Annotated in this window: 117 protein-coding genes (2 of these 117 cut by a window edge); 24 read left to right on the top strand and 93 right to left on the bottom strand. The window is 67.2% G+C overall.

Going from position 1 to position 111161, the window contains the following annotated elements:
• Positions 1 to 345: the 3' portion of a large conductance mechanosensitive channel protein MscL gene (gene mscL / locus FQ137_RS07920; RefSeq protein WP_149291906.1), read on the top strand. Its footprint begins 84 nt before the window's first position; 345 of the gene's 429 nt are visible here — the last part of the coding sequence; the start codon falls outside the window, past its left edge; it ends in the stop codon at positions 343 to 345.
• Between the two features lie 86 nt (positions 346 to 431).
• Here mscL and FQ137_RS15370 read toward each other — a convergent pair whose 3' ends face one another.
• The 7 genes from FQ137_RS15370 to FQ137_RS07890 form a co-directional block, all read right to left on the bottom strand.
• Positions 432 to 599, bottom strand: coding sequence for a hypothetical protein (locus FQ137_RS15370; protein WP_188064834.1), 168 nt, complete (start codon positions 597 to 599; stop codon positions 432 to 434).
• Complete coding sequence (locus FQ137_RS07915; RefSeq protein ID WP_149291905.1) at positions 596 to 1171, bottom strand: molybdenum cofactor biosynthesis protein B; 576 nt, start codon at positions 1169 to 1171, stop codon at positions 596 to 598. The genes FQ137_RS15370 and FQ137_RS07915 overlap by 4 nt, the downstream gene beginning before the upstream one ends.
• Positions 1168 to 2556, bottom strand: a complete 1389-nt coding sequence (locus FQ137_RS07910) for a trypsin-like peptidase domain-containing protein (protein ID WP_188064831.1) — start codon at positions 2554 to 2556, stop codon at positions 1168 to 1170. The genes FQ137_RS07915 and FQ137_RS07910 overlap by 4 nt, the downstream gene beginning before the upstream one ends.
• 81 nt (positions 2557 to 2637) lie before the next feature.
• A complete protein-coding gene (locus FQ137_RS07905; protein ID WP_255583798.1) occupies positions 2638 to 4014 on the bottom strand; it encodes a HAMP domain-containing sensor histidine kinase in 1377 nt (458 codons plus the stop codon).
• Positions 4015 to 4028: 14 nt separating this feature from the next.
• Positions 4029 to 4712, bottom strand: coding sequence for a response regulator transcription factor (locus FQ137_RS07900; protein ID WP_149291903.1), 684 nt, complete (start codon positions 4710 to 4712; stop codon positions 4029 to 4031).
• A gap of 192 nt (positions 4713 to 4904) precedes the next feature.
• Positions 4905 to 5075 (bottom strand): 50S ribosomal protein L32, encoded by a 171-nt coding sequence (rpmF, locus tag FQ137_RS07895; protein WP_149291902.1) that lies wholly within the window; start codon positions 5073 to 5075, stop codon positions 4905 to 4907.
• 53 nt (positions 5076 to 5128) lie between these two features.
• Positions 5129 to 5386, bottom strand: coding sequence for a type B 50S ribosomal protein L31 (locus tag FQ137_RS07890; RefSeq protein WP_149291901.1), 258 nt, complete (start codon positions 5384 to 5386; stop codon positions 5129 to 5131).
• Between the two features lie 369 nt (positions 5387 to 5755).
• On the opposite strand from FQ137_RS07890, the gene rpmB reads away from it, so the two are divergent.
• The 5 genes from rpmB to FQ137_RS07865 all read left to right on the top strand — a co-directional run bounded on the left by rpmB (position 5756) and on the right by FQ137_RS07865 (position 7859).
• Positions 5756 to 5992: a 50S ribosomal protein L28 gene (rpmB, locus tag FQ137_RS07885; RefSeq protein WP_010542299.1), complete on the top strand. Its 237-nt coding sequence runs from the start codon at positions 5756 to 5758 to the stop codon at positions 5990 to 5992.
• A 1-nt stretch (position 5993) separates the two neighbouring features.
• A complete protein-coding gene (gene rpmG / locus FQ137_RS07880; RefSeq protein ID WP_010542298.1) occupies positions 5994 to 6158 on the top strand; it encodes a 50S ribosomal protein L33 in 165 nt (54 codons plus the stop codon).
• 3 nt (positions 6159 to 6161) lie between these two features.
• On the top strand, positions 6162 to 6467 hold the full coding sequence (gene rpsN, locus FQ137_RS07875) for a 30S ribosomal protein S14 (protein WP_149291900.1): 306 nt from the start codon (positions 6162 to 6164) through the stop codon (positions 6465 to 6467).
• Positions 6468 to 6477: 10 nt separating this feature from the next.
• Entirely contained in the window at positions 6478 to 6735 is a 258-nt protein-coding gene (gene rpsR, locus FQ137_RS07870) for a 30S ribosomal protein S18 (RefSeq protein ID WP_007632792.1), read from the top strand.
• 185 nt (positions 6736 to 6920) lie between these two features.
• Positions 6921 to 7859: an AEC family transporter gene (locus tag FQ137_RS07865; RefSeq protein ID WP_149291899.1), complete on the top strand. Its 939-nt coding sequence runs from the start codon at positions 6921 to 6923 to the stop codon at positions 7857 to 7859.
• A 1-nt stretch (position 7860) separates the two neighbouring features.
• On the opposite strand, the gene FQ137_RS07860 is transcribed toward FQ137_RS07865, so the two are convergent.
• From FQ137_RS07860 to FQ137_RS07820, 9 genes are read right to left on the bottom strand one after another with little or no spacing between them, the layout of a single operon-like run.
• Positions 7861 to 8595 (bottom strand): CPBP family intramembrane glutamic endopeptidase, encoded by a 735-nt coding sequence (locus FQ137_RS07860; RefSeq protein ID WP_255583797.1) that lies wholly within the window; start codon positions 8593 to 8595, stop codon positions 7861 to 7863.
• 31 nt (positions 8596 to 8626) lie between these two features.
• Positions 8627 to 9280, bottom strand: coding sequence for a 3-oxoacid CoA-transferase subunit B (locus FQ137_RS07855; RefSeq protein WP_149291898.1), 654 nt, complete (start codon positions 9278 to 9280; stop codon positions 8627 to 8629).
• A complete protein-coding gene (locus FQ137_RS07850) occupies positions 9280 to 10056 on the bottom strand; it encodes a CoA transferase subunit A (protein ID WP_149291897.1) in 777 nt (258 codons plus the stop codon). Before FQ137_RS07850 ends, FQ137_RS07855 begins: the two co-directional genes overlap by 1 nt.
• A gap of 39 nt (positions 10057 to 10095) precedes the next feature.
• Positions 10096 to 11745 carry an AMP-binding protein gene (locus tag FQ137_RS07845; protein ID WP_149291896.1) on the bottom strand — a complete coding sequence of 550 codons (1650 nt, stop codon included), beginning with the start codon at positions 11743 to 11745 and terminating at the stop codon, positions 10096 to 10098.
• A gap of 41 nt (positions 11746 to 11786) precedes the next feature.
• A complete protein-coding gene (locus FQ137_RS07840; RefSeq protein ID WP_149291895.1) occupies positions 11787 to 12653 on the bottom strand; it encodes a CoA ester lyase in 867 nt (288 codons plus the stop codon).
• Entirely contained in the window at positions 12650 to 13174 is a 525-nt protein-coding gene (locus FQ137_RS07835; protein ID WP_149291894.1) for a MaoC family dehydratase, read from the bottom strand. Before FQ137_RS07835 ends, FQ137_RS07840 begins: the two co-directional genes overlap by 4 nt.
• Entirely contained in the window at positions 13174 to 14319 is a 1146-nt protein-coding gene (locus tag FQ137_RS07830) for an acyl-CoA dehydrogenase family protein (RefSeq protein ID WP_149291893.1), read from the bottom strand. The genes FQ137_RS07835 and FQ137_RS07830 overlap by 1 nt, the downstream gene beginning before the upstream one ends.
• On the bottom strand, positions 14312 to 16399 hold the full coding sequence (locus tag FQ137_RS07825; RefSeq protein WP_149291892.1) for an acetyl/propionyl/methylcrotonyl-CoA carboxylase subunit alpha: 2088 nt from the start codon (positions 16397 to 16399) through the stop codon (positions 14312 to 14314). Before FQ137_RS07825 ends, FQ137_RS07830 begins: the two co-directional genes overlap by 8 nt.
• Positions 16400 to 16407: 8 nt before the next feature.
• The gene (locus tag FQ137_RS07820; protein ID WP_149291891.1) at positions 16408 to 17982 is read right to left on the bottom strand and encodes a carboxyl transferase domain-containing protein; all 1575 of its coding nucleotides are present in this window, start codon (positions 17980 to 17982) and stop codon (positions 16408 to 16410) included.
• A 396-nt stretch (positions 17983 to 18378) separates the two neighbouring features.
• On the opposite strand from FQ137_RS07820, the gene FQ137_RS07815 reads away from it, so the two are divergent.
• The gene (locus FQ137_RS07815; RefSeq protein ID WP_149291890.1) at positions 18379 to 19833 is read left to right on the top strand and encodes an amidase; all 1455 of its coding nucleotides are present in this window, start codon (positions 18379 to 18381) and stop codon (positions 19831 to 19833) included.
• Between the two features lie 3 nt (positions 19834 to 19836).
• Here FQ137_RS07815 and FQ137_RS07810 read toward each other — a convergent pair whose 3' ends face one another.
• Entirely contained in the window at positions 19837 to 20304 is a 468-nt protein-coding gene (locus FQ137_RS07810; RefSeq protein WP_149291889.1) for an Lrp/AsnC family transcriptional regulator, read from the bottom strand.
• A 167-nt stretch (positions 20305 to 20471) separates the two neighbouring features.
• On the opposite strand from FQ137_RS07810, the gene FQ137_RS07805 reads away from it, so the two are divergent.
• Complete coding sequence (locus FQ137_RS07805) at positions 20472 to 24092, top strand: indolepyruvate ferredoxin oxidoreductase family protein (RefSeq protein WP_149291888.1); 3621 nt, start codon at positions 20472 to 20474, stop codon at positions 24090 to 24092.
• Between the two features lie 28 nt (positions 24093 to 24120).
• Here FQ137_RS07805 and FQ137_RS07800 read toward each other — a convergent pair whose 3' ends face one another.
• The 7 genes from FQ137_RS07800 to sucC all read right to left on the bottom strand — a co-directional run bounded on the left by FQ137_RS07800 (position 24121) and on the right by sucC (position 32229).
• Entirely contained in the window at positions 24121 to 25332 is a 1212-nt protein-coding gene (locus FQ137_RS07800) for an MFS transporter (protein WP_149291887.1), read from the bottom strand.
• 67 nt (positions 25333 to 25399) lie between these two features.
• A complete protein-coding gene (locus FQ137_RS07795) occupies positions 25400 to 26029 on the bottom strand; it encodes a TetR/AcrR family transcriptional regulator (RefSeq protein WP_149291886.1) in 630 nt (209 codons plus the stop codon).
• A gap of 1 nt (position 26030) precedes the next feature.
• Complete coding sequence (purH, locus tag FQ137_RS07790) at positions 26031 to 27599, bottom strand: bifunctional phosphoribosylaminoimidazolecarboxamide formyltransferase/IMP cyclohydrolase (protein ID WP_149291885.1); 1569 nt, start codon at positions 27597 to 27599, stop codon at positions 26031 to 26033.
• Positions 27596 to 28177: a phosphoribosylglycinamide formyltransferase gene (gene purN / locus FQ137_RS07785; RefSeq protein ID WP_149292712.1), complete on the bottom strand. Its 582-nt coding sequence runs from the start codon at positions 28175 to 28177 to the stop codon at positions 27596 to 27598. The genes purH and purN overlap by 4 nt, the downstream gene beginning before the upstream one ends.
• A gap of 133 nt (positions 28178 to 28310) precedes the next feature.
• Positions 28311 to 30011: a DUF6350 family protein gene (locus tag FQ137_RS07780; protein WP_223146494.1), complete on the bottom strand. Its 1701-nt coding sequence runs from the start codon at positions 30009 to 30011 to the stop codon at positions 28311 to 28313.
• Between the two features lie 127 nt (positions 30012 to 30138).
• Positions 30139 to 31041 (bottom strand): succinate--CoA ligase subunit alpha, encoded by a 903-nt coding sequence (gene sucD / locus FQ137_RS07775; protein WP_149291884.1) that lies wholly within the window; start codon positions 31039 to 31041, stop codon positions 30139 to 30141.
• A 21-nt stretch (positions 31042 to 31062) separates the two neighbouring features.
• Positions 31063 to 32229, bottom strand: a complete 1167-nt coding sequence (sucC, locus tag FQ137_RS07770) for an ADP-forming succinate--CoA ligase subunit beta (RefSeq protein ID WP_149291883.1) — start codon at positions 32227 to 32229, stop codon at positions 31063 to 31065.
• A gap of 410 nt (positions 32230 to 32639) precedes the next feature.
• On the opposite strand from sucC, the gene FQ137_RS07765 reads away from it, so the two are divergent.
• A complete protein-coding gene (locus FQ137_RS07765; RefSeq protein WP_149292711.1) occupies positions 32640 to 33416 on the top strand; it encodes a M23 family metallopeptidase in 777 nt (258 codons plus the stop codon).
• A 272-nt stretch (positions 33417 to 33688) separates the two neighbouring features.
• Here the strand turns inward: FQ137_RS07765 and FQ137_RS07760 are convergent, their stop codons facing one another.
• Positions 33689 to 36133, bottom strand: a complete 2445-nt coding sequence (locus FQ137_RS07760; RefSeq protein ID WP_149291882.1) for a UvrD-helicase domain-containing protein — start codon at positions 36131 to 36133, stop codon at positions 33689 to 33691.
• 39 nt (positions 36134 to 36172) lie between these two features.
• Positions 36173 to 37597 (bottom strand): sodium:alanine symporter family protein, encoded by a 1425-nt coding sequence (locus FQ137_RS07755; protein ID WP_188064829.1) that lies wholly within the window; start codon positions 37595 to 37597, stop codon positions 36173 to 36175.
• A 58-nt stretch (positions 37598 to 37655) separates the two neighbouring features.
• Between FQ137_RS07755 and FQ137_RS07750 the strand changes: the two genes are divergently transcribed.
• Positions 37656 to 37967: a chorismate mutase gene (locus tag FQ137_RS07750; protein ID WP_149291881.1), complete on the top strand. Its 312-nt coding sequence runs from the start codon at positions 37656 to 37658 to the stop codon at positions 37965 to 37967.
• A 38-nt stretch (positions 37968 to 38005) separates the two neighbouring features.
• Here the strand turns inward: FQ137_RS07750 and FQ137_RS07745 are convergent, their stop codons facing one another.
• The gene (locus tag FQ137_RS07745) at positions 38006 to 38665 is read right to left on the bottom strand and encodes a DUF5701 family protein (protein ID WP_149291880.1); all 660 of its coding nucleotides are present in this window, start codon (positions 38663 to 38665) and stop codon (positions 38006 to 38008) included.
• Positions 38666 to 38716: 51 nt separating this feature from the next.
• On the opposite strand from FQ137_RS07745, the gene pgi reads away from it, so the two are divergent.
• Entirely contained in the window at positions 38717 to 40375 is a 1659-nt protein-coding gene (gene pgi / locus FQ137_RS07740; protein ID WP_149291879.1) for a glucose-6-phosphate isomerase, read from the top strand.
• Between the two features lie 150 nt (positions 40376 to 40525).
• Here the strand turns inward: pgi and FQ137_RS07735 are convergent, their stop codons facing one another.
• The 4 genes from FQ137_RS07735 to FQ137_RS07720 form a co-directional block, all read right to left on the bottom strand.
• Positions 40526 to 41281 (bottom strand): SDR family oxidoreductase, encoded by a 756-nt coding sequence (locus FQ137_RS07735; protein ID WP_149291878.1) that lies wholly within the window; start codon positions 41279 to 41281, stop codon positions 40526 to 40528.
• On the bottom strand, positions 41278 to 42153 hold the full coding sequence (locus FQ137_RS07730) for a DNA-formamidopyrimidine glycosylase family protein (protein WP_149291877.1): 876 nt from the start codon (positions 42151 to 42153) through the stop codon (positions 41278 to 41280). Before FQ137_RS07730 ends, FQ137_RS07735 begins: the two co-directional genes overlap by 4 nt.
• Positions 42154 to 42156: 3 nt before the next feature.
• On the bottom strand, positions 42157 to 43068 hold the full coding sequence (locus FQ137_RS07725) for a cation diffusion facilitator family transporter (protein ID WP_149291876.1): 912 nt from the start codon (positions 43066 to 43068) through the stop codon (positions 42157 to 42159).
• Between the two features lie 88 nt (positions 43069 to 43156).
• Positions 43157 to 47869, bottom strand: coding sequence for an ATP-dependent helicase (locus FQ137_RS07720; protein WP_149291875.1), 4713 nt, complete (start codon positions 47867 to 47869; stop codon positions 43157 to 43159).
• Between the two features lie 66 nt (positions 47870 to 47935).
• On the opposite strand from FQ137_RS07720, the gene FQ137_RS07715 reads away from it, so the two are divergent.
• Genes FQ137_RS07715 through FQ137_RS07705 form a run of 3 tightly spaced genes read left to right on the top strand, consistent with a single transcriptional unit; the run spans position 47936 to position 50014 of the window.
• Positions 47936 to 48703, top strand: a complete 768-nt coding sequence (locus FQ137_RS07715) for a 3'(2'),5'-bisphosphate nucleotidase CysQ (RefSeq protein ID WP_149291874.1) — start codon at positions 47936 to 47938, stop codon at positions 48701 to 48703.
• Entirely contained in the window at positions 48700 to 49500 is an 801-nt protein-coding gene (locus FQ137_RS07710) for a thymidylate synthase (protein WP_149291873.1), read from the top strand. The genes FQ137_RS07715 and FQ137_RS07710 overlap by 4 nt, the downstream gene beginning before the upstream one ends.
• Positions 49501 to 49513: 13 nt before the next feature.
• Positions 49514 to 50014 (top strand): dihydrofolate reductase, encoded by a 501-nt coding sequence (locus tag FQ137_RS07705; protein ID WP_149291872.1) that lies wholly within the window; start codon positions 49514 to 49516, stop codon positions 50012 to 50014.
• 64 nt (positions 50015 to 50078) lie between these two features.
• Here the strand turns inward: FQ137_RS07705 and FQ137_RS07700 are convergent, their stop codons facing one another.
• The 14 genes from FQ137_RS07700 to mftA form a co-directional block, all read right to left on the bottom strand.
• Positions 50079 to 50702: a DUF1707 domain-containing protein gene (locus tag FQ137_RS07700; RefSeq protein ID WP_149291871.1), complete on the bottom strand. Its 624-nt coding sequence runs from the start codon at positions 50700 to 50702 to the stop codon at positions 50079 to 50081.
• Positions 50703 to 50715: 13 nt separating this feature from the next.
• Positions 50716 to 51102: a DUF302 domain-containing protein gene (locus FQ137_RS07695; protein WP_149291870.1), complete on the bottom strand. Its 387-nt coding sequence runs from the start codon at positions 51100 to 51102 to the stop codon at positions 50716 to 50718.
• Between the two features lie 89 nt (positions 51103 to 51191).
• On the bottom strand, positions 51192 to 51458 hold the full coding sequence (locus FQ137_RS07690; protein ID WP_149291869.1) for a metal-sensitive transcriptional regulator: 267 nt from the start codon (positions 51456 to 51458) through the stop codon (positions 51192 to 51194).
• A 145-nt stretch (positions 51459 to 51603) separates the two neighbouring features.
• Entirely contained in the window at positions 51604 to 52725 is a 1122-nt protein-coding gene (locus FQ137_RS07685; protein WP_149291868.1) for an NDMA-dependent alcohol dehydrogenase, read from the bottom strand.
• 158 nt (positions 52726 to 52883) lie between these two features.
• The gene (gene trxA, locus FQ137_RS07680) at positions 52884 to 53267 is read right to left on the bottom strand and encodes a thioredoxin (protein WP_149291867.1); all 384 of its coding nucleotides are present in this window, start codon (positions 53265 to 53267) and stop codon (positions 52884 to 52886) included.
• Between the two features lie 180 nt (positions 53268 to 53447).
• Positions 53448 to 54365 (bottom strand): alpha/beta fold hydrolase, encoded by a 918-nt coding sequence (locus FQ137_RS07675; RefSeq protein ID WP_149291866.1) that lies wholly within the window; start codon positions 54363 to 54365, stop codon positions 53448 to 53450.
• A gap of 57 nt (positions 54366 to 54422) precedes the next feature.
• Positions 54423 to 55736, bottom strand: coding sequence for a mycofactocin system GMC family oxidoreductase MftG (mftG, locus tag FQ137_RS07670; protein WP_255583792.1), 1314 nt, complete (start codon positions 55734 to 55736; stop codon positions 54423 to 54425).
• Entirely contained in the window at positions 55733 to 57232 is a 1500-nt protein-coding gene (gene mftF, locus FQ137_RS07665; RefSeq protein WP_149291865.1) for a mycofactocin biosynthesis glycosyltransferase MftF, read from the bottom strand. The genes mftG and mftF overlap by 4 nt, the downstream gene beginning before the upstream one ends.
• Entirely contained in the window at positions 57229 to 57924 is a 696-nt protein-coding gene (gene mftE / locus FQ137_RS07660; protein WP_149292708.1) for a mycofactocin biosynthesis peptidyl-dipeptidase MftE, read from the bottom strand. Before mftE ends, mftF begins: the two co-directional genes overlap by 4 nt.
• 7 nt (positions 57925 to 57931) lie before the next feature.
• Positions 57932 to 58747: a mycofactocin-coupled SDR family oxidoreductase gene (locus FQ137_RS07655; protein WP_149291864.1), complete on the bottom strand. Its 816-nt coding sequence runs from the start codon at positions 58745 to 58747 to the stop codon at positions 57932 to 57934.
• Positions 58748 to 58844: 97 nt separating this feature from the next.
• Positions 58845 to 60068, bottom strand: a complete 1224-nt coding sequence (mftD, locus tag FQ137_RS07650) for a pre-mycofactocin synthase MftD (RefSeq protein ID WP_149291863.1) — start codon at positions 60066 to 60068, stop codon at positions 58845 to 58847.
• Positions 60069 to 60147: 79 nt separating this feature from the next.
• Positions 60148 to 61386 carry a mycofactocin radical SAM maturase gene (gene mftC / locus FQ137_RS07645; RefSeq protein ID WP_149291862.1) on the bottom strand — a complete coding sequence of 413 codons (1239 nt, stop codon included), beginning with the start codon at positions 61384 to 61386 and terminating at the stop codon, positions 60148 to 60150.
• A complete protein-coding gene (gene mftB / locus FQ137_RS07640) occupies positions 61383 to 61709 on the bottom strand; it encodes a mycofactocin biosynthesis chaperone MftB (RefSeq protein WP_149291861.1) in 327 nt (108 codons plus the stop codon). Before mftB ends, mftC begins: the two co-directional genes overlap by 4 nt.
• A 1-nt stretch (position 61710) precedes the next feature.
• Positions 61711 to 61797 (bottom strand): mycofactocin precursor MftA, encoded by an 87-nt coding sequence (gene mftA / locus FQ137_RS07635; RefSeq protein ID WP_067716580.1) that lies wholly within the window; start codon positions 61795 to 61797, stop codon positions 61711 to 61713.
• A 111-nt stretch (positions 61798 to 61908) separates the two neighbouring features.
• Between mftA and FQ137_RS07630 the strand changes: the two genes are divergently transcribed.
• The 4 genes from FQ137_RS07630 (at position 61909) to FQ137_RS07615 (ending at position 64088) form a co-directional block, all read left to right on the top strand.
• Positions 61909 to 62514 carry a TetR family transcriptional regulator gene (locus FQ137_RS07630; RefSeq protein ID WP_255583790.1) on the top strand — a complete coding sequence of 202 codons (606 nt, stop codon included), beginning with the start codon at positions 61909 to 61911 and terminating at the stop codon, positions 62512 to 62514.
• 63 nt (positions 62515 to 62577) lie between these two features.
• Complete coding sequence (locus FQ137_RS07625; protein WP_149291860.1) at positions 62578 to 63084, top strand: hotdog fold domain-containing protein; 507 nt, start codon at positions 62578 to 62580, stop codon at positions 63082 to 63084.
• Between the two features lie 75 nt (positions 63085 to 63159).
• On the top strand, positions 63160 to 63681 hold the full coding sequence (locus FQ137_RS07620; RefSeq protein WP_149291859.1) for a hypothetical protein: 522 nt from the start codon (positions 63160 to 63162) through the stop codon (positions 63679 to 63681).
• Positions 63681 to 64088 carry a transcriptional regulator gene (locus FQ137_RS07615; RefSeq protein WP_149291858.1) on the top strand — a complete coding sequence of 136 codons (408 nt, stop codon included), beginning with the start codon at positions 63681 to 63683 and terminating at the stop codon, positions 64086 to 64088. The genes FQ137_RS07620 and FQ137_RS07615 overlap by 1 nt, the downstream gene beginning before the upstream one ends.
• Here FQ137_RS07615 and FQ137_RS07610 read toward each other — a convergent pair.
• Positions 64008 to 64871, bottom strand: a complete 864-nt coding sequence (locus tag FQ137_RS07610; protein WP_149291857.1) for an ABC transporter permease — start codon at positions 64869 to 64871, stop codon at positions 64008 to 64010. The genes FQ137_RS07615 and FQ137_RS07610 overlap by 81 nt on opposite strands.
• Positions 64868 to 65860, bottom strand: coding sequence for an ATP-binding cassette domain-containing protein (locus FQ137_RS07605; protein WP_149291856.1), 993 nt, complete (start codon positions 65858 to 65860; stop codon positions 64868 to 64870). Before FQ137_RS07605 ends, FQ137_RS07610 begins: the two co-directional genes overlap by 4 nt.
• A gap of 131 nt (positions 65861 to 65991) precedes the next feature.
• On the opposite strand from FQ137_RS07605, the gene FQ137_RS07600 reads away from it, so the two are divergent.
• Both FQ137_RS07600 and FQ137_RS07595 read left to right on the top strand, forming a co-directional pair.
• Positions 65992 to 66387, top strand: a complete 396-nt coding sequence (locus FQ137_RS07600; RefSeq protein WP_149291855.1) for a VOC family protein — start codon at positions 65992 to 65994, stop codon at positions 66385 to 66387.
• A 98-nt stretch (positions 66388 to 66485) separates the two neighbouring features.
• A complete protein-coding gene (locus tag FQ137_RS07595; RefSeq protein WP_149291854.1) occupies positions 66486 to 67316 on the top strand; it encodes a CoA ester lyase in 831 nt (276 codons plus the stop codon).
• Positions 67317 to 69435: 2119 nt separating this feature from the next.
• On the opposite strand, the gene FQ137_RS07590 is transcribed toward FQ137_RS07595, so the two are convergent.
• The 4 genes from FQ137_RS07590 to FQ137_RS07565 all read right to left on the bottom strand — a co-directional run bounded on the left by FQ137_RS07590 (position 69436) and on the right by FQ137_RS07565 (position 75097).
• Complete coding sequence (locus FQ137_RS07590; RefSeq protein ID WP_149291853.1) at positions 69436 to 72516, bottom strand: N-6 DNA methylase; 3081 nt, start codon at positions 72514 to 72516, stop codon at positions 69436 to 69438.
• Positions 72517 to 73003: 487 nt separating this feature from the next.
• Positions 73004 to 73198 (bottom strand): hypothetical protein, encoded by a 195-nt coding sequence (locus FQ137_RS07580; protein WP_149291852.1) that lies wholly within the window; start codon positions 73196 to 73198, stop codon positions 73004 to 73006.
• Positions 73199 to 73234: 36 nt separating this feature from the next.
• Positions 73235 to 73636: a helix-turn-helix transcriptional regulator gene (locus FQ137_RS07575; protein WP_149291851.1), complete on the bottom strand. Its 402-nt coding sequence runs from the start codon at positions 73634 to 73636 to the stop codon at positions 73235 to 73237.
• Positions 73637 to 74011: 375 nt separating this feature from the next.
• Positions 74012 to 75097: a DUF695 domain-containing protein gene (locus tag FQ137_RS07565; protein ID WP_149291850.1), complete on the bottom strand. Its 1086-nt coding sequence runs from the start codon at positions 75095 to 75097 to the stop codon at positions 74012 to 74014.
• Between the two features lie 508 nt (positions 75098 to 75605).
• Here FQ137_RS07565 and FQ137_RS07560 point away from each other — a divergent pair.
• Both FQ137_RS07560 and FQ137_RS07555 read left to right on the top strand, forming a co-directional pair.
• Positions 75606 to 76769: an NAD(P)H-binding protein gene (locus FQ137_RS07560; RefSeq protein ID WP_149291849.1), complete on the top strand. Its 1164-nt coding sequence runs from the start codon at positions 75606 to 75608 to the stop codon at positions 76767 to 76769.
• A gap of 65 nt (positions 76770 to 76834) precedes the next feature.
• Positions 76835 to 77485, top strand: a complete 651-nt coding sequence (locus FQ137_RS07555; RefSeq protein WP_149291848.1) for a CPBP family intramembrane glutamic endopeptidase — start codon at positions 76835 to 76837, stop codon at positions 77483 to 77485.
• A gap of 16 nt (positions 77486 to 77501) precedes the next feature.
• Here FQ137_RS07555 and truA read toward each other — a convergent pair whose 3' ends face one another.
• Positions 77502 to 78398 carry a tRNA pseudouridine(38-40) synthase TruA gene (truA, locus tag FQ137_RS07550; RefSeq protein WP_149291847.1) on the bottom strand — a complete coding sequence of 299 codons (897 nt, stop codon included), beginning with the start codon at positions 78396 to 78398 and terminating at the stop codon, positions 77502 to 77504.
• A gap of 76 nt (positions 78399 to 78474) precedes the next feature.
• Here truA and FQ137_RS07545 point away from each other — a divergent pair, with 76 nt between their 5' ends.
• On the top strand, positions 78475 to 79383 hold the full coding sequence (locus FQ137_RS07545) for an SGNH/GDSL hydrolase family protein (protein WP_149291846.1): 909 nt from the start codon (positions 78475 to 78477) through the stop codon (positions 79381 to 79383).
• An 89-nt stretch (positions 79384 to 79472) separates the two neighbouring features.
• On the opposite strand, the gene rplQ is transcribed toward FQ137_RS07545, so the two are convergent.
• The 31 genes from rplQ to rpsJ all read right to left on the bottom strand — a co-directional run bounded on the left by rplQ (position 79473) and on the right by rpsJ (position 98862).
• A complete protein-coding gene (gene rplQ / locus FQ137_RS07540; protein WP_149291845.1) occupies positions 79473 to 80069 on the bottom strand; it encodes a 50S ribosomal protein L17 in 597 nt (198 codons plus the stop codon).
• 34 nt (positions 80070 to 80103) lie between these two features.
• A complete protein-coding gene (locus FQ137_RS07535) occupies positions 80104 to 81138 on the bottom strand; it encodes a DNA-directed RNA polymerase subunit alpha (RefSeq protein ID WP_149291844.1) in 1035 nt (344 codons plus the stop codon).
• A 106-nt stretch (positions 81139 to 81244) separates the two neighbouring features.
• Complete coding sequence (gene rpsD, locus FQ137_RS07530; RefSeq protein ID WP_149291843.1) at positions 81245 to 81850, bottom strand: 30S ribosomal protein S4; 606 nt, start codon at positions 81848 to 81850, stop codon at positions 81245 to 81247.
• Positions 81851 to 81872: 22 nt separating this feature from the next.
• Positions 81873 to 82280 carry a 30S ribosomal protein S11 gene (gene rpsK / locus FQ137_RS07525; RefSeq protein ID WP_149291842.1) on the bottom strand — a complete coding sequence of 136 codons (408 nt, stop codon included), beginning with the start codon at positions 82278 to 82280 and terminating at the stop codon, positions 81873 to 81875.
• Positions 82280 to 82648, bottom strand: coding sequence for a 30S ribosomal protein S13 (rpsM, locus tag FQ137_RS07520; protein ID WP_149291841.1), 369 nt, complete (start codon positions 82646 to 82648; stop codon positions 82280 to 82282). The genes rpsK and rpsM overlap by 1 nt, the downstream gene beginning before the upstream one ends.
• Positions 82649 to 82815: 167 nt before the next feature.
• The gene (gene infA / locus FQ137_RS07515; protein ID WP_005140011.1) at positions 82816 to 83037 is read right to left on the bottom strand and encodes a translation initiation factor IF-1; all 222 of its coding nucleotides are present in this window, start codon (positions 83035 to 83037) and stop codon (positions 82816 to 82818) included.
• Positions 83038 to 83185: 148 nt separating this feature from the next.
• Positions 83186 to 84466 carry a lipase family protein gene (locus FQ137_RS07510; protein WP_149291840.1) on the bottom strand — a complete coding sequence of 427 codons (1281 nt, stop codon included), beginning with the start codon at positions 84464 to 84466 and terminating at the stop codon, positions 83186 to 83188.
• 119 nt (positions 84467 to 84585) lie between these two features.
• Positions 84586 to 85389, bottom strand: coding sequence for a type I methionyl aminopeptidase (gene map, locus FQ137_RS07505; protein WP_149291839.1), 804 nt, complete (start codon positions 85387 to 85389; stop codon positions 84586 to 84588).
• A gap of 8 nt (positions 85390 to 85397) precedes the next feature.
• Entirely contained in the window at positions 85398 to 85943 is a 546-nt protein-coding gene (locus FQ137_RS07500; RefSeq protein ID WP_149291838.1) for an adenylate kinase, read from the bottom strand.
• Positions 85944 to 85991: 48 nt separating this feature from the next.
• Positions 85992 to 87314, bottom strand: a complete 1323-nt coding sequence (secY, locus tag FQ137_RS07495; RefSeq protein ID WP_149291837.1) for a preprotein translocase subunit SecY — start codon at positions 87312 to 87314, stop codon at positions 85992 to 85994.
• Positions 87315 to 87520: 206 nt separating this feature from the next.
• The gene (gene rplO / locus FQ137_RS07490; RefSeq protein ID WP_149291836.1) at positions 87521 to 87970 is read right to left on the bottom strand and encodes a 50S ribosomal protein L15; all 450 of its coding nucleotides are present in this window, start codon (positions 87968 to 87970) and stop codon (positions 87521 to 87523) included.
• 2 nt (positions 87971 to 87972) lie between these two features.
• Positions 87973 to 88155 carry a 50S ribosomal protein L30 gene (gene rpmD, locus FQ137_RS07485; protein ID WP_149291835.1) on the bottom strand — a complete coding sequence of 61 codons (183 nt, stop codon included), beginning with the start codon at positions 88153 to 88155 and terminating at the stop codon, positions 87973 to 87975.
• Between the two features lie 2 nt (positions 88156 to 88157).
• The gene (rpsE, locus tag FQ137_RS07480; protein ID WP_149291834.1) at positions 88158 to 88814 is read right to left on the bottom strand and encodes a 30S ribosomal protein S5; all 657 of its coding nucleotides are present in this window, start codon (positions 88812 to 88814) and stop codon (positions 88158 to 88160) included.
• A 43-nt stretch (positions 88815 to 88857) separates the two neighbouring features.
• Positions 88858 to 89253, bottom strand: coding sequence for a 50S ribosomal protein L18 (gene rplR / locus FQ137_RS07475; protein WP_149291833.1), 396 nt, complete (start codon positions 89251 to 89253; stop codon positions 88858 to 88860).
• A 2-nt stretch (positions 89254 to 89255) separates the two neighbouring features.
• Positions 89256 to 89792, bottom strand: coding sequence for a 50S ribosomal protein L6 (gene rplF / locus FQ137_RS07470; RefSeq protein ID WP_149291832.1), 537 nt, complete (start codon positions 89790 to 89792; stop codon positions 89256 to 89258).
• 11 nt (positions 89793 to 89803) lie between these two features.
• Positions 89804 to 90202 carry a 30S ribosomal protein S8 gene (rpsH, locus tag FQ137_RS07465; RefSeq protein ID WP_149291831.1) on the bottom strand — a complete coding sequence of 133 codons (399 nt, stop codon included), beginning with the start codon at positions 90200 to 90202 and terminating at the stop codon, positions 89804 to 89806.
• 273 nt (positions 90203 to 90475) lie between these two features.
• A complete protein-coding gene (rplE, locus tag FQ137_RS07460) occupies positions 90476 to 91048 on the bottom strand; it encodes a 50S ribosomal protein L5 (protein ID WP_149291830.1) in 573 nt (190 codons plus the stop codon).
• 2 nt (positions 91049 to 91050) lie between these two features.
• Positions 91051 to 91365, bottom strand: coding sequence for a 50S ribosomal protein L24 (gene rplX, locus FQ137_RS07455; RefSeq protein WP_149291829.1), 315 nt, complete (start codon positions 91363 to 91365; stop codon positions 91051 to 91053).
• A 1-nt stretch (position 91366) separates the two neighbouring features.
• Positions 91367 to 91735 carry a 50S ribosomal protein L14 gene (gene rplN, locus FQ137_RS07450; protein ID WP_149291828.1) on the bottom strand — a complete coding sequence of 123 codons (369 nt, stop codon included), beginning with the start codon at positions 91733 to 91735 and terminating at the stop codon, positions 91367 to 91369.
• 143 nt (positions 91736 to 91878) lie between these two features.
• Positions 91879 to 92871 (bottom strand): alpha/beta hydrolase family protein, encoded by a 993-nt coding sequence (locus tag FQ137_RS07445; RefSeq protein ID WP_255583787.1) that lies wholly within the window; start codon positions 92869 to 92871, stop codon positions 91879 to 91881.
• Positions 92872 to 93479: 608 nt separating this feature from the next.
• Positions 93480 to 93755: a 30S ribosomal protein S17 gene (rpsQ, locus tag FQ137_RS07440; RefSeq protein WP_149291826.1), complete on the bottom strand. Its 276-nt coding sequence runs from the start codon at positions 93753 to 93755 to the stop codon at positions 93480 to 93482.
• A gap of 17 nt (positions 93756 to 93772) precedes the next feature.
• Positions 93773 to 94003, bottom strand: a complete 231-nt coding sequence (rpmC, locus tag FQ137_RS07435) for a 50S ribosomal protein L29 (RefSeq protein WP_017838199.1) — start codon at positions 94001 to 94003, stop codon at positions 93773 to 93775.
• Positions 94003 to 94419, bottom strand: coding sequence for a 50S ribosomal protein L16 (rplP, locus tag FQ137_RS07430; RefSeq protein WP_149292706.1), 417 nt, complete (start codon positions 94417 to 94419; stop codon positions 94003 to 94005). Before rplP ends, rpmC begins: the two co-directional genes overlap by 1 nt.
• Before the next feature lie 2 nt (positions 94420 to 94421).
• A complete protein-coding gene (rpsC, locus tag FQ137_RS07425) occupies positions 94422 to 95255 on the bottom strand; it encodes a 30S ribosomal protein S3 (RefSeq protein ID WP_149291825.1) in 834 nt (277 codons plus the stop codon).
• Complete coding sequence (gene rplV, locus FQ137_RS07420) at positions 95256 to 95693, bottom strand: 50S ribosomal protein L22 (RefSeq protein ID WP_149291824.1); 438 nt, start codon at positions 95691 to 95693, stop codon at positions 95256 to 95258.
• Positions 95690 to 95971 carry a 30S ribosomal protein S19 gene (gene rpsS, locus FQ137_RS07415; RefSeq protein ID WP_007628126.1) on the bottom strand — a complete coding sequence of 94 codons (282 nt, stop codon included), beginning with the start codon at positions 95969 to 95971 and terminating at the stop codon, positions 95690 to 95692. Before rpsS ends, rplV begins: the two co-directional genes overlap by 4 nt.
• Positions 95972 to 95985: 14 nt before the next feature.
• Positions 95986 to 96822 carry a 50S ribosomal protein L2 gene (rplB, locus tag FQ137_RS07410; RefSeq protein WP_149291823.1) on the bottom strand — a complete coding sequence of 279 codons (837 nt, stop codon included), beginning with the start codon at positions 96820 to 96822 and terminating at the stop codon, positions 95986 to 95988.
• A gap of 31 nt (positions 96823 to 96853) precedes the next feature.
• Positions 96854 to 97156 (bottom strand): 50S ribosomal protein L23, encoded by a 303-nt coding sequence (rplW, locus tag FQ137_RS07405; RefSeq protein ID WP_149291822.1) that lies wholly within the window; start codon positions 97154 to 97156, stop codon positions 96854 to 96856.
• Complete coding sequence (gene rplD, locus FQ137_RS07400; RefSeq protein ID WP_149291821.1) at positions 97153 to 97842, bottom strand: 50S ribosomal protein L4; 690 nt, start codon at positions 97840 to 97842, stop codon at positions 97153 to 97155. The genes rplW and rplD overlap by 4 nt, the downstream gene beginning before the upstream one ends.
• Complete coding sequence (gene rplC / locus FQ137_RS07395) at positions 97839 to 98504, bottom strand: 50S ribosomal protein L3 (protein ID WP_149291820.1); 666 nt, start codon at positions 98502 to 98504, stop codon at positions 97839 to 97841. The genes rplD and rplC overlap by 4 nt, the downstream gene beginning before the upstream one ends.
• Positions 98505 to 98556: 52 nt before the next feature.
• Entirely contained in the window at positions 98557 to 98862 is a 306-nt protein-coding gene (gene rpsJ / locus FQ137_RS07390) for a 30S ribosomal protein S10 (RefSeq protein WP_003938093.1), read from the bottom strand.
• Positions 98863 to 99416: 554 nt separating this feature from the next.
• Between rpsJ and FQ137_RS07385 the strand changes: the two genes are divergently transcribed.
• Entirely contained in the window at positions 99417 to 99689 is a 273-nt protein-coding gene (locus FQ137_RS07385) for a hypothetical protein (RefSeq protein WP_149291819.1), read from the top strand.
• A gap of 136 nt (positions 99690 to 99825) precedes the next feature.
• Here FQ137_RS07385 and tuf read toward each other — a convergent pair whose 3' ends face one another.
• From tuf to FQ137_RS07335, 10 genes are all read right to left on the bottom strand, one after another.
• Positions 99826 to 101016 (bottom strand): elongation factor Tu, encoded by a 1191-nt coding sequence (gene tuf, locus FQ137_RS07380; protein ID WP_149291818.1) that lies wholly within the window; start codon positions 101014 to 101016, stop codon positions 99826 to 99828.
• Between the two features lie 172 nt (positions 101017 to 101188).
• Positions 101189 to 103300, bottom strand: a complete 2112-nt coding sequence (gene fusA / locus FQ137_RS07375) for an elongation factor G (protein WP_149291817.1) — start codon at positions 103298 to 103300, stop codon at positions 101189 to 101191.
• A gap of 195 nt (positions 103301 to 103495) precedes the next feature.
• Positions 103496 to 103966: a 30S ribosomal protein S7 gene (gene rpsG / locus FQ137_RS07370; RefSeq protein ID WP_149291816.1), complete on the bottom strand. Its 471-nt coding sequence runs from the start codon at positions 103964 to 103966 to the stop codon at positions 103496 to 103498.
• Entirely contained in the window at positions 103966 to 104337 is a 372-nt protein-coding gene (rpsL, locus tag FQ137_RS07365) for a 30S ribosomal protein S12 (protein ID WP_010541164.1), read from the bottom strand. Before rpsL ends, rpsG begins: the two co-directional genes overlap by 1 nt.
• 200 nt (positions 104338 to 104537) lie before the next feature.
• Positions 104538 to 105188, bottom strand: a complete 651-nt coding sequence (locus FQ137_RS07360; protein ID WP_149291815.1) for a TetR/AcrR family transcriptional regulator — start codon at positions 105186 to 105188, stop codon at positions 104538 to 104540.
• Between the two features lie 11 nt (positions 105189 to 105199).
• Positions 105200 to 106333 (bottom strand): NDMA-dependent alcohol dehydrogenase, encoded by a 1134-nt coding sequence (locus tag FQ137_RS07355; protein ID WP_149291814.1) that lies wholly within the window; start codon positions 106331 to 106333, stop codon positions 105200 to 105202.
• A 70-nt stretch (positions 106334 to 106403) separates the two neighbouring features.
• Positions 106404 to 107210 carry an enoyl-CoA hydratase family protein gene (locus FQ137_RS07350; RefSeq protein WP_149291813.1) on the bottom strand — a complete coding sequence of 269 codons (807 nt, stop codon included), beginning with the start codon at positions 107208 to 107210 and terminating at the stop codon, positions 106404 to 106406.
• A 1-nt stretch (position 107211) separates the two neighbouring features.
• The gene (locus FQ137_RS07345; RefSeq protein ID WP_149291812.1) at positions 107212 to 108393 is read right to left on the bottom strand and encodes an acyl-CoA dehydrogenase family protein; all 1182 of its coding nucleotides are present in this window, start codon (positions 108391 to 108393) and stop codon (positions 107212 to 107214) included.
• A gap of 5 nt (positions 108394 to 108398) precedes the next feature.
• Positions 108399 to 110420, bottom strand: coding sequence for a biotin carboxylase N-terminal domain-containing protein (locus FQ137_RS07340; RefSeq protein WP_149291811.1), 2022 nt, complete (start codon positions 110418 to 110420; stop codon positions 108399 to 108401).
• A gap of 11 nt (positions 110421 to 110431) precedes the next feature.
• Positions 110432 to 111161 carry the final stretch of an acyl-CoA carboxylase subunit beta gene (locus FQ137_RS07335; protein WP_149291810.1) on the bottom strand. The gene runs 869 nt beyond the window's last position, so only the last 730 of its 1599 coding nucleotides appear in the window; the start codon falls outside the window, past its right edge — the gene reads right to left on this strand; it ends in the stop codon at positions 110432 to 110434.

The following is a 111161-nucleotide window of genomic DNA, read 5'->3' as shown; positions in this document are numbered from 1 at the left end:
TCCATCGTCGACGCGTTCACCAGCGCGATCATCAATCCGCTGATCGCACTGCTCGGCGGAGACAAGGAGGTCGGGTTCGCCGTCCAACTCCTCGACAACAACCCCGAGACCGTCATGAACTTCGGGATGCTCATCACCGCGATCATCAACTTCCTGCTGGTCGCGGCCATCATCTACTTCGCCCTGGTCGCACCGATGAACAAGATGAAGGAGGCCGCCGCCAAGCGCAAGGGCATCGAGGCCCCCGCTTCGGACAACGACCTCCTCGTGGAGATCCGCGACCTGCTCGCCGGCCGCCCGCTCACGCACCCCTCCGCCCCGGAGAGCCCGTCCAGCAACTCCTGACCGGCTCTCGCAACCCTGTCGCCCCTCTCCGCAGCGTGTACTGCCGGCGGGGAGCGACAGGGTACTACGACCTGCTGCGGGGTCCGTCAGCCGTGATGGGGCGGGCGCTGCTCGCGCCACCATTCGTCGTCGATACGGCCTTCCGGCGTGCGGACCTCATCCGAGGTGGTCTCAGGCAGGGTGTCGCCGAACACTTCGTCGATTCGGGTGCGGTCCACGTTCCGCGGCGCACCCTCGGCCTGCGGCTCGGTCACAGCTCGTCGAAGGCGGACAGCTGGGCGACCACGTACGACACGAGCGGGCACAGGGTAGCCATCCCGTCGCGAATCGCCGCGCGGCTCGGCGCGAGGTTGGCGACGACCGTGCTTCCCGACACCCCCACGTATCCCCGCGAGACGATCGAGTCGACCGCGCCAGCCGTGAGTCCCGATGACCGGACGGCCTCGGCGATCCCGGGCAGCCGCTGGTCGAGGATCTCCTCGGTGACCTCGGGGGTGATGTCGCGGGGGCCGACCCCGGTGCCGCCCACCGTCACCACGAAGTCGAATCCGCCGACCACGGCCGTCTCGAGGGCCTTGCGTACCTCCGCCTCGTCGGCGGGCACGCCCACGACACCGCCGACGAGGAAACCCTCCTCCTCGAGCAGTTCGGTGACCAGGGGGCCAATCGAATCTTCCTCGTCGTCCAGACGGTCCGTCACCACCACTACCATGGCCCGACCAGCGATCTGAGGCTCGACGGGCTCAAGGGCAGCCGGATCGAAGTCAAGACCGGCGGAAAGCTTTCGGCCTCCGGGCAGAGCCCGCGGATCAAATCTGGTGCTCATCTGGCCTCTCCCAGTACAACGTCGACGGACTTGGGTGCTTCTCCCTCACGAGAAGCATAGGTGACGCTCACCGTCTCCCCCGGAGGCCGGGACCGGATCGCCGCGACGAGCGCGTCGCCACCCTCGATGAGTCGTTCCCCCACCCCGGTGATGACCGCTCCCTCGTTGATTCCGGCGCGCTCGGCAGGTCCCCCCGGCTCGACGGCGCGCACGAGCGCCCCGTCACCGCTCGGTGAGTCACTGACCGACACCCCGAGCACCGCGCGGGTCGCGTACCCCTGCTTGATCAACTGGTCTGCGATCCGCCGGGCCTGGTCCACGGGGATCGCGAATCCCAGACCGATCGACCCGGAGTTGCCCGACCCCAGCGACGCGATCGCCGAGTTGATGCCGACCAACTCGCCGTTCATATTGACCAGTGCGCCGCCCGAATTGCCCGGATTCACGGCGGCATCGGTCTGGATGGCGTCGATGACAGTGCTCTGGTCGGACTCCGCCCCGCCGGCCCTGACCGGGCGGTCGAGCGCGGAGACGATGCCCGTGGTGACAGTGCCCGACAACCCGAGCGGCGACCCGACCGCGGCCACCGCCTGACCCTCTGTCAGCGTCGCCGAGGACCCCAACGAGATCGGAGTGAGCGAGCGGGAGGTCTCGACTTTGACGACCGCGATGTCTGTGGCGGGATCCGTGCCCACGACGCTCGCGGGCGCCTTGGATCCGTCGTTGAAACGCACCTGGATCTCACCACCGGCACGGGCCATCGCGATCACGTGGTTATTGGTGACGATGAGCCCGTCCGGGGTCAACACCACTCCGGAACCCTCCCCACGCCCTGTCTGTGAGCGCACATCGATCGAGACCACGCTCGGCAGCACCTTGCCCGCGACCGCCTCGACGGTGCCGTCGGGCGCCTGCCCAACGGGCTGGGATGAATTGACGGGCGCGGACAGGCCCGTCGAGGACCCGTCGGCGACCGTCGCACCGATCCACCCACCGAGCCCGCCCGAGACGAGCATGGCGGCCACGATGCCGGCCGCGAGCAGGCCGCGGCCCGACTTTTGTGGACCTGACGCCGCGGGAGCCGTGCCTGGCCCAGCCCCGGCAAAAGGCGGCTGGTCCGAGGGGTACGCGGCGTCTGCGGGCCGCCACGGTCCGGGCTGCGTGTACCCCTGCGCCGGAGACGACGGGGGGAACGCGGCGGTGGTCCCGCCATCTCCGCCCCTACCCTGCTCCACGTGGTGCTGACCGGTGTACGGGTTCTGACCCGGATACGGGTTCTGCTCGCCGGGTCGGTGACCGGACCCTCCGAGTCCTGCTCCCGATCCCCCGGCCCATTCGTCTGGGGACCCGGGTTCGCCCCGGCCCCGACCGTTGTCGTTCTCCATGCCCCCATGGTTCCGCATTGCGCTGTGTGCCCGCTGAGACCACGCCCACGCCGGGGACGGCCCCGGTGGTCAGCAGAGGACCTATCCGGGCAGGTGCTCGCTGCCCGGGATGGTCAGTCGGACGAGTGCGCCACCGCCCTCGGCGTCGCCGATCTCGACTGTTCCACCGTGCCGAGTCGTCACCTGCCGGACGATGGCGAGCCCTAGACCCGAACCCGGCATCCCCCGGGCCTCGTGGGAGCGGTGGAAACGCTCAAAGACCAACTCTCTGTCCTCCTCCGGGACGCCGGACCCCTGGTCCGCGACGGTCAACTCCATGACCGCGTCGGAGACGGGCCGCATCCGCACGGTCACCGTGCCGCCCGCGGGGCTCCATTTGGCGGCGTTGTCGCACACGTTCAGCACGGCGCGCTCGATACCGGCCGAGTCCCCGAAGCAATACCAGGGCATCAGCTCTACATCGAACTCCACGTCGTGTCGGCGGCGCCGAACCCGCTCGAGTGCCCGGTCGACCGCATCAGCGAGCGCGACCGGCTCCAACTCGACCTCACCGGAATCCTCGCGAGCAAGCTCGACCAGATCGCCCACCAGCTGACTCAGTTCGGAGATCTGCGCCACGACGTCTTCTTCCAGAGCGCCTCGATCGGCCTCGGGGATTGTCCGGGCACCGGGCCTACTGGCCGCGATCAGCAGCTCGACGTTTGTCCGCATACTGGTGAGCGGTGTCTTCAGCTCGTGCCCGGCATCCGCGACGAGCCGCGCCTGCCTTTCCCGGCTCTCCCCCAGCGCGACGAGCATCTGATTGAAACTGCGTGTGAGCCGCGCGATCTCGTCGTCACCCGCCACAGGGATGGGTCGCAGGTCATCGGTGCGTGCGATCCGTTCCACCGCCCTGGTCAGTCTCGCCACCGGCGCGAGCCCGGTCCGGCCGACCGCGGTCCCGGCCACCGCGGCCAGCGCGATGCCCGCCGCCCCGACGAGCGTGAGCACGATCGCCAGGCGGTTCAGCGCAGCCCGGGTCGGGCTGAGATCCTGGGCGAGGATGAGCGTCGACCCGTCGCGAACCCCCACGGCGTAAATCTGCTTTCCGCCGGACGTGCGCAGGCTCGACTCGGCGTCCCCGCGGACCACTGAGATCTCCGGCCCGCCGATCTGGAAAGGTTCGCCGGTCGCGGTGCGCACACCGGAGGGCGCAACGATCTGCGCGTCCAGATTCGGATTGAATGCCCGCAACGCGATCAGCGTGCTTCGGGACTGAAGGGCGAACTCGGACGCGAGTTGACTGTTCACCAGTTGATCGGCCTGCTGCTCCAGGCGATTATTGACGTCGCTGTACAGCGACCCCGACACGACGAAATACGCCGCGACGGCCATGAGGGCCACCGCGACGCCCACCGAACTCGCCGCCAGCAACGTCACCCGCTGGCGCAGTGAGATCGGTGCGGAATTCACCCGCATCGTGCGAGTCCGCACTATGGCGTCTCACGCAGTACGTAACCCACGCCACGCACGGTGTGGATCAACCGGCTCTCGCCCTCCCCTTCCGTCTTACGTCGCAGGTATCCGATGTAGACCTCGAGCGCGTTACCCGAGGTCGGGAAGTCGTAACCCCACACCTCTTCGAGGATGTGGCTGCGGGTTAGGACCCGGCGCGGGTGATGCATGAGCAGTTCGAGGAGCGAGAATTCGGTGCGGGTGAGCTGGATCCGGCGCTCGCCGCGGGTGACCTCGCGAGTGGCGAGGTCCATCTTCAGGTCCTCGAACTCCAGCACCTCGTCGACCTCATCGACGTCGGGGCTGCGGCGACGCAGCAGCGCACGCAGGCGCGCGAGGAGCTCCTCAAGCGCGAACGGCTTGGGCAGGTAGTCGTCGGCCCCGGCATCCAGACCGGCGACCCGCTCGGACACCGCATCCCTGGCAGTGAGCATAAGCACCGCCAGGTCGTCACCCCTGCTGCGCAGGATCCGGCACACCTCGAGACCGTCCCGACGGGGCATCATCACGTCGAGGATGACCGCATCCGGCCGGTTGGCGTCGACCCGCTCGATCGCTTCGACGCCGTCGCCGGCGAGCTCGACGTCGTACCCGTTGAACGTCAGGGAACGCCGGAGCGATTCGCGCACGGCCTGGTCGTCGTCGACAACGAGAATCTTCATGTCCAGAAGTCTTACGTATCCGACTGAACCGCGGCTGAGGATTCGCCGCGGAGGGACGATTACGGACCTCCACAGACGCCGACGAGCCCGATGGGTCCATGCGGACTCACCGGGCTCGTGACCGGGCGTGTGCGTGCGGCGCTCCGTGGCGCCGCCGTGCTCGGCTACGCCCCGAGGCGCAGCCGACGCGACTCAGCGGTCGAGATCGACCAGGCCGAGCTGGGCGGCCTTGACCAGACGACGGGGCAGCACAACGGGGCGACCGTCGACCTTGGTCTCCTGAAGGGCGACGTTGTCAGCCTTCCACTGGGACCGGCGGGAGTGGGTGTTGGCACGCGAGAGGCGGCGCTTGGGAACTGCCATGGTTATCGTCCTCGGGGTCTAGGAGGTGGATCGGGGCGCGGGCGCCCCGTTGCTCACTTGCGGCGGGCGCGGGTGCCGTAGCGGCGCTGGAACTTCTCGACGCGGCCGGCGGTGTCCATGACACGCTGCGCGCCGGTCCAGAACGGGTGCGACTCGCTGGTCACGTCCACGACGATGAGCGGGTAGGTCTGACCGTCCTCCCACTCGACCGTGCGGCTGCTGGTCGCAGTGGAACGGGTGAGGAACTTGGTGCCCGTGCCCGAGTCCTGGAAGACCACCGGGTGGTAGTCGGGGTGGATGTCGTTCTTCATACTGGATCCCTCTAGCTCGGTAGAAGTCTGTAGGTCTGGCGCTCGCCCGTGCAAGAGCGCATCTGCCAGTGGCCGAACCGGGGATCCCGGTGTCAGCACACGCGTCGGTAGATATTACCCGTAGGATGGCCTGGCACCCAATCCGGGCGCGACGGACATACGCTCGTCGGCGCCGATAGGCCCGTTGACGTGCCGATTACCGTTTCGCGCGGCCGGGCCGTAAACTAGACCATCGCTGTTGTCTGCACGTTTGCTATCGCCTCTCACGGTGCTCGCGACGTGGCGGTAAGCCCCCGTTCGGCCCCGGCCGTCCGGAGATGCCCCTCCGCCGCGCGCCATCGCAGGACGGGGCGGAAGGAGAACCACGCCATGTCGGCGCATTGCCAGGTAACGGGACGGAAGCCGGGTTTCGGCAAGTCCGTCTCGCACTCACACCGCAGGACCAACCGTCGCTGGAACCCGAACATCCAGCGCCGTAGCTATTTCGTGCCCTCCGAGGGCCGTCGCGTCACGCTGACGGTCTCGACCAAGGGCATCAAGACCATCGACCGCGATGGCATCGAGGCCGTCGTGGCCCGCATCCGTGCCCGTGGGGAGAAGATCTGAGATGGCCCGTAACGACATCCGCCCCATCATTAAGCTGAAGTCCACGGCCGGTACCGGGTTCACCTACGTGACCCGCAAGAACCGTCGTAACAATCCGGACCGCATCGTCCTCAAGAAGTTCGACCCGGTCGTCCGTAAGCACGTCGAATTCCGAGAGGAGCGCTGACTCGTGGCCAAGAAGTCCAAGATCGCGCGCAACGAGCAGCGCAAGGCCAAGGTCGCCCGGTTCGCCGAGCGTCGCGCCGAGCTCAAGACCATCATCAAGAACCCCAAGAGCACGGACGAGGAGCGCATGGACGCCCAGACCGCGCTCAACAAGATGCCGCGTGACGCCTCGCCGGTGCGAGTCCGTAACCGCGATGTCGCCGACGGTCGTCCCCGCGGCTACCTCCGCAAGTTCGGCCTCTCCCGCGTCCGGATGCGCGAGATGGCCCACCGTGGCGAGCTGCCCGGTGTCACGAAGTCGAGTTGGTGAGTAGGTAACCATGGCTAAAGCACGCAGCACCCCGTCCAAGAAGATCCGCGCCCAGGAGGGCCGTCGGCCGAAGAAGAACCCGTTGAAGGTCGCGGGTATCGAGACGGTCGACTACAAGGACGTCAACACCCTCCGTACCTTCATCTCCGATCGCGGCAAGATCCGTTCGCGTCGCGTCACCGGCCTCACGCCGCAGCAGCAGCGTCAGGTCGCCGTGGCCGTCAAGAACGCCCGTGAGATGGCTCTCCTGCCGTTCACCAGCCGCTGAGTCACCCTCGGAGCGGTAGCCCGCTGCCGTTCTGACAGTCCTGCGCGTGCCCACCGGGCCGCCGACCGGACAACAGCCACCCGATCGGGGTCGTGCCTCCTGTAGCCAGGAGCGCACGGCCCCGATTGGTTTTCCGGCTTCCCTTACCTCACCCACTCCCTCATCCGACCTGAGGAGGCCCCCAGGTGGCCGGCGTTCTGAACGGCTTCGCCGTGATCGTCGCTCTCGTGGCCCTGGGTTGGCTGCTCGCGCGATCCCAGGTGCTGGGTACGGACTCGCACCTGGTGATCAACCGCCTGGTGTTCTACGTCGCCACCCCTGCGCTCCTTCTCGACGCTCTCGCACGCACGACCCTCGACCAAGTCTTCACCGGCGTGTTCGTGGTGTCCGCCGTGTCAGCGATCGTCATCGCGGTCCTCTACGTTGCCATCGCGCGACTGTGGCTCAACCGTCCAGCCGCCGATCTGGTGGTGGGGGCACTGTCGGCCGGATACGTCAACTCGGCCAATCTCGGCATTCCCATCGCGCTGTACGTGCTCGGGGACCTCGGCTTCGTCATGCCGCTGCTGCTGTTCCAGGTCGTGGTCCTCCAACCCATCGCGATCGCCGTGCTGGAGCGGGCCGCCCGTTCTGAGGGCTCGGACGGAGGCGGCGGCGCTCCCGCGGCGCTCCTGCAGTCGGTCCGTCAACCGATCGTGCTCGCCGCACTCGCTGGCGTGCTGTTGGCCGCGCTGCCCTGGGACCCGCCTGATAGCGTGCTCGAACCCGTGCACCTGGTGGGTCAGATCTCCGTCCCCGGAGCCCTGTTGGTCTTCGGCATGTCGCTCTACGGCGTCAAGGTGCTCGAGGCGGGCGCGTCGCCCCGCCGAGAGATCTTCCTCGCGAGCGCGCTCAAGCTGATCGCCCATCCGCTCCTCGCCTATGCAATCGGCGCGTACCTGCTGGGGATGCGCGACCACGAACTGCTCACAGTCGTGGTGGCAGCCGCGCTGCCCACCGCCCAGAACGTTTTGGTGGTCGCGACCCGCTACGGACACGGAACACTGTTGGCCCGGGATTCGGCGGTACTCACGACCCTTGGCGCGTTACCGGTGCTCTTGCTGGTTTCGGCGCTGCTGGCCTGACTCAGCCCACCCCTGCGGCGATCACCCCGCCGAACACCACCGCGTTGTTGACCCCGTGGAGCACGATGCCGGGAATGATCGACCGGTACCACTCCGCCATCGCGCAGAGTGAAATTCCCACCACGAGCAGGTACGGCAGCGCAGGCGGGAGCAGGTGCACTACGGCGAACGCCGCGCCGGCGAGCGTGGTCCCCGCTACTACCCGGAATCGGGCCCGCAGCGCTGCCAGCACGATGCCTCGGAACACGACCTCCTCCGCCACAGGGACGAGAACCGCCACGGTGAGCATCCCCGACACCATGAAGACGGGCCCGCCGGCGACGAGATCCGTGAGCGCTGCGTCATCCGCGGCCTCGGTCGCCCCCAGGGGGATCAGCACCAGCATCGAGGCGACGGACCCCGTGATCATCACGGCGGGGATCTGCCACATCAGGTGGAGCGGCGAGCGGTCCGGTTGCCGGAGTCCTAGGTCAGCCCAGCGGAGTCCGCGCCGCCGGAGCAGGTGTATCCACACCGCGACCAGCGTGGCCACCGCGGTGCCACCCAGGACGATGAGGGCGACCAGTGCGATGTCAGGGCGTCCGGTACCCGCCGCGCGTGCCGCGAACAGGAACCCGATCACGACGACGACGACGCCTGCCCCATAGAGAAGTACCCACGCCAACGCCGACAGCGCCGCCCGGCCCCGGACCGGCGTGGTCCAGAGTCCGGGGGCGCTGTCGCCCGGTGGAGTCACCTGGGCAGGACCCCGGGTCGCCACTGCGTCGTCATACCAGTCCGTCGACCACCCGGTAGGGCGCGTCGGTGGCTGCCTGCACCTGCTCGAGCGTGACCCCCTCCACGAGCTCAATGAGGGTGAGACCTTCATCGTCACGGTCGAAGACTCCGAGTTCGGTGATGATCCGGTCGACGCACCCCAGCCCGGTCAACGGCAGGGTGATCTCGGAGACGATCTTCGAGGAGCCGTTCTTGGCGACCTGATCCATGACCACGACGATCCGTCGGGCCCCCACCACGAGGTCCATGGCGCCGCCCATGCCCTTGACCATCGCACCGGGAACCATCCAGTTGGCGATGTCGCCTGCCGGGTTGACCTCCATCGCTCCGAGGATGGCCACGTCGATCTTGCCCGAGCGGATCATGCCGAAACTCATCGCGGAGTCGAAGATCGCCGAGCCGGGCAGGGTCGTGACAGTCTCCTTGCCGGCGTTGATCAGGTCCGGGTCCACGTTGTCGGGGTGCGGGTACGGCCCGATACCCAGTAGCCCGTTCTCGGACTGCAGGGTGACGTTGACGCCATCGGGGACATAGTTGGGAACCAGGGTCGGCAGTCCGATCCCGAGGTTGACGTACTGGCCGTCCTCCAGCTCCAGCGCCGCACGGGCGGCCATGGCCTTGCGGTCGCGTCCGATCCTGCTCATCAGCGCTGTCCTTCCGACGGCGGGTTAGTGGTGGTCTTCTCGATCCACTTGGTCTGCGCGACCTGCTCCGGCGTCAGTTCCACGAGACGGTGAACAAAGATGCCGGGGAGGTGGATATCGTCGGGCGCGAGCTCGCCGACCTCGACGATCTTCTCGGCCTCGACGATGCACACCCGGCCGGCCATCGCGGCCAGTGGCGAGAAGTTGCGGGCAGTGAGGTTGAAGCGGAGGTTGCCACTGCGGTCGGCGACCGCCGCACGCACCAGGGAGTAGTCGGCCTCGATGGCCTGCTCCAGGACGTAGGCGTGGCCGCGGATCTCCCGGGTCTCCTTGGGCGGGGAGGCCACCGCGACTCCGCCCTCCGAGTCGTACTTCCACGGCATACCGCCGTCGGCGACGTAGGTGCCGACGCCGGTCCGGGTGTAGAACGCACCGATGCCGGAGCCACCCGCTCGCATCCGCTCGGCGAGCGTGCCCTGCGGTGTGAGCTCGACCTCGAGCTCACCGGCCAGGTATTGGCGGGCGAACTCCTTGTTCTCCCCGACATACGACGAGACGATGCGACGCAGCTTGCCATTCTCCAACAGCATTCCGAGGCCCTTGCCGTCGACACCGGCATTGTTGGAGAACACCTCGAAGTTCCCGACGTCGCGGGCCGCGAGTGCCTCGATGAGGATCTGCGGGATCCCACACAGGCCGAACCCTCCGGCGGCGATGGACGCCCCGTCCGGGATGTCCGCGACGGCCTGCGCCGCGGTCATGATCTTGCTGGACATACACGCGCTCCTTGCTTGGGGTGACGGAGGTCGGGGTACTCAGGCGATCCCGAGGATCTCGATGGCGGTCTTACGCATGTCGACCTTGCGGACCTTGCCCGTGACCGTCATGGGGAATTCGTCGACCACGTGGACGTACTTCGGGATCTTGTGACGGGCGAGCTTGCCGGTGGCGAACTCGCGGACCTGATCGGCGGTGAGGTCGTCGCGCCCCGGCTTGAGCCGGACCCACGCCATGAGCTCCTCGCCGTACCTGGGGTCGGGCACCCCGATCACCTGGGCGTCGAGGATGTCCGGATGGGTATAGAGGAACTCCTCCACCTCACGCGGGTAGATGTTCTCGCCGCCGCGGATGACCATGTCCTTGATGCGGCCGGTGATGCGGACGTATCCGTCGACGTCCATCTCACCGATATCGCCGGTGTGCATCCAGCCTTCGGAGTCGATCGCCTCGGCGGTCTTGTCCGGTTGGTCCCAGTAGCCGAGCATCACGCTGTATCCCTTGGTGCAGAACTCACCGGCTTCGTCTCGCGGCAGGGTGTCGCCGGTCGACGGGTCGACGATCTTGATCTCCAGGTGCGGCCCCGCCCGGCCGACCGTGGACACCCGACGGTCGAGTGAGTCGTCCGAGCGGGTCTGGGTGGACACCGGCGAGGTCTCGGTCATGCCGTAACAGATAGAGACCTCTTCCATGTTCATCCGGTCGATCACCTGGCGCATCGTGGCCTCGGGGCACGGCGAACCGGCCATGATCCCGGTGCGCAGCGACGACAGGTCGTAGGAGTCGAAGTCCTCCAAGGCGAGCTCTGCGATGAACATGGTCGGCACGCCGTACAGGCTCGTGCACTTCTCCTGCACCACCGCCCGCAGCGTGGCCGCGGGGTCGAACGCCGGCGCGGGAATCACCATCGCCGACCCGTGGCTGGTGCACGCGAGGTTGCCCATCACCATTCCGAAGCAGTGGTAGAACGGCACCGGGATGCACACCCGGTCGACCTCCGAGTAGTGGATGGTCTCGCCCACGAAGTACCCGTTGTTGAGAATGTTCGTGTGCGAGAGCGTGGCCCCCTTGGGGAACCCCGTCGTGCCGGAGGTGTACTGGATATTGATCGGGTCGGTGGGCTGCAGCCCAGCGCGGATCGACTCCAGTTCCGCAGTCTGCGTGGGGCCCGAGACCATCGACTCCCACTCCTCGTCGCCGAAGAGTACGACCATCTCGAGGTCCGGGCAGTTCGGCTGGACCTGCGCGAGCATCCCCGTGTAGTCGGAGTCCTTGAACTGGGGTGCCGCCATCACGGCCTTGATCCCGGCCTGCGTGAGGACGTACTCCAACTCGTGGACCCGGTACGACGGGTTGATGTTGACCAGGATGGCGCCGATCTCGGCGGTGGCGTACTGCACCATCACCCATTCCCAGCGGTTGGGCGACCAGATGCCGACCCGGTCGCCGGAACGGATTCCCAGCCGGTGCAGCCCGGAGGCCAGGCGGCGCACATCGGCAAGGAACTCGGTATAGGTCCACCGTCGGTCGGCCTGGACGTCGACGAGTGCGTCGCGGTCGCCGAACTTCTCCACGGTGGCCGCGAGGTTCTCTGGGATCGTCTGGGTGAGCAGGGGGACGTCGGTCTCCCCGCGCGTGTGGGACAGCGCGGGGTCGAGGGGGGTGGAATCGAGATCAGTAATGGTCATCTCGGTACTCCTTGGGGGCGGGGCCGTCGGGCCCGGTGTTATCAGGTGGAGGCGGCCGCGGCGCGACGCATCGTCGCCTCGGCCTGGCGGAAGACGGGACCGTCGACCATGCGACCGTCCAGCTGGAAGACGCCCTGGTTGTGCTCCGCGGCGGCGAGGACCTTGCGGGCCCAGGCCACCTCGTCGTCGTCGGGGGCGTAGGCAGCTCGCACCATCGCCACCTGGGACGGATGGATACACGCCGTGGCCACGAAACCCAGCGCGACGGCGTCGAGGGCCTCGGCGCGCTGTCCGGCGGAGTCGGCGATGTCCAGGTGCACTGAGTCGACCGCCCATCGACCGAACGCGGCCGCGGCGATCGCGACCCGCGCGCGGGCGTGACGGGGAACGTCGCGGTACTCCCCCTCCACTCGGGGGCCACCGGCCTCGATGGACGAGAACCGACTGGTCGACCCGCCCATCGCGGCAAGGAGGTCCTCGGCGCCCCACATCATCCCGGCGCACCCCGGGGCGGCGGCGATCTCCTCCGCGCGGACCACGCCGAGCGGTGTCTCCACCAACGCCAACACCGCGGCGCCGGTCGTCGAATGTAGATCGGTGACCTGCGCGGCGGATTCGGTCTTGGCCAACATCACGCAGCGGTAGTCCGTGTCCGCCAGCGCCTCGAGATCGGCCGCGTAATCGGAGGTGTCGGCCGGGTTGACCCGCACGATCGTGCGCTCCGGGTCGAGCCGCGAGGCCCGCAGAGCGTCGCGGGCGGCAGGGCGCTCCGCCGGAGCGACGGCGTCCTCCAGGTCGATGATCACCACGTCCGCACGGTCGGCGGCCTTACCGAAACGCTCGGGCCGGTCGGCGGGGCAGAACAACAGTGCCGGGCCGGGCGGGACCCAGGCGGGTGCGGGGGTCACTGCGACCCCTCCCCCGACTGGTCGACCGGGCGCTTGCGGACAAGCGTCTTTCGGACGGCTTTGGCCACGATGTCGCCGTGCTGGTTGCGGCCGATGTGCTCGAGGGTCACGATGCCCTCGCCCGGCCGCGACTTCGACTCGCGCTTGTCGGTGCACACGGTCTCCGCGTATAGCGTGTCACCGTGCAGGACCGGCTTGGGGAAGCTGACCTCCGAGAAGCCGAGGTTCGCGACGATCGTGCCCTGCGTGAGCTGAGCGACCGAGAGGCCGACGAGCGTCGACAGCGTGTGCATCGAGTTCATGAGCCGCTCGCCGCCGAAGCCCGGCTGCTCGGCCGACCACGCGGCGTCCAGGTGCAGAGCCTGGGTGTTCATCGTCAGCGTGGTGAACAGGACGTTGTCCGTCTCGGTCATCGTCCGCCCGGGACGGTGGAGGTAGGCGGTACCCACCTCGTACTCCTCGAACCACAACCCGCGCTGGACGACCTCCCGGCGCGCTCCTATACCGTGCTGCTCACTCATCACAGCCCCAGTCCCCGGGCGATCAGCATGAGCTGCACCTCGGTCGTACCCTCGCCGATCTCGAGGATCTTGGAGTCGCGGTAATGCCGCGCCACCGGGTACTCGTTCATGAAGCCGTAGCCGCCGTGGATCTGGGTAGCGTCGCGGGCATTGTCCATGGCAGCCTCGGACGCGACCATCTTGGCGATGGCGGCCTCCTTCTTGAACGGCTTGCCGGCCAGCATGAGACGCGCCGCCTCGTAGTAGGCGCAGCGCGCGGTGTGGGCGCGGGCCTCCATGCGGGCGATCTTGAACGAGATCGCCTGGAACTCGGCGATCTTGCGCCCCATGGATTCACGTTCACGGGCGTACTTCACCGACTCGTCCACGCAGCCCTGCGCGGCGCCGGTGGCCACTGCGGCGATCGCGACACGGCCCTCGTCGAGGATCGACAGGAAGTTCGCGTAGCCGCGACCTTCCTCGCCCAGCAGGTTCTCCACCGGGACGCGCGCATCGGCGAAGGTCAGCGGATGGGTGTCAGAGGAGTTCCAGCCCACCTTGTCGTAGGCCGGCTCCGCGGTGAACCCGGGAGTGCCGGCCGGGACGATGATCGTCGAGATGGCCTTTTTGCCGTTGTCCCGGGTGCCGGTCACGGCCGTGACGGTGACCAGCGACGTGATGTCCGTGCCGGAGTTGGTGATGAACTGCTTGTTGCCGTTCACCACCCACTCGTCGCCATCACGCTTGGCCGTGGTCTTGGTGGCTCCGGCATCCGATCCTGCACCGGGTTCCGTGAGTCCGAAGCCGGCGAGCGCGCGTCCGGCCACCAGGTCGGGAAGCCACTTCTGCTTCTGCTCGTCGTTTCCGAAGTGGTAGAGCGGCATCGCTCCCAGCCCGACGCCCGCCTCGAGCGTCATGGCGGTCGACTGATCGACGCGGCCGAGCTCCTCCAGCGCCAGCGCCAGCGCGAAGTAGTCCCCGCCCATCCCGCCGAACTCCTCGGGGAAGGGCAGACCGAACAGGCCCATGTCGCCCATCTGGGCGACGACCTCGTACGGAAAGGTGTGGTTACGGTCGTGTTCGGCCGAGGCCGGGGCTACCACCTTGTCGGCGAACTCGGCAACCGTCGACTTCAGCTCCGCGTAGTGCTCTTCCAACTCAGGCATTGTGTTCTCCTTGGGCTTCCTCGGCGTCGGCGGTGGGCTCGACGGTGGCGAGCAGATGATCGGCGGGCACCTGCTCGCCGGTAGTGACGTGAACCCGGACCACACCGTCGATCGGTGCGGTGAGGGAGTGCTCCATCTTCATGGCCTCGACGGCCAGAACGTTCTGTCCTGCGGTCACCGCGTCACCGTCGGCGACGAAACACGCGATGACCGCACCGGGCATCGGGCTGAGGATCTGGCCGTCCGACATCCCCGCGTCATGGATCCGCGAGTCGATGAGCGGCAGCAGCCGCAGGTCCCAGGTCCCACCGTCGCCGGCCACCCAGAAGGTGTCCGCAGACCTGGGGTCGGCGGATCGCGCGATGGTCCAGCGCTGCTGGGTGCCGTCGACGGTCAGTCGCAGCGAGGCACCGTCCCGGGCGACGCGCGCACGATGCCGGGCGGAGACCTCGGGCTCCTCGGTGGAGCCGATTGTCGCGTCGGTGATGGTCACCTCGGCGTCGTCGGGCGTCCCTTTCAGGCCGACGGTGACCGCGACGGAGCCAGCGCCGTGGTCCAGTCGGGTCCACACCTCGGCGCGTCCACCGATCCGCCAACCGTTGGGTACGTCCCACGGTCCGCGGCGCTGCGCGGGCACGCGAGCCCAGCGCTCCTCGGTGCGGTGCATCGCCACGGCGATGAGCGCGCCTTCCGGCGCGGGGGTCGCGGAGTAGTCGTCGACGGACCGGTCGAGCAAGCCTGTGTCCAGATCACCGGCGATCACCTCCGGCCGGGAGAGCAGGAAGCGGCAGAAGTCGATGTTCGTCCGCAGCCCCAGGATCTGGGTGCCCGCCAGCGCGGCATCGAGCCGTGCCAGCGCCTCCGCACGGTCGGCGCCGTGGGCGATGACCTTGCCGAGCATCGGGTCGTAGTCGCTGCCGACTACTGTGCCGACGCGCAGTCCGGAGTCCACACGGATCCCGTCGCCCGCGGGCTCCTCCAGCCCGAGCACAGTGCCACCGGTGGGCAGGAAACCCTTGGCAGGGTCCTCTGCGTAGACGCGTGCCTCCATCGCGTGACCCGTCAGAGTGATGTCCTCCTGACGGAGCGTGAGTTCCTCGCCAGCGGCGATGCGGACCTGCCAGTCGACCAGGTCCACCCCGGTGACCATCTCGGTGACCGGGTGCTCGACCTGCAGGCGGGTGTTCATCTCCATGAAGAAGAACTCGTCCGGGGTGTGGGCCGAGACGATGAACTCCACAGTGCCGGCGCCCACGTACCCCACCGAGCGGGCCGCGTCGCAGGCCGCCTTGCCGATGCGCTGTCGGGTGACCTCGTCGAGCAGTGGGCTGGGCGCCTCCTCGATGACCTTCTGGTGACGGCGCTGCAGCGAGCACTCCCGCTCACCCAGGTGGATGACGTTGCCGTGCGTGTCGGCCAGGACCTGCACCTCGATGTGGCGCGGGGTGTCGACGAACCGCTCGAGGAACAGGGTGTCGTCGCCGAAGGCACCTGCCGACTCCCGGCGGGCGGACTCGAGCGCAGCCGGTAGATCGGCGGGATCGGTGACTCGGCGCATCCCCTTGCCGCCACCACCGGCGGAGGGCTTGACGAGGACCGGGTACCCGACCTCGGCGGCACCGGCGATCAGGTCGTCGTCGGTCAGTCCCGGCCGGGAGATCCCGGGAACGGTGGGGACGTCACGCGCGGACACCGCCGCCTTGGCGGTGATCTTGTCGCCCATGGTCTCGATGGCCGACGCAGGCGGTCCGATGAAGATCAGGCCGGCGTCCTCGAGCGCCCGCGCGAACCGCGAGTTCTCGGACAAGAAGCCGTAGCCCGGGTGCACGGCCTGAGCGCCGGTCCGGCGGCACGCGTCGATGACCTTCTCGATATCGAGGTAGGACTGCGAGGCCTGGGCCGGGCCGAGGCGAACCGCGGCGTCGGCCATGCGCACGTGCAGCGCGTCCGCGTCCGCATCGGAGTAGACGGCGACCGAGCGGATACCCGCTGCTCGCAGCGAGCGGATCACGCGACACGCGATCTCTCCGCGGTTGGCCACCAGGACGGTGTGGAGTTTCTGTGACAGGTTCTCTGACATGGCGCTGCTCACATCCTGAAGACGCCGTTGTTGACCGGCTCGAGGGGGGCGTTGGCCGCGGCCGCGAGGGCCAGACCTAGGACAGTTCGGGTGTCGGCTGGGTCGATGATCCCGTCGTCCCACAGACGGGCCGTGGAGTAGTACGCCGTGGACTGCTCCTCGAACTGCTCCCTGATCGGGGCGGTGAACTCGGCCTGCTGCTCGTCGGTCCACTCCCCGCCCGCCTTGGTGACCTGCGTGGCGCGCACCGAGGCCAGCGTGTCCGCTGCCTGCGGGCCGCCCATCACCGCGATCTTGGCATTGGGCCACATCCACAGGAAGCGCGGGGAGTACGCGCGTCCACACATGGAGTAGTTTCCGGCCCCGAAGGATCCACCGACGACGATCGTGAATTTGGGGACCCGGGCGCAGGCCACGGCTGTGACCATCTTGGCGCCGTTCTTGGCGATGCCGCCCGCCTCGTACTGGCGGCCCACCATGAAGCCGGTGATGTTCTGCAGGAAGACGAGGGGGATCTTGCGGCGGTCGCACAGTTCGATGAAGTGCGCACCCTTGAGGGCGGACTCGGAGAAGATGACGCCGTTGTTGCCGATGATCCCCACCGGATGCCCGTGGATGTGGGCGAACGCGGTGACCATCGACGTGCCGTAGTTCTCCTTGAATTCGGAGTACTCACCGCCGTCGACGATCGTGCCGATGATGTCGCGCACGTCGTAGGGCTGGCGGGAGTCGACCGGGACAAGGTCATAAAGGTCGGACTGCGGGCGGACGGGATCGCGGGGCTCGAGCACCTCCCAGTCCGGCTCGGGGGCGGGCGGGCAGGTCGCCACGATCCGACGGACCTTCATGAGCGCGTCGTAGTCGTCGTCGGCCAGGTGGTCCACGACCCCGGAGGTTTTGGCGTGGAGGTCGCCCCCACCGAGCTCCTCGGCGGTGACCTCCTCCCCGGTCGCCGCCTTCACCAGCGGCGGACCGGCGAGAAAGATGGTGCCCTGGTTTCGGACGATCACGGCCTCGTCACTCATCGCGGGCACGTACGCGCCGCCGGCGGTGCACGACCCCATGACCGCGGCGATCTGCGGGATTCCGTTGGCGGACATGTTCGCCTGGTTGTAGAAAATCCGGCCGAAGTGATCGCGGTCCGGGAAAACTTCGTCCTGCTGCAGCAGCATCGCCCCGCCGGAGTCCACGAGGTAGATGCACGGCAGGTTGTTGGCCATCGCGACTTCCTGGCCGCGAAGGTGCTTCTTCACCGTCATCGGGTAGTAGGTGCCGCCCGAGACCGTCGCATCGTTAGCAATGATCAGACATTCGCGGCCCGACACACGGCCGATCCCGGCGACGACGCCAGCAGCGGGGGCCTTACCCCCGTACATGTCCTCCGCGGCGAGCGGCGAGAGCTCGAGGAATGGGCTGCCCGGGTCGACCAGGACGTCCACTCGTTGGCGGGCGAGCAGTTTGCCGCGCTCGAGGTGTCGCGTACGAGCCTTCTCACCGCCGCCCTGCGCGGCCCGTTCGAGGCGCTCGCGGAGGTCAGCGAGAAGTACCTCGTGGGCCTGGCGATTGGTGGTCGCGGAAGTCATCAGCGCCGCTCCCTTTCAGTTAAGTTCGACTAACTGAAACCGACGATAGTGCTGCGGCTCACAAAAGTCCAGACCCGAAGCGCAACCACGGCCGCATACTTCTGGGCCGACAATCGGGAAGCACGAGCCCGGCCGGACGCGCTGCGTCTTCGACATGTGCTGCCCGAATGCGCGCCTGAACAGGGGTTACGCTGCGAATGTGGACCAAAGGCGCCGCGTAAGCCACAGGGGCAGCGCACGCCAGCCCGGATACGTTGCCGGATTGATCAACGCCACAACCTGCCATCCGGATCACGCCGAGTGCGGTCAGCAGACGCTCCCCTCGAGTGGACACGGCACGTCAGACGCACGGCGACTAACTGACCACTTTCGTGACCCCCGCCCTACAGTGGGAGAGTGACCGACACCACAGCAGGCGCGCCACCAGAGTCCGGGACCGGGCGGCTCCACGCCTACCGCGACGACGCACTCGGATACGACGACGCCACCGCCCTCGCCGCACAGGTCCGCAATCGGGAGGTGTCGCCGACCGAACTCGTCGAGGCCGCCATCGAGCGGTGCGAGCAACTGGATCCGACACTTGGCGCGCTGGTCTACACCGATTTCGACCGGGCCCGCGACGACGCGCGCAAGTACGCGGGCTCGCATATGTCCACCCCGCTGGGAGGCGTGCCCTCGGCTTTCAAGGACGCTGTTCGGGTGGAGGGCGCCCCGATGCGGCTCGGCTCCCCCGCCGTCCCCGACAGCAGGGCACTGCTCGACGGCGAGTATGCGCGTGCGTTCCGCGCCACCGGCCTCATCCCGGTGGGCATCACCGCGATGCCCCCTTTCGGCTGGACCGCCGCGACGGAACGACAGGGAGGGCTGGTCACCCGCAATCCATGGAACACCGCCCGCACAAGTGGGGGGTCCTCCGGCGGCTCAGCAGCCTTGGTCGCTGCGGGCGCGTTGCCGATCGCGCACGCCAACGACGGCGGCGGGTCGGTTCGTATCCCCGCGGCCGTGACCGGACTCGTCGGGTTCAAGCCGAGCCGCGGTAGGCACGCCGACGAAACGTTCACGCACCGGATGCCGATCCCCATCGTGTCCCAGTCCGTGGTGTCCCGTTCCGTACGCGACACCGCCACCTTCCTCACCGCGGTCGAGGCGAGCCACCGCCCGGTCGGGGTGCCGCCGGTGGGGCCGGTTGCCGCCGCCCCGTCGCGGCGCCTGCGCATCGGAATGGTCGAGCAGAGCCCGGCGGGCGGAGCGACCGATGCGGCCACGCTGGCGGTGCTCCGCAAGACCGCCGGGCGCCTAGCGGACCTGGGCCACGAGGTCGTACCAACTGACGCTCCCGTCCCGTCTGGGTTCCGCGACGACTTCATCGCCTACTGGGGGCTGCTCGCCCTGAGTACGTCGGCGTCCGGGCGCAGCCTGTTCGGACCGGCCTTCGATGCCGATCAGCTCGATCCCTTCACCGTCGGGTTGGCCCGGATGGCCCGCCGAAACCTCCCTTCACTCCCCCTGCACATGCTGCGACTGGCGTGGGCCCGGCGACAATACGACGCAAAGTTCGGTGACTTCGACGTCTACATCAACCCGGTGGTCGCGCACGAGACTCCGGAGGTCGGTTACCTGGATGCCGAGCTGCCGTTCGAGACCCACCTCGAGCGGGTGTCGAGTTGGGTGACCTTCACTCCTCTGCAGAACATCGCCGGATCCCCGGCAGTGTCGCTACCCGCCGGTCAAGCACCGGACGGGATGCCCATCGGGGTGCACTTCTCGGCCCGCAGAGGGCAGGACCGCCTCCTGCTCGAACTGGCCTCGGAGTACGAGGCCGCGTACCCGTTCGCCCGGATCTGGGACTGATCTTCAGTCCCCCAGCAGCTGGGTGACGCGAGGGCCGACGCGCTGACGCAGGATGACCTCGGTTCGGGTGCGCAGGACGCCGGGCGTGGCGATGATCGCGCTGAACACCTCCTCGAGGTGGGCGTGGTCGCACGCCACGACGCGACACACGACGTCGAACTCACCGGCGATGCTCACCACCTCGAGCACCTCACGCACCTGCGCCAGACCTGCGCAGGTCTCGTCCAGCTTGGTCTGCGCGACCTGGATGTGCACGAGAGCGCCCAGCGGGTACCCGAGGGCTGCGGGGTCGAGGCTCGGCGCCCAGGAGGCGAGCACGCCGCGGGCCTCGAGCTTGTCGAGCCGAGCCTGGGCGGTGCCCCGGGCCACGCCGAGCCGGCGGGAGAACTCGCGGACCCCGACACGCGGGGCGGCCATGACGATGTCGAGGAGCCGTCGGTCGGTGTCGTCAAGCCTGGGCGATGAGTCCATGTGTCCACGGTATACGACGGCAAGGTGCGCAGTTGGTCCAGTTGTGACCGTCACCAACGGTTCCTATTGTGCAGGGTGTTCGGCCTGGAGATGACCGCGTGACGTACTTCACAGTTCGACCTAGCCTGGGGAGACATCTTTCGTATCGCGAAGGCTAGGTGTTGACGATGACCTCCCTCCTCCACTCCACGGACGGCTCCCACGATGATCTACCGCGGACCGGACAGGCGGACGCCGGATCGTTCTCGCTCTCCGATCGCTACACACGTGAGAGCGGGACGGTCTTTCTCACCGGGATCCAGGCGCTGGTCCGGACCGTCCGCGACCGCGCGCGACTCGACCGCAGGCAGAATTTGCTCACCGCGAGCCTCGTCAGCGGCTACGAGGGGTCACCACTCGCGGGGTACGACCTCGAGTTGGCCAGGCGCTCTGAGTTCCTCGACCCGTTCGACATCGTGCACCGCCCCGCTCTCAACGAGGAGGCCGGGGCCACTGCGGTGATGGGCTCTCAGCTCGCCAGGCGCACGGGCACCCTGCGTGCCACGGCCAACACCCGAGGCGCGGCACTACAGGGTGTCGTGGGGTACTGGTATGGCAAGGCCCCCGGCCTGGACCGCGCCACGGACGCGCTGCGGCACGCCAATCTCATCGGTACCGATCCGCACGGTGGCGCGGTGGCGCTGGTCGGCGACGATCCCGGCGCCAAATCCTCCACCGTGCCGTGCGCCTCGGAGTTGGCGCTTGCCGACCTCTACATGCCCACGCTCTACCCCGCGGATTCACAGGACGTGCTGGACTTCGGCGTCCATGCGGCGATCCTGTCACGGGTCTCGGGCCTGTGGTCGGCCATGAAGGTCTCCGCGCACGTCGCGGATGCCTCATCGACCGCGGTGGTCGATCCGGACCGGATCCTGCCCGTGTACGGGGACCTCGGCACCAGCCCACACGTGCCGTCCGGGCGGCTCCTGGGATCCAGTCTCATGGAGCTCGAGCAGAATCAGCTCACGATCCGGATCCCCCGCGCGCTGGAATACGCCCGCCTCAACCGTCTCAATCGGATCGTGCAGTCGACCTCGAATGACCGGATCGGCATTGTCGCTGCTGGCAAGACTTACCTCGACGTGCGCGAATCGTTGCGCCGTCTGGGGATCGGCGACGACGAGTTAGGCCGTCGCGGGATCCGCATCCTCAAGTTGGGCATGATCTACCCCCTGGAGCGCACGATCCTTGACGAGTTCATGTCCGGGCTTGACGAGGTGATCGTCGTTGAGGAGAAGCGCGACTTCATCGAGACCATGATCCGGGATATCCAGTTCCGCAAGCCCGGTGTCGCGAACGTGGTGGGTAAGGCGCACGAGGACGGATCGACGTTGTTCAGTCGCTTCGGTGAGCTCGACGTAGATTCCGTCACCCGCGGTCTGGCGCAACGTCTCGCCTCGGTCCACGGCATTGAGTCCGCTCGCGCCTGGCTCGACGGTCCGGGGCGAGGGCGCTCCCGTATCGTGCTCCCGCTCGCGACCAGCCGGACCCCCTACTTCTGCTCGGGGTGCCCCCACAACAGTTCGACAAAGGTCGCCGACGGCACCCTCGTCGGCGGGGGCATCGGGTGCCACGCGATGGTGCTCCTGATGGACGAGGAGCAGGTCGGCAACGTCACCGGAGTCACCCAGATGGGCGGCGAGGGGATCCAGTGGACCGGGATGGCGCCGTTCCTCACCGAACGACACATGGTCCAGAACGTCGGCGACGGCACCTTCATGCACTCGGGGTCACTGGCGCTTCGGGCCACCGTGGCCTCCGGCGACAACATCACCTACAAACTGCTTTACAACGGGACAGTGGCCATGACGGGCGGCCAGGACCCGGTCGGCGAGATGAGCCTGCCGGAAATCCTTCGACTGCTGCAGGCGGAGAAGGTCGCCAAGATCGTCGTCACCACAGACAACGTCAAGGCGACCCGCGCACAGGGGCTGCCCCGGGGCGTGGAGGTCCGCGACCGGGTGGACACTCTCGAGGTCCAGCGGGAGCTCGCCGCCATCCCGGGGGTCACGGTTCTCGTCCACGACCAGTTCTGCGCGGCAGAGAAGCGCCGTCACCGCAAGCGCGGCACCTACCCGACCCCGAACGAGCGGGTGGTGATCAACGAGCGCATCTGCGAGGGATGCGGTGACTGCGGAAAGAAATCCAACTGCCTGTCGGTCCACCCCGTCCAGACCGAGTTCGGTCGCAAGACGCAGATCGACCAGTCCACCTGCAACTTCGACTTCTCGTGTCTGCAGGGTGACTGCCCCGCCTTCGTCACCGTGGTCCCCGGCGAGAAGTCCGTGCGGCTGGCGTCGGCACCGGCCCTGGCGGCCGAAGCTGTCGAGGAGCCGGTTCGCGTGGAGGTCGATCCGGATCGCGGCTTCTCCCTGCGATTGACCGGGATCGGCGGCACCGGCATCGTCACGGTCTCGGCGGTCCTGGCCACCGCGGCGGTCCTCGACGGCCGGTCGGCCCGCACCCTGGACATGACCGGGCTCGCCCAGAAGGGCGGCGCGGTGGTCTCCGACGTGCGCGTCGCCCGCACCCCCACGGAGCAGCCTCCGAAGATCGGGGCCGGAGATTGCGACCTGTACCTGTGCTGCGACGGCCTCGTCGGCGCGGACAGCACCCACCTGAAGGTGGCCAGTCCGGATCGCACCACCGCAGTGGTGTCCACCACGCAGATCCCCACCGGCAAGATGGTGATCGACACGGCCGAGCAGTACCCGGCAACCTCGGACATCCAGGCCGTCATCGACCGCGCCACCTCGCGCGGGTTCTACCTCGACCCGGGGGCGCTCACCCAGCAACTCTTCGGGTCCACCCAGACCGCCAACATGCTCATGGTGGGTGCGGCGTACCAGAGCGGCGCCCTGCCCGTATCCGCCAGATCGATCGAGCGGGCGATCGAACTCAACGGGGTGGCCGTCGACGCGAACCTCCAGGCATTCCGCCGCGGCCGGCAGGCGATCGCCGACCCGCAGACCCTGGCGGCACTGGTGACCGAACTGCACCGCCCGGTGGGCACCGCCACTACTGAGCGGCACGTGCCCTCCCCCGTGGCCGAACGGCTACTGACCCGCCTGGCTCCGGATGCCTCTGAGGAGTTGCGCGCGGTGGTCGCCCTGCGAGTCGACGAGCTGATCGCCTATCAAGATGAGGCGTACGCGGCCGACTACCTCCGCCGTGTCGAGGAGGTCCGCGCCGCCGAGGCGCTCCGGGACAGCGACGAGGCCGGGCCGGCCCGCGAGCAACTCAGCTTCGCGGTGGCGCGAAACCTGTTCACCCTCATGGCGTACAAGGACGAGTACGAGGTCGCCCGCCTGGCTGTGGACCCGGAGTTCGCGGCGCGGCTCGACGAGGACTGGGGCGAGGGGGCGGTTGCCAAGCTGCAGCTCCACCCGCCGGTCCTGCGCGCGTTGGGGATGAAGAAGAAGATCTCGATCGGTCCCGGGGCCATGCCGGCGATGAAGGCGCTCGCACGGATGAGGCGGCTCCGCGGTACTCGGATGGACCTGTTCGGCTACGCGGAGGTCCGCCGGGTGGAGCGTGCGCTGCTGGCCGAGTACCGCGATCTCATCGACGACCTCACCGTCGAGCTACGACGGGTGGGCCCGGTGGGCAAGGACGCCACGTGGCGGGGCACCGCCGTGGCGTTGGCTGAATTGCCGGACATGATCCGCGGTTACGAGGAGGTGAAGCTCGGCAACGTCAAGCGCTACCGGGCGGAGCTCAGGTCGCTCCGATCCCGCCTGGACGCCTGACCACGAAACTCTCCAGCCTCGATGCCGATCAGTTCCTCGGCAGCACCGCCACCACGAGAGTCGTGGCTACCGCGGTGAGTACGAGCACCATGCCGACGGTCCCGGCCCACCCTGCCAGCGCGAGGAAGGTGCCGCCGAGGAACCCGAACACCGAGGATCCTGCGTAGTAGCCGAGGTTGTACAGCGAGGTCGACTGGGACCGACCGGCCACCGCCGACGCGCCGGCCCACCCCGCAGCCACGGCGTGCGCGGCGAAGAATCCGGCGGTGAGTACCACCATGCCGAGGATGATCACCCAGATGTTCGGGACGAGCGCGAGGGAGACACCGCCCATCATCAGCAGGTTGCCGCCGATCAACACGGGTTTTCGGCCTAGGCGGGAGGCAAGGACGCCAGCGCGCGGAGAAGACAGTGTGCCGGCGAGATAGGCGAGGAAAATCAGACTGGTCAGCCACAAGGGGAGCTGGAACGGTGGTTCCACTAGGCGAAAGCCCAGGAAGTTGTACATGGCCACGAAGCCGCCCATGGTGAGGAACGCTTGGAGGTAGATCACCACGAGCGTCGGCGAGCGCAGGTTCCCCAGCAGCTGCCCCACGGCCTCGTCGAGCCTGCTGCGCCGGGGTGTGAAGTTGCGTGCCGGAGGAGCGGTGACCGCGAACGTGAGGACACAAACGACCGCGATCGCCGTGACGACCAGCATTCCCGTGCGCCAACCGAGTTGTTCTCCGACAGGCGCGGCGACGATCCTGCCGGTCAGCCCACCGATGGTCGTCCCGGAAACATAGATCCCCGCCGCCACTGCCGCACGGTCAGGGCGCACCTCCTCGCTGAGATAGGCGACGGCCAGAGCCGGCACCCCGCCGAGCATGACGCCCTCCCCAAAGCGCATAGCGAGCATCAGGGGGAAGGTCGGCACGGCCACAGAAAGCAGAGCGAAGACGCACGCCACACCGACCGCCACGAGCATCGCCGGTCTGCGGCCGACCGCGTCGCCGATGTACGACCATGGGATCACCCCGCACGCCAGGCCGAGAGTGGCGGTCGAGATCATCAACGCCGCCCGGTCCGCGGTGACTCCCTGGTCGGCGGCGATCAGCGGAAGGAGCCCCTGGGGGGAGTAGAGCTGGGCGAACGTGGCGATCCCGATGAGGAACAAAGCGATGTGCAGTGGTCGCGTCGTCTCGACTCGTCCTGGTGGCGGCGAGCCGGGCACGCTGCCGGGGTCGACGCAGTTGTCCACGGGAGCCCACTGTACTTCCGGGAGACCGTTCCGCTGGCAGAGACGTGCGGGTGCCGGCCTCGCGCCGTCAGGACCGGAGGGCAGCCGCCGCCATGGCCGTCAACACCTGGCGCAACTCCGCCTCGGCCATGGCCGGCAGCCGCGGGCTCGAGTTGAGCAGACCGAACACCGCGTGGACGTGGGCCCGCGCCTCGATCGATGACAGCTCCGGACGTAGCCGCACCAGGGCGTCTACCCAGAGTTGCGCGTAGTCGCGCTGCAGCCTGCGCACCTCGTGCCTCGGGGTCGCCGGAAGTGAGCCCAGGTCGCGGAACTGCACACTGATCAGATCGGGTTCGGTGGCGACGAAGTCCACGTGCACTTCGAGCAGGGCGTCGAGCACGTCCGCGGGCTCGCCGCCCCGCTCGACCGCGGCGCGCCCACCGTCACGCAGGCGCCGCGATATGTCGAGCAGCATCTCCGCCAGTACGTCCTCCTTGGAGGAGAAGTAGCGGTACATGCCGGGCCCGGAGATGCCGACCTCAGCCCCGATGTCGTCCAACCGGACGGCGTGGAACCCGCGCCGGGCCATGAGGCGGGCGGCGGCAGCGAGGATCTCGTCGCGTCGACGGGCTTTGGCGATGGCGCGCGCGGTCAGCGGGAGCACATGGTCCCGCTGTTCGCCTTCCCCATTGCCCGCGGCCTCCGCTCCCGTCATGTCAGTGGAAGAAGTGCCGGGCGCCGGTGAAGTACATGGTCATCCCGGCCTTCTCCGCGGCCTCGATCACCTCAGCGTCGCGCACGGACCCACCGGGCTGAACCACCGCGCGAACACCGGCCTCGGCGAGGACCTCGAGTCCGTCTGCGAAGGGGAAGAACGCGTCGGAGGCGGCGACGGCTCCGACGACCCGCTCCCCCGCTCGTTGCACCGCGAGGCGCGCCGAGTCGACGCGGTTGACCTGGCCCATGCCCACGCCGACGGTGGCACCGGCGTGTGCGAGCAGGATGGCGTTGGACTTGACCGCGCGGCAGGCGCGCCAGGCGAACAGCAGGTCGCGCAGGGTCTGCTCGTCGGCGTCGGCGCCGCACGCCTTGGTCCACCCGGCCACCACGTCACCGTCGGCGTCCAGGGCGTCGCGCTGCTGGATGAGCACTCCGCCGGAGATCTGCTTGCGCTCGACCTCGCGCACGGCGGGCGGCTGGGCGGAGAGGATGCGGATGTTCTTCTTGCGCTGGAGGATCTCGACGGCGCCGTCGGCGTAGGACGGCGCGATGATGACCTCGGTGAAGATTTCGGAGACCTGCTCCGCCATCTCGACGCTGACCTCGCGGTTGGCGGCGATCACGCCGCCGAACGCGCTGACCGGGTCGCACTCGTGCGCGGCGCGGTGCGCGGCCGCGATGTCGGCGTCGATCGCGATGCCGCACGGGTTGGCGTGCTTGATGATCGCGACACACGGCTCCGCATGGTCGAAGGCGGAACGCCACGCGGCGTCGCCGTCGACGTAGTTGTTGTAGCTCATCTCCTTGCCGTGCAGCTGCGTGGCCTGCGCGAGGCCGGGCGCGGCGGCCGCGTCGATGTAGAGGGCCGCGCTCTGGTGCGGGTTCTCGCCGTACCGAAGCGTGGCGGCCAGGTCGAGACTCTGCCCCTGCCACACCGGGAACCCTGCGACGCCGTCGTCGTCGGCATCCGCGGTCTGTGCGGTCATCCAGGTGGCCACAGCGACGTCGTAGGCGCCGGTGTGGCGGAACGCGGCGGCCGCCAGGCGCCGGCGCTGGGTGAGAGTGAATCCGCCCGCCGCGACGGCCTCGAGCGCGTCGCGGTACTCGGCCGGATCGACGAGCACGGCCACCGACGGGTGATTCTTGGCTGCTGCGCGCACCATTGAGGGTCCGCCGATGTCGATCTGCTCCACGCAGGCGTCGTAGTCGGCGCCGGAGGCGACGGTGTCGGTGAAGGGATAGAGGTTGACGACGACGAGCTCGAACGGCTCCACACCGAGGTCGGCGATCTGCTCGAGATGCTCCGGCTTGCGGGTGTCGGCCAGAATTCCGGCGTGGACCCGCGGGTGCAACGTCTTCACCCGACCCTCGAGACATTCCGGGAACCCGGTCAGCGCGTCGACGGGCGTCACGGGGACCCCGGCGTCGGCGATACGCTGCGCCGTCGACCCGGTGGAGACGATCTCGACCCCGGCGTCGGCGAGCCCCCGGGCGAGCTCGGAGAGCCCCGTCTTGTCGTAGACACTGATGAGTGCGCGGCGGACGGGCCTGCGGGAATCGGTCACGTTAGGTGCACCTTTCGACCTTCGATGTGGAGTCGGCCACGGGCGGCGGCCGCGAGGACGTCGACGAGCAGCTCGCGCTCGACGACCTTGATGCGTTCGTGGAGGGTGGCCTCCGTGTCGTCCGGGTGGACGTGGACGGCACGCTGCGTGATCACGGGCCCGGTGTCCACCCCGGCGTCGACCAGGTGGACCGTGCAGCCGGTGACGGCCACCCCGTAGGCGAGCGCGTCACGCACCGCGTGTGCGCCGGGGAAGGCCGGCAGCAACGCCGGATGGGTGTTGACGACGCGCCCGGCGAACGCTCCGAGGAACGCCGCACCGAGGATGCGCATGAAGCCCGCCGAGACCACCCAGTCGGGCGCGAACCCGCTCACCACGTCGGTCAGCGCGCGGTCCCAGGCGGCGCGGTCGAGGTGGTCGCCGGGCCGGACGACGGCCGTGGGGAGGCCGACTCGGTCAGCCCGGGCGACGGCTTCGCAGTCGCGGTCGGAAACCAGGGCGACGATGCGGTACGGGCAATCGGGCGTGTTGGAGGCCTCGAGCACGCTCTGCGCGACGGTTCCGGAGCCGGACGCCATCAGCACGACCCGGCAGGTCTCGCCTGACGCTGAACTGACGAGATCGGCGTTGAGGGTCTCGCTACCGACCACGTCCGGCTCTCCTACCCATCGATGCACTTACCCGCCGGGTGCGCGGGCCACGGGTGGGAGTCTAGTCGGCCGCCCCCCGGCCCTCGTCAGGCAGACCGGTCGAATCATCCGCGTCAGCCCGTGCATCCTCGGGTCCAGCGTCCTCCGGTCTGGGCTCTGCGGCCTGCGGGTCCTCGGCCGCCGCAGGAGAGGGCGGGTCGTCGTCGCCCGCCGCATCCTCGTCCGGAGCAGCGTCGGAGGTTGTCTCCACGTCCACCGGGGCGCCTGTACCGGGCCGCCCGAGGTGCGCCTCGTCGTCGTCGTCGACCAGGTGTCCGTGCTCGTCGTCATGCGCGCCGTCGTGCTCGTCGCTGGCCGCATCGTTTCGGGTCTCATCGTCGCGGCCCTCATCGTCGCGGCCCTCATCGTCGCGGCCCTCATCGTCGCGGCCCTCATCGTCGACACCTTCCTCGACGGGGTGCTCGTCGCCCGCAACCACAGAGCCCCCGCCGACAGAGTCCTCAGCCACATCATCTTCGGCCAGGGGCCCCTCGGCCGGGGCGTCGTCCATCACGGTGCCCACTCGCCGCCGGCGTCGATCCAGTTCGCTCTCAGCGCGTTCTCGGCGCCGCGTCAGGCCCGCCAGGGACAGTGCGATGGTCGCCGATCCGATGATGCCGAACAGCAGCAGGGCCATCGACGCCGCGATGAGCGACCCTGTACCGACCGTGCCGAGCATCCCCAGCTGCCCGCCCGCCACAACGGGGCTCACCGCGATCACCAGCGCCACGATCGCTGCGGCCAGCCACGTCGCCTTGACCGCGTCGACAGTCGTGCGGAACCAGTGCGCTACCGACCGTGCGAGCCCGGCTGCCACCAACGCCGTCGCCAGCAGCAGCCCCTGCACCACCCAGTGCGGGTTGGTGGTGGGCAGCATTGCCGCCAACGGCACCTCGGGCATTGGCCCGCGCGACACCGCAAACACGCTGAAAGAGGCCTCGCCTAAGTGAGCCTCCCCGCCGACCATCAGTGCGGCCCCCGCCATCACCACGTTGGGCAGGTACGCCACCGAGATCCCGGCGAGTGAAGCAGTGCCCGCGAAACCCTTGCCTATTTCGAGGACCGAGCCCACCGGCTCCCACGCCAAAACCAGCCCGACCAACACCAACAGCGTCACCATCGCCCACGTCGCGGCGACAAACGCTGTTCCGAGGTGGATACCGCCGCGGATCCACAGTGGGAGGATTTCCCGCAGCTCGCTACGGAAGTACAGCCACACACCGAGCCCCGAACCGACGATCCCCACGCTTGCGGTCCAGAGCAGCGCGGTGGCCAGAGACGATTCGCGCACCGCGAAATCCGATGCTGCGGATCCCACCACCAGTGTCGCGAACACGGTCAGCAGCAGTCCCGCGACCGTCACACCGGCCACGGCCGCGCCGGCCTCACGAGGTCCCGGCTGCTCGACGTCCGCCAATACCGCCCGGGTCTGCCTGGCCACGATCGCCACGTAGAGCAGCGGGGGCAACAACGGTAGGAACCCGAGTTCCACCTGGTCCACGGTCAGCGGTACCCGGTTGACGACCAACCATTCCACCGCGACGACCGCGAACAGCGAGTCGAAGCCGTCCGCGGCGAACAGCAGCACTGCCAGCGTGAGCGCCGCCAGCACCAGTACGGAGACAATGACGGGCAGCGCCGCGGCTGCCGCCGTCCACAACAACGAGCGGGCGCCCGCAGGCGACCGACTCGCCGCGGGCCGGATGACGCGTGGAGGACTCACTCTGACCACCGTAGATTCCCGCCCGCGCGGGGCACTCCCGGCGCGCCGCGACCCCCGCCATCCGGAGATGACGGGGGTCGCTGAGGCGCGCTATTTCGCGGTGGTCGGCCCGACCACCGCGAGTGGATCACATGGCGTCGAGGAGCTCCTTGGCGAGCTGGGCGGCCTCGGACGGCGTCTTGCCGACCTTGACACCCGCGGCCTCGAGGGCCTCCTTCTTAGCCTGCGCAGTGCCCGAGGAGCCGGAGACGATGGCGCCGGCGTGGCCCATCGTCTTGCCCTCGGGTGCAGTGAAGCCGGCGACATAACCGACGACCGGCTTGGTGACGTTGGCCTTGATGTAGTCGGCCGCACGCTCCTCGGCGTCGCCACCGATCTCGCCGATCATGACGATGACCTTGGTCTCCGGGTCGTTCTCGAAGGCCTCGATGCAGTCGATGTGCGTGGTGCCGATGATCGGGTCACCACCGATGCCGATGGCGGTCGAGAAGCCGTAGTCGGCCAGCTCGTACATCATCTGGTAGGTCAGGGTGCCCGACTTGGACACGAGCCCGACCGGGCCCTTGCCCGCAATGTTGGCCGGGGTGATGCCGACCAGCGACTCGCCGGGCGTGATGATGCCCGGGCAGTTCGGTCCGATGATCCGGGTCTTGTTGCCCTTCGCGAGGTTGTAGTTCCACGCGGTGGCGGTGTCCAGGACCGGGGCGCCCTCGGTGATAACCACGGCGAGCGGGATCTCCGCGTCCACGGCCTCGATGATGGCGTCCTTGGTGAACGGCGGCGGGACGAACAGGATCGTCGTGTCGGCACCGGTGGCCTCCATGGCCTCCTTGACGGAGCCGAAGACAGGCAGCTCGATGTCGTTACCGTCTGCGTCCTTGTGGGACACGGTGGTGCCGGCCTTGCGGGCGTTGACGCCGCCGACGACCTGGGTGCCGGCCGCGAGCATGCGGGCGGTGTGCTTGGTGCCCTCGCCGCCGGTGATGCCCTGGACGATGACCTTGTTGTCCTTGTTGAGGAAAATCGACATGTGTGTAAGGTCCTCTGTTTCTTACTTGGCGGCCAGCTCGGCGGCCTTGTCGGCGCCGGAGTCCATGTTGTCGGCCAGGGTCACGAGCGGGTGGTTCGCCTCGGCGAGGATGCGACGACCCTCCTCGACGTTGTTGCCGTCGAGACGGACCACGAGGGGCTTGTTGGCCTCGTCGCCCAGGATTTCCAGGGCCTTGACGATGCCGTTCGCGACCGCGTCACAGGCGGTGATGCCACCGAAGACGTTGACGAACACGCTCTTGACCTGCTCGTCGCCGAGAATGACGTCGAGCCCGTTGGCCATGACCTCGGCCGAGGCGCCGCCACCGATGTCCAGGAAGTTGGCGGGCTTGACGCCGCCGTGGTTCTCGCCGGCGTAGGCGACGACGTCGAGCGTGGACATGACCAGCCCGGCGCCGTTGCCGATGATGCCGACCTGTCCGTCGAGCTTGACGTAGTTGAGGTCGTTCTCCGCGGCCTTCTGCTCGAGCGGATCGGTGGTGCCCGCATCGGCGAAGTCGGCGAAGGTCTCCTTGTGGCGGAACTCGGCGTTCTCGTCCAGGGTGACCTTGCCGTCGAGGGCAAGGATCTCATCGTTCGGCGTGCGCACGAGCGGGTTGACCTCGACCAGCGAGGCGTCCTCGTTGATGAACACGTCGTACAGCTTGGCGATGGTCACCGCAGCGGCGTCCAGCACCTCTTCCGGCAGGTGGCCGGCCTTCGCGATCTCGCGGGCCTTGGCCACGTCCACACCGACCGTGGGGTCAATGTTGATCTTGGCGAGGCGGTCCGGAGACTCCTCGGCGACCTGCTCGATCTCGACGCCGCCCTCGACCGAGCACATTGCCAGGTAATTGCGGTTGGCGCGGTCGACGAGGAAGGAGATGTAGTACTCCTCAGCGATATCGCTGGCCTCGGCGACGAGCAGCTTCTTAACGATGTGGCCCTTGATGTCCAGGCCCAGAATGTCCTCGGCCCGGGCGCGGGCCTCCTTGGCATCCTCTGCCAGCTTCACGCCGCCGGCCTTACCGCGGCCACCGACCTTCACCTGAGCCTTGACGACGACAGGCTTGCCGATCTCGGCTGCGACCTTCTCGGCCTCTTCCGCGGTGTCCGCGACGCGCCCCGGGGTGGTGGGCACGTCATGCTTCGCGAAAAGAGCCTTTGCCTGGTATTCAAAGAGATCCATCAGCTCACCATCTTGACGTGGGTAGATTCGCCCGGCCCTGTTGTAAAGCCGAGTCGAGCCTCATCCTAGGCGTGTGGTGTGTTCCCCGTCGCACCCTGGGGGTAGCTGTGTGCACTGGATCACAAAGCGCACCAGCCCCCAGTCGGACCAATTCACCACTCCACCCACCCGGGCACCGCCCCGCCTCCGGGGCGCGTGAATCACATCGATGTGACGCACCCCTCACCCAGCCACCCTCGAGAGTCTTGCGGCCCTGTTGCCGATCCGTTACTTTGGACGACGTTCATCACGAAAAGATCACGACGCGACGACAGAGGGGAAACGACACGGTGGAAAAGTCGCAACACGAGTTACGAGCGACCCCCGTCGTCGTCCAGCCGGCCGGTGCGCATCGGGTCGGTCGCCACCGGATGCCCGCGCCGCCGCAGGCACTGCGCGGGCGTGCAGCCGTTCTAGCCATCGCCGCGGGCGCCGCTGTCTCCGCCGCGTCGGCGGGTTCTGCCTTGAGTGACACGGGCACCCATTCGGCCGACGCCGGAGACATCGCACTTCTGGCTAACGGAGAGCCCGCACCCGCGACTTCTACCCCAGGCGCGCCGACGACTTCGGCCCCGGCGACGCCCTCGGCCCCCGAGCCCGTCGTCGTCGTCCCAGTCTCCGCCGCAGGGCCTTCGAGCGACGACATCAGTTCCACGATGCTTTACGCGGGCACGGAGATCAATGCCCAGCGCGAGATCGCCGAGGAGCAGGCCCGGCGCCCGAAGGTCGCCATGCCCGCAATCGGCGCGTTCACCTCGCCTTATGCGATGCGCTGGGGCAGCTTCCACGCCGGCATTGACATCGCGAACGTGCCCGGTTCGGACATCTACGCCGCCACGGATGGCACTGTGATCGACTCCGGTCCGGCCCAGGGTTTCGGTAACTGGATTCGCATCATGGCCGACGACGGCACCATGACCGTCTACGGCCACATGCAGTCTCTCGACGTCGCCGTCGGTGAGCGCGTGCATGCCGGGCAGAAGATCGCGGGCATGGGTTCGCTCGGATTCTCCACCGGCTCCCACCTGCACTTCGAGGTCCTCGTCAACGGAGGCAAGGACCACGTCGATCCGTTGACCTGGCTACTCGAGCGCGGTCTCGATCCCATGGCCGGCAGCGTCGAGGGATCCAGCTCCTCCGGTAGCTGACCGTTCGGGGCGTCGCCGCTTCAAGCGTAGGATCCCGCAGTCAATCAATCTGCGTTTCTCCAGTTCAGAGGTCAGGGCCCGGAGCTCGGACGGCTCGGCAGCGATCCTTCTGCGCTGCTTCAGGACGAACGAGGGTCCAAGAGCAGCAACCAGAATCACAGCGATGCTCACAAAGACCACCTGGATACTCATCTGGTCTGCGATGAATCCCAGCAAGCCGATGCCCAAGACCTCGTGAAAGCTAATCCTGAACGAAATCCAGAAGCGCGAGCCTAGAGCTTCTGCATCGGCACGCCCCCGATGAGCATGAGCCGAACCTTGCCGGACGCACCGAAGTCGATGGTCGCCGTGGCCCGCGGCCCGCTGCCATCGCAGGACAGTACTTTGCCGAGCCCGTACTTGTCGTGCGTGACCCGGTCCCCGGGCGCCAACTCGAGAGCAGGCCCGGACGCCTTCGCGCGGGGTATCCCCGCCGACCGTCCACCAGACGAGCCGAACCCGCCCGAACTGTAGCCACCACCGGAACCGCCTCCGAAACGGCGGCGCGGTGCGTACGAGTCGTCGTCCCCGTAGCCCGCCCCACCGGCCGGCTCTTCGCGCTGCCACTCGATCGCCTCGGAGGGGATCTCCTCCAGGAAACGTGATCCGGGATTGGTCATGGGTTGCCCCCACGATGACCGCATCATTGCGCGGGTCAGGTAGAGCCGCTTGCGGGCGCGCGTGATGCCCACATACGCGAGCCTGCGCTCCTCCGACAGTTCGGCCGGGTCGCCCAGTGCCCGCATGTGCGGGAAGAGCCCGTCCTCCATGCCGATGAGGAACACCACCGGGAATTCCAGCCCCTTGGCGGTGTGCAGGGTCATGAGGGTGACCTGGCCCTGGTCGGAGTCGGGGATCTGGTCGGCGTCGGCCACCAGCGAGACCCGTTCGAGGAACGCGGCGAGTGACCCGGGCTCGGCCAGCCCCTGGTCCAGCTCGTCGTCAGCGTCCGCCTCGACACCGAAACCCTGCTCTTTCGCCGAGCGCTGCAGCGCGGCCTCCGAGGAGAATTCGCGGCCCACGCCCACCAGTTCGTTGAGGTTGTCCACGCGGGCGGCGTCCTGCGGGTCGTTGGACGCCTCCAGTTCAGCGCGGTAGCCGGTGCTCTCCAGCACGGCTTCCACGAGTGCCCCGACGTCGGGCGCCGAGTCCTCCCCGGCGGCGTGATCACCGCCGTCAAGGCGTCCGCGCAGCTCGTCAAGCATCCGCACGAACCCGGCGATCGCCTTGACCGACCGCGTCGGCAGCAGCGACACCTTCCCCTCGGCCGCGTCTCGCAGTGCCTGGCCGAACCCGATACCCCGCTGCTCGGCGTGAACGACCACACATGCCTCGGCGCGGTCCCCGATTCCCCGCCGCGGGGTGTTGAGGATGCGGCGCAACGCCACCGTGTCGTCCGGGTTGCTGAGAACCTTGAGGTAGGCGACGACGTCGCGAACTTCCTTGCGCTCGTAGAATCTGGTGCCCCCCACGACCTTGTACGGCAGGCCGAGGCGCACGAACACATCCTCGACGACGCGGGAGGAGTTGTTGGTTCGGTAGAACACCGCCACGTCGGAGTACGACGCCGCACCTGAGTCCACCAGTCGGTCGATCTCCCCGGCGATGAACCTCGCCTCGTCGTGCTCGTTGTCCGCCACGTAGCCCACCAACAGCTCGCCCGCGCCCTCAGAGGTCCACAGATTTTTCTCCCTGCGACCCGGGTTGCGCGAGATGACGGCATTCGCGGCCGTCAGAATGGTCTGCGTGGACCGGTAGTTCTGCTCCAACAGGATGGAACGGGCATCGGGGTAGTCGTGCTCGAAGTCTTCGATGTTCCTGATCGTGGCACCGCGGAAGGCGTAGATCGACTGATCGGCGTCACCGACCACACAGAGCTCGGCCGGGGGGACGCCCACCCCGTCGTCCTCCCCCGTCACCCCACCCACGAGGGTGCGCACCAGCACATACTGGGCGTGGTTGGTGTCCTGGTACTCGTCCACCATGACGTGGCGGAACCGGCGTCGGTAATACGCCGCGACCTCGGGGTGCGCACGGAGCAGCGCCACGGTCTCACCGATCAGATCGTCGAAGTCGAACGCATTGGCCGCCTGCAGTCGCGACTGGTATTCCGTGTATACGGCCGCGACGGTCTGCCCCGTTCGGTCGGAGTCTTCGAGCGCACGGTCCATCGCCTCGGACGGTTCGCGCAGCTCGTTCTTGTGATTGGAGATCGCCGTTGCCAGCATCCGCGGGGTGAACTTCTTAACCTCGAGCTGCTGCTCCTTGGCGATCATCCCCAACAGCCGCCGGGAGTCATCCGAATCGTAGATCGTGAAGTTCGAGTTCCGCGTCCCCAGCAGCGCGGACTGAGCGCGCAGGATCCGCACGCAGATCGAGTGGAACGTGGCCACCCACATCCGCTCCGCGTGCGGACCGACCAGGGCCGCCACCCGCTCCCGCATCTCGGCGGCGGCCTTGTTAGTGAAGGTGATCGCGAGGATCTGCCCGGGATGCGCACCCCCCTCTGCCAGCAGGTATGCGATGCGTCGGGTGAGCACACTGGTCTTTCCCGACCCCGCTCCCGCCACGATCAACAACGGGCCGCCGCGGTGCGTGACCGCGGCGGCCTGCTGTGGGTTAAGCCCGTCGAGCAGGGGTGAGATGGGGCGGGCGGGAGCGTGTGCGGTGTCGGTCATCGTGGGTCCAATCTACCCATTCGATCCGACAAGCCGGGCTCAGCGCTGACCGACCCCCGTGAACTCCTTCACCTGGGACGCCGACGCGGTCAGGCCGGGATCGTTGTCCAGATAGTGCCGTGTCTCGCGGACGATCAGGCCCGACAGGAAGAGCAGACCAATGAGGTTGGGGATGGCCATGAGGCCGTTCATCACGTCGGAGAAGTTCCACACCACCTCGAGCTCGGTGACCGCTCCCACGAACACCACGCAGGTGAAGACCATGCGGTACGGGATCACACCACGCGCGCCCACCAGCCGCTCCATACACCGCTCGCCGTAGTACGACCATCCGAGGATCGTGGAGAAGGCGAAGAAGGCGATCGAGACGGCGACGAGCTTGTCACCCTGAGGTAGGGCGGAAGCGAAGGCGTCGGCCGTCATCGTCCCGGCACTCTCCCGTCCCTCCTGCCACACCCCTGAGGTGACCAGGACGAGCCCGGTGAAGGTGACCACGATGATGGTGTCGACGAACGTCTGCGTCATCGACACCAGACCCTGCCGGGTGGGATGGGTGGTCTTGGCCGCCGCCGCCGCGATTGCCGCGGACCCCATCCCGGACTCGTTCGAGAAGATGCCGCGCGCAACGCCCATCTGGATGGCGTAAAGGATCGCCGAGCCGGCGAATCCACCGACCGCGGACGTCCCGGTGAAGGCGCCCGAGAAGATCTGGCCGAACGCTGCGGGGATCTGCTCGGAGTTGGCGACGAGCACAGCGAGGCCGCCGAGGATGTAGAGCAGGATCATGAGCGGCACGAACCCGGCCGTGACCCTGCCGATCGCCTTGATGCCACCGAGCAGCACGGCACCGGTGCAGACGAACAACACGATGCCGGTAGCCGCATGGGAAACGCCAAACGAGTTATCCAACTGGGTCGCCACCGCGTTGGCCTGTGTCATGTTGCCGATGCCGAAGCTCGCCAGAACGGCGAACACCGCGAACAGGATCGACAGGACCAGGCCAATCCGGCCGCCGGTGCGACCGAAGACTTCCGCGAGGCCGCGGTGCAGGTAGTACTGGGGACCGCCGGACTTCTCGCCGCGGGCATCGGTGACGCGGTAGCGCACGCCGAGGAACGCCTCGGAGTATTTGGACGCCATGCCGACGAGCGCAGTGATCCACATCCAGAAGAGCGCCCCCGGCCCGCCCAGCGCGATGGCCGTCGCGACGCCGACGATGTTGCCCACGCCGACGGTCGCCGCCAGGGCGGTGGTCAGCGCCTGGTATTGCGAGATGTCGCCCTCGCCGCCGTCGTCCTTCCTTTTGACCAGGCCCAGCCGCAGGGCGGGCACCAGCTTGCGGAACTGCAGCATCCGCAGCCGGATCGTCAGGAACAGACCTGTGCCGAGCAGCAGCGGGATGAGGACGAACGGCCCCCAGATCACCGATCCGATGTTGGCGAGAAACGTGTTGAAGTTTTCCACGGGCGGAAACACTAGACGGTCATTCTGCGGCGCAGTGGAGCAGTGGGATAATCCGGTCATGAGCACCGACCCCGCCGGCCCCCACTCCCCTGGCACCGACCCCTCCGGCACCGACGATCCGCTGTCCGAGGCCGAGATCCAGGAGTTGAGGCTGGAGATCGACCGCCTGGACGCCGAGATTCTCGACGCCATCGTCCGCCGCAGCGAGATCTCCAGGCGCATTGGCCGCACTCGCATGAGGTCGGGCGGTACGAAGCTCGTGCACACCCGGGAACTCAAGGTTTACGAGCGTTTCTCCTCACTCGGGGAGGAAGGGCAGACCCTTGCGGGCATGCTCCTGCGTCTCGGTCGGGGCCGGCTGGGGTACTAGCTGGGGTACGAGGAGCGCCCGGCTACCAGATGCGCCTGTTACCGACTCGGCCCGATCCTGACGGCGGTCGAAGCGAAGCCCAGCCAGGTGTGGTGGTTGTTGGCCCAGCACCAGCCCACCTTGGGCGCGCCCTTGTTCTCCCTGCCGTCTCGGCCTGTCCCGCCGCTGATCCACAGTGCGGGCGTCCGCGAATCCAGGCCGCCGCCCTCCTTGGGTTTGCGCGAGCCGATGCACATGAAGCACTTTCCGGGTTCGAGCAGCCCCGGTTCCTGTAGCAGCCAGCTGATCCCCTCCGAGACGGTCAGTGGGGTGCGGCCCCGATTGGCCAACTCGGCGTGGGCGTCGGTCGGGGTCCAGCCCAGCATGTCGTCGCCGCGTGTCACGTCCTCTAGCAAATACAGTGGCGCGTCCGGGACGTCGATGTCGTCGGTGGGGGTGAACTCTGCCAGGTCTGTCATGTCGACGACGACGAAGCCCGCCTTGCCGTCGCGGCGCATGAGGGTGGCCAGTCGGTCTGTCGACACGAGGGACGGGTGGACGGCCACAAGCGCGCGGTCGTCGCCCGGACCGTCTGGGAGGGCGCGGGCGTGGGCCCGCAGGTTCTCGGCGGTGATACCGGCGAGCTCGGGGACGCCGACATCGACGAGGCGCTCGACCTGCTCGGCAAGGGGGGATCCGGGATGAACTCTGGGGGTCACATCGCTGGAACGGGCGGCGGCCCCCTGTTATTCCCGGATAGCCTCGATGCCATGACCGACATCAGTACAACTGAGCAGTGGGCAGCGGTGGAGGACCTGGTCCCCTCGATCGGTGAGCAGACCCTGCGGGAATTGTTCGCCGCGGACCCCGAGCGCGGCCGCCGGATGTCGGTCACCGCTGGCGACCTCCACGTGGACCTGTCGAAACACCTGGTCACCGATGAGATCCTCTCCGCGCTCATCGATCTCGCCGACGCCGCTCAACTGCCGGCGCAACGGGCTGCCATGTTCCGGGGCGACCACATCAACACGACCGAGGACAGGGCGGTTCTCCATTCGGCGCTCCGCCTCCCGGCCGAGGCCGAGCTCGTCGTCGACGGTCAGGACGTGGTCGCCGACGTGCACGGGGTACTGGCACGCATGGCCGACTTTTCCGACCGCGTCCGCTCCGGCGGGTGGACCGGACACACCGGCGAGCGTATCGACACGGTGGTCAACATTGGCATCGGTGGCTCGGACCTGGGGCCGGTGATGGTCGACAGCGCATTGCGTCAGTTCCAGACGGCAGGCATCCACGCCCGGTACGTGTCCAACGTCGACCCCGCCGACCTCTCGGCCACCCTCGCCGACATCAACCCGGCCACGACCCTGGTGGTGGTGGCCTCCAAGACGTTCACCACCCAGGAGACCATGGCCAACGCGCATGCGGCGCGTCGGCATTTCGTCGAGGCACTGGGATCAGAGGAAGCGATCGCCTCACACTTCGTCGCCGTTTCCACCGCCGCCGAGAAGGTCGCCGACTTCGGCATCGCGGCGGACAACATGTTCGAGTTCTGGGACTGGGTCGGCGGGCGCTACTCGGTGTCCTCTGCGATCGGGCTGTCAGTGATGATCACGGTGGGGCCGGCTGCGTTCATCGAGTTGCTCGAGGGCTTCCACACAATGGATCAGCACTTCGCCACCGAGGCGCCGCAAGACAATGCTCCGGTCCTCATGGCGCTGCTGGGGATCTGGTACACGTCCTTCCTCGGCTCGCAGTCCAAGGCCGTCATCCCCTACTCGCAGGATCTCCATCGTTTCCCCGCCTACCTGCAGCAGCTGACCATGGAGTCGCTCGGCAAATCGGTCCGGCACGACGGCTCTGACGTCACCTACCCCACCGGAGAGGTCTACTGGGGCGAGCCCGGCACCAACGGGCAGCATGCGTTCTTCCAGTTGCTCCACCAGGGCACTCAGCTGGTGCCCGTCGATTTCATCGGTATCGCTCGCCCGGGCATGGACCTGGACGCCGCCCTGTCCAGCGGGTCGGACGCGGTCTCCATGCATGACCTGCTCATGGCCAACCTGTTCGCGCAGTCGCGAGTTCTGGCGTTCGGTAAGACCGAGGAGGAGGTCATCGCCGACGGCGTCGACCCCGCCCTCGCACCGCACAAAGTCATGCCCGGGAACCGGCCCTCCACCACGATCCTCGCGCCGTCCCTCTCCCCCGGCACCCTCGGCCAGCTCATCGCACTCTACGAGCATGTGGTGTTCACCCAGGCCGCGATCCTGGGCATCAACGCTTTCGACCAGTGGGGCGTCGAGCTGGGTAAGGCCCAGGCTGGTGAATTGCTTCGCGCCCTCACCGCCGACACCCACCCGGCCCCGTCCTTCGACTCCTCCACCGACTCCCTCGTCGAGATATACCGAGAGGCCCGTGGCCGGCGCTGACGCCCGGCCAGCTTGCGGGATCGGGAGGGCGCGGACCTGACACTTGCCGCGGCGCGAGCTGACGACCTCCTGCCCGCCCCACACCACCGTTCTGCCCCACTACTGCGCGCCAAGCGATGCCCCGCACGGCCGAAGAGGGCCACAGGTGGCTCAGACGAAGCGGCGGGTGACCTTCTCGGGCAGGAGCGACAGCAGCGGGCCGATCGCTTTCCACGGCTTCGCCGGCACCAGTGCGCGGGTGGGCTCGGCGTCGATCGCTTTGACCAGCGCGTCGACGCCCTCGTCGAACTCGGTCATCAACGCGGTCTTCACCGAGCGGTTGATGTCGGTGCGGATGTACCCAGGCAGAATGTCCGTCACCTTGATCCGGCTGCCCGCATTGTCGAGCTCGGCATAGAGGCCCTGCGCCAGGGCGGAGACGAACGCCTTGGTAGCCCCGTAGGTGTTCTGGGCCTTCGGCATGCCTCGCAGCGAACTCACCGACGAGATGAACACCAGGTGCCCCTCACCCCGAGTGAAGAGCAGTTCCATCGCCGCTTCGGCCTGGTTGAGCGTCCCGACCACGTTCACCATTGCGGTCTCCCGGTTGGCGTGCGCCTTCCCCGTACCGATTGAGGCACCCTTGCCCAGTCCGGCGTTGAGTACGAAACGGTCGATACCGCCGAGCTCGGCATCGAGCTCGCCGAAAACCCGCTCCACCGCGTCACCGTCTGCCACATCGAGCTCGCGCACCGCCACCGTGATCGAGGGATTCGCTTCCAGCAGTTCGGCGCGAAGCTCCTCCAGGCGGTCCAGCCGCCGCGCACACAGCGCGAGATTCTTTCCCTGCACGGCCCAGCGGCGGGCCATTCCCTCGCCGAGGCCAGAGCTGGCGCCGGTAATCAGAATCGTCTTGCGGTCGGTCACGAGTTCTCCTCCGTTGGCGATGCGCCCAGTGTGGCACGACGCGGCTGGCAGGACGGGCAACGGTAGGCGATGCGGTCGAGAGAGTCACTCGGCTCGTCCGGGTCCGCGAGTCCGCCGAGGCGGAAGGTCTCCACCTCGGTCCCGCACCGGCGACACGGCTTGCCGTCACGGCCGTACACCCACAATTCGCGCCCGCGTCGTGTGTCGCCGGTGGTCACTCGGACGGTGCGGTCGGCGTTGGCCACCAGCATCCGACGTGCCAGCGTGACCGTGGCACGAAGATCGGGCACCACCTCTACGGGATCCCGCGGATCCACCCCCCGCAGGAAGCACAGCTCCGCCCGGTAGACGGTCCCTATCCCGGCCAGATTGCGCTGATCGAGCAACGCCTCGCCGATCGTGCGGGTGGGTCGTTCCACGATGCGCCGCACGACTTCGTCGGTACTCGTCACCGGGTCCCAGTCTGTGCCTAGGAGGTCGGGCCCGAGATGGTCTACTGCACGATCTGCCTCGGCCGGGGTCAGGGCGCGCAGTAGTCCGAGTTCGGTGCCTACGACCTCTACGTCGCCGGCGCGCAGGAGCAGCCGCACGGTGTGAGCGGGGAACCGCCACCGGTCCCCCGCACGCAGGATGTGGATGCGACCCTCCATCTTGAGGTGGATGTGGAGGGTGACGGGATCACGTCCCTGACCGTCGGGGCCGACGACGACGAAGAGATGCTTCCCCCGGGACCGGGCCGCCACCACCGTCCTGCCGGTTAGGTCAACAGCGGCGAACCTCGGTACCCGGAGCTCTGTCCTGTCCAGGGTCCGCCCGGCGAGTGCCTCGTGGACCCGCGTCGCAGCTCTGTGCACTGAGTCGCCTTCAGGCACGGTTCACCACCCCAGTTCGCGGCAACCGACGACCCCGGCAGTCTCGATCTGCACTGTCACGTGCTCGACCCCGTGCCGTTCCAGCAGGACGCGACGAGCGTCACCGAGAACCTCTGCATGATCGGCACCCGGGTCGACCACCAGGTGCACGGTACCCACGTCCATTCCCGAGGTCAGCGTCCACAGGTGCAGGTCGTGAACCTCCTCGACATCACGCAAGGCCCTGAGCTGGGCCTCCACCTCCACTGGGTCGACGCCGGCGGGAGCGTGCTGGGCCAGGACGGCGAGCACCTGCCGTCCGAGCATCACCGCCCGGACAACGATGAACACGGCGATTGTGACCGCGACCACCAGGTCCCACGCCGTCGACCCGGTCGCCCGCATGAGCAGGGCCGCCACGATTACCCCGACGGACCCTGCCGCGTCGGCGAGGACCTCGAGGTACGCGCCGCGCACTGCCAGGCTCTCGCTGGAACCGCTGCGCAACAACAGCAGGGAGATCAAGTTGATGACGAGCCCCAGCGCGCCGACGACCAGCATCGTCCCGGTGGCAACGGGGGCGTCGGAGCCAAGCCTGCCGACTGCCTCGATCAGGACGTACACACCCATGCCGAGCATGATGAGCACCGCAAGCCCGGAGGCGAAGATCTCCGCGCGGTAGCGGCCGAAGGTCCGGCGGCCGGTCCCGTCGGGGCGGGTGGCGACCATCGTCGCCAGCAGGGCGGCGCCGAGTGCGACCACATCCGCGCCCATATGGCCGGCGTCGGAGAGCAGGGCGAGGGACCCGGAAATCAGCCCCGCGACCAGTTCCACGACGAAGAACGCCACTGTCAGCGCGAACGCGATCGCGAGCCGCGCCCGGTGCCGCCCGCCAGCGTGCGCGGACGGTCGAATGTGACTGTGACCAGCACCCATACGACCCCTCTCGACACATGCACTAATGCGCATATTCTAACTAATCGCCGCCTCAGACTCAAGGCGGGGCGCTAGCCCTGTTGTCTGACTAGCGCCGTATACGCAGTCCCTTGGGAGTGATACCGAAACCCGCATTCTCGAACGACGCTGCATGGGGGGACGCGTGCACGGGTTCGCCACCGAGGGTGGTGACGGTGAGTGGGCCGACCGCGCCCGACTTCACACTGTCGGCGAGTGCGGCCGCGGCGAGCGGGACAGCTCCGGCGCGGCCGTCGAGGATCAGGATGGTCCGCCCCCCGCGTTCGACGAACAGCACGCACACGCCGTCGACCAGTACCACCAGGGCTCCTGCCTTTCGGCCGGGGCGGTGTCCGGATCCGTTCCCGGTCCCTTCACCGGTCGTGCGTCCGGCAGGCCAGGGCAGGGCCGCCCCGTAAGGGTTGGCGGGGTCGGTCGCGGCGAGGACACGAACGGTGGGTTCGTCCGTTCCGGACGGCCAGTGGTCGTCATCTGCGGTGTCGTCGAAGGTCCGCAGCCGATCGATGGTGTTGCCGGCGGCGAACTGTGCAGCGCCGAGGCCGTCGACGAAATACCCCCGCCGGCAGCGCCCCGAGTCCTCCATCTGCGCCAGCACCTTGTACACAGCTGCGAACCCGCCAGGGATCTCCTCGGCCTCCACCGCGCCCCGGGTGACCACGCCGTGCCGAAGAAGCAGCGTCTCGGCCCAGGCATAGGCGCGCAGGGTCGCGTCGGTGACCGGCTCAGGCACCAGCGACCAGCGACCAGCGAGTATGGGCGGCGTCCTCGTCCCCGCGGCGACCGCGCCGTTCAATTGGGCCATGGTGGTCCTGCCCATCCGGGCCCGACGCGGTCGGGCGGAGGACCTGGGCGAGCGGTGCGCAGTCCCCGACCCTGAGGAGCCGCCGCCGGCGAGTACCGCTCGCAGCGGGGCGAGGGTGTCGTTGGTGACCACGCCGTCCCACACCAGGTCCCACAGCGCATCGCGAACCGCCGCCTCAGTGATGATGGGCGCAGCGTCGGGGGGTGCGGCGTCGGGGGGTGCGGTGGCCGCAGCGTCGGTGGGGGCGGTCGCAACCTTCACCCTGGCGACGATGTCGCGGAAGAACAGGGCACCGCCGCGCAGGGAGTCGACGACGGCGAGTTGGACAGGTCCCTCCGGCTGCGGTCGTTCCAGCGGCAGGGTCGCACCAGCCGAATCCGCAGGGTGCAGGGAGATCCAGCCGTCACGCGAACCGGCTCGTCCGCGCCCGCTCCAGATGACCTCTCCCCCGGCGAGAAGTTCGTCGAGCATCGCTGGGGAGTAGTCCGCCACACGCGGCGCCAGGATCAGCGGCTCGACCGCGGAGGCGGGCAGGGCGACGCCGTCGAGCTGCTCGATCACAGCGAGCACCCCGTCTACACCGGACTCGGCGCCGGAGCCGAGGCTCTGCCAGCCGGGCAGGAAGCGGCCCAGCGCGGAGTGCGAGACCGGTTCGATCTGGGAACGCAGGGCGGCCAGCGAGCGGCGGCGAATGTGACGCAGTACCTCGGCGTCGCACCACTCCGGTCCGGTCGCGTTCGGGCGGAATTCGCCGGCGAGCAGCACGCTGGAGGAGGTGAGCCGATCGAGGACGCCGCGAGCGACTGCCACCCCGAGCCCGAATCGTTCGGCGACGGCGTCGACGGTGAACGGCCCGTGTGTGCGCGCGTAACGCCGGACGAGTTCTCCGAGCGGGTCGTCGACGTCGCCGAGGAACGCCGACGGCACTCCGGGCGGTGGGGGCACTCCCAGACCATCACGCAGCCTGGCCACGTCCTCGACGCCGGCCCACCACGTCCGGCCAGCATGCTCGACGGTGACGACACGCCAGGCCGCTGCCAACGAGGCGAGCCACTCGGGGACCGCATCGGGGTCGGCGGAACGCGCGGCTACTTCTTCCACTGTGAGCGGACCGAGGAGCCGCAGGAGGTCCACCACCGCCTCGGCGTCGCGGGCGGCGCGATCGGCTTCGAGGTGCTGCAGCCGCCGTTCGATCGAGTCCAGCACGTCGGTGTCGAGCAGTTCGCGCAACTCGACACGTCCGAGGAGCTGCCCGAGCAGCGACGGGTCGATCGCGAGGGCCGCGGCCCGCTTCTCGGCCAGCGGTGAGTCACCCTCGTAGAGGAACGCGCCGACGTAGTCGAACAACAGCGACTGCGCGAAAGGCGACGCGCTGGGCGTGTCCACCTCGATGATCCGCACGGTCCGAGACTCGATCTCGGTCAACAGCCGCTCGAGAGCGGGGACGTCGTAGACGTCCTGCAGGCACTCGCGCACCGCCTCGAGGATCATGGGGAAATCTGGGTACTGGCGCGCGACGTCGAGCAACTGCGCGGACTTCTGGCGCTGCTGCCACAACGGCGCCCTCCGACCCGGGTCGATCCGGGGGAACAGCAGAGCTCGCGCCGAACACTCACGGAAGCGGGAGGCGAAGAGCGCGGACCCGCCCACATGCCGGGTGACCAGATCCACCGCCTCCTCGGCACCGATCGCGAACGTCTCCGCTCCCGGTCGCGAGCCGGACTCGCCGTCGTCGCCCATGTCCGGGACCCGGAGGATGATGCCGTCGTCTGATACCACCGGCACCGCATCGAACCCGTGCGCGGCGGCCAGACGAGCACGCACCGCCTCCGCCCACGGCCAGTGCACCCGCGCGCCGAACGGCGAGTGGAGCACCACCCGCCAGTCCCCGACCTCGTCGCGGAAACGCTCCACAACAAGGGTGGTGTCACTGGGCACGTGACCGGTCGCCTCGCGCTGCTCCGCCAGGAAGCGTCGGAGGTTCGCCGCGGCGTTCTCGTCCAGACCGGCGCTGTCGAGCCGCGCAGTGACTTCGGAGTCCGTGCCACCCGCCACTTCGCGCAAGAAGCCACCCAACGCGCGACCGAGCTCGGCGGGCCTCCCCTGGTCGTCGCCGAGCCAGAACGGCAGCCGCCCCGTACCCCCGGGTGCGGGACTGACCATGACGCGGTCGTGAGTGATCTCCTCGACACGCCAACTCGAGGCGCCGAGTGCGAACACGTCCCCCACACGCGACTCGTAGACCATCTCCTCGTCCAACTCGCCGACACGGGTGGCTTTCTCCCCCACCATGAACACCCCGAACAGTCCGCGGTCCGGAATGGTGCCGCCCGACGTGACGGCCAGACGTTGGGCCCCCGGGCGGCCGGTGAGAGTGCCCGCATCGCGGTCCCAGACCAGTCGCGGCCGCAACTCTGCGAAATCCGCCGACGGATACTTGCCCGCGAGCATGTCGAGCGTGGCCTCGAAGGCCGATCGTGGCAGGCCCGCGTAGGGAGCGGTACGCCGGACAGCCGAGAACCATTCCTCTACGTCGATGGCCTCGAGTGCGCACGCCGCGACCGTCTGCTGCGCCAGGACGTCGAGGGGGTTGGCGACAACCGAGAGTTCCTCGATCGCACCGGCGAGCATCCGCTCGACGGTCACTGCACTGTGCACCAGATCAGCGCGGTGCTTGGGGAACACCACCGCACGAGAGATCTCACCGACCTGGTGACCGGCGCGACCGACGCGCTGCAGCCCCGAGGCCACCGACGGCGGAGATTCCACCTGCACCACCAGGTCCACCGCCCCCATGTCGATGCCCAGCTCGAGCGACGAGGTAGCCACTACCGCTCGGAGCCTGCCCGACTTCAACGCGTCCTCGATGAGCGCGCGGCGCTCCTTGGATACCGACCCGTGGTGGGCCATCGCCAATTCCGGTGGCGCGCCCCGTGAGACCTCCGACGGCACCATCAACTGCGCCGGTGGCCGGGCCGGCGGGACGGGCAGCGAGCCGGGATTGGTGTCCTCGGCATAAATCTCGTTGAGACGGGCGGTGAGCCGCTCGGCCAGTCTGCGTGAGTTGACGAACACGATCGTCGAGCGGTGCGCGGTGACCAGGTCAACCACCTGCCGTTCGACGTGCGGCCAGATCGACCCCTGCCCCGGCGTGCCCGGGGGTGCTGACACCTCTGTCGTCGCCGAAGACAGGTCCGCCATGTCCTCCACCGGGACGCGGACGGACAACTCGAAGCTTTTGTCCGAGCGCGGCGCCACTACGGTGACCGGGCGCTCTCCCGCCAAGAAACGTGCCACCTCCGAGTGCGGCCTAACCGTCGCCGAGAGGCCCACCCGCTGTGCAGGTCTGTCGAGCAACTCGTCCAGACGCTCCAAGCTCAGCGCGAGGTGTGCGCCACGTTTGCTGCCGGCCACCGCGTGGATCTCGTCGATGATGACCGTGTCCACGCCCGTCAAGGTTTCGCGGGCGGCCGAGGTGAGCAGCAGGAACAGCGATTCCGGAGTGGTTACCAGGACGTGCGGCGGCTTCGCGCGCTGGCGGCGCCGCTCGTCGGGCGGGGTGTCGCCGGTCCGGATCCCGACGGTCACGTCCGCAGTCTCTGTGTTTAGTGCCGCGGCCTCCCGGGCGATCCCCGCGAGCGGCGCCCGGAGGTTTCGCTCGACGTCCACCGCCAGTGCCTTGAGTGGAGAGATGTACAGGACCCGCGTGCCCGGCCCGGACGCGCGGAGTCTCCCGGTGCCGACCCCCGGATCGGATTCGACCGGGCCCAGGAGCAGTTCGTCCAGCGCGGCGAGAAACGCCGACAGCGTCTTGCCCGAGCCTGTGGGCGCCACGACCAGGGTGTGCGCGCCGCCGGCGAGCGCTGCCCACGCGCCCTCCTGCGCGGCGGTGGGCGCGCCGAACGCGCCCCTGAACCAGGAGACTGTGGCCGGGTGGAACCGGTCCAGGGCGTCGGACATGAACTCATGATGTCGCACCGGTACGACAGGTGCCGTGATGCGCGTCCCACTCCGTAGAGTGTGGGCATGCGCGACTTCAACGACCACGATCTGGCCTACCATCTCGCGACCGGGATCGGGGACATCGTCCGGGGCACCCGCGCAGGCGGGCTGCTGCACGGACGGTCGCTGGCGCACGTGGCCAACGAGGTCGCCCAGACTTGGACCGATGACGTGCTGGCCGTGCACCGCCCGGACGACGGGACGCTCTCGGAGGGCGTTTCGGACGACCTGAGTCGGCTGGAGAAGTCGCGGGTGTGGATCATCGATGTCATCGACGGGACCAAGGAGTTCTCCACCGGCCGCTCCGACTGGTCGGTGCACGTCGCACTCGTCGTTGACGGCCGGCCCACCATCGCTTCCGTCGGGCTGCCGGACGCGGGCCGGGTATTCCGGTCCGACCAGGTCGACTACGTTGACGGGCCGAGCTCCGGAGCAATGGTGATCAGCCGTAACAACCCGCCCGCCGGGGTACACGAGGTCGCCGACACGCTCGGGCTCCGCGTGCAGCCGATGGGGTCGGCCGGCGCCAAGATGCTGTCCGTGCTGCTCGGTGACGCCGACGTCTATCTCCACGCCGGCGGGCAGAACGAGTGGGACCAGGCCGCCCCGGTGGGGGTCGCCCTCGCCTCGGGCCTGCACGCATCCCGGATCGATGGTTCGCCGATCCAGTTCAACAAACCCAACACCTACTCCCCCGACATCCTCGTGTGCCGACCGGAGCTCGCCGAGAGGGTGATCGACGCGGCTGCGGCGAAGCTCGGGCGCGCGGATTCAGTAGACTCCGCCCCATGACCGTCCCCACCCCGTACGAGGATCTGCTCCGGCTCGTCCTGGAACAGGGCACCCCGAAGTCGGACCGCACGGGCACGGGCACGCGGAGCCTGTTCGGCCACCAGTTGCGCTACGACCTCGCGCAGGGATTCCCGCTGGTCACCACCAAGCGCGTGCACTTCAAGTCCGTGGCGTACGAACTGTTGTGGTTCCTCCGTGGTGACTCCAACGTCGGGTGGCTGCGCGAGAACGGTGTGACCATCTGGGATGAGTGGGCGGATGCCAACGGCGAGCTCGGGCCGGTTTACGGCGTGCAGTGGCGCTCGTGGCCCACCCCCGACGGCGCACACATCGACCAGATCGCATCGGCAGTCGAACTATTGAGAACTGACCCGGACTCGCGCCGCAACATCGTCTCGGCGTGGAACGTCAGCGAGTTGTCGGACATGGCTTTGCCGCCCTGCCACCTGCTGTTCCAGTTCTACGTCGCCGACGGCAAGCTCAGCTGCCAGCTCTACCAGCGCAGTGCCGACCTCTTTCTGGGCGTCCCGTTCAACATCGCGTCCTACTCACTTCTCACTCACATGGTGGCGCAGCAGGTAGGGCTCGAGGTGGGTGAGTTCATCTGGACCGGCGGCGACTGTCATATCTACGACAACCACGTCGACCAAGTCCGCACGCAGCTGTCCCGCGAGCCGTACCCCTACCCCGAGCTGAGGTTGCGTCGGGCAGACTCGGTCTTCGATTACACCTTCGAGGACTTCGAGATCGTCGGCTACGACCACCACCCGGGCATCAAAGCCCCCGTCGCGGTCTGAGTTGCAGGTGCGAATGGTGTGGGCGCAGGCCCACGGCGGGGTGATCGGTGACGGCCGGGACATGCCGTGGCACATCCCTGAAGATCTCGCGTTTTTCAAGCAGGCCACCACCGGCCTCCCTGTGGTGATGGGACGAGCGACGTGGGACTCGCTGCCGGAGCGGTTCCGACCGCTGCCCGGTCGCCGCAACATCGTGTGTACTCGCGACCCTGAATGGTCGGAAGACGGCGCCGAGCGGGCCGGGTCGGTGGAGCTCGCGCTCGAGATGGCCGGCCCAGATGCGGTCGTCATGGGCGGCGGTCAGGTCTACAACGCCGCGCTGAGTGCGGCGGACGAGTGCCTAGTCACCGAGATCGACGTCGACGCTCCCGGGACCGTACTGGCGCCCGTACTCGATGAGGCGTGGGAGCTGGTCGAGGTCGGCGCGTGGATCACCGATCCACGAAGCCGGGTCACCGGGCACGACGGCGAGGTGCGGCACCGGCACACCGTGTGGCGTCGACGGCAGGGTTGAACTGGCAGGGCTGAACCGGCAGGGCCACCGCGCCGGAATTGGCGCCGTGCCTGATCTGCGCCCGTTAGAACCATTTCCACGTCTTGGGGATCTTCTCCCCCGCTGCGAGGATCTTGATCTTCGCGCTGGCCATGAACCCGTTGATCTCGATGTCCAGGTGCGGACCGCCGCTGATGTTGTAACGTCCTTCGTCGATCTTCAGGTCGCTCATGGTCCGGTTGCCCGTGATCGCCACGGACACTCCGGGCGGGAGGAGGATCTTGGCGTTGGCGCCCCACAGGTCCAACCGAAGATGCGTCCGAGGGCGGTCGACCACGGCCTCGCGGGCGTCGAGGTAGATCTCGCCGATCCAGGACGTCAAGCGGTAGTCGTCCGGAAGGATCCAGCGGCCTTCACGCTTGATCGTGTCGAGGACGGAGGTCTTCCTCTGACCGTCGTCCACCGTGATCGCGCTGTCGGGACGGGTGGCCGGCGGGCGCGCCTGCCCCGGGCGATTCTGCCCGGCGAGGCCAGGATCGGCGGCGGGTAGCCCGCTCAGCGCCACCTCGAGTTCGGCGGGGCAGGTCGCGGCCCAGATCTTGGCTGCGCGGTCCGAGAACTCGGAGAGCGACAACTCGCCTCGACCCACCATCGCCTCGAGTCGCCGCTGCGCCAGGGTTCTGGGGTCGCTGAACTGCTGCGGATTCATACCCCCAGATTACTCAGCGAGTGAGGTCCTTCATCATCCCGCGCATCTCGGCGGACAACTCGTCGGCGAGATCCTGGAGGCCCCCCGAGATGACCTGCGAGAGGAGGTCCGGGTTCTGCGCCTCGATCACACACCCACCTCCCGACTCGCGGACGACCACGTTGCACGGAATCATCAGCGCGACGTCCTTGCTCACGTCGAAGGCCTTCCCCGCAAATCCCGGGTTGCAGGCGCCGAGGATGAGGACCCGCTCGATGTCCTTGTCGATCTTGGTCTTCAGGGTGGCTGTCAGATCGATCTCATGGAGGATCCCGAATCCGCGGTCCGCCAGCGCTGCCCTGGTCGCCTCCACCGCCTCGTCGAACTCCATCTCGGTGAACGTGCCGATTCCGACGTCCATGTCGACCACCTCCGTGTCTCGTCGGTCATACCTGATTGGTCGGGTCTAGTCGCTACTGTCCCCAGCCTGCCACGCGGCAGGCCGGTCGGTCAGGCCAGCGAGAGGAACAGCTTCTCGAGCTCGGCCAAGTCGACCCCGTCCTCGCCGGGTTCGCCGTCGCGGACGATGCACTCCTGAATGTTCTCACTGATGATCTTGAATCCCGCGCGATCAAGCGCCTTGGACACCGCCGCGAGCTGGGTCACGATCTCCTTGCACGAGCGTTCCTGCTCGACCATGTCGATCACGGCATTGAGCTGACCCCGCGCTCGACGCAACCTGTTGAGTACCTGCTGCCTGGGCTCTGACTCTGCCATCTGCGCACCTTTCATGGATCACTGTTGGTATCGGTGGCAGTCGGGCTGACGCGAAACCCCCGTGGGTCCACCGGATGAGTCCAGTGTACCCACGGGGGTATCTTTCTGCGACTGTCGGCTGGCCGCGCTGCCAGCCCCACCAAGGTCAGTCGTCGTGGACGATGATCCCTCGGACCATGCCCTCGCCGCCCTTCTCCATGATCTCGTAGCCCTCGTTGACCTGGTCGAGGGTGAAACGGTGCGTGATCAGCTCGTCCAGCTTGAGCTGCTTCTCGTCCCACAGTCGCAGGATGTTGGGGATGTCATAGAACGCGTTGGCCGAGCCGAAGAGAGAGCCCTTGATGCTCTTCTCGTACTGGGACACGAACAGGCCCGTCAGCGAGATGGAGGTGTTGTCGAGCCCACCCATCGAGGTGAGCACGACGACGCCGCGCTTGCCGACCATATCGACCGCGTCCGAAGTCACCTTTGCGTCAGCGACGCCGATGGTGATGATGGCCTTCTCCGCCATGAGCCCCCACGTCAGGCCCGGAAGCTCCGCCTTAGCCTGCTCGACATCCGTATAGACGTGAGTGGCGCCGAACTCCTTGGCCTTGGCCAGCTTGGACTCGTCGGTGTCGATCGCGAGAATGAAGCGGGCACCAGCGTGCTTGGCCCCCTGGACGGCGTTGATACCGATCCCGCCGACACCGAAGACCACGACGGTGTCGCCGGCCTTGACGTCGGCGGAGTAGACGGCCGAACCCCAGCCCGTGGTGACGCCACAGCCCACCAGCGCCGCGACCTCGAACGGGATCCAGTCCTGGATCTTGACGACCGAGTTCATGTTGGCGACCGTGTACTGCGAAAACGTGCCCAGGGTGCACATCGCACCGGCGGTCTCACCGTTGCTCAGCGTGAACGGGTAGCGACCGTCGGCCATCTCGCCGATGGTGCCGTTGAGCCCGTCGTCACACAGGTTCGACATTCCGCGCGCACACGCGGGACACCTGCCACAGGCGGGGATGAAGGAGCCCACGACGTGGTCCCCCGGCTGGACGTGCGTGACGCCCTCACCGACGGCCTCGACGACGCCCGCACCCTCATGCCCACCGACGAGCGGAAGCCGCCCCGGGAGGTCACCACTGGTGATGTGCAGGTCGGAATGGCACAGTCCGGCAACCTTCCACTTGACGAGCACCTCGCCGAAGTTGGGTCCGTCCAGCTCGGCTTCGACGATCTCGAACGGCTTGCCGAGCTCTCGGGCAATGGCGGCCTTGGTCTTCATTGAACTCCCTCCGGGCGCGACGGGATAGACCCGTCACTGGAACGTGTTCTAGCTACTTTAGCCCCATGAAGTGACCCTGTGGGGTGGTTACCAGAACCTGTTCCAGTGGGCCCCGCCGCGGGTGGCGCTCCCCGGAGGAGTACGCGCCGCCCCGCAGGTCAGGACTGTGCGTCGCCCTGCTGTGCCTGAGCGTCCTCTACAGCCTTTCGGACCTCATCCATGTCGAGTCCCTTGATCTGCTCGACGAGGTCGTCAAGCGCCTGCTCCGGGATCGCACCCGAGTGGCGGAACACCGCGATCCCCTCGCGGAACGCCATGAGCGTCGGGATGGACTGGATTTGCAGCATCGCTCCCAGCTGCTGCTCGGCGTCAGTGTCCACCTTGGCGAAGGTCACCTCGGGGTTCTTACCCGAGACCTTCTCGAAGACCGGACCGAACGCCTTGCACGGACCACACCACTCGGCCCAGAAGTCCACCAGGACGATGTCGTTCTCGGTGACGGTCTTCTCGAACTCAGCGGTCGTGATGTCGACGGTGCTCATGCGAATGCCCTCCTAGCGCGGACGGGGCGGCTCTCGTCCCGTCTCGTTTCGCCGCCAGCCTACGGACAGCCCGCGCCGGCGACGACATTCCGCAGCAATCGATACCCTTCGGGGTATGACAGCCCGCGTAATCAGGGACAACGTCGGAGTGAGCGGGTTATTCCCCGGACATCCCCGTCGTCACACCTCCTCGCGCGGCGGCGACCCGAGCACCTCGGCGAGGAAGGTCTCGAGCTGGTCAAGGAACACTGCGTTGTCGTCTCCCGCGACCATGTGCCCGGCGTCGGGCACCTCCATCGTGTACGCGTGCGGTAGCAACTCGAGCAGGTGCCGCACGGACTCGTCGCTCACGATGTCCGACGCCGAGCCCCGGATGAGCAGTGTCGGTTGGGTGATGTGCGGGACGAGGTTCTCGAAGAATGCGGTGCCCACATCAGCACTCTGGGCCGAGGCGCCGCTGGCGAACCTGGGGTCCCAGTGCCAGTGCCATCGTCCGTCTTCCCGCAGCCTCAGGTTTTTTCGCAGGCCCTCGGGGTTCTGCGGTCGCTTACGCTGCGGCTGGTAGGCCGCGATCGCGTCGGAAGCCTCCTCCAGACTGGCGAAGCCGTCGAAGCCCGACCGCATAAACTCCCCGACCCGCTCGACGCCCTCGGCCTCGAGTTTCGGGGTGACGTCCACCAAGACGAGTGCGCGCGCGACGTCCTTGCCGCTACCCAGGGAGAGCATCGCGGTCATCCCGCCGAGGGAGGCCCCGACGATCACCGGGCGTCGCGTGACGAACCGCTCGGCGACGATCGCCTCGAGGTCCGCGGCCAGACGGTGAATGTCGTAGTCGCCGTCAGGATCCCAGTCGCTGTCACCGTGACCGCGGGCGTCCATCGCGGTGACCCTGTACCCCACCCCCGACAGGCGCCGAGCGGCGCGGCTCCACGCGTGCCGGGTCTGGGCGCCCCCGTGCAGCATGAGGATCTCCTCGACCGGGTCGAGCGCCTCCCCGGCCGGGCTCACCGGGTCCCACACCTCGCCGACCAGGGTGACGCCGCCATCGCGTTCGACCGTGAACTGCTGCGGTTCGCAGATCGTCTCGGTAGTCGACATGTACGGGCCTCCCGGGCTGCCGCCCACCCCATCGGTGGAACGTGTTCTCGTTTCGTTCTACCACGCGTGCTCGGCAACCATCCGCGCAGAGAGGTCTTCGGCCACGGCGAGCACCGTGTAGTACGGCCCGCACCGGGGCAGCGTTGGCAGTGCCGACGCGTCAGCCACGCGCAGGCCCTCCACCCCCAGGACGCGTCCCGAATCGTCGAGCACCTCCCCGATCCGTGCCGTACCTGACAGGTGGTGCGAGGTGGAGGCGGTGGCGGTTCGGTCGAGCCCCAACCGGTCCGCCACCATCGAGGCAGCCTCGGCCAGCGCGGCCGCATCGTGCGGGTCATCCGCCAGCCGCACGGTCCCATCCCTGAGGACGTGGCCTCGCCCTACCGGGTTCATCAATGCGATCCCGATCCGATGGGGGCCCGGCTCGAGGCCCGGGATGACGCGATGGAGCGGCACTGCATAGGGGCGGATCTCAACCTCGGGCGCCTCGGTACCACGGGGCCGGAGCGCTGCGACGCCCGCCGGAAGCGTCAGGCGCACGACATGGGAGAGCAGGGCCGGCAGCCCGGTGTGCGGGCGCAGCAGTCCGCCGGAACGGCCCCCCGGTTGGGGGTCCGGCGCGGGGGCCGGGTCTGCGGGTAGGTCCAACAACAACTCGGGGTGCTCCTGCACAGACCGGCCGACCGGGTGCCCGGTGGCCTGTCCGATCCCGGATCCCGTGAGCAGAGCGGCCGTCCCGATCGACCCAGCGCACAGCACCACCTGCCGGGCGCTGATCTCCTCGTCGTCGTCGAGCACCACGCCGTCGCACCGCCCGCCGACCCTCCCGCCCTCCCACCGGAGCCGGTACACCCTCGCCCCGGTGCGCACTCGGGCTCCGGCGCCGGGCGGGTCCCAGGCGTCGAACGCGGTCACGCGCCGCTGGCCCAGGCGCGCCTGGCCGATGGCGGACACGCGGCCTGGGAACGCTGCGGCCACGCGCGCGGCGACCGGGCCCATGGGTGCCAGGCCGGGCCGCAGTCGCTCGGCGGCGCGTGCCAGGCCCACCGCGTACCGCCGCGGCCAATCCGTCCCCCACGCCGCGATGTCCACCGGCCGAGCCGGAGTGCAATAACCGCCGTTCACCGCGCCGGACCCGCCGAGGGTGCGGCCGCGGGGCAGGTCGAGAGAAGAATCCCCGAGCGTCGCGTGATGCCGCGAGACGACCCGGGACCGGTGCCCGATGTCGAGCAGACCCGCGCGCGATGACGCACGTTCCGAGCCCGCCTCCAGCAGCAGGACGTCGGCGCCGGCCTCCGCCAGCCGACGGGCCATCACGCACCCGGCCGGGCCAGCGCCCACCACCACCACGTCTCTTCGATCGCTGGTCACCGCGTGAGCTCCGGCCGCAGGGCATCGACCGAGCGCGCCACCCACGCCGAGCGCCACACGCCGACACCGTAGGCGAGGTCGTCGAGGCGGTGGAGCACAACGTGCCCGACTGGTTCGTTGACCGGGAGACTCCCCGGATCCCGGGCGGTCCACCAGTGCCACAGTCCCTCGGCCGACGCCGCGACCACGACGCGACGCCGCAGGCCCCGGGCGGCGCGGGAACGTGAGGGGGCGGTCGCGGCGAGCGCGACAGCGGTGAGTGGCCAATACGGGCGTAGTAACGCCGCCGGCAGCTGCCAGATCGATGCGCTGGCGCCCCGCGCCACCAGCTCGGCGGCCGCGCTGGAGTTCCCGGTGAGCTGACGGGTCCGCCACCACGCACGCGCGATCGCACCGGCAGCAATCACCGACCCCAGCGGAGAGGCGCTCCACACCCCCACCGCCACGGCGAGGGACCAGGGCGCGGCGACCGCCGGCGCCACGGCCGCTCCGTGGCGATCGGCCAGCGGGGCAGCTCCGCGCCCGTAGAACGCCCGCCGCCCCAGCAGCTCTCTCACGGACGTGCGGTGTCTGTGGGCCACGCGCGCGGCGGGCTCGTAACGGATGTGGCCGCCCGCCGCGTCGATGCGCCAGCACAGATCCACGTCCTCGGCAACATGCATGCGCTCGTCGAACGGGCCCTCTCCCCCGCCGCCGGGAGGTACCGGCAACCGGTCGGGCCGCACCGCGAGCGCGGCGCTCGGGACGTACGCCACCCGCGTACGGGGTCGCACCCGCGCGGGCTCGGGCCCCATGTCGAGCGCCGAGCGGGCCGTCTCGTAACCGCGCACCCAGAACCGTCCGGGGTCGGCGGCCACGATCCGGGGCGCGACAGCGGCGACGCGGGGGTCGTCGAGGCGGGCGAGTAGCACGTCGAGCCACCCGGGTAGCGGGATGACGTCGGCGTCGAGATAGACCACCACCTCCATCCCGGCCGCGACCGCCGCGGCGGTGCCGGCGTTGCGCGCCGCGGCGGGGCCCCGGGAGTGGTGATGGCGCAGAACAGTGACCGTTCCCGGAGTGTCGGTGCCGAGCGGGGCCGGGGTCGGCCGGAGGTGCGCGGTGTCGAGCATCGGGGACTCGAGGGGCGGTGTGGAACCGTCGTCGACGACGACGAGGTGCAGCCCTCTGGCGAGTTCCGGTGCGAGGGCCTTCACGAGCGCAGCGATCCCGGCGGCGTCGTCGCGGACGGGGACGACCACCGCGACGGCTCCCAGCGCTCGCGCGCCCGCCGCGCCGCCGGCGGGATGGGCCATCCCTCGGTCGGTGAGGGCTCGGGCGAGCGCCGCACCCGCGGGCGTGTCGATGGAGAGCGCCTCGCCGCCGTCCAGTAGGTCCGACACGGCAGGCGACGGCGTGATCAAGGTCACCGGGTCGCCGCCGAGGACCCGCACCACGCCCCCGCTCCGCAGAACGCGGGTGCGCCGGTCGAGTACGACGTGGGGATCCTCACTCATCGGAGCATCCCGTCGTCACCCGGCCGCCACCGGTCGAGCCGGTCGCGGGCGTCCTGGACCAGAGCCTCCCACAGTCGCTTCCCCTCAGCGGGTGATGCGGTGGTGGGGTCGCCCAGCACGCCATTCGGGCTCACCGCGGCGATCCCACCCTCGCGCAGCGCGGGCAGGATGTGGCGCAGGGGTGCGACGCAGCCCGGCGCGGCGAGGTCCACCCGAACGAGATCCGGGTGTAGATGCAGCAGGAGCGAGGTCTCGGCGTGACCGGCGTGCGTGTCGGTGGGATCCTCGGAGGTGCGGCAGGACAGCCACGCAGCGTCGCGCCCCTCGTAGCGAAGGCGTTGCACGGCGCTGCGCAGCGCATCGACGTTGCCGCCGTGCCCGTTTACCACCAGCAGTCGATCCGCCCATGTCGACACCGAGCGACCGAGTTCCAGCAGCGTCCCGGCGAGCGCATCCGTGCCCACCGACACCGTCCCGGGAAACGACTGGTGCTCCCCGCTCGCGCCGTACGCGAGAGCGGGGAGCACTGTGATCTCGTCAGCAGAACCTGTCCTGGTGCCGAGGGCCCGGGCGGCCGCAGTGGCGAGGAGCGTGTCGGACTCGACCGGCAGATGCGGCCCGTGCTGCTCGGTGGACCCGAGGGGCAGCACGGCGGCCACCGTGCAACCGTCCGCGCCCGACACACCCACCATCTTGGGATCAGACCTTGATCGCACCCATGTCGACGGTAAACGTCGACGCCGTGATCGTGCGCGACGCGTCCGAGGCGAGGAACATGACCGAATCGGAGATGTCATCGGTCTTGGCCATCCCCATTCCGAGGATCGGCGTGAAGTGCGGCAGGAACTGCGGCATGTTCTCGAACACCTCGTGTGCGCCGGGGTCCTCGCCACCCATCGGCGTGAGGACGCCGTAGGGGTGGATGGTATTGACACGGATGCCGTGCTCGCCGAGCTCCTTGGCGGTGGTCTGGGCAAGGCCCACCACGCCGTACTTGGACGCCGAGTACGGAGACTGGACAGGCATCGCCTTGAGGCCGGCCACCGAGCTCACGAGGATGATCGAACCGCCGTTTCCGGCCTCAAGCATGTGCGGGATCGTCGCCTTGAGCGTCTTCCAGTAGCCCGTGAGATTGATGTCGATGGTGTCCTGCCACTGGGCCTCGTCGATCTCCCAGACCTTGCCCCAGTTGCAGATGCCCGCGTTCGCGATCACCACGTCGAGGCGGCCCCCGAACTTCTGGACACCACGCGTAACCAGATCCTGCTGGAACGCCAGGTCACGGACGTCGCCGACCTCGGCGAGGATCTCGCCGCCCTCGGCCTCGACCATCTCGATGGTGGTGTCGAGGTCCTCGCGTGTCGTCGTGGGGTACCTGACGTACTCCGACGGCGAGGCACATAGATCCATACCGATGATTTTGGCGCCCTCGCGGGCGAAGCGGATTGCGTGCTTACGGCCTTGGCCGCGGGCCACGCCTGTGATGTAGACGACCTTGCCGTCGAAATCTCCCATGGAGGTGGTGTCCTTTTTTCGGTTGTTTCGGATAGGTAGCGGGCTCGCGTCGGCCCTGACGCGCTCGACCGTGCGCCGGGTAGGTACCTAGACGGGATCAGACGCCGAGGCGACGGATGAAGTCGTCGGGGATCACGTAGTCGTCGCGGTTCAGCTCGGAGATCGACGACTTGCTCAGGCCGATGAGGCTGGAATCGAGGCCGGACCGCATGATGTCGAGGACGTTCTCCACACCTGCCTGTCCGTTGGCCCCCAGGCCCCACAGGTAGGCGCGCCCGATCATCACGGCCCGGGCGCCGAGCGCGAGTGCCTTGGCCACATCTGAACCGCGCCGGATACCGCCGTCGAGCAGGATCTCCACCTGGTCGCCGACGGCGTCGGCGATGGGCGGTAGGCACCGGATGGTGGCCGGGGTCGCGTCGAGATTGTTGCCGCCGTGGTTGGACACGGAGATCGCCGTGACACCAGCGTCGACGGCCCGCTTGGCGTCGTCGACGCGGGTGATGCCCTTGAGCATCACCGGGCCGTCGTAGTTCTCCACCACCCAAGCAATGTCCTCCCAGGTGGCGGGCGGCGTGTGCATCCACTCGCCGTACGCGCCGAAGAACGAGGGGCCCATCTCACCCTGGTTGACGAGGTTCGGAGTGGTCAGGTCCGGGAACCGCTTGTTCGTCACCACGTCACGCGCCCACTCCATGGCCCACCGCGGACGGACCGCGATCTCGGGCGCCAGGGTGAGCATGGCCTTGGCGTCCAACTTCTCGGGGATCGCGGGACTGCCCCAGTCGCGGCCCATGGAGAAGGACCAGTCGGTGGTGAGGATGACACCCGCCGCACCCGCAGCCTTGGCACGCTCGAGCCGCTCGAGGACTCTCTCCTTGCCGCCCAGCCAGTACACCTGGAAGAAGGTCTGCGGGTTGGCCGCGATGACTTCCTCGATGGGCTTGGATGCGAACGAGCTCAGGCCCATCGCAGTGCCGCGCGCGGCCGCAGCGCGGGCAACGTCCACCTCTCCGTCGGGAGTGACAGCCTGGACGCCGGTCGGCGAAATCATCACCGGCAGGCTGATAGGCTGGCCCATCACCGTGGTGGCCATGTCGCGGTCCTGCTTGGCGCCGATGACGTGCGGCTTGGGCTGCAGCTCAGAGAACGCGCCCATATTGTCGTCGATCGTCACCCCGGCCTCACTGCCGCCGACGAGCGCCATGTACACGCTCTTGGGGAGCTTCTTCTTCGCGCGACGCTGGGCCTCGGCGACCGACTCGAACCACGGGTTCTGGCGCCAAGGATTGGCCTCGGCGATCTTGGACAGACGGGACACAGGTGTGCTTCTTTCTCTGGGAACTAAGTTTCGGCCCGCGGAATCCCCGCCGGGCCTGATGGGATGTCGCCGCCGACGGTCAGACCGGGGACTCGTCGCACAGGCTGGTGGGCCTGCGCGGCGGAGTGGTGACCAGAGTCAGCGGCACCGGACCGGTGGGCTGCTTGCGGGCTGCAAGGCCCATCGGCCGCGTGTGGTCCTGCGACGGCTCCGGGATGCTCCGTTCGGCCGCGAGCAGTCCCTCACCGTATCCCTGGACGCACTCCGGGTCCGGACCATCCATGGGCAACCCGGTGAAGAACTTCGCGGCCATGCAGCCCCCACGGCAGCTGTCATAGAAGTCACAGGCCGAGCACGCTCCGGCGGACTGGGGCTCACGCAGCTCCCGGAAAAGCTCCGAGGTCTGCCACACCGTCTCGAAGCCACCGTCTGCCACGACGTTGCCGGCGAGGAACTGCTCGTGGATCGCAAACGGGCAAGCGTACACATCGCCGATCGGGTCGATGAGACAGACCACGCGGCCGGCTCCACACAGGTTGAGACCGGGTAGCGACCCCTGCCCCTGCCCCTCACCGAAGGGGGTCAGGTGGAAGAAGCTGTCGCCGGTGAGCACGTTCTCCCCGTGCGCGACCAGCCAGTCGTACAGTTCACGCTGCTGCTCGGGAAGGGGATGCAGGTCGTCCCACACGTCGGCGCCCCGGCCGGAGGGCCGCAGGCGAGTGATGCGTAGCGTCGCGTCGTATTTGTCGGCCAGAGCCTTGAACTCATCGAGCTGGGAGACGTTCTCGCGGGTGACCACGACCGAAATCTTGGAGTCGCGGAAGCCGGCGTCCTTGAGGTTCTGGAGTGCGCGGCAGGCCATGTCGAACGAGCCGGGGCCGCGAACGGCATCGTTGACCTCGGCGGTCGCGCCGTCGATCGAGATCTGCACGTCGACGTAGTCGCTGGCGGCCAGGCGCTGCGCGACTTCCTCGTCGATCCGAACACCGTTCGTGGAGAACTTCACTCCCACCTGGTGGCTGGTCGCGTAGTCGACGAGCTCCCAGAAGTCGGGACGGACGGTCGGCTCGCCACCACCGATGTTCACGTAGAAGACCTGCATCTTCTGCAGCTCGTCAATGATGGTCTTGCACTGCTCGGTGGACAGCTCGCGCGGGTCGCGACGCCCGGACGAGCTCAGACAGTGCACGCAGGCGAGGTTGCAGGCGTAAGTGAGTTCCCAGGTCAGGCAGATCGGGGCGTCGAGCCCTCTCTCGAACTGGTCGACCAGGCGGCCGACGGGCGCGGGGCTTGCTGGGCGGTCGAGCATGCTGGTCATGAGGTCTCCTCGATCATCCGCGAGGCGGCGAGCTGGCCGAGCGCGTGCAGGTACAGCCGCGCGGTACCCGGGTCGTCGATCTGCACCCCGGCGGCAGCGCAGGCGGCACGCGCCGAAGGGTGGTCGGCGAGAGTGCGGACCACCTCGACGATGGTCGGCGACTTGAGAAAGCTGAGCTTGCGGGTATGGAAGTGGTAGAGCAGGGCCCCGAACGGTTCCGGCCGAAGCGCCACACCGGGATGCAGGCGCCAGCCGACGTCGAGGTCGAACGCCGCCGAGGCGGCTCCCTGCCCGGCGTCGGCCGGCGCTGCTGCGGAGGTCATCTCAGTAGACCCCACACATGCCGTCGATAGAGACCTCCTCGATGAGGGCCTCCTCCAGCACGACCTCGGTGTTCTGCGTGTTCTCCATGCCGTGTCCTCTCGTCTTCGCCTGGGCATTCCTCACCACATTGCGGTGAGACCTGCATCATATTGGCACTTAGTGCCAGTTGCAAGGGTCACTCATCTAAGCTCTCGTGACATGGGAAAGGCGGAAGTGCCGGAGATGCCCGGAACACGAACTCCGGGACGCCGTCCATCGACGACGCGCGCCTCGATCGTGGCCGTGGCCCTCGAGCTTTTCGCCCGTCAGGGCTACGAGGCGACCAGCGTCGAGCAGATCGCCGATGCCGCCCACATCTCTCGCCGCACCCTGTTCCGCTACTTCCCCGGTAAGGCCGCGATCGCATGGGGAGAGTTCGACGATCAGATCGACCTCATGCTGGAGTACCTGGCGGGGGTTCCCGAGCAGACCCCGCTGCGCGACGCTCTCGCCGACGCACTCATCGAGTTCAACACCTTCCCCGCGTCGCAGACCGAGGTCCACCGACTGAGAATGCGGCTCCTGCTCAGCGTGGACGAGCTCCAGGCGCACTCGACCCTCGTCTACGCCGACTGGCGCCGGGCCGTGGCCGGCTTCATCGCCGACAGGCGCGGCGAGACGGTAGACGATCTGGTCCCCTCCGCGACCGCGCACGCCGCGCTCGGGATCGCACTCTCGGCCTACCGCCTGTGGGTAGCCGAGCCCGGTGCCGACCAGGCCCGCCTGCACGCGCTGCTGCGGCAGGGCACGCAGATCCTCGCCTGAGGGCATCGCGCTCGCGCACGGTTGGAAACGCCCTGGAACTTACCCGTCCGTAACATCGTCGTCGTGACCACCACCTCGCCCACACCCGCCGCGACCACCCCCACCTACCGACTCTGGAAGAAGACCACCCGCCTCCCCTTCGGCTCCCGCCTGTTCAGTGCGGCGGTGAGCCTCAAGGCCCCCTTCTTCGGCAGCTCGTTGCCGCACGTCGTCGAGTTGAGGCCCGGCCGCTGCGTCGTGCGCGGCCCCGGCTGGTGGGGCAACCGCAACCACATCGGAACTTTCCACGCGATCGCCGCGTGCAACCTCGCCGAGATGGCGATGGGCGTGCTCGCCGAGGCCACGGTCCCCACCACCCACCGCTGGATCCCCGTGGGAATGAACGTGCGCTACCCCGCGATGTCGACTGGCGGCATGACGGTGACCGCCGAGTGGGAACAGCTACCCGACTTCGACGTGATCACCACCGGCGAGAACATCGAGGTGCCACTGAAGTTCGTCGATGATGCCGGGGTCGAGCCCGTCGTCGGCGCCATCACGATCCGGGTCTCGCCCAAAAAGAAGCGCTGAGACACCGGGAACTCCGCCAAGAATAGTCGCCCCTTTCCGTTGCGGAAACGGAAAGGGACGACTAGTGTTTCCGTCATGGAAAACAACGGCTCTCCCCCACGCCCCACTTCCCCCGACCCCGCCCCGTACGACCCCACCGCGGCGCTGGCTGACGTCGACTCTGCGCGCCGGGCCGTCGCGGACCGGCTCATCTCACCGTGGTGGTACCACCCAACCCTCGCGGTGATCCTCGCGGCGATCATGCTGACCGCCGCCCTCAACCTGCCCAATATCGTCCGGGTTCCGGTCGCAGTGGCCGGCGCGGTGGGAATCGTCCTTCTGATCGCCGGGTACCAGCGCACCACCGGCCTGTGGGTCGACATGCGCAATCTCGGCCCCATCTCGCGCCGATGGTGGTTCGCCTACGCCGCGGTGGTCTTGGTTGTCCTCGTCATCTCGCTTTGGCCCACGGCAACCGACCAGGCACTGCCCCTGTGGCTAGCCATTCTGCTGGCCGTCGTCGCCATCATCGCCCAGATCGTGCTGGGACGCCGTGTCGACGACGCCATGCGCGCCGAGATCCGCGCAGGCACAGCCGTCGCCCCCCGTCGCCGATGATGTCCAGACGTCCCGCGGCGCAGTTCGACGAGATCATTCACGCCCCACACCGCCTACGGATCTGCGCCCTGCTCGCCCCAGTGGAGTCCATGGAGTTCGGATCCGTCCGCGATGAACTCGGCGTGGCTGACTCGGTCCTGTCGAAGCAGTTCAAGGTCCTCGCCGACGCCGGCTACGCGACCACCTCCAAGGCCGCCGGGTCCACTGGTCGCGCACGGACCTGGCTGGCCCTCACCCGAACCGGCCGGCAAGCGTTCACCGGCCACCTCGACGCCCTGCGCGACTTGGCCGCAGCCGCGGAAAGGACTCCGACACCGGATCGCGAGTCAGTCGCGAGTGCGGACGTCGAAGGCCCTGATGGCGATCGGCGCGATCACCGCCGTCAGGCCGACAATCCACAGCACTGACGCGAGCACCGGGTACTGCAGCGGCAACGCGGCGTCAGGACCCACCGCTGGGGCATTGCCCCACAATTGCCGCATGGCCTGAACCACGGCGGACAAAGGATTCCATTCGGCGATCGCCCGCAGCCACGTCGGCATCGACTCAGGCGGGGCAAAAGTGTTGGCGACGAAGGTGATGGGGAACGTCGTGGTGAACATGACCCCGTTGACCGCCTCGATCGTCTTGAGCCGCGAGCCCACGACGATCCCGACCCAGATCATCACAAAGCCGAAGCCGAGCAGGATCAGGTAACCCAGTACGGCATCGAGGACCCCGGAATGGATCCGCCAGCCCACGATGAGGCCCGTCAGCGACATGACCACCACGCCGATCGACGAGTGGATGAGACTCGAGGCGCTCCGCGCGATAAGGATGGACGCGCGTTTGATGGGGAGCGAGCGGAAGCGGTCGATGATCCCCTTGTTGAGGTCGTTACACAGACCAGAGGCCACAACGAACGACGAGAACGCCATGGTCTGCGCCATGATCCCCGGCAGCAGCCACTCGCGGTAGTTCCCACCCGCCACCGCGATCGCCCCGCCGAAGACGAAGGCGAACAGCAGCACGAACATGACCGGCTGGATCGTGACGTCCGCCAGGTTCTCCGGCTGGCGGCGGATGTGAAACAGGTTGCGGCGGGTCAGGGCCGAGATCTGCCTGCCGAAGGACGGCCCGTCGGGCCGGGCAGGCACCGCGAAATGCTCAGCAGTGGACGGACCCGCGGTGGGGTCGGCGATGGCACTCATACCCGTGACTCCTCATCAATGGTCTCGAGTTCGGGATCGTCCGCCTTGCGTCCGGTGAGGGAGAGGAAGACGTCGTCGAGGCTGGGGCGCTGCAGGCCGATGTCATCCAGTTCGATGCCTGCCTCGGTGAACGCGGCAGCAATCCCCGCGAGCGCGGAGACGCCTTCTGACGGCGCGGTGAGCCGGCGGGCGTCCCGGTCGACGTGGAAGTCCGCGATGCGGGTACCCAACACCCGGGCTGCTTCATCCACGTCGTCCGGGCGGGACACCGTCACCACCAGGCTCGCCGCCCCTGATCGGTCCTTGAGCTGCAGCGGGGTGCCCTCAGCGATGACACGCCCGTGGTCGATGACGATCACCCGGTCAGCCAACTGGTCGGCCTCGTCGAGATACTGGGTGGTGAGCAACAGCGTCGTACCGTCCCGGACCAGGTCGCGCAGGACGTCCCACAGCTCATTGCGAGACCTTGGATCCAGCCCCGTGGTGGGCTCGTCCAGGAACAACACCGGCGGGGCGGCGACGAGGCTGGCCGCCAGGTCTAGTCGGCGTCGCATACCGCCCGAGTAGCTCTTGGCGATGCGGGTCGCCGCATCGGTCAGGGCAAACCTCTCGAGGAGCTCGTCCGCCCGCGCCTTGACCGCCCGCTTCGGCAGTCCGTAGAGATCGCCGATGAGGCGAAGGTTCTCCCGCCCGGTGAGTAGCTCGTCCACCGTCGCGGACTGGGCGGTCAGTCCCATCGCCTTGCGGACCTTCGCGGGCTCCCGCGTCACGTCATGACCGGCTACGCGGGCTGTTCCGGAGGTCGGCGGGCTCAGCGTCGTCATCATCCGGATCGTGGTGGTCTTACCGGAACCGTTGGGCCCGAGCAGCCCGAGAACTGTCCCGGTGGGCACGGAGAACGAGATGTCGTCGACGGCGGTGAAGTCGCCGAATCGCTTTACGAGGTGTTCTGCCTCGATCGCCGGCGCGGAAGTGGGTCGGGTACTCACCTCAAAAGGGTGTCCTTCGTCAACGCCCGAGTCAACACTCAAGGTCCGCTATGCGGACAAGGGATGTCCGCAGCGGGTGATATCCGGCCGCTGCACAGGACGGAGGCCCCTGCGCGCCTACGCTCGATCGCATGCCGCGCATCACAGTGACCTCCGTTCATGTCGACGACCAGGCCCAGGCACTGGCCTTCTACACCGACGTGCTGGGGTTCATCCTCAAGCACGACATCCCTGCCGGTGACTTCCACTGGCTGACGGTGGTGGATCCGGGCGACCCGGGCGGCACGCAGCTGCTACTGGAGCCGAACCAGCATCCCGCAGCGCGCGCCTACACCTCCGCCCTGCACCAGGACGGCATCCCGGCCACGCAGTTCGAGGTGGACAATATCCACCAGGCGTATGCCGACCTGCAGAAGAGGGGCGCCCGCATCGTGCAGCCGCCCACCGAGATGGGTCCGGTGTGGACGCTTGTCGTCGACGACACGTGCGGCAATCTGATCCAGTTGGCCACCGCACCCGAGATGTAGGGGTGGTTCCCGCATGGCCCGTCGGGAGCGCCCGACGTATCGTGGAGGGGTTGTTGCGCGACCTTCGCCGCCTCACGATCAAAGGATGACCGGTACTCATGAGCTCCACGTCGACCATCCCGCCGACCATTGCCCGTTCGTGGTTGCTCCTGCCCGCGGACAAGTCCGAGCGCTTCGACGACGCCGCCAGGTCGGAGATGGACGTGGTGGTCCTCGACGTGGAGGACGGGATTCGGCAGTCGGAGAAGGAACGAGCGCGCCGCGAGGTTCGTCAGTGGCTCGAAGCCGGAAACCACGCGTGGATCCGGATCAACGACGTCCGCTCCCCTGAGTGGGAGAAAGACCTCATGGCGCTCGGCCACTGCCCAGGCCTCGACGGAGTGATGCTCGCCAAGACCGAGAACCCCGAGCACGTGTCTCTCACGGCCGCCCGCCTGGCCGAGAACACCCCGATTGTCGCCCTCGTCGAGTCGGCCGACGGCCTCGCACAGGCCGCGGAGATCGCCAAGACCGACCAGGTGGTGCGGCTGGCCTTCGGTGTCGGCGACTTCCGTCGCGACACCGGGATCGGCTCGTCGCAGATCGCACTGGCGTACACGCGCTCGCAGTTCGTGGTGGCCAGCCGGATGGCCCGCGTGGCTCCGCCCATCGACGGGCCGACCATCTCCAACGACACGCAGGTCCTTATGGACGCCGCCGAGCACGCGGTTGAGATGGGTATGACCGGCAAGCTGTGCCTGCGAGTCGACCAGGCCCCGTACATCAACGAGGTGCTCTCACCCTCGGCCGCTGACGTTTCGTGGGCCGAGTCCGTGATCGACGAGCTGGGCCCCGGCGGCGAGCGCTGCCAGGACGGCTCTGACCTTCCGCGGTTGGCCCGGGCCCAGACGATCTCACGCCTCGCGCAGGCGTTCGCGAGCATCCACTGACGCGACCTGCGGACGCGGCCGGGCCCCGGCTACGTGTGCAAAGAGCGCGCAATCGAACGGCACTGTCCCTTTGGATAAAACGCGTCCCTCTAAAGCGAGATCGTGAAAGGTGCGGCTGTCGACTATAAGATCGAACGGATTTCCATCACAAGAGTGCACGTAATCAGAATGGAAAAATATTCGCACCCGGCACTGCAAGGGCAACCCAAGACCAATAGATTAAGCGCACAAACCCTCGAAAAGTCAGCCCCCCAAGAGACGTTCTTTCAATTGGTCAAACTCTACTTCGTTCAGAATCCCCGCCGACTTTAGTTCTGACAGCTTCACTAGCTCATCCGCGATCGAACTAGATGCCCCACCCGCGCTGACCGCAGCGGAGGACGACCCCGCAGAATCGTGATGTGCCAGCGATATTAGGCGGCTGAGTTCTGCGGCCCCCCGCTTGGCCTCATCAAACGGACGCGATAACGGAATGGCATTAGGTGCCCTATAAGGGTCTGAATCGTTCATTTTCCAAATGCTCGTTTGGGTACCGGACTGTCCAGGAGCTTGGAGAACTAACGCGCCAGACATCATTCCTGTGTGAATCTGAACTCCTACAAGGGTCCTATATTCCCAGGAGGTAAACTCTGAGCCGAAAGTGGCTCCAGCCATAAAACCCTTTTTGTAAACAAAGACTCTATGGCCGGTCCCAATCATGGCTTGGTTACTCGAGCCAGTTATTACTACCTTAACCTGTTCGTTTCCGACTAGGCTTTGCCCCAGTGCTGTTCGGGCCTTTTTGTGCAACCGGGCGACGGCGGGTTCAAGCCCGGTCGCTATGTTTAAACTATTTTTTGCCATGAACTGACTATGCCACAAAACTGTACGAGCCAGGGAACATCGCAGGCAGCTCTCCCAGCATCGCTTCGGGCGTATGCCAGCTTGTCAACTGTATGCACGAGTTGTGTCGCGATCGCTCGAAGGATTGCGAAACTCAGCTCCGTGGTCATCGGTCAGATCCCGCGGAGAGCATGGACGCCTACACCGCGGGATATGGCCACCACCGGAGGCGAGACGATCTTCGTCTTCACATCTAGACGCTCAGCGGTGCGTCTAGTGCAACTTCTCCAGCGCATTGAGTAGTTACTTAGTGTAAGCGTTGTCCGGCGCCCAGCGTTTGGTCGATCCATCGAAGGCAAAGAGCGCAATCGATGCGGTCGCCGCGTATTCCTTGGCGGGCGCGGCATAGCCCTTGAAGTCGAAGCGGCACAGAATGCGTTCTGCGACATTGGGATGGCAGGCCCCGAAGAACGACTAGATCGCCGGCCGTACCCCAAGGGCGTTCTGCCATTTTGCCTGCGCGGCCACACTCGATCCGAGTACGTCGCTTCCCATCGAATGTCGCCGTGTCGCGTACGCATGGCGGAACCCAATGTCCCGCAGATACTTGGCAGCCATGAGCTCGGCATCACGCGCAGCGCTCTTGAAGGGTCCGGCCCTAGTGGGTTTGGAAGCGACCCCTCGACCGCTGGGCTGAACAGCAAATTCACGCTTTTCTCTCGTGAGATGCGCATACGCGCCGTCGGGATCGTAGGCATACATTACGGTGACACAGCCGAGGCCGTTGTCCTGAGTTTGTACCGTCACTACGGGCACCGAATTGCCTGCGGCTTGCCGCACACTCCTGACGGCGTTGCGATGCGCCTCCGAAAAGTTGGCGCCGGAGGCTGAACCAAGGATCGGCTGCCGCCGCCGTTAACCGAACGTGTGCCTATGTTAAGGCCTAACCACGACAGCATCACGTGATTTAGCTGCTTCGGAAGGCGCGGCACTTAGCCCCGGTGATGAGCGGATTGGCAGGACTGCTGCTGCAGGCCCACCGTGACCACGGACACAGGTGCCAGCTCGACGACGCAGGTGGGACTGACCACCTGGTGCAACTACCCGTCTGACCACCAACGAAAAACGAGGAACCAGTTGGACCGCTGTTAGGGGCTTGACCGCCTCCACCTCACGGGGATCCGTGTCGAAAAGAGAGAGAAATCCTGCGAAACAGCCAACACTTAGTCCAACGCGGGGTCCCGTACAGGTGCACCTCAATGAGGCGATGCCGATCGTCAGCCGTTTTCGGTCTTAGTCAGCCTTCCGAAGGCAACACGGCTTCCAGTGGCACTAATTCTGCGACAGCTTCCTCAATCTCTTGAGAGATCCCAGCCTCCAACAGAGCAGCGGCAACCTTCTTGCGCGCGGCCTGGAAGGTTCGGGTGCCTGAAATATCCACTGAACATGCCGCCTTCTCAGATCGAGCGCCAAGGTCGGAGAGTCTCGCATGAAGACTGTCCGTCGAATCGAACCTCGGGAAGGGCACTGCGAACACATTCTTGTCAAAGTCGCGTGTGCCAAATAGCCCCAGAGCTTGGAGAGGTTTAACACGCTCAAGGAGCGTTGAGGAATTAAGGATCGCGCACAGGTAGTGGCCTTCCGCTTCTGCTGCCACGGGCGCCCAGTAGAGCTTGTGGTCAATGACCGCGGACTCGTCGCGCACCAACGCGGCTGCCAGCGTATTGCCGGATTTCGTATAGACAACTCGGAGAGAAGCAATTGGCAGCTGAGCAGATAGCTGGCCATGGTAGTCGATGCGGTCTAGAAGTCGCGACTTATCGGCTGACGACTTGTTGTCTTCCCATACCTCTTCCGCTTGGCCCCACCAATCTGCGAGGCCTGGCTTCTCGGCGATTTCATGTGTCTCCAAGATCGCAGCATCCACGATTGGCAGAACTGCCTGGCGAGGTGTCACAAACCGGTGCGGCAGCACCGTCTCGCCGAGATACACCGTGCGAACGAATCGTTGTTCAACTCGCCCTTTCAGGGACGGCTGCAACTTCCATGGCTTCTTCTCTTGGGTGGTGCGGAAGGATTCCACGGCTATGCGGCCAGCTCCCGCTCCGAGCGGGCCTGCATCGGCTTCGGTTACGAACAACGTCATCCGAGGAGCCAAGACCGCCCCTTGCCGGAATCGAGACTTGTATGGCGAGGGGCCTGGTCCGGTTTCATCTCCGAGCGCTGCCACCGTCCCCAGTGACGTAACGGTCCGTTGTTCAGCTTCGCTCCACGGAAGATCCGCCCTGGGGAGCCGGTTGACCCACTTGATGGTCTGGGACGGCAGTTGAGTTGCGACTTCGGCACGGTGTCCACGAACGACGCAGGAGGGCATGGGGAATCCGGTTGTGGTTTCGGCCATGTCCCAGCTTCTTTCGAAAGCGACGGTGAGATGGTCACCTGTTCCCGCTGCCCATTTTCCGCTTCGGAATCCCGAGTGTGGGAGGCGGCTGAGGGTGCCATGCGGCATGACAAAAGCGAACTGGCCTCCGTCTCGGAGATACAGCTCCACTGCTCGCACGGCGAATAACGTGGCTAGGTCTCGACCGGAGGCGCCGAGTCCTTTATTGAGCAGGTTTCGTGGCTTGGCGAGCTTTTTGTATCGCGTTTGCATTGCCTCCGTCATTTTCGAGTAGCGAAGCCACGGCGGATTTCCGACGAGGAGGTCCACCCTGTTGTCCGGTTCGGATAACCACAGCGGACGGATCAGGTTACGGACGTAGTAGCCCCAGATATGGTTCCGCCCTGAACGATGGAGGGCTCGCATAGTCGAGAACGTGGTTGTCAGTATTGCCGCTTCCTCTTCTGTGACCGCAAACCTACGCAGGACAGGATCTATTAATGTGCTGTCTTTCTTTCCACTGAGATCAAGCGCTTTGTCAGCCATGCTGGAAACGAGTTGGTCGAATCTTTGAGCGTCGCCGAGGATGCTCCGGGGAAAGACAAGCTCGTCGCCGAATAGGACGCCGCCTCCTTCAACGAGTTCGTTACCAGCGGTGGTAATGGTGACCCTGTCCGTTCCACCGAACAGGTCACGGTTTTGTTCCCACTGCATCGAGTCACCTAGGTAGATCGGAATGGTTAGCGGTCCGCGGTCCGCGGAGCTGATGCGCTCGATCCCGATTGCGAGCAGGTAGGTCACGCGAGCAAGGGTGACCGCTACGGGGTGCACGTCCATTCCGACGACCTGGCGAGTGACGCCGAGAACGGCTTCTCCAGTGGACGTTCCGTTCGCTTCCGCCGCCTCAAGGTAGCGGCGGACGGCGTGAAAGACGAAAGTCCCGCTGCCGCAGCTCGGGTCAGCCAAGCGAGTAGTGAGAGGATCGGTGACACGATCATCGACGATGCGGTCCGCTAACCAGTCTGGGGTGTAGTACTCACCAAGCCCTTCCCGTTCCGCCTGGGGGATGACTGACTCGTAGAGAATTTTGAGAACGTCGTGCTCGACTGTCGCCCATTCAAATCGGGCAATGCGTCGGCCGAGTTCAGTGACGAATTGCTCTCCGCCAGCAACCTCCACCACCCAGTCAAAAAAGTCAGCCTCGACAACGCCGTGGATCTGGGAGTTAGCGAACTCCGATCCTGAGGTCATCTGTGCCGGAGTTAGGGGCCCATGCGGTGAGACGTCCCAGCCGATCGCCGCGTGTGCGACTAATTCGGCCGTCACCACGAGAAGGGTGTGGTTGATGAATAGGGCTTCGTCGTCGACGAACCCAGTTCCGAAGGCCGTGCGAAGCAATTTGGCCCAGAGCTCCCGCTTGAGCTTGACCTCGGGATGGTTACGGTTGTCGCGATAGAGCACCGCTAGGGCCGCGTAGTCCAGTTGGTGCGCGGGCGAAGTAGCCCCTAGTCGTTGTTCGATCTCAGCAGGAACAGGGCGGATTTTTGCACGCGTCGCCATGATCGACTCGAGCCAAACCAGAAGCGCGTCCTTGTCCGGGTCACGCGGACTCAGTTCTAGCTCGGAGACGCAGAAAAGCTGCTCGCCAGCCAAGTGGTAGAGCCGCCAGGCGGTGCCATCGGTGAGGATGCCAACGTACCGGCCACCGAGTTCTTTGGTTCGCTGGGCTACGTAGCCGGCAAGCTGCTCTTCCGCGTCAGCCAAGTCACCAGCACGCAGGTCCTTCTTAACCTCAATGACCACGTGGCCAGCTTCGATATCAATACGTCGGCGCGTACCGTCGCCGAGCTGGGACTCCATTGTCACAACGTCATCGGTATCCAACCCAAGCGCCGCAGTCGTGAGCAACATATAGATGTCGGCTTGCGTCGTGGCCTCCGGTCGCATCGGCTTGCGGGAGGCGAGGCGCCTAATGATCGCCTCGATGCTGGATGTCATAACCGCAATGTATCCGGAAACTTTAAAGCAGATGAAAGCGCTCTCAATTCTGCACCCAGACTCTCGACACCCTCCGGTTCGACAGCAAAGGCGGATCCGCACACCAGGCAGTGAATTGGGTGCTGGTGACCAGGTAGCACCTTGATTGGCCCGTACTGGTGGCATGGTGACTGCACGATGGCCATATCTTCGGACTCGGTCATCGGTTCAGGGACTGCGGACGTCGACGCGATGCGAAGTCCCGTCTCATTTGATAGCAGTTCGAGGACCTAGGGCAAGGCTCGGGATTGGGCGTACTGTAGCTGTTCTTTGGTCCACCAGTGGTCGGTTCCGGCGGCGACACCGCACAGAGGGCAGTAATAGACCTTCGGCGTCGGCTCAGCGGCGGCGATGTCGTTGATGGGGCCGCGGTGCCACTTGAATTCCCGTTCGCAGGTCGGGCATTCCCGACGAATGAAGTTGTCGCCGTCGGTAGGGATGGACACTTTCATGTCATGGTCACGAACTCTTCGTGATCGAACTGCTCACCGTCTGCGGTTCGCCCCTTGATTAGCGGTGTGCAGTACCGCTTGTTGTCGCCCGGAAGGTTGCAGACGACACGGTGCCAACGCAGTAGCTCGAGGAAGCACCCCTCCCCTACCTGGTCAGCTGCGTGGCGGATTCGGTATACCAGCTCGTCCACGCGGGCACGGTATCGAGCCGCTCCGACAATGGGCAGCTATTGCAAATCGCGGGCGGCAATGAGACCAGTGATGAAGTCGGCGACGCGGTCGGCTTCGGCGTCTGTGAGATCAAACTGCCGGCCGCCAACAACGGTGCGGGCCGGGCCGAGCGGCTCCAACCCGTACAGGACCCGTGTGGTCGCGGACAGGGCGGCTCGATCCGCGATGGACTCAACGGTGCAGTTCAGCGCGTCGGCGATCGCGGTGAGCTGCTCGCGAGACAAACTTGACGCGGGTGCGACCCTCCCTCGCCCGGCTGGTACTTGCCCTCGCTCCCAGACGCTGACCTGACCGCCGTTCGAGCCAATGGCGACGGCGAGTTTAAGTTGCGATAGTCCACGCTCCAGTCGGGCTGCGCGAATAGCGCGGCCGAGCGAGCGGGCCTCGTCTGGGGTCACTTCCCCTCCCCTATTGTCCGGTCTCGCACTTCGGCGACCGCAGACCAGTGGCCATCCTGATGCGCGGTAATGCCGACGGTAGCTGTGGCAGACTGATAAAGGCGACTAAGGCGTCGGTCGAGGTCGATATGAACGTTCAACTCACTGGGCCCGGTGCCGACGATGTACATAGGGGTGATCGTCCCTGATCCGATTGCCGAGTGGACGCGGCACCTGCAGTCCTCGCTCTCGTCCTGAACGGTCGGATCAACGGGTGGATCTCCGTCGAGTCACGGGCTGGTGAATCCCACCGCGTCTCGGTGGTGGCCGGGCCGGGTGAGGACGCGTTCGTCGGGCCGCTCGCGCTACCGGAGGGGCCCACCGCGTCAGAGCGGTCTACACCCTCAGGTGCTGTACCTTCCGCCAGCCCGGATCATCGGTGACGGTGACGCGCACCTCGCCCTGATCCCACCCGGAAGCGGCCACACGCAACTGTTCGTGCGCTGGGGTGGTGGAGTCCACGTAGAAGTGCATCAGCCGCCGACCGTCGCAGCTTTCCGCCCCCACGCATTCGCCGTTGCCTTCGAGCCGCTCCACCAAGTGGTCCTCGAGGTCACGAAGCCCCGGCAGCGAGAGCGAACCCGGCAACCCGCCGTCCTCAACATCCGTATAGGGCACGTGCACAGCGACGTGACGGTCGAACTCCGGCGAAGACAGGGCGACGAGCGGCACCCGGACCACGGCCACGAGCGGCCCGCAGTCTGTCTCACCGTGGAGGATCTGCCACGCCGGGTCGCCCACCTCATCGGTGTTGTCCGCGGCGAGCTCGGTCAGGATCTGCGGTAGGTCGGCGAGCTGAACCGCCTCGATGCCGGGCGCGGTCGCGTTGGCTCGGATCAACCCGACCCACGTCTCCACCTGCTCCTCCCCACACAGCGCATCGAGCAGCAGATACGCGGCGATCCCCCGGTCAGCTCCGGAAAGCCCGGTGAACGCCGGGTGGTGCACGGTGACGTCCGCCCGGGACAGGCCGAGGTCCACCACGACCTCGGCCTGGTCGAAGTCCAATCGACGGCCGCGGAAGTACATCGCGCAACCCCGCACGGGTTCGCGCAAGTCGGCAAAAGACCACGTCTCGTCGGCGTCCGGAGCCGCCGCCAGCCATCGGCGGGCCGCGCCGCGCAACTCGGGCACGCCGGCCGCGGTGACGGTGAGCCGGTGCGGTCCGCCCTCGTGACCGGGGACGAACTCCCAGGACAACCCGGGATCGATGGCCTCGATCAGCGAGGTGAGCTCCGGGACCACCCGGCGCGCGTCGCCCGAATCGAGAGCTGCCGTCGCCCGCCGCCTGCCACTCTCGGCCCACCACCGCCAGAAGGTGGTCACCGCCCGGTCCGACCGGAGCCGGGCCGTCTCGATGCGGACGCCGGAGAAGTCCAACGACCGCGAGAGCTGCCGGGGTCGCGCTGCACGAATCGCCATCTGGTCTCCTCCCATCACTGCGGTCATCGAGCTCGTCTCCACCCAGTATCCGGATATCCCTCCGATCGTGCCCCCGCCGACACACCCGGACGGGCCGAGGGGGGCGTTCACACTGCGACTCTGCTGCGCCCCGAGCGGGGTCGGGAAATGCTTCCACGAGGGTCCGGTCCGGGCCCCGGGCTGGCAGGGCAGCACTCTGGAGCGGGTCTCTGGACGGCGGTGCGGGCCCGTGTTCCAGTCTGCGGGGCCTGAGCCAGCTCAACCCCCAACCAGGAACACCGCCCCGTGGCCTACGCCGCCGAAATGTCCGGCAAAACACGGGTTGTGCTGGCGAAATGGACCACCGGGGCCGCGCACGTCACACGGGCAGCGTGAGCCGGCCGACATGCGCTGGCTGGTCGCGCCGGAGGCCCGTCCGCGCCGGCCCGGAAGAGGTGGCCGGGCCGGGTCAGGCGATCGACGTCTCCAGCGGGTGCAAAGGTGCGCCCACGCTGGCAGTGTCGTAGGTATGACCACGCCCCATGACCTGGCCCGGCTCTCCTCAGGTTCCTCGAATGACCCGGAGGCGACCAGGCCACCACGCCCACAGCCCCACCCCTTCCGCAGTGATCAGCCCGGCCCGCGGGTACTCGTGATCGGTGCGACCGGGTACATCGGGTCGCGGCTCGTGCCGCGGCTACTGGCCGACGGTCTCGAGGTCTCCGTGCTGGCCCGCACACCGAAACGCCTTGACGACGTGCCGTGGCGGGACGAGGTGACCATCCACGAGGGAGGGCTCGGCGACTACGACGCACTGCTCACAGCATTGCGGGGCGCGGACGTCGCCTGCCACCTCGTGCACTCCATGGGAGACGCCAAGGATTACGCGCGCGAGGAGCGCGAGACCACCAAGGCGTTCGTCCAGGCCGCCGAGGAAGCGGGTATCGAGCGCATCGTTCACCTGTCCGGTCTCCACCCGGAGGACGAGTCCGCCTTGTCCCCGCACCTGCGTTCACGCGCCGAGGTCGCCCAGATCATGCTGGCATCCTCGGTGCCCGCACTGGTGATCCAGGCCGGTGTGGTCATCGGGTCGGGTTCGGCCTCCTTTGAGATGATCCGGCATCTCACCACGCGCCTGCCCGGGATGGTGACACCACGGTGGGTGAAGAATCGCATCCAGCCCATCGCCGTTCGCGACGTCATCCACTACCTGGCCGCGGCAGTGAGCTGCCCCGCCGAGTCCTGCCTCGCGGACGGTGGCCGCACCATCGATGTGGGCGGACCGGACGTGCTGACGTACGGCGAGATGATGCAGGTTTACGCCGAGGAGGCCGGGCTGCGTAAGCGGCTCATGGTCCCGGTCCCCGTGCTCACGCCCAAACTTTCCTCCCTGTGGATGGGACTGGTCACCCCCCTCGATCCGGGTCTGGCCGCGCCACTGGTGGAATCGCTGCGCTGCGAGGCCATAGTGCTTGTCGACGACGCCGACGAGGTCCTCGGTCCCCCACCGGGCGGACGGACCAGCTACCGGGAGGCCCTTCGCGAAGCACTACGGGTCCCCCACGGACCCGCTCGACCGCCGCTGTGGGACGGAGCCGATCCGCTGGACGATCCCGCTCGCCTGCTGCCCTCGGATGCCGACTGGGCGGGGGTCCGCCCGCCCACTATCGGGCGAGTGCGCTCCGGGCGATGAGTGACCAGCGGGAGGTGCCCGCGTCTCCCACCCACCGGTATTCGCGGGCACTGCAAACGGGTGACATGGATACCGCGCCATCGCGGCCATCCCGGAGGCGTGTCCTCGTCGTCGTCATCACTCTCGTCGTGGGCGCGACGGTGAACGGATGGGCGCTGCGGATCCCCGCCGGCGACCCCATGTTCTACCCCGCAACCGCACTGCTGGCCACCGTCTGGCTCGTCGGCGCGTTCGCGTCCGGTCCGATTCGGGTCGGACGCGAGCCGTACCGCCGACACCGACCAGTAGTGTCGTCGGTCCTTACCGCGGCAGCGCTCGCCGTGCTGTTCTGCCTCGGGGCGCTCGTGGTGGCGAGGATCGAACCGCTACGGGAATCCGTCGATGCTCTCCTCGACCACGCGACTGTGGGCAACCTCCCGCTGGTGGCCGCATTGACCGCCGTCAACGGCATCGCTGAGGAGTGCTTCCACAGGGGCGCGGTCTTCTCGGCGACAGCGCATCTGAGGCCGATACTGGTGACCACGCTGGTCTACGCGGCGGTCACGGCCACCGCGGGCATCCCGCTGCTCGTACTCGCGGCCGTCATACTGGGTGTGGTCACGGCGGTCCAGCGTCGGGCCACCGGAGGAGTGCTGGGCCCGGCGATCACCCACGTCACGTGGTCGATGGTGATGCTCTTCGCGCTAGGCCCCATCCTCGACGCGGCGCGCGGCTGACCTGCCCGGCGCGGTACTAGTCCCCGCAGCAGCCAGGCGACGCCATCCCCGGCGCGCCAGGCCCCGGCCGCACGTCACGGGTGACGCGATTGCGCGCCGCCAGCTCATCGTCGGCCGGATACTCCACCCCCACCAGGGACAGTCCACACGCGGGCGCGACCGGAACGGCGGACGACCGCTCGGTCTCCGAGAGCAGCCCGGTGATCCAGTCGAGGCTGCGTCTGCCCTCCCCCACCGCCATCACCGCGCCCACGAGGCTGCGCACCATCGACCAGCAGAACGCGTCCGCGCTCACCGACGCCGTCCACACGGGGGCCGCACCGGGGGCATCGGCGCCGCGCGGATCCGGCTCCGTGCGCCAGTCGAAGCGCTGCAGTTCGCGGATCGTGGTGGCGCCCTCGCGTCGTCGGCAGAATGCGGCGAAGTCGTGCAGCCCCAACAGTCGGCCGGACGCCTCCCGAACCGCCTCCACGTCGGCGCCACGCTGCCATGCCGCAGTGTCCCGGGCGCGCGTCGGCTCGGGCCCCCACGGCGCCGTGGTGAGCCGGTACTCGTAGTGCCGGCGCAGCGCCGAGAACCGGGCATCGAAATCGTCCGGGGCCCACCGGGCGTCCATCACCGCGATATCCGCGGGCAACAGCCGAGCGAGCCGGCGCACGAGGGCCTCCGGGCGGCCGTCGAGGGACCGCTGGTCCAGCCACGCCGGGTCCACGTCGAGATGGCATACCTGCGCGCGAGCGTGCACTCCGGCGTCGGTGCGTCCGGCGACCGTGAGAAGCACGGGGTGGCGGAGGATCTTGGCCAACTCCGCCTCGAGCACCCCGCACACGGTCCTCAGCCCGGGCTGCCGGGCCCATCCGGAGAAGTCGGTGCCATCGTAGGCGACGTCGAGGCGGATTCGGCGGGTGCTCACGGCCTACAGACGCTAGACCACGGTCGCGGCCGCCCGCCACACCGCCCACCGCGGCCCATTCCGGCACGATGGGCCCATGCCGTTGCCACCGTCCCCCCGCCTCGTCGCGTTGTTCGCCGGCGGCATGGCCGCCGCCCTCGTACTGGGTGCCTGTGCACCCGGTGACGACGACGAGGCCCCGCCCGCGGCAGCAGGGCCCGCCGCCACCGACACCTCCGAGCCGGAACGGGCGCCGGTCACGAAATACGTGGCGTTGGGCGACTCGTTCGCCGCCCTGGGCCCGACCGGCGCCCCCACGAGCGGGCCGGACGGGTGCCTGCGCTCGACACGCAACTACCCGTCGCTGTTCGCCGAGCGAGCGGGAGTCGCTGAATTCGTGGATGCCACCTGCGGTGGCGCCCGGACCGTCGACATGACGGAGCCGCAGATCGCCACGACCCCACCGCAGTTCGACGCCCTGACGGCCGACACCGATCTGGTGACACTGTCGATCGGAGGCAACGACATCGGCTTTGGGGCGATCGCCGGATGCGTCGCGCAGACGCCGCGGGTTCCCGACGGGGCCCCCTGTCGTGATCGCTTGGATGCGGAGGTCTCGTCGGCGCTCGCCGGGCTCGGCACCCGCCTCGACCAGGTGCATGAGGGGATTCGTGAGCGGTCCCCCGTAGCGCGGGTCGTGGTGACCGCGTATATGCCGCTCGTCCCCCCGGCGGAGGGCGGATGCGACTTCCTCTCGCGGGTCAGTCCTGGCGATGTCTCCTGGACCCGCGACGTCACCGACCGCGTCAACCGCGCGATCTCCGAGGCTGCCGAGAACGCCGGTGCGGAGGTCGCGATGCCTGGTGACGCCGACGAACGTCACGCCTGCACCCAGCCAGAAGTCCGGTATACCGATTTCACCGGTGTAGACACCGGCTCGCATCCGATGCACCCGACCGAGCAGGGCCAGCGTGCCATGGCGGCAGCGGTGGCAGGCGTCCTGTGACGGCTCGCCGTCCGCTCTGGAAACGACGAGGGCCCCGCCACCGCGTGATGCGGTGACGGGGCCCTGAAGGCGTGATCCGGTAGTGGGACTCAGGCCTTGCCGGTGTCCTCGCCCTCGGCGTGCGTGGTGTCCTCGGACACTGCCTCGGCGGTCGCCTCCGCAGCGTCGACCTGGGCATCATCAGCGCCCTCGACCTGGTCGGCGATCGGGCTGTTGGCCTCGGCCTCGGCCGTGACGTCGTCAGTCGACTCCGCCGGGGTCTTGGCTGGCGCCGTGGACGCCTTCGAGGCCGCGGCACGCGTGGCGCGTGAGGCCTCGGCCGAGACGAGATCCTCGGTCACGAGCGCGATCATCGCCATGGGCGCGTTGTCGCCCTTGCGGTTCTCGAGCTTGACGATCCGGGTGTAACCGCCATCGCGGTTCGCCACCCGGGGTCCGATCTCGGCGAACAGCTTGTGCAGGACGTCCTTGTCGCGGATGACCTTGGCGGCCTCCCGACGGTCGGCCAGCGTGCCGCGGCGCGCCTTGGTGATGAGCTTCTCCGCGTACGGCCGCAGCTGCTTGGCCTTGGGCTCCGTGGTGCGGATCGCGTCGTGCTCGAACAGCTGGGTGGCCAGGTTCGAGAGGATGAGCCGCTGGTGGGCGGCGGATCCGCCGAGGCGGGCGCCCTTCTTGGGCTTGGGCATCAGATTCTCCTAGGAATGGTGTTCCGGGCGCTCGTCAGAGCTGCTCGGTCTCGGCGTAATCCTCGCCGCCCTCGTCGGTCCACGTGCCAGTCTCGGCGTCGTAGCCGGCGACCGAGGCGGGATCGAATCCGGGGGGCGCGTCCTTCAGGGACAGGCCGAGCTCCACGAGCTTGACCTTGACCTCGTCGATCGACTTCTGTCCGAAGTTGCGGATGTCGAGCAGGTCCGACTCGCTGCGGGCCACGAGCTCGCCCACGGTGTGGACACCCTCGCGCTTGAGGCAGTTGTAGGACCGGACCGACAGGTCCAGGTCGTCGATCGGCATGCCGTACGCAGCGATGTGGTCGGCCTCGGCCGGGCTCGGCCCGATCTCGATGCCCTCCGCCTCCACGTTGAGCTCACGGGCGAGACCGAAGAGCTCGACGAGGGTCTTGCCGGCGGACGCCAGGGCGTCCCGGGCGGTCATCGAGTTCTTGGTCTCGACGTCCAGGACCAGGCGGTCGAAGTCGGTGCGCTGATGCACACGGGTGGCTTCGACCTTGTAGGTGACCTTGAGCACGGGCGAGTAGATCGAGTCGACCGGGATCCGGCCGATCTCGTGGCCCGCGTCCTTGTTGAGGCCAGCGGGAACGTAACCGCGGCCACGCTCGACGACCAGCTCGATCTCCAGGCGGCCCTTCTCGTTGAGGGTGGCGATGTGCAGGTCCGGGTTGTGCACCTCGACGCCGGAGGGCGGGACGATGTCACCGGCGGTGACGGCACCCGGCCCCTGCTTCTTGAGGTACATGGTGACCGGCTCGTCATCGACGGACGAGACGACCAGGCCCTTGAGGTTGAGGATGATGTCGGTGACATCCTCCTTCACGCCCGGCACGGTGGTGAACTCGTGCAGTACCCCCTCGATACGGATGCTGGTCACCGCTGCGCCCGGGATGGACGACAGCAGCGTGCGCCGCAGCGAGTTGCCGATGGTGTAGCCGAAACCGGGCTCGAGGGGCTCGAGCACGAACCGCGAGCGGTTCTCGGAGACGACCTCCTCGGTGAGGGTGGGCCGCTGGGAGATGAGCATGTGCTACCTCTTTCGATTCTCGACGCCCGCTATTTGACGCCGTGGGAACCCACCGTCGCCGGGCGGGCCGCGGTGTGCGGCCCGCCCGGCGACGAGGGAGGACAGATCACTTCGAGTAGAGCTCGACGATCAGCTGCTCCTGAAGCGGCACATCGATCTGAGCGCGCTCGGGGAGCTGGTGGACGAGGACCCGGAGGGTCGTCGGGACGACCTGGAGCCACGCCGGGACGGGACGCTCGCCGAGGGTTTCCTGGGCGATCTCGTACCAGTCCATCTTGGTCGACTTGGGGCGGACGTCGACGATGTCGTACTGCGAGACGCGGTAGCTCGGGATGGTCACCTTCTGGTCGTTGACCAGGAAGTGGCCGTGGGCCACGAGCTGCCGTGCCTGGCGACGCGTCCGTGCGAGACCCGCGCGGTACACGACGTTGTCCAGTCGCGACTCGAGGATCTGCAGGAGGTTCTCACCGGTCTTGCCGGCGCGGCGGTTCGCCTCCTCGTAGTAACGACGGAACTGCTTTTCCATCACGCCATAGGTGAAGCGAGCCTTCTGCTTCTCCTGCAGCTGGGTGCGGTACTCGGACTCCTTGATCCGCGCACGGCCGTGGTGACCGGGCGGGAAGGGCCGACGCTCGAATGCGGTGTCTCCACCCACGAGGTCCACGCCCAGACGGCGTGACTTGCGGGTGACAGGGCCGGTGTAACGTGCCATGGTTTAGTGCGTTCCTTCCGGCTCAGACTCGACGCCGCTTGGGCGGACGACAGCCGTTGTGGGGCTGGGGGGTGACATCGGAGATCGTGCCCACTTCGAGGCCGGCGGCCTGGAGCGAACGGATCGCGGTCTCACGTCCCGAGCCGGGGCCCTTGACGAACACATCGACCTTCTTGACGCCGTGCTCCTGCGCCTTGCGGGCCGCGTTCTCCGCGGCGAGCTGGGCGGCGAAGGGCGTCGACTTGCGCGAACCCTTGAAGCCGACATGGCCGGAGGACGCCCAGGACAGGACGGCACCGGTGGGGTCGGTGATCGAGACGATGGTGTTGTTGAACGTGCTCTTGATGTGGGCTTGGCCGTGAGCGACGTTCTTCTTCTCCCTGCGACGGCCCGTCTTCTTGGGGCCCGCAGCGCGTGACTTGGGGGGCATTACTTCTTCTTTCCGGCGACGGTCTTCTTCGGACCCTTACGGGAACGGGCGTTGGTCTTGGTGCGCTGGCCACGGACCGGCAGGCCACGACGGTGGCGAAGTCCCTGGTAGCTACCGATCTCGATCTTCCGGCGAATATCGCCCTGGATCTCACGGCGGAGGTCACCCTCCACCTTGTAGTTGCCCTCGATGTCGTCACGAAGGACGGTCAACTGCTCATCGCTGAGATCCTTGGTGCGAAGGTCCGGGCTGATGCCCGTACGCTCCAGGATCTCCAGCGACCGGGTGCGACCGATGCCGAAAATGTAGGTGAGCGCGATCTCCATACGCTTGTCACGTGGGAGATCAACGCCGGCAAGGCGTGCCATGTGGCGTGTCTCTTTCGTCGTGCGGTAGGTCTGCTCCCCGACCGTCCCCGATCCGGATGGTCATCTCGCGATGAGCAACCGTACGGGGCCCCGGCCTCCGCAACCGAGGGTGTGAATCCGCCGACCCAAACGAAGGGACGGCGGCTGGTGCGGGGAGTTGAGCGTCTTTACTTGTAGCGGTAGACGATCCGACCCCGGGTCAGGTCGTAGGGCGAGAGCTCCACGACAACGCGGTCTTCGGGGAGAATGCGGATGTAGTGCTGCCGCATCTTCCCGCTGATGTGGGCGAGGACCTTGTGCCCGTTCTCGAGTTCGATGCGGAACATTGCGTTCGGCAACGGCTCAACGACACGGCCCTCGACCTCGATGGCTCCGTCTTTCTTTGCCATGCTGGTTACGGTCCTCCAAGATTCCCCGGGTGACGTCTACCGGATTCTGGTGCACTGGTGGGCACACCGACGTATAAGCCTACGTCAGGTCACAGCTGTGCGCCAATCGGACCCGAAGCGCCGCCGCGGACCGCACGGCTCCGGCCGATCAGACGTAACAGGCCGGCGCCGCGGGAACACCGTCGAATCGTTGCTGTAGCCAGTTCATCGCGGCAGGGAGTTTCTCCACGGCACCTATCAGGTGCTCTGGTGCGAGCCCCGGCTCCCACGTCAACAGGGCGCCCTCACGGCAGTACCGCTTGGCGGTCTGCTCTGCGTCCCAGAACGGAACCAGCGGGTCGGTGGCGGAGTGCCACATGAAGACCGGGACCCGGGGCACGTCAGGACTGAGTAGGACGCTGTTCTCCGCGAACGCGCGCATCAGCCCTTCCTCGGCCATGAGGTCCCCGCCCTCCAGCACCATCGGCACCGACCTGAACGCTCCCAGTGCCAGTAGGGTCGCGGTGCATCGGCCCCGGAGCTGGTGGTAGAGCGCCCACCCGTCTGGAGTGAGTTTCTCCTCGAGCCGGATTGCCTCCGGGTACTCACGCGCCATCCCCACAGCAGCCGCGAACGCAAGACCGAATGCCGGGTGCGGAAGGTTCCCGATCATCCGCGCCATTGTCGTCATGTCCGTCGGCACTCCGCCCTGCGCGACGCCGACGAGGTTAACGTCGGGCGCGTAATCGTCATGCATCAACCCAACCCAGGCACTGGCGATCCCTCCCCCGGAATACCCGAGGGCCCCGAAACGGCTGTGGGCCGAATCGAACCGCGGGTCATCCCGGACTGCGCGCATCCCGTCGAGCGCGATACGCCCCGAGAGCTGACCCCCCGGATATGCGACCTTCGGTCCAAGGTGGTCAGGGATGATGACCGTCCATCCCTGGTCCAGGCGCAGTCGCAGGAAGGCCATCGCGTTGTCCTGGACCGTCTCCAGAGTCGGGTTGACGAGGGTCTCTGTCGGAGCACAACTCTGACCGAGAGAATTGAGGTAATGCTGGTAGCTCAATACCGGTCCATTGGGCCGTGCATGGTGGGGCCGCACTACCGTGGCGGTCGCGAGCAGCGGCTGGTCCCGCGTATCGGTTGAACGATAAGCGATCTCAGTCACGCGGTATCCCGTGAATGCCGGCATGGTGACATCGCGGGTGTTGATGACCTCGCCCGGGCTTGCCGCGGCCAGCACCCCGGGGTCCGCCTGGTAGAACGGCCCGGGCTGAGGGGGCTCCATGATGGAACCACCGGCGTTGTCCATCACGGACTGGGCTCCCGAGGCCGGGACTCCGGGGCCCGCCATGGCGGCAACGGCAACGGCGAACATCACGAGCAGTGCGACTGTCCCCCGCGCCGCAGACGGGCGTGCAGGGTACTCGCGTCGCGCGACCATGTCGTGACCTTTCGGAACGGATGTTGATTACCGGCACATACTCTATCCCGACATCATTGACGGCCTACGCTGAGCCCACCCGTCGACCAGGGCGAGTCGTCGCGAATCGTGGAGCCTGCTCAGTCCCCCGGCCGAGGCGTGAGAATCCGGGGCCCGTCGGCGGTCACGGCGACAGTGTGTTCCCAGTGAGACGCCGGCGATCCGTCGACCGTGACGACGGTCCAGTCATCGGCCAGAGTCCGTGTGTCGGTCTCTCCCCCCAGGACGAGCATCGGCTCGATGGCCAGGACCGACCCCTCCTGGAGTCTCGGTCCCCTACCGGGCTTGCCCTCGTTGGCCAGGAAGGGCCATTCGTGCATCTCGCGACCGATCCCGTGTCCGCCGAACCCGTCGACGATTCCCAAGGAGATCCCGTGGCGTTCTGCCGCCCGCCGGGTCGCTGCCTCCAGTGCGTGTGAGACGTCGGTGAGTTTGTTTCCCGGTGCCATCGCCAGGAGTCCCTCCTCAAGGACCTCCCGCGTGGCGTCGTTGAGGGCCGCGACGTCCGGTGCGAGGGTGCCCACGCCGAATGACCAGGCGGAGTCGCCGTGCCACCCGTCGAGGATGGCGCCGCAGTCGACGGAGACGAGGTCTCCCTCCCGCAGGACGGTGTCGCCGCCGGGGATCCCGTGCACTACGACCTCGTTGACCGACGAACAGATGGAGCCGGGAAAGCCCTCGTATCCCTTGAACGACGGGATGGCCCCCGCGTCCCGGATGAGCTGTTCCACGATCTCGTCCAGGTCGGCGGTGCTGGCGCCTGGGACCGCGGCCTCACGGGCAGCGACGAGCGCCCTCCCGACGATACGGCCGGCGGCCTCCATGGCATCCAGTTCACCCGGGGTGCGCGCGGTGACCACGCTCTTTCGAGATCGGCCGAACACGGCGGACGTCAGCGACCCAGCGCGGCGAGCGCGCGTGCGTTGATCTCCTCGACGTCACCAACGGCGTCGATGCTCTTGACCTCGCCGGCGTAGTACTCCAGCAGCGGAGCGGTCTCGGACCTGTACACCGACATGCGGTTCCGGATGACGTCCTCGGTGTCGTCCTCGCGCCCGCGGGCGAGCATCCGCTTCACCACGGTGTCGTCGTCGACCTTGAACTCGAGGACCGCGTCGAGGGAATGTCCTGCCTCGCCCAGCATCTCCTTGAGCGCGTCTGCCTGCGCGACGCTACGCGGATAGCCGTCCAGGAGGAATCCCTCAGTGGCGTCGGGCTCGCCGATACGTGCCTCGACCATCCGGTTGGTCACTTCCGCGGGGACGAGGTTCCCGGCGTCGATGTAGGTCTTGGCTTCCTTCCCCAGGTCGGTGCCCTGGGAGATGTTCGCGCGGAACAGATCACCGGTGGAGATGTGCGGGACACCGAGCTTCTCCGAGAGCAGAGCCGCCTGGGTTCCTTTGCCGGCTCCGGGAGGGCCGAGGAGGACGAGACGCATGGTAGGGACCAGCCTTTCTACAATTTGCTTGCTCGGACGAGACCGCGCCTACTTGAGGAAGCCCTCGTAGTTGCGCTGCATGAGCTGGGCCTCGATCTGCTTCACGGTGTCGAGGCCCACGGAGACCATGATGAGCACGGCGGTTCCGCCGAACGGCATGTTTTGCATGTCTCCACCCCCGCTGCCCATATCGAGGAACACGTTGGGGAGCACCGCGATGAGGCCGAGGTACAGGGAACCGAACAGCAGGATCCGGTTGAGTACGTAACCCAGGTACTCCGCGGTGGGGCGGCCCGGGCGAATACCCGGGATGAATCCGCCGTACTTCTTCATGTTCTCCGCCTGCTCCATCGGGTCGAACTGGATGGCCACGTAGAAGTAGGCGAAGAAGATGATCAGCGTGAAGTACAGGAGGATGTATCCCCAGCTGGACGGGTTCTGCAGGTACTGCATGATGTACCGCTGCCAGAATCCGTCACCCGAGGCCTCGGGCCCCTGGACCAGCTGCGTGATGAGGATCGGCACGTACATCAGCGAGGACGCGAAGATCACCGGGATGACGCCGGCCTGGTTGACCTTGAGCGGCAGATAGGTGGAGGTGCCACCGTACTGGCGGCGTCCGACCATCCTCTTGGCGTACTGGACAGGGATGCGCCGCTGCCCCTGCTCGACGAACACGACGGCGACAACGATGAGGACGACCGCGAACATCACGGCCGCGAACTTCATGGTCGAGGAGTTCTGGTAGATGTTCACGCCCTCGCCCGGGATGCGCGACGCGATGCCGGCGAAGATGAGCAGCGACATGCCGTTACCGACGCCGCGGTCGGTGATGAGTTCGCCGAACCACATGACGAGGGCGGCGCCCGCTGTCATCACAATCACGATGGTGACGAGCGTGAGGATGCTGTCGTCGATAAGCACGGACTGGCCGTTACCGAGGAGCTGTCCCCGGTCGGCGAGTGCGACGATGCCCGCGGACTGGAGGACGGCGAGCGCGATCGTGAGATAACGCGTGTACTGCGTCATCTTCGCCTGACCGGACTGGCCCTCCTTCTTCAGCTGCTCGAAGTACGGGATGACCACGGTGAGCAGCTGCACGATGATGCTCGCCGTGATGAACGGCATGATGCCGATCGCAAAGACCGACAGCTGTAGCAGTGCGCCACCGGAGAACAGGTTCACCAGGGAGAACAACTGGGCGTTGTCCCCTGTCATCGCCGAGTCGAGCAGCCCCCGGAGCTTGGGGTAGTCGACGCCGGGCGACGGGATCTGCGCGCCGATCCGGTAGAGGATGATGATCCCGAGGGTGAAGAAGATCTTCTTCCTCAGGTCCCGGTCCTTGATCGCGGACGCGAGTGCGGAGAGCACATGTCCTCCTGGTCGTGGTCGGCCGCTGGCCGCCGGTCGTCGAAAGCAGATGCGCCAGGGCGATTCGCGCCGACCTTCCGGCGGGCGCCGACCCCGATACGCACAACGGGAAAACTCTATCAAGATGAGTGCAGGGGTCGGGTCCGAGACTCTCGAACCCGACCCCTGCACCCCTCATCGGCCCGCGGACGGGCCGACCGGGGAAATCAGGCCCCGGCCTCCGACACGCTTCCGCCGGCGGCCTCGATCTTGCTCTTGGCCGACGCGGAAACCTTGTCGACGGTCAGGGTGACTGCGGCGGAGATTTCCCCGTCCCCCAGCACCTTGACCGGCTGATTCTTGCGGACGGCACCCGCGCCGACGAGCTCGGACACGCCGACCTCGCCGCCGTTCGGGAACAGCCGCTGGATGTCGGCGACGTTGACGACCTGGAAGACGACCTTGTTGCGGTTCTTGAAGCCCTTGAGCTTCGGGAGCCGCATGTGGATCGGCATCTGGCCGCCCTCGAACGCCGCGGGGACGTTCTTACGCGCCTTCGTGCCCTTGGTACCACGGCCAGCGGTCTTGCCCCGCTTGCCGCCCTCGCCGCGACCCACACGGATCTTCTCGGCGTGCGACCCGGGAGCCGGGCGCAGGTGATGCAACTTGATGGTCATGCTCACTCCGTCTCTTCGACCACGACGAGGTGGTTTACGACGTTGATGAGACCCCGGGTCTGCGCATTATCCTCACGCACGACCGACTTCCGGATGCCCTTGAGGCCGAGCGTACGCAGGGAGTCCCGCTGGTTCTGCTTCGTCCCGACGGTCCCACGGACCTGGGTGATCTTCACGTTGGCCATGGTCAGGCCCCCTGTCCGGCACGCGCACGGAGCATGCCCGCGGGCGCGACGTCTTCGATCGGCAGGCCGCGGCGAGCCGCGACCTCCTCGGGACGGTGCAGACCCTTGAGCGCCGCCACGGTCGCGTGGACCACGTTGATGGCGTTGTCCGAACCCAGCGACTTGCACAGGATGTCGTTGACGCCGGCGCACTCGAGCACGGCGCGTGCGGCGCCACCCGCGATGACCCCGGTACCCGGGGAGGCGGGGCGGAGCATGACGACACCGGCGGCGGCCTCACCCTGGATCGGGTGAGGAATGGTGGAGGCGATGAGTGGGACGCGGAAGAAGTTCTTCCGAGCCTCCTCGTTGCCCTTCTGGATGGCCGCCGGCACCTCCTTGGCCTTGCCGTAGCCGACGCCGACCATCCCGTTACCGTCACCCAGGATCACGAGGGCGGTGAAGCTGAAGCGCCGACCACCCTTGACGACCTTGGAGACGCGGTTGATGGTGACGACGCGCTCGATGTACTGCGACTTGTCCTCGTCGCGGCCGCGACGATCGTCGCGGCCTCGGCCACGACCGCGGTCTCCGCCGCGGCCCTGGGTGTTGTCGTTGGTGGTCTTGTTGTCTGCGGCGGGGCCGTTGCTTCCGCCGTCACGACGCTGACGTCCCGGCATCAGACGGTCCTTCCGTTAGCGAACAGTGCAGTGGTGTTGGTCATCAGAACTCCAGCCCACCCTCGCGGGCGGCGTCGGCGAGAGACGCGATCCGGCCGTGGTACTTGTTGCCACCACGGTCGAACACGACGGCATCGATGCCGGCAGCCTTCGCGCGCTCGGCCAGGAGCTGGCCGACCTTTGCGCTGCGGGCCTTCTTGTCGCCCTCGACAGAACGCACATCCGCCTCGATGGTCGAGGCAGCGGCCAGGGTGCGGCCGGCCAGATCGTCGACGATCTGGGCGTGGATGTGGCGTGAAGACCGATTGACGACCAACCGCGGACGCTCCGGCGTACCGGAGACCTTCTTGCGGAGGCGGTAGTGGCGCCGGGTGCGACCCTCGCGACGTGCTGTCGAGGCATCGGTTCCCAGCGGGGAACGCTTCTTGGTGCTGCTCATGATCACTTACCCGTCTTTCCGACCTTGCGACGGACCTGCTCGCCGGCGTAGCGGATGCCCTTACCCTTGTACGGGTCGTGCTTCCGCAGACGCTTGATGTTGGCGGCGATCTGGCCCACCTGCTGCTTGTCGATTCCGGAGATCGAGAACTTGGTCGCACCGTCGACGGCGAACGTGATGCCGTCGGGAGCCGTAACCGGAACCGGATGCGAGTAACCCAGTGCGAACTCGAGATCCTTGCCCTTGGCCACGACGCGGTAGCCGACGCCGAAGATCTCCATGTCCTGCTTGTAGCCCTCGGTGACGCCCACGACCATGTTGTTGACCAGCGAGCGGGAGAGACCGTGCAGAGAGCGGTTGTCGCGGTGCTCGTCGGGACGGTTCACCGTGAGGATGTTGTCCTCGATCGAGACCGAAATGGGGTCCGGCAGAACCTGGGTGAGCTCACCCTTGGGGCCCTTGACGGTGATGGTCTGGCCGTCGACCTTGATGTCGACGCCGGACGGGACGGTGATCGGAGCCTTGCCGATACGTGACATTGCTCGCCCCCTTACCAGACGTGGGCGAGGACTTCCCCACCCACCTTCTTGTTGTTCGCCTGGCGGTCCGTGAGCAGTCCCTGGGACGTCGAGATGATCGCGACGCCCAGGCCACCGAGGACCTTGGGCAGTTCGGTGGACTTGGCGTACACGCGCAGACCCGGCTTCGAGATGCGCTTGATGCCCTGGATGCTGCGCTGACGCGACGGACCGTACTTGAGGTCGATGGTGAGCTTCTTGCCCACCTCGGCGTCCTCGACGGCGTAGCCCGCGATGTAACCCTCCTGCTGGAGGATGGCAGCGATGTTGCCCTTGAGCTTGGAATGCGGCATCGACACAGTGTCGTGGTACGCCGAATTGGCGTTACGCACACGCGTCAGCATGTCCGCGATGGGATCGGTCATCGACATGGATTGACCATGTTCCTTTCTCGTAACGGTTCCCATGCAACACGTCCTGTGCGGCGACCTGTGGGCCGCGCACGTCCGTCGTGGGCCTATCACGAAGAGTGCGAATGTTCTCTTGTATGGGATCCGGAAGGTCCTTAGACCTACCGGTGTTCCCGCCGCGACCGGTGCTCTTCTCACCGGGGCGCGACCAGACGACTGGGCCGTCTGCCCGTCGCCGGGGAACCGCACTGCGGTGCCCCGGCGAGGACGGCCGGTCCGGCCTGGTTGACAAGGTCAGTTCTCCTTGAAGGGGAACCCGAGCTGCTTGAGCAGCGCCCGGCCTTCCTCGTCGTTCGTCGCGGTGGTGACCACCGTGATGTCCATGCCGCGCGGGCGGTCGACCTTGTCGACGTCGATCTCGTAGAACATCGACTGTTCGTTGAGGCCGAACGTGTAATTGCCGTGGCCGTCGAACTGCTTGCCCGAGAGGCCGCGGAAGTCGCGGATACGCGGGAGCGCAACAGTCGTCAGGCGGTCGAGGAACTCCCACATGCGGTCGCCACGCAGCGTCACGCGCGCGCCGATCGGCATGCCCTCGCGAAGCTTGAACTGCGCGATGGACTTGCGGGCCCGACGGACCTCCGGCTTCTGACCGGTGATCTGCGTGAGGTCGTTGATGGCGCCGTTGATGAGCTTGGCATCGCGGGCGGCGTCACCGACACCCATGTTGACGACGACCTTGACGACACCCGGGATCTGCATGACGTTCGCGTACTCGAACGTCTCGTTGAGCGCCGGCTTGATCTCGCTAACGTACTTGGCCTTGAGGCGAGGGGTGTAACCGGTGGGAAGAGCGGTATCGGTCATGGTTACAGGTCCTTCCCGGTCGAACGCGAGACACGGACACGCTTGCCGTTCTCGTCGGTGCGGATTCCGACCCGAGTCGGGTTGCCGTCGGCATCCACAACCATCACGTTGGACACGTGGATCGGGGCCTCCTGCGTGACGATGCCCCCGGACGAGGCGCCGCGCTCTGCAGCCGAGTTTGAGGTGTGCTTCTTGATGCGGTTGACGCCCTCGACGAGGACCTTCTCCTGCGCCGGGAAGGCCTGGATGACCTTGCCCTTGGCGCCCTTGTCCTTACCGGAGATGACCAGCACCGTATCGCCCTTGTGAACCTTCATGTCAGAGCACCTCCGGAGCCAGCGAGACGATCCGCATGAACTTCTTGTCGCGCAGCTCGCGGCCTACTGGCCCGAAGATGCGCGTTCCGCGCGGATCGTTGTCGTTCTTGATGATGACGGCGGCGTTCTCGTCGAACTTGATGTACGACCCGTCCGGGCGACGACGCTCCTTGGCGGTGCGCACGATGACGGCCTTGACGATCTCGCCCTTCTTGACGTTGCCGCCGGGCATTGCGTCCTTGACGGTGGCGACGATGATGTCGCCCACGCCTGCGTAGCGGCGCTTCGAACCGCCGAGAACGCGGATGCAGAGAATCTCCTTGGCACCCGTGTTGTCGGCGACCTTCAGCCGCGACTCCTGCTGGATCATGGTTCTCCTGACCAGGTCTATTCAATGTGTGCCGGATACCGACCCGACACACGCGGTCATGCCGCCCGTCGACACATCACGACGTGACAGGTCGGGCAACTGCTCCAGTGTAGGGTGCGCGCGGACGCTGACCCAAATCCCGGTCAGCTACCACTCGAACCCGCCGAACCCGCTCCGCGCAGAGAACCCGCCGAACCGATCGATCCGGCCGCCTCGGACGAGCCAGCCGAGCCGGCCGACCCGCCGGCGTGACCCGCCAGCCCGTTCGTCGTATCGGACCCGTTGGGAACAGCATCCGGCAGTCCGGACAGTATGTAATCCATTCCCGGAAGCATCTGGGTGACGAAGACCGGCCAATTGTGGATTCCGGTCGGCATGTAATTCACCTTCAGTTTGACGCCTGCCACCCCGCCGAGCGCCGCCTCGAGCTGGTGGGTGCTCTCGTAGGAGCCCTTCTCCAGCACATGCCCGTCGACGAGGACGACCTCGTTGCTTCCGAACCGGCCCAGTTCGCTGGATCCGACGAGCCCCGTGGCCGCGCTCAGGTAGACAGCCTTGTTGGCGAGCCCGGAGGGATTGGCGACGGTGTCGTGCTCCGCCCAGCTCGTCGACCCGCGCGGTCCCCACATGTTGGTGACGTCCCCGTGCCGCGCAGCAACGGTAAGCCGCGCGTACTGGTAGCCGAGCTCGTCGGTGGTCGAGTAGGCACCGCTGATCCCGGCGACAGCTTTGAACATCTCGCTCGCGTTCGCCAGGTGGAGCGCCGCGGATGCCCCCATCGACAGGCCCATGACGCCCCAGCTCCCGTTGTGGGCCAGCGGCCCTGCGGTTCCCGGCTTTCCCGCCTTCAGGAGCGGCGGCAATTCCTGGGTGAGGAACGTCTCCCACTTGTTCGCGCCGAGGACGGGATCGTCGGTCTCCCAGTCAGACCACATCGACGAGGGCCCACCCGTCGGCGCGATCACGTTCACCTGACGTTCGCGCAGGGCCGGGTCACCCCACCCCATTCCGGTACTCCACCCCGAGGGAACCTCGCTACCGACGCCGTCGAGGAAGTACACGTTGGGAGCGTCGACACCCGCCGGGGCCCGGTACACCTCGACCCGGACCTCCCGCTCCATGGACTGTGACGTCACGGTCCACACCTCGGCCCGCTGATCAACCTCGTTCAAAGACCCGGGGAACAGTGGTTCGACTTTCCTCACCTCAGACGAGGTGATCGATCTATCCCGGTCCACGAGAACCGCTGACGGTGCCTGGGAGCTGCCCGGTCGGGGGAACTCGCTGGAGCCGATTGCACCGATGGAGCCGAGGACTGACGTCACCGGTATCGGGGCGCCGAGTTGCGTTAGCGCCGCGACGCTGAGGGAGGGCACTCCCAGGAGGCTCCCGGGTGCCACACTCGGAATTAGTGAGCCCGGGTCGATGGAACCCGGGTCCAGACTCTGGGCACCTGCCGAGGGCAGGCCGGAAGCCGCCATCGCAAACACCGCCGCGGTAGCGGCCAGCGTGCGGAAGCCGCCACGTCGATCGTGGGCCCTACTCCCCTGTCGATCGATATGCGATCCGTTTCCCATGTGGCGATCCTGTCGTTTTGTTCAGCGTCCGAATGCTGAAACATTGCCCGGATTTCGTAACAACGAGCTAGAACGTTACAACCAGCTGCTCCGATAGGTCACAACGATGCAGAACGGCCCGGCCCCGGGGTTCCGGGGCCGGGCCGTTTTATCGTGCGAGAGCAGGCTTACTTGGCCCGCTCGAGCACCTCGACGAGGCGGTACCGCTTGGAGGCGGACAGCGGGCGGGTCTCCATGATCCGCACGCGGTCGCCGACTCCTGCGGTGTCGGTCTCGTCGTGGGCCTTGACCCGCTCGGTACGGCGCATGATCTTGCCGTAGAGCGGGTGCTTCACGCGGTCCTCGAGTTCGACGACGATGGTCTTCTCCATCTTGTCGGACACGACGTACCCGATCCGCACCTTGCGGCTATTGCGCTCGGCGTTCTCGTTGGACTCAGTCACAGCTGTTTCCTTGTCACTCACTTGGCATCACCCGGCGCCGCCGACAGACCGAGCTCGCGCTCGCGAATGACGGTGTAGATGCGAGCGATGTCGTGGCGGACGACCCGCAGGCGGCGGTTGTTGGTCAGCTGACCGGTGGCCATCTGGAAGCGCAGGTTGAACAGCTCTTCCTTGGCCTCGCGCAGACGAGCGGTCAGTGCATCGGCGTCGAGCTCACGCAGCTCGGGGGCGGTGGTTCCACTAGCCATCAGAACTGCTCCTCCCGGGTCACGATGCGGGTCTTGCACGGAAGCTTGTGCTGCGCGCGACGCAGGGCCTCGCGAGCGGTCTCCTCGTTGGGGTACGACATCTCGAAGAGGATGCGGCCCGGCTTGACGTTGGCCACCCACCACTCCACAGATCCCTTACCGGAACCCATCCGGACTTCGGCAGGCTTCTTGGTCAGGGGACGATCAGGGTAGATGTTGATCCACACCTTGCCACCACGCTTGATGTGGCGGTTGATGGCAATACGCGCGGACTCGATCTGCCGGTTGGTGACGTACGCCGGCTCGATGGCCTGGATGCCGTAGTCGCCGAAGGTCACCTTGGTGCCACCCTTTGCCCCGCCCTTACGGCCGGGGTGGTGCTGCTTGCGGTGCTTGACGCGCTTGGGGATAAGCACTGTCACGCCTCCCTGGTCTGGTTCTGCGGTGCCTCGGCAGGAGCCTCGGCGGCCGATCCGGAACCGGCGCGGCCGGTCTCGGTGCTGGTCGCAGTGGTGCCCTGGGCCCCGGAGCGACGCGGGCGCCCCGCGCCACGCTCGCGGCGGGGACCGCGGTCGGCACCGCCACGGTTGCTGGTCTGGGCGTACTGGTCGGACTCGCGACGGCCGCCGACCACGTCACCCTTGTAGATCCACACCTTGACACCGATACGACCGAAGGTCGTCTTGGCCTCGTAGGTGCCGTAGTCGATCTCGGCACGCAGGGTGTGCAGGGGGACGCGCCCCTCGTGGTAGCGCTCCGAACGGGACATCTCGGCGCCGCCGAGACGGCCCGAACAGACCACCTTGATTCCCTTGACCTGGGGCTGGCGCATGGCCGACTGGATGCCCTTGCGCATCGCCCGGCGGAACGCCACACGATTCGAGAGCTGCTCCGCGATCCCCTGGGCGACGAGCTGCGCGTCAGCCTCGGTGTTCTTGATCTCGAGGATGTTGAGGTGGACCTGCTTGGCGGTGAGCTTCTCGAGCTCCCCGCGTAGGCGGTCTGCCTCGGCGCCACGACGACCGATCACGATGCCCGGACGGGCGGTGTGGATGTCCACGTGGACCCGGTCACGGGTCCGCGAGATGTCGACGCCGGAGATTCCGGCCCGCTCCATGCCCTTGGACAGGAGCTCGCGGATCTTGATGTCCTCGGCGACGTAGTCGGCGTACTGCTTGTCGGCGAACCACTTGGACGTCCAGTCCGAGGTGATGCCGAGACGGAAGCCGTGCGGCTGGATCTTCTGTCCCATTTAGCGGGCACCTCCCTGGTTGCGACGTGCCCGGCCGGAACCGACCTTTTCAGGCACGCTGGTCACCTCGATGGTGATGTGGCTCGTGCGCTTGCGCACGCGGAACGCACGACCCTGGGCACGCGGACGGAAACGCTTGAGGGTCGGACCCTCATCGGCGTAGGCCGTGGTCACCACGAGGGTCCGGGGGTCCAGGTCGAGGTTGTTCTCGGCGTTGGCCATCGCTGACGCGAGGACCTTGGCAACCGGCTCGCTGGCCGCCTGCGGCGCGAACCGAAGGACGTCCAACGCGTCGCCGGCGTCCTTGCCACGGATCAGGTCGATCACACGCCGCGCCTTCATGGGCGTGACGCGGACAAACTTGGCGGTGGCACGCGCGGAGAGCTGCTGCTCGGCCGCCTCCGTACCGTCGTCGGTCTTTTTCGTATCAGTGCTCATCGACGCTTACTCTTCCGATCGTCCTTGATGTGCCCCTTGAACGTGCGCGTCGGCGCGAACTCGCCGAGCTTGTGACCCACCATCGAGTCGGACACGAACACGGGCACATGCTTGCGGCCGTCATGGACGGCGAACGTGTGGCCGATGAAATCGGGCAGGATCGTCGAGCGACGGGACCAGGTCTTGATGACCTGATGCGTGCCCTTGTCGTTCTGTACGTCCACCTTCGCGAGGAGGTGTTCGTCGACGAACGGACCCTTCTTGAGACTACGAGGCATCCTAGTTTCCCTCCTTAGCGCTTCTTACCGGTGCGACGGCGACGGACGATGAGGCTGTCGCTCGCCTTATTGGGCTTGCGGGTCCGGCCCTCGAGCTGGCCCCACGGACTGACGGGGTGACGTCCACCGGACGTCTTACCCTCGCCACCACCATGCGGGTGGTCGACGGGGTTCATGACCACGCCACGGACGGTCGGGCGAACGCCCTTCCACCGCATGCGGCCGGCCTTACCCCAGTTGATGTTGGCCTGCTCGGCGTTGCCGACCTCGCCGATCGTGGCGCGGCAGCGCACGTCGACCCGGCGGATCTCACCGGAGGGCATACGGAGGGAGGCGTAGGCCCCCTCCTTGCCGAGCAGCTGGATACCGGCGCCGGCCGCGCGGGCCATTTTGGCACCTCCACCCGGCCGGAGCTCCACGGCGTGCACCACGGTGCCCGCCGGGATGTTCCGGAGTGGGAGGTTGTTGCCGGTCTTGATGTCGGCGTTCACGCCCGACTCGACCTTCATGCCCTGCTTGAGGTTCCGCGGGGCAAGGATGTACCGCTTCTCACCGTCTGCGTAGTGCAGCAGAGCGATGTTGGCGGTGCGGTTCGGGTCGTACTCGATGTGCGCGACGGTGGCGACGACGCCGTCCTTGTCATTGCGACGGAAGTCGATGACGCGGTACTGGCGCTTGTGTCCACCACCCTTGTGACGGCTGGTGATTCGGCCGTGGCCGTTGCGGCCGCCGGTCTTGCTCAGCGGGCGCAGCAGCGACTTTTCGGGCGTCGAGCGGGTGATCTCGGCGAAGTCCGAGACGCTCGAGCCGCGACGACCGGGAGTCGTGGGCTTGTATTTGCGGATAGCCATGAGGTTCTCTCGTCCTTAACTCTTCCCGCCGTCAGGCGGTCAGACCCGGGATCTCGATGGGCTTGCTGTCGGCCGCGAGGGTCACGATGGCGCGCTTGGTGCTCTTGCGCTGTCCGAACCCGGTGCGGGTGCGCTTACGCTTGCCCTGACGGTTAGCGGTGTTCACGGACTCCACCGTGACGCCGAAGATCTCCTGAATGGCGATCTTGATCTGCGTCTTGTTGGCGCCCGGGGCCACCAGGAACGTGTACACGCCCTGCTCGAGCAGGCCGTAGGCCTTCTCGGAGACGACCGGGGCGAGGATGACGTCCCGGGGATCGGCGACGGTGCTCACTTGTCGGCCTCCTTCGCTGCCTTGCCGGCGAGCGAACGGCTCGCCTGCGTGACGAACGCGTCCAGAGCCTCGACCGAGAACACGACGTCATCAGCGTTGAGCACGTCGTAGGTATTGAGCTGATCCGGAGCGATCGGGTGGACGTGATCGAGGTTGGCCACGGAACGCCATGCGGCGACGTCCTCACGACCGACGACGATCAGGAACTTCTTGCGGTCGGACAGGGTGCCGAGGAACTCGCGGACACCGGAGGTCGACGGCTTCTGTCCCGCGACGAGCTCGGTGACCACGTGGAGCCGGTCACCTGCGACCCGGTCGGAGAGGGCACCGCGGAGGGCGGCGGCCTTCATCTTCTTCGGGGTGCGCTGCGAGTAATCGCGGGGCTTCGGGCCGTGAACCGTTCCGCCGCCGGTGTAGGCGGGGGCACGGGTCGAGCCCTGACGGGCGCGGCCGGTGCCCTTCTGGCGGAACGGCTTGCGGCCGCCGCCGCGGACCTCGCCACGGGTCTTGGTCGAGTGGGTGCCCTGACGGGCCGCGGCGAGCTGCGCCACCACGACCTGGTGCATCAGGGGCAGGTTGGGCTCGACGCCGAAGATCTCGGCGGGAAGCTCGACCGATCCATCGGTCTTGCCCGCCGGGGTACGGACGTCCAGCTTGAGGTTCACGGTGTTCTCCGTGGTGGTCATGCGCGCGCACCGCCCTTCACTGCGGAACGGACCATCACGAGGCCGCCGTTACGACCCGGGATGGCTCCCTTGATGAGGAGGACGCCGGCCTCGGCGTCCACCTTGTGGACCTTGAGGTTCATGGTGGTCACGCGATCGTTGCCCATCCGGCCCGCCATCGACTTGCCCTTGAAGACGCGGCCCGGGGTCGATGCCCCGCCGATGGAACCCGGCTTGCGGTGCACGGCCTGCGTACCGTGCGAGGCGCCCTGGCCTGCAAAGCCATGACGCTTCATGGTGCCGGCGAAGCCCTTGCCCTTGGACGTGCCGGTGACGTCGACGAAGGCGCCGTCCTCGAACACGTCGGCGCCGATCTCCTGGCCGATCTCGAACTCGGCTGCCTGCTCGGCATTATCGAGTCGAATCTCGGCGAGGTGGCGACGGGGAGTGACCCCGGCCTTCTCGAACTGGCCCGCAACCGGCTTGGTGACCTTGCGGGGGTCGATCGCGCCGAACGCGATCTGGACGGCGTTGTAGCCGTCGGTCTCTTGGGTACGGATCCCGGTCACGACGCACGGCCCGGCCTTGACGACGGTAACCGGAACCACCCGGTTGTTCTCGTCGAAGACTTGGGTCATGCCGAGCTTGGCGCCCAGGATTCCCTTGATCTCGGTGTTAGTCATCTGTTCACTGTCTCCGCTGCACGTTGCTTGCTGACCGCTACGCGGTCGGAGGTCACTGGATGTTGACGTCGACGCTGGCAGGCAGGTCGATGCGCATGAGCGCGTCCACGGTCTTCGGCGTGGGGTCGAGGATGTCGATCAACCGCTTATGGGTACGCATCTCGAAGTGCTCACGCGAATCCTTGTACTTGTGCGGCGAGCGGATGACGCAGTAGACGTTCTTCTCGGTGGGCAGCGGCACTGGACCGACGACACGAGCACCCGTCCGGGTCACCGTCTCGACGATCTTGCGGGCCGAGGCGTCAATAGCTTCATGGTCGTAGGCCTTGAGCCGGATGCGGATCTTTTGTCCCGCCACTTCGTCCTCTTCTCCTCCCGCCCGTGAGGGCGGCTGTCGTAAGCGCCCTCGCCGCGCGGGGACACTGTGTGTTCGCTTGTCATGTGTGACACCGTCAGACCGTCGATCGCCCGGTCCCGTGCATCGGTGCTCCATCGTGGAGGCCCCCGTCGCGCGCCCACGGGCGTGACACGACTACAAGACCTCCAGAGGACGGAGTGCCGCATCTCTCACGGGAGGAGAGGATGACGGCGGACCGATCCGCTGCCGCTGTTGACGTATCACGACGCGTTCACGCGGTCGGGCGTGTCGCCCTCCCACTTTTCCGGCGGGTGATCGCTCACCCGCCCTGGTCGTGCTCGCCCGACCAACCCGACTCCCCGCGGGACCCATCGGGCCCATACGGGATAGCCGCCTTGTCCGGGCAACTTGACCAGTATGCAGCACGTCGGCCACGAGGGCAAAATCCGCCTCACCCGTCGGCCGCGCCGGCCCGGCGGCGTCGACGTTCCGGGACCGCTCGTTTCGGTAGCGTCTAGTGGATAAGTGCGTACACCTCCGGAGGAGATCACATCGTGAACAGCCGACGCGAACCGCGGGACCCCGCCGCTTACAAGAGGGACAGACGGCAGGCTGTCCTCCGGCACCACCCGGATGCCGGGGGCGATCCCGAGGAGCTCTTCCGAGCGCTCGAGGAGGTCGACCGCCGGCACGGAGTCGCCGGGCCCGGACGCACTGAACACGGTCCAACTGCGGAACAGGTGGCTGCCGTGGCCGTGACCGCCTTGGCCGGCGTCGCCGCGGTGGGACTGTCGGTCGCGATGAGCTTCCTCGGTCGTCGACGGTAGAACGGATACACACTCCCCCGAACGTCCACGACGGAGCCGAAACGCAGGAAGGGCGCCCCACCTCACGGCGGGGCGCCCTTCTCTGCTCGCACTGGTCGGTGGTCCGGGAGCTGTCCCGGACCAGTCGATCAATACATCACTTGATGATCTTCGTGACCTGTCCGGCGCCGACGGTGCGGCCACCCTCACGGATCGCGAACCGCAGGCCCTCATCCATGGCGACCGGCTGGATGAGCTCGACGCTCATCTCGGTGTTGTCGCCCGGCATGACCATCTCGGTGCCCTCGGGGAGGGTCACGACGCCGGTCACGTCCGTGGTGCGGAAGTAGAACTGCGGGCGGTAGTTGTTGAAGAACGGCGTGTGACGGCCGCCCTCGTCCTTGGACAGGATGTACGCCTGGCCCTCGAACGTGGTGTGCGGGGTGTAGGCGCCCGGCTTGATGACGACCTGACCACGCTCGACGTCCTCGCGCTTGAGGCCACGGACGAGCAGACCGACGTTGTCGCCAGCCTCGCCGTAGTCGAGAAGCTTACGGAACATCTCGATGCCCGTGATGGTGGTCTTGGTGGCCTTGTCCTTGATGCCGATGAGCTCGACATCCTCGTTGACGTTGATCTTGCCACGCTCAATACGGCCGGTGACGACGGTGCCACGGCCGGTGATCGTGAAGACGTCCTCAACGGGCATGAGGAACGGCTTGTCGGTCTCACGCTCGGGGTCCGGGATGGAGTCGTCGCACGCCTGCATGAGGTCGCGAACGGCCTGGACCCACTTCTCTTCACCCTCGAGAGCCTTGAGCGCCGAGATGTGGACGACCGGGGCGTCCTCGTCGAAGTCCTGCGAGGCCAGCAGCTCGCGGACCTCCATCTCGACGAGCTCGAGGATCTCCTCGTCGTCGACCATGTCGCACTTGTTCAGGGCGACAAGGATGTAGGGCACGCCGACCTGACGGGCGAGCAGCACGTGCTCACGGGTCTGGGGCATGGGGCCGTCGGTGGCCGCCACTACCAGGATCGCGCCGTCCATCTGGGCGGCACCGGTGATCATGTTCTTGATGTAGTCGGCGTGACCGGGGGCGTCGACGTGCGCGTAGTGACGCTTCTCGGTCTGGTACTCGACGTGGGAGATGTTGATCGTGATACCACGAGCCTTCTCCTCCGGCGCCTTATCGATCTCGTCGAACGCGAAAGCGTCGTTGAGCTCGGGGTAGGTGTCCGCCAGAACCTTGGTGATGGCCGCGGTGGTGGTGGTCTTGCCATGGTCGACGTGACCGATGGTGCCGATGTTAACGTGCGGCTTCGTCCGCTCGAACTTCGCCTTCGCCACTTGTTGTCCTCCTGGACTGGTCTGTCCCCACCCGTTGAGGTGGGCACTGCATTGTGTGGGGTCTGATCTTACTCATCGTGCCGTGGGGCACGAACCGGCGGCCACCCGGAGGTTCGACCGTGCGCCGCCGGCATCGGTTCCGCCCGCCGGGTGGCGGGCGGAACCATACCGGTTACTCGCCGGTCGCCTTGGCGATGATCTCCTTGGCCACACTCGCCGGAACCTCGGCGTAGTGGGAGAAGACCATCGAGTAATTGGCCCGGCCCTGCGTCTTCGACCGGAGGTCGCCGACGTAGCCGAACATCTCCGACAGCGGCACGTTGGCCTTCACGACGCGGGCGCCGGCGCGCTCCTCCATCGCGTTGACCTGGCCGCGGCGTGAGTTGAGGTCGCCGATGACGTCGCCCATGTAGTCCTCCGGGGTGATGACCTCGACCGCCATGAGCGGCTCAAGGATCACGGGCTGACACTTACGAGCAGCCTCCTTGAAGGCCATCGAGCCGGCGACCTTGAACGCCATCTCGGACGAGTCCACCTCGTGGTACGCACCGTCGACGAGCGTGGCCTTGACATTCACCATCGGGTAACCGGCAAGGATGCCGTACTGCATGGCGTCCCTGATGCCGGCGTCCACGGAGGGGATGTACTCCTTGGGCACGCGGCCACCGGTGACCTTGTCACTGAACTCGTAGGTCTCGCCCTCTTCGACGGCCTCCTGGTCCAGTGGCCCGAGCGCGATCTGCACCTTCGCGAACTGACCGGAACCACCGGTCTGCTTCTTGTGGGTGTAGTCGAACTTGTCGATCGAGCCCTTGATGGTCTCGCGGTACGCGACCTGAGGCTTGCCGACGTTGGCCTCGACCTTGAACTCACGCTTCATACGGTCGACGAGGACGTCCAAGTGCAGCTCGCCCATACCGCCGATGACGGTCTGGCCGGTCTCCTCGTCCAGTCGCACAGAGAAGGTCGGATCCTCCTCGGCGAGCTTCTGGATCGCGGTACCCAGCTTCTCCTGGTCGGCCTTGGTCTTGGGCTCGATGGAGACATCGATGACCGGGTCCGGGAACGTCATCGACTCGAGCACAACCTGGTTGTTCAGGTCGCACAGGGTGTCACCGGTCGTGGTGTCCTTGAGTCCGATGAACGCGTAGATGTTGCCGGCGACAGCCTCGTCGACCGGGTTCTCCTTGTTCGCGTGCATCTGGAACAGCTTGCCGACGCGCTCCTTCTTGCCCTTGGTCGAGTTGGCGACCTGGGCGCCCGGGTCGACACGGCCCGAGTAGACGCGCACGAACGTGAGCTTGCCGAAGAACGGGTGGACGGCGATCTTGAACGCCAGCGCCGAGAACGGCTCGTCCTTCGACGGCTTGCGGAGGATCTCCGTCTCCTCGTCCCCGACCTTGTGGCCGTGGACCTCGCCGACGTCCAGCGGAGTCGGGAGGAAGTCGATGACCGCGTTGAGCATGGGCTGGATGCCCTTGTTCTTGTACGCGGATCCACACAGGACCGGGTAGATCTCGGAGTTGACGGTGAGCTTGCGGATAGCCGCCTTGACCTCTTCGAGGGTCAGCTCCTCGCCGCCGAAGTACTTCTCCATGAGGGCTTCGTCGGTCTCGGCGACCGTCTCGAGGAGCTTCTCGCGGTACTCCTCGGCCTTCTCCTGGAGATCGGCCGGGATGTCCTGGATTTGCGCGTCGGCGCCGATCTCGGTCTTGCCGGGCCAGACGTGCGCCTTCATGGTGAGGAGGTCGACGACGCCGTCGAACTGGTCCTCCGCACCGATGGGCAGCTGAAGGACCAGGGGCTTAGCGCCGAGCCGGTCGATGATGGTCTGGACCGTGTAGTAGAAGTCCGCGCCCAGCTTGTCCATCTTGTTGACGAAGCAGATACGCGGGACGTCGTACTTCTCGGCCTGGCGCCACACCTGCTCGGACTGCGGCTCGACGCCCTCCTTGCCGTCGAAGACCGCCACGGCGCCGTCGAGGACGCGCAGCGACCGCTCGACCTCGACCGTGAAGTCGACGTGTCCCGGGGTGTCGATGATGTTGATCTGGTTGTCGTCCCAGAAGCAGGTCACCGCGGCCGAGGTGATCGTGATGCCGCGCTCCTTCTCCTGCTCCATCCAGTCAGTCGTCGAGGCGCCGTCGTGCGTCTCGCCCGCCTTGCGGTTGACACCCGTGTAGAACAGGATGCGCTCGGTCGTGGTGGTCTTACCGGCGTCGATGTGCGCCATGATGCCGATGTTGCGGACCTTGTTGAGGTCGGTCAGCACGTCCTGTGCCACGGATTCTCCCGAATGTGAGTCGTCGGTGGCCCGTGCGGTCGCTGTCGACCGTCCGAACCGGGTCGGTTTTCCTGCCGGTACCTTCACGCGGTGCGACCGGTACGGGCCTTGTTCAATGATGCCACCCAGCGGGTGACCACGGGACCCTGGCCGGGGGGAAGTGGATACCCACACCCCGACCGGGGTCCCACCGCGTCACCAGCGGTAGTGAGCGAACGCCCGGTTTGCCTCGGCCATCTTATGGGTGTCTTCGCGGCGCTTGACCGCGGCACCCAGACCGTTCGAGGCATCGAGAATCTCGTTGGCCAGACGCTCGACCATCGTGTTCTCACGACGCTGCCGGGAGAATGTCACCAGCCAGCGCATCGCCAGGGTCGTCGAACGACCGGGGCGGACCTCGACGGGCACCTGGTAGGTGGCGCCGCCGACACGACGGGAGCGGACCTCGAGGGCCGGGCGGACGTTGTCCAGGGCCTTCTTCAGAGTGATGACCGGGTCGGTGCCGGTCTTCTCGCGGCAGATCTCCATCGCCGAGTAGACGATGCGCTCAGCGGTCGTCTTCTTGCCGTCGGTGAGGATCTTGTTCACCAGCTGGGTCACCAGCGGCGACCCGTACACCGGGTCGTTGATGAGCTGACGCTTCGGGGCGGGACCCTTACGTGGCATTACTTCTCCTTCTTGGCGCCGTAGCGGGAGCGGGCCTGCTTGCGGTCCTTGACACCCTGGGTATCGAGCGAACCGCGGATGATCTTGTAACGCACACCCGGAAGGTCCTTCACACGACCGCCACGAACGAGCACCATCGAGTGCTCCTGCAGGTTGTGGCCCTCACCGGGGATGTAGGCGGAAACCTCGATGCCGGTGGTCAGGCGCACACGGGCGACCTTACGGAGCGCGGAGTTCGGCTTCTTGGGGGTCGTGGTGTACACGCGGGTGCACACGCCACGACGCTGGGGCGAACCCTTGAGGGCAGCCGTCGACGTCGCCGACTTCTTGTCCTGGCGGCCCTTGCGGACCAGCTGGTTGATGGTTGGCATGAACCGACTTTCTCTAGCTGGCGGCCTCCCCTTGGGGCGACCACCGGTCACTGGGACGTTGCTCGTTTCCGGACTCTCGCGCGCCTGTTACCGCGCACAGCCGACCACGTCAGCCGCTCTCGCTGGCCTACCGGGCACGATCCTCCAGCTCGCATACTGCGAGCACGATGGTCAAGCCTAACCGCCCGAGGGAGCAGCGGTCAAAATGGGGCGTTCGCGGTGTCCGCCGGGGACGGGTCGCCAGCCTCACACAGAACCGTGTCCAGCGTCTGTGCCCAGAATCTGACGATCTTGTCGCGGCGCACCGAGTCGTCGGACAGTACGTCTGCAAGCCCCAGCCCCCGGGAGAGGTCCAGGGTGGTTTGGAGGGCGCGCCGGATCCGGACGTCGCTAGGGTCGCGGCCCAGGGCTGCAGCAGCGATGGTGAGGATCTCACGCGACATATGGTTCTCGAGCGGAAGGACGCGCTCGCGCAGAGCCGGGTCGCTCGCCGCGGCAGTCCACACGTGGAGGGCGGCCTTGAACAAGTCCGAGGTGTATTGCTGAACGATGAACCCGACGACCGCTACGGTGCGCTCGGGTCCAGGGTCGGGAACGTCGAGACCGCCCCGTCGGACGTCCTCCAACCGCTGCTCGATCATGTGTCCCAGCGCGGCGGTGATGAGATCCTCGCGTGTGGGGAAGTGGTGTTGGGCCGCGCCCCTCGAGACGCCGGCGGCGGCGGCCACCGCCCCCACGGTGGTCGCCGCCCAGCCCTGCGTTGCGAGGAGGTCTATCGAGGCACCGAGCAGGCGTTCCCGCGTGATACGGCTTCTATCCTGTTTGGGGGCGCGATGCTCGGGTGCCGTCATGTGTCCTCCTGTTACCAGTCCTGCTCGTCGTAGATGATCACTCCGCGGATGTTCTTGCCGTCGCGCATGTCCTGGTATCCCTGGTTGATGTCCTCGAGCCGGTAGGTCTTCGTGACCAATTCGTCGAGCTTGAGGTTCCCTGCGCGGTACTGGTGCAGCAAGTGGGGGATCTGCTTGCGCGGTCCGGTGCCACCGAAGATGGCGCCCTGGAGAGTTTTCTGCTGCATGGCCAGGTCGAGGATGGAGATCTGCGCGTCGACGGCCATCATGTCTCCGAGTCCCACCACTACACACCGTCGGCCCTTGCCGGTGAGGAGGAGGCCGGGCAGTAGGTCGTTGCCGGTGACGACACCCATGGTGAGGATCACCAGATCTGCCATCCGCCCCCAACTGATTTCCCCGACCAGGGCCATCGCCTCGTCCATGGAGCTACAGGTGTGGGTGGCACCGAATTCCTTGGCCTTTTCGCGTTTGAACTCGACCGGGTCGACCGCGACGATCGCGCGCGCCCCTGCGGCGGCCGCGCCCTGGACCGAGTTGATACCAATACCGCCCACGCCGACGACGACCACCACGTCGCCTTCTTTGGCACCGCCGATCTCTGTGGCCGACCCCCAGCCCGTGGCGACGCCACAGCCCAACAGTGCCGCCTTGTCCAGCGGGATGTCCTTCTCGATCTTGACGACCGAGGATTGGTGGACGGTCACGTACGGAGAGAACGTGCCGAGAACACACATCGCGGCGACGGGTTCGCCCTCTGCGGTGTGGACCCGGTAGGTGTCGTCGCTGATCGCGCGGCCGGTAAGGAGGCCGGCACCGTTGTCGCACAGATTCTGGAGCCCCTCCGCGCAGGGCGGGCAGGTGCCACAGGCGGGGATGAACGCCAGGACGACGTGGTCACCTTCTTCGATTCCGGTGACGCCCTCTCCGACCTTGGTGACGACGCCGGCGCCCTCGTGACCGCCGATGATGGGGTAGGTCTCGAACTGCAGGTCGCCGGTGAGGAGGTGCTCGTCGGAGTGACACAGGCCGGACGCTGCCAGTTTGATCTGGACCTCACCAACCCTCGGATCGCCCAGATCGACCTCGACGACCTCCCAGCCGTCCTGTTTGGGTTCCCTGATGATGGCTGCCTTGGTGCGCATGCGTGATCTCCTCGACGAAGGGGTGACGGGTGATGTGACACTGGTCACGTGACCAGTGTCACCCGTCACGCTACTCTGCGTCGTTCGCCCAGGAGGGCTGTCTGCGTTCGAGGAACGCGGCCATCCCCTCGGCGACCTCGGGGGTGGTGAACAGGCGTGCGGTGACGCCTGCGAGCTCCTCCCCCCGTGCGTCGAGTTCGGCCAGCAGGGGCGCCGCGAGCAGTGCCTTGTTTTCCCTGAGGCCCTGGGGTGAGCAGGGCCGGAACGCAGCCACGAGTTCGTCCACCGCGCTGCGGACGTCCTCGACAGCCTCGGAGACCAGCCCGATCCGCAGCGCATGTGCGGAGTCGAACTTCTCGCCCGTGAGCAGGGCCCGCGCGAGGTCTCTCGAGTTCATCCGCGCGGCCAGCGGCACGGAGATCATCGCCGCCGCCAGACCGAGGCGGACCTCGGTCAGGGCGAAGGACGACGCCGGGCCGGCGACCGCGAAATCGCACGCCGACACCAGGCCCATGCCGCCCGCGCGAACATGCCCGTCGACTGCCGCGATCACGGGCTTGGGGTGCGAGATGATCGCCCGCAGCAGGTCCAGGAAGATCCGCGTCCGCTCGGCGGCCTGCTCCTCGGGGCTGGACTGGGCGGTTCCGGCCCCCGACGCTTCGGAGAGATCCGCTCCGGCGCAGAACGTCCCGCCGGCGTGTCCGAGGACGACAACGCGGGCGGAGTCGTCCCGTGCGGCCCGGTCCAACGCCTCGTGAAGCTGCTCGACCAGCGCGGTCGAGATAGCGTTCCGGTTGTGCTGCGAGTCCAGTGTGATGCGCGCCGCGCCCCCGCTGGTCTCGTAGTGGACGATTTCCTGTTCGGCCACGTCGCTCACCTCAGTAGCTCCTGGGCAGCCCGAGCGAGTGCTGGGCCACGTAATTGAGGATCATCTCTCGGCTCACCGGGGCGATGCGGGGCAGACGCGAGGCGGCGAGCATCCCGGCGAGCCCGTACTCCACCGACAATCCGTGTCCACCGAGTGTCTGGATCGCCTGGTCGACGGTTCGTGCCGACACCTCGCCGGACGCGTACTTGGCCATGTTCGCGGCCTCTCCGGCCAGGTCGTCGAGGCCTGCGTCCACGAGCGCGGCGGCCTTCCGCATCATCAGCCGCGCCAGCTCCATCTCGATTTTGCATTGCGCGAGGGGGTGGGCCAAGCCCTGATGTGCACCGATCGGGGTCTTCCACACAGTGCGCTCGTTGGCATACTTGGTCGCCTTGTCCATGGCATAGCGGGCGGTACCGATAGCCATGCCGGATGCCATGATGCGTTCTGGGTTGAGGCCGGCGAAGAGCATCAGTAGCGCGGTGTCTCCGTCCCCGATGAGCGCGTCGGCGGGCAGGCGTACGTCGTCAAAGAAGAGTTGGAACTGCCGCTCGGGAGTACGCACCTCCGTGGGGATGTGCGTCTTTTCAAAGCCCGGCGCATCGGTGGGAACCATGAACAGCGCAGGCTGCAGCTTTCCGGACGTGGCTCCCTCGAGGCGGGCCACCACGAGAACCGCATGCGCCTGGTCGACACCGGAGATGTAGGTCTTCTGCCCGCTGAGCAGGTAGTCGGACCCGTCGCGGCGTGCGGTGGTGGTGATGGCGTGAGAGTTGGAACCGGCGTCCGGTTCGGTGATCGCGAAAGAGGTGATCGTCTCCCCCGACGCGATGCCGGGAAGCCAGCGCTTCTTCTGCTCCTCGGTGCCGAAACGCGAGATGATCGTGCCGTTGATGGCGGGAGAGACCACCATCATGAGCAGCCCGGTACCTGCCGCAGAGAGCTCCTCCTCGATAATCGCGAGTTCGGTCATTCCGGCCCCGCCACCGCCGTATTCCTCGGGCAGGTTCACACCTATCAATCCGAGCTTGCCTGCCTCGCTCCACAGCTCGTCGGTGGTTTCCCCCGCGTCTGACTTGGAGCGCATGTACTCCATGCCATAGCGCGCGCCCAGGTCGTAGGCGACCTTCCGGAGCTGCTTCTGCTCGTCGGTGTCAACAACGGGGTTCGGGATCTGTGAGATGTCGGTCATCGTGATCATTCCTGTTCGGTGGGGGTGTCTGTGTCCGAGACGACGGCGAGGATCGTCCCCGACTCGACCTGGGTGCCGACCTCGACCGGGAGCTCGGTGACGACTCCGTCGACGGCGGCCGAGATGGTGTGTTCCATCTTCATGGCCTCCATCCACAGCAGCGGCTGGCCGGCGGTGACGGTGTCGCCGACGGAGACCGCGACGCGGATGACAGCGCCCGGCATGGGCGCCAGCAGCGATCCCGCAGCGACCTCCGCGGAAGGGTCGGTATACCGCGGCGGCTCGATCAACGAGACGGGCCCGAGGGGTGAGTCGACCTCCACGATGGTGTCCGCGCCTGGGGTTTCGTAGCGCGAGACGGTGAATCCCCGGCGAACCCCCCTCACCTCCAAAACCGCAGAGTCGGTACCCACGTCTTCGACGATGACTGACTCGGACAAGTCGCCGTGGGGGCTGGGCCCGGAGCGGCCACGGGTGTAGGCCACCTCGAACTCGTCCTCACCGTGGCGGAAGGTGCGCGTCTGCAACGTCCGGCCGACGTTGCGGAATCCGGCCGGAGCGAGTGCCACCGGCCCCGCGGTGTGTCCGGCGACCCCGGACGCCAGGGCTGCGGCGAATGCCGAGATCCTCACCGCCTCATCGTCTGCCAGCGGTGCAGCGAGCGCGTCGGAGCCGTGATCGTCGAGGAACGCGGTGGACAGGTTCCCGGCGATGAACTCGGGGTGGCGCAGTACGCGGACGAGTTGGGCGCGGTTGGTGACCAGGCCGTGGATCCGGGCACGGTCCAGGGCGCCCGCGAGGGAGGCGCATGCTTCCGCGCGGGTGCGGCCGTACGAGATGACCTTGGCGAGCATCGGGTCGTAGTGCACCCCGATGAGCGCGCCGTCGGGACCCGGTTCGACGCCGCTGTCCAGCCGGATCCCCGGGCGGTGCGGCCCTTCGAAGCGGGACGAGACCCCGGGGATGTCGAGCGCCCAGAGGGTGCCCGAACCCGGCGTGTAGTCCTTCGCCGGGTCCTCGGCGTAGAGGCGGGCCTCGACGGACCATCCGTGGGCAGCAGGCGGCTCCGCCGAAGGGAGCGGAAGGCCCGCGGCCACGTCGAACTGCAGGGCCACCAGATCGAGACCGGTCGTGGCCTCCGTGACCGGGTGTTCGACCTGGAGGCGGGTGTTCATCTCGAGGAAGAAGAACTCGCCGTCGTCGGTGGCCAGGAACTCAACGGTGCCGGCGCCGGTGTACCCGATGGCTGCGGCGGCGTCGCGGGCCGCCGTGTAGAGCGCCTCGCGCATCCCCGGGGTCCGCTCGACGAGCGGGCTGGGCGCCTCCTCAATGACTTTCTGGTGGCGGCGCTGGATGGAACACTCCCGCTCCCCCACCGCCCACACGGTGCCGTGGGAGTCCGCCATGATCTGGACCTCGATGTGCCGGCCCCGCTCGAGGTAGCGCTCGCAGAAGACCGCGTCGTCGCCGAAGGCAGACTTGGCCTCACGCTTGGCCCGGTCGATCTCGTCATACAGCGAGTCCACGGTCCGGACCACGCGCATGCCGCGACCGCCGCCACCTGCGGAGGCTTTGACCAGGACCGGGAGCATGTCCTCGGTGACGTCGGCGGGTTCGAGGTCGGTGAGCATCGGCACACCCGCCGCGGCCATCATCTTCTTGGCCTCGATTTTCGAGCCCATGGCCTCAATCGCGGTGACCGGCGGGCCGACCCACGTCAGGCCTGCAGCGATCACGTCACGGGCGAACATGGCGTTCTCGGACAGGAAACCGTATCCGGGATGGATGGCGTCGGCGCCGGCGGCGAGGGCGGCCTCGATCACGAGATCACCACGCAGGTAGGTCTCCGCGGGCGTGTTTCCCGGGAGACGAACGGCGGCATCAGCCTCGCGGGCGTGCGGGGCGTTCGCGTCGGCGTCCGAGAAAACGGCGACCGTGGTCATGCCGAGCGTGCGGGCGGTGTGGTGGACACGCCGGGCGATCTCGCCGCGGTTGGCCACCAGTACTGAAGTGAGTGGTGCGTTCATGGTTTCGTTCCTCACATCCGGAAGACGCCGAAGCGGTCGGTTCCGGCGACTTCTCCGGAGTGGATCGCGGACAGGCTGAGGCCCAGCACCGTCCGGGTGTCGCGGGGATCGATGACGCCGTCGTCATAGAGCATTCCCGACAGGAACGCCGGCAGTGACTCCTTCTCAATCTGGTCGGCGATTGCGCTCTTGAGACCATCGATGGTCTCGGCGTCCATCTCCTGGCCGCGGGCGGCGGAGGCCGCGGCGGCGACGGAGGTCACGACGTCGGCGAGCTGCTGCGCGCCCATGACAGCAGACTTGGCACTGGGCCACGAATAAAGGAACCGTGGATCGAACGCCCGGCCACACATGCCGTAGTGGCCAGCGCCGTACGAGGCCGCGGTGATGAGCGACAGGTGTGGGACTTCGGAGTTCGAGACGGCGTTGATCATCATCGCGCCGTGCTTGATGATCCCACCTCGCTCGTATTCCGAGCCGACCATGTAGCCGGTGGTGTTGTGCATGAACAGCAGTGGAGTGTTGTACCGGTTGGCCAACTCGATGAACTGGGTGGCTTTCTGCGCCTCCTCGCTGAAGAGCACGCCGCGGGCGTTGGCGATGATCCCCACCGGGTAGCCGTGGATCTCGGCCCATCCGGTGACGAGGCTCGCCCCGTAGAGGGGCTTGAACTCGTCGAAGTCGGAACCGTCGACGATCCGGGCGATGATCTCGCGCGGGTCGAAGGGGATCTTGAGGTCC

The organism is Dietzia sp. ANT_WB102 (assembly GCF_008369165.1).
GTDB lineage: Bacteria > Actinomycetota > Actinomycetes > Mycobacteriales > Mycobacteriaceae > Dietzia.
This window is presented reverse-complemented; position numbering and strand designations above follow the sequence as displayed.

What these genes read in the sequence shown, in the direction of transcription:
- FQ137_RS07915 (WP_149291905.1), bottom strand. Translation starts at nt 1,171, where the DNA reads ATGAGCACCAGATTTGATCCGCGGGCTCTGCCCGGAGGCCGAAAGCTT.
- FQ137_RS07910 (WP_188064831.1), bottom strand. Translation starts at nt 2,556, where the DNA reads ATGGAGAACGACAACGGTCGGGGCCGGGGCGAACCCGGGTCCCCAGAC.
- FQ137_RS07905 (WP_255583798.1), bottom strand. Translation starts at nt 4,014, where the DNA reads ATGCGGGTGAATTCCGCACCGATCTCACTGCGCCAGCGGGTGACGTTG.
- FQ137_RS07900 (WP_149291903.1), bottom strand. Translation starts at nt 4,712, where the DNA reads ATGAAGATTCTCGTTGTCGACGACGACCAGGCCGTGCGCGAATCGCTC.
- rpmF (WP_149291902.1), bottom strand. Translation starts at nt 5,075, where the DNA reads ATGGCAGTTCCCAAGCGCCGCCTCTCGCGTGCCAACACCCACTCCCGC.
- FQ137_RS07890 (WP_149291901.1), bottom strand. Translation starts at nt 5,386, where the DNA reads ATGAAGAACGACATCCACCCCGACTACCACCCGGTGGTCTTCCAGGAC.
- rpmB (WP_010542299.1), top strand. Translation starts at nt 5,756, where the DNA reads ATGTCGGCGCATTGCCAGGTAACGGGACGGAAGCCGGGTTTCGGCAAG.
- rpmG (WP_010542298.1), top strand. Translation starts at nt 5,994, where the DNA reads ATGGCCCGTAACGACATCCGCCCCATCATTAAGCTGAAGTCCACGGCC.
- rpsR (WP_007632792.1), top strand. Translation starts at nt 6,478, where the DNA reads ATGGCTAAAGCACGCAGCACCCCGTCCAAGAAGATCCGCGCCCAGGAG.
- FQ137_RS07855 (WP_149291898.1), bottom strand. Translation starts at nt 9,280, where the DNA reads ATGAGCAGGATCGGACGCGACCGCAAGGCCATGGCCGCCCGTGCGGCG.
- FQ137_RS07850 (WP_149291897.1), bottom strand. Translation starts at nt 10,056, where the DNA reads ATGTCCAGCAAGATCATGACCGCGGCGCAGGCCGTCGCGGACATCCCG.
- FQ137_RS07845 (WP_149291896.1), bottom strand. Translation starts at nt 11,745, where the DNA reads ATGACCATTACTGATCTCGATTCCACCCCCCTCGACCCCGCGCTGTCC.
- FQ137_RS07835 (WP_149291894.1), bottom strand. Translation starts at nt 13,174, where the DNA reads ATGAGTGAGCAGCACGGTATAGGAGCGCGCCGGGAGGTCGTCCAGCGC.
- FQ137_RS07830 (WP_149291893.1), bottom strand. Translation starts at nt 14,319, where the DNA reads ATGCCTGAGTTGGAAGAGCACTACGCGGAGCTGAAGTCGACGGTTGCC.
- FQ137_RS07825 (WP_149291892.1), bottom strand. Translation starts at nt 16,399, where the DNA reads ATGTCAGAGAACCTGTCACAGAAACTCCACACCGTCCTGGTGGCCAAC.
- FQ137_RS07820 (WP_149291891.1), bottom strand. Translation starts at nt 17,982, where the DNA reads ATGACTTCCGCGACCACCAATCGCCAGGCCCACGAGGTACTTCTCGCT.
- FQ137_RS07810 (WP_149291889.1), bottom strand. Translation starts at nt 20,304, where the DNA reads ATGGACTCATCGCCCAGGCTTGACGACACCGACCGACGGCTCCTCGAC.
- FQ137_RS07805 (WP_149291888.1), top strand. Translation starts at nt 20,472, where the DNA reads ATGACCTCCCTCCTCCACTCCACGGACGGCTCCCACGATGATCTACCG.
- FQ137_RS07795 (WP_149291886.1), bottom strand. Translation starts at nt 26,029, where the DNA reads ATGACGGGAGCGGAGGCCGCGGGCAATGGGGAAGGCGAACAGCGGGAC.
- purN (WP_149292712.1), bottom strand. Translation starts at nt 28,177, where the DNA reads ATGGCGTCCGGCTCCGGAACCGTCGCGCAGAGCGTGCTCGAGGCCTCC.
- sucD (WP_149291884.1), bottom strand. Translation starts at nt 31,041, where the DNA reads ATGTCGATTTTCCTCAACAAGGACAACAAGGTCATCGTCCAGGGCATC.
- sucC (WP_149291883.1), bottom strand. Translation starts at nt 32,229, where the DNA reads ATGGATCTCTTTGAATACCAGGCAAAGGCTCTTTTCGCGAAGCATGAC.
- FQ137_RS07765 (WP_149292711.1), top strand. Translation starts at nt 32,640, where the DNA reads ATGCCCGCGCCGCCGCAGGCACTGCGCGGGCGTGCAGCCGTTCTAGCC.
- FQ137_RS07760 (WP_149291882.1), bottom strand. Translation starts at nt 36,133, where the DNA reads ATGACCGACACCGCACACGCTCCCGCCCGCCCCATCTCACCCCTGCTC.
- FQ137_RS07750 (WP_149291881.1), top strand. Translation starts at nt 37,656, where the DNA reads ATGAGCACCGACCCCGCCGGCCCCCACTCCCCTGGCACCGACCCCTCC.
- pgi (WP_149291879.1), top strand. Translation starts at nt 38,717, where the DNA reads ATGACCGACATCAGTACAACTGAGCAGTGGGCAGCGGTGGAGGACCTG.
- FQ137_RS07725 (WP_149291876.1), bottom strand. Translation starts at nt 43,068, where the DNA reads ATGGGTGCTGGTCACAGTCACATTCGACCGTCCGCGCACGCTGGCGGG.
- FQ137_RS07720 (WP_149291875.1), bottom strand. Translation starts at nt 47,869, where the DNA reads ATGTCCGACGCCCTGGACCGGTTCCACCCGGCCACAGTCTCCTGGTTC.
- FQ137_RS07715 (WP_149291874.1), top strand. Translation starts at nt 47,936, where the DNA reads ATGCGCGACTTCAACGACCACGATCTGGCCTACCATCTCGCGACCGGG.
- FQ137_RS07710 (WP_149291873.1), top strand. Translation starts at nt 48,700, where the DNA reads ATGACCGTCCCCACCCCGTACGAGGATCTGCTCCGGCTCGTCCTGGAA.
- FQ137_RS07705 (WP_149291872.1), top strand. Translation starts at nt 49,514, where the DNA reads ATGGTGTGGGCGCAGGCCCACGGCGGGGTGATCGGTGACGGCCGGGAC.
- FQ137_RS07700 (WP_149291871.1), bottom strand. Translation starts at nt 50,702, where the DNA reads ATGAATCCGCAGCAGTTCAGCGACCCCAGAACCCTGGCGCAGCGGCGA.
- FQ137_RS07695 (WP_149291870.1), bottom strand. Translation starts at nt 51,102, where the DNA reads ATGGACGTCGGAATCGGCACGTTCACCGAGATGGAGTTCGACGAGGCG.
- FQ137_RS07690 (WP_149291869.1), bottom strand. Translation starts at nt 51,458, where the DNA reads ATGGCAGAGTCAGAGCCCAGGCAGCAGGTACTCAACAGGTTGCGTCGA.
- FQ137_RS07685 (WP_149291868.1), bottom strand. Translation starts at nt 52,725, where the DNA reads ATGAAGACCAAGGCCGCCATTGCCCGAGAGCTCGGCAAGCCGTTCGAG.
- trxA (WP_149291867.1), bottom strand. Translation starts at nt 53,267, where the DNA reads ATGAGCACCGTCGACATCACGACCGCTGAGTTCGAGAAGACCGTCACC.
- FQ137_RS07675 (WP_149291866.1), bottom strand. Translation starts at nt 54,365, where the DNA reads ATGTCGACTACCGAGACGATCTGCGAACCGCAGCAGTTCACGGTCGAA.
- mftF (WP_149291865.1), bottom strand. Translation starts at nt 57,232, where the DNA reads ATGAGTGAGGATCCCCACGTCGTACTCGACCGGCGCACCCGCGTTCTG.
- mftE (WP_149292708.1), bottom strand. Translation starts at nt 57,924, where the DNA reads ATGGTGGGTGTGTCGGGCGCGGACGGTTGCACGGTGGCCGCCGTGCTG.
- FQ137_RS07655 (WP_149291864.1), bottom strand. Translation starts at nt 58,747, where the DNA reads ATGGGAGATTTCGACGGCAAGGTCGTCTACATCACAGGCGTGGCCCGC.
- mftC (WP_149291862.1), bottom strand. Translation starts at nt 61,386, where the DNA reads ATGACCAGCATGCTCGACCGCCCAGCAAGCCCCGCGCCCGTCGGCCGC.
- mftB (WP_149291861.1), bottom strand. Translation starts at nt 61,709, where the DNA reads ATGACCTCCGCAGCAGCGCCGGCCGACGCCGGGCAGGGAGCCGCCTCG.
- mftA (WP_067716580.1), bottom strand. Translation starts at nt 61,797, where the DNA reads ATGGAGAACACGCAGAACACCGAGGTCGTGCTGGAGGAGGCCCTCATC.
- FQ137_RS07630 (WP_255583790.1), top strand. Translation starts at nt 61,909, where the DNA reads ATGGGAAAGGCGGAAGTGCCGGAGATGCCCGGAACACGAACTCCGGGA.
- FQ137_RS07620 (WP_149291859.1), top strand. Translation starts at nt 63,160, where the DNA reads ATGGAAAACAACGGCTCTCCCCCACGCCCCACTTCCCCCGACCCCGCC.
- FQ137_RS07615 (WP_149291858.1), top strand. Translation starts at nt 63,681, where the DNA reads ATGTCCAGACGTCCCGCGGCGCAGTTCGACGAGATCATTCACGCCCCA.
- FQ137_RS07610 (WP_149291857.1), bottom strand. Translation starts at nt 64,871, where the DNA reads ATGAGTGCCATCGCCGACCCCACCGCGGGTCCGTCCACTGCTGAGCAT.
- FQ137_RS07600 (WP_149291855.1), top strand. Translation starts at nt 65,992, where the DNA reads ATGCCGCGCATCACAGTGACCTCCGTTCATGTCGACGACCAGGCCCAG.
- FQ137_RS07595 (WP_149291854.1), top strand. Translation starts at nt 66,486, where the DNA reads ATGAGCTCCACGTCGACCATCCCGCCGACCATTGCCCGTTCGTGGTTG.
- FQ137_RS07590 (WP_149291853.1), bottom strand. Translation starts at nt 72,516, where the DNA reads ATGACATCCAGCATCGAGGCGATCATTAGGCGCCTCGCCTCCCGCAAG.
- FQ137_RS07565 (WP_149291850.1), bottom strand. Translation starts at nt 75,097, where the DNA reads ATGGCGATTCGTGCAGCGCGACCCCGGCAGCTCTCGCGGTCGTTGGAC.
- FQ137_RS07560 (WP_149291849.1), top strand. Translation starts at nt 75,606, where the DNA reads ATGACCACGCCCCATGACCTGGCCCGGCTCTCCTCAGGTTCCTCGAAT.
- FQ137_RS07555 (WP_149291848.1), top strand. Translation starts at nt 76,835, where the DNA reads ATGGATACCGCGCCATCGCGGCCATCCCGGAGGCGTGTCCTCGTCGTC.
- FQ137_RS07545 (WP_149291846.1), top strand. Translation starts at nt 78,475, where the DNA reads ATGCCGTTGCCACCGTCCCCCCGCCTCGTCGCGTTGTTCGCCGGCGGC.
- rplQ (WP_149291845.1), bottom strand. Translation starts at nt 80,069, where the DNA reads ATGCCCAAGCCCAAGAAGGGCGCCCGCCTCGGCGGATCCGCCGCCCAC.
- FQ137_RS07535 (WP_149291844.1), bottom strand. Translation starts at nt 81,138, where the DNA reads ATGCTCATCTCCCAGCGGCCCACCCTCACCGAGGAGGTCGTCTCCGAG.
- rpsD (WP_149291843.1), bottom strand. Translation starts at nt 81,850, where the DNA reads ATGGCACGTTACACCGGCCCTGTCACCCGCAAGTCACGCCGTCTGGGC.
- rpsK (WP_149291842.1), bottom strand. Translation starts at nt 82,280, where the DNA reads ATGCCCCCCAAGTCACGCGCTGCGGGCCCCAAGAAGACGGGCCGTCGC.
- rpsM (WP_149291841.1), bottom strand. Translation starts at nt 82,648, where the DNA reads ATGGCACGCCTTGCCGGCGTTGATCTCCCACGTGACAAGCGTATGGAG.
- infA (WP_005140011.1), bottom strand. Translation starts at nt 83,037, where the DNA reads ATGGCAAAGAAAGACGGAGCCATCGAGGTCGAGGGCCGTGTCGTTGAG.
- FQ137_RS07510 (WP_149291840.1), bottom strand. Translation starts at nt 84,466, where the DNA reads ATGGTCGCGCGACGCGAGTACCCTGCACGCCCGTCTGCGGCGCGGGGG.
- FQ137_RS07500 (WP_149291838.1), bottom strand. Translation starts at nt 85,943, where the DNA reads ATGCGTCTCGTCCTCCTCGGCCCTCCCGGAGCCGGCAAAGGAACCCAG.
- rplO (WP_149291836.1), bottom strand. Translation starts at nt 87,970, where the DNA reads ATGACCATCAAGTTGCATCACCTGCGCCCGGCTCCCGGGTCGCACGCC.
- rpmD (WP_149291835.1), bottom strand. Translation starts at nt 88,155, where the DNA reads ATGGCCAACGTGAAGATCACCCAGGTCCGTGGGACCGTCGGGACGAAG.
- rpsE (WP_149291834.1), bottom strand. Translation starts at nt 88,814, where the DNA reads ATGCCGGGACGTCAGCGTCGTGACGGCGGAAGCAACGGCCCCGCCGCA.
- rplR (WP_149291833.1), bottom strand. Translation starts at nt 89,253, where the DNA reads ATGAGCAGCACCAAGAAGCGTTCCCCGCTGGGAACCGATGCCTCGACA.
- rplF (WP_149291832.1), bottom strand. Translation starts at nt 89,792, where the DNA reads ATGTCACGTATCGGCAAGGCTCCGATCACCGTCCCGTCCGGCGTCGAC.
- rpsH (WP_149291831.1), bottom strand. Translation starts at nt 90,202, where the DNA reads ATGTCGATGACCGATCCCATCGCGGACATGCTGACGCGTGTGCGTAAC.
- rplE (WP_149291830.1), bottom strand. Translation starts at nt 91,048, where the DNA reads ATGACCGATACCGCTCTTCCCACCGGTTACACCCCTCGCCTCAAGGCC.
- rplX (WP_149291829.1), bottom strand. Translation starts at nt 91,365, where the DNA reads ATGAAGGTTCACAAGGGCGATACGGTGCTGGTCATCTCCGGTAAGGAC.
- rplN (WP_149291828.1), bottom strand. Translation starts at nt 91,735, where the DNA reads ATGATCCAGCAGGAGTCGCGGCTGAAGGTCGCCGACAACACGGGTGCC.
- rpmC (WP_017838199.1), bottom strand. Translation starts at nt 94,003, where the DNA reads ATGGCTAGTGGAACCACCGCCCCCGAGCTGCGTGAGCTCGACGCCGAT.
- rpsC (WP_149291825.1), bottom strand. Translation starts at nt 95,255, where the DNA reads ATGGGACAGAAGATCCAGCCGCACGGCTTCCGTCTCGGCATCACCTCG.
- rplV (WP_149291824.1), bottom strand. Translation starts at nt 95,693, where the DNA reads ATGAGCACTGATACGAAAAAGACCGACGACGGTACGGAGGCGGCCGAG.
- rpsS (WP_007628126.1), bottom strand. Translation starts at nt 95,971, where the DNA reads ATGCCTCGTAGTCTCAAGAAGGGTCCGTTCGTCGACGAACACCTCCTC.
- rplB (WP_149291823.1), bottom strand. Translation starts at nt 96,822, where the DNA reads ATGGCTATCCGCAAATACAAGCCCACGACTCCCGGTCGTCGCGGCTCG.
- rplD (WP_149291821.1), bottom strand. Translation starts at nt 97,842, where the DNA reads ATGACCACCACGGAGAACACCGTGAACCTCAAGCTGGACGTCCGTACC.
- rplC (WP_149291820.1), bottom strand. Translation starts at nt 98,504, where the DNA reads ATGACTAACACCGAGATCAAGGGAATCCTGGGCGCCAAGCTCGGCATG.
- rpsG (WP_149291816.1), bottom strand. Translation starts at nt 103,966, where the DNA reads ATGCCACGTAAGGGTCCCGCCCCGAAGCGTCAGCTCATCAACGACCCG.
- rpsL (WP_010541164.1), bottom strand. Translation starts at nt 104,337, where the DNA reads ATGCCAACCATCAACCAGCTGGTCCGCAAGGGCCGCCAGGACAAGAAG.
- FQ137_RS07360 (WP_149291815.1), bottom strand. Translation starts at nt 105,188, where the DNA reads ATGACGGCACCCGAGCATCGCGCCCCCAAACAGGATAGAAGCCGTATC.
- FQ137_RS07355 (WP_149291814.1), bottom strand. Translation starts at nt 106,333, where the DNA reads ATGCGCACCAAGGCAGCCATCATCAGGGAACCCAAACAGGACGGCTGG.
- FQ137_RS07345 (WP_149291812.1), bottom strand. Translation starts at nt 108,393, where the DNA reads ATGACCGACATCTCACAGATCCCGAACCCCGTTGTTGACACCGACGAG.
- FQ137_RS07340 (WP_149291811.1), bottom strand. Translation starts at nt 110,420, where the DNA reads ATGAACGCACCACTCACTTCAGTACTGGTGGCCAACCGCGGCGAGATC.